General features: G+C 33.2%; 76 protein-coding genes and 4 tRNA genes. 35 read left to right on the forward strand and 45 right to left on the reverse strand.

The annotated features are described in order from the left end of the window. The first annotated feature begins 181 nt into the window (after window positions 1-181). The 7 genes from AABL81_RS09050 (at window position 182) to AABL81_RS09080 (ending at window position 7538) form a co-directional block, all read left to right on the forward strand. Complete coding sequence (locus AABL81_RS09050; protein WP_158210165.1) at window positions 182-931, forward strand: type III pantothenate kinase; 750 nt, start codon at window positions 182-184, stop codon at window positions 929-931. Further along, the gene (locus AABL81_RS09055; protein WP_341340858.1) at window positions 909-2168 is read left to right on the forward strand and encodes a hypothetical protein; all 1260 of its coding nucleotides are present in this window, start codon (window positions 909-911) and stop codon (window positions 2166-2168) included. Before AABL81_RS09050 ends, AABL81_RS09055 begins: the two co-directional genes overlap by 23 nt. A gap of 20 nt (window positions 2169-2188) precedes the next feature. Continuing rightward, on the forward strand, window positions 2189-2746 hold the full coding sequence (gene lptC / locus AABL81_RS09060; RefSeq protein ID WP_158210163.1) for an LPS export ABC transporter periplasmic protein LptC: 558 nt from the start codon (window positions 2189-2191) through the stop codon (window positions 2744-2746). A gap of 1 nt (window position 2747) precedes the next feature. Next, window positions 2748-2939, forward strand: a complete 192-nt coding sequence (locus AABL81_RS09065; protein ID WP_090408851.1) for a hypothetical protein — start codon at window positions 2748-2750, stop codon at window positions 2937-2939. A 235-nt stretch (window positions 2940-3174) separates the two neighbouring features. Beyond that, a complete protein-coding gene (locus tag AABL81_RS09070) occupies window positions 3175-5277 on the forward strand; it encodes a peptidylprolyl isomerase (RefSeq protein WP_341340859.1) in 2103 nt (700 codons plus the stop codon). A 114-nt stretch (window positions 5278-5391) separates the two neighbouring features. Continuing rightward, window positions 5392-6264, forward strand: a complete 873-nt coding sequence (gene fabD / locus AABL81_RS09075) for an ACP S-malonyltransferase (RefSeq protein WP_341340860.1) — start codon at window positions 5392-5394, stop codon at window positions 6262-6264. Window positions 6265-6353: 89 nt separating this feature from the next. Then, complete coding sequence (locus AABL81_RS09080) at window positions 6354-7538, forward strand: multidrug effflux MFS transporter (protein ID WP_341340861.1); 1185 nt, start codon at window positions 6354-6356, stop codon at window positions 7536-7538. Between the two features lie 57 nt (window positions 7539-7595). Here the strand turns inward: AABL81_RS09080 and AABL81_RS09085 are convergent, their stop codons facing one another. Beyond that, a complete protein-coding gene (locus tag AABL81_RS09085; RefSeq protein ID WP_158210159.1) occupies window positions 7596-8726 on the reverse strand; it encodes a DegT/DnrJ/EryC1/StrS family aminotransferase in 1131 nt (376 codons plus the stop codon). Window positions 8727-8896: 170 nt separating this feature from the next. On the opposite strand from AABL81_RS09085, the gene AABL81_RS09090 reads away from it, so the two are divergent. Then, window positions 8897-10132 (forward strand): 3-deoxy-D-manno-octulosonic acid transferase, encoded by a 1236-nt coding sequence (locus tag AABL81_RS09090; RefSeq protein ID WP_341340862.1) that lies wholly within the window; start codon window positions 8897-8899, stop codon window positions 10130-10132. Window positions 10133-10216: 84 nt separating this feature from the next. Here AABL81_RS09090 and AABL81_RS09095 read toward each other — a convergent pair whose 3' ends face one another. Next, window positions 10217-11056, reverse strand: a complete 840-nt coding sequence (locus AABL81_RS09095) for an aldo/keto reductase (RefSeq protein WP_158210157.1) — start codon at window positions 11054-11056, stop codon at window positions 10217-10219. A 577-nt stretch (window positions 11057-11633) separates the two neighbouring features. Here AABL81_RS09095 and AABL81_RS09100 point away from each other — a divergent pair. Together AABL81_RS09100 and AABL81_RS09105 are read left to right on the forward strand one after the other, a co-directional pair. Next, window positions 11634-13787: a S46 family peptidase gene (locus AABL81_RS09100; protein ID WP_158210156.1), complete on the forward strand. Its 2154-nt coding sequence runs from the start codon at window positions 11634-11636 to the stop codon at window positions 13785-13787. Between the two features lie 129 nt (window positions 13788-13916). Continuing rightward, window positions 13917-14144: a hypothetical protein gene (locus AABL81_RS09105; RefSeq protein ID WP_158210155.1), complete on the forward strand. Its 228-nt coding sequence runs from the start codon at window positions 13917-13919 to the stop codon at window positions 14142-14144. A gap of 75 nt (window positions 14145-14219) precedes the next feature. On the opposite strand, the gene AABL81_RS09110 is transcribed toward AABL81_RS09105, so the two are convergent. Then, the gene (locus AABL81_RS09110; RefSeq protein ID WP_341340863.1) at window positions 14220-15731 is read right to left on the reverse strand and encodes a GH3 auxin-responsive promoter family protein; all 1512 of its coding nucleotides are present in this window, start codon (window positions 15729-15731) and stop codon (window positions 14220-14222) included. A gap of 109 nt (window positions 15732-15840) precedes the next feature. On the opposite strand from AABL81_RS09110, the gene AABL81_RS09115 reads away from it, so the two are divergent. Continuing rightward, the gene (locus AABL81_RS09115; protein ID WP_341340864.1) at window positions 15841-16638 is read left to right on the forward strand and encodes a DUF2797 domain-containing protein; all 798 of its coding nucleotides are present in this window, start codon (window positions 15841-15843) and stop codon (window positions 16636-16638) included. 68 nt (window positions 16639-16706) lie between these two features. Here AABL81_RS09115 and AABL81_RS09120 read toward each other — a convergent pair whose 3' ends face one another. Then, window positions 16707-19364, reverse strand: coding sequence for an AsmA-like C-terminal region-containing protein (locus tag AABL81_RS09120; protein ID WP_341340865.1), 2658 nt, complete (start codon window positions 19362-19364; stop codon window positions 16707-16709). A gap of 90 nt (window positions 19365-19454) precedes the next feature. Next, window positions 19455-21221, reverse strand: coding sequence for a signal peptide peptidase SppA (gene sppA / locus AABL81_RS09125; RefSeq protein WP_341340866.1), 1767 nt, complete (start codon window positions 21219-21221; stop codon window positions 19455-19457). Between the two features lie 125 nt (window positions 21222-21346). Between sppA and folK the strand changes: the two genes are divergently transcribed. Next, window positions 21347-22486, forward strand: a complete 1140-nt coding sequence (folK, locus tag AABL81_RS09130; RefSeq protein WP_158210150.1) for a 2-amino-4-hydroxy-6-hydroxymethyldihydropteridine diphosphokinase — start codon at window positions 21347-21349, stop codon at window positions 22484-22486. Here the strand turns inward: folK and AABL81_RS09135 are convergent. Beyond that, entirely contained in the window at window positions 22483-23013 is a 531-nt protein-coding gene (locus AABL81_RS09135; protein ID WP_341340867.1) for an RNA methyltransferase, read from the reverse strand. The two genes, folK and AABL81_RS09135, sit on opposite strands and share 4 nt — an antisense overlap. 594 nt (window positions 23014-23607) lie before the next feature. Here AABL81_RS09135 and AABL81_RS09140 point away from each other — a divergent pair. The 10 genes from AABL81_RS09140 (at window position 23608) to AABL81_RS09185 (ending at window position 31677) form a co-directional block, all read left to right on the forward strand. Next, a complete protein-coding gene (locus AABL81_RS09140) occupies window positions 23608-24123 on the forward strand; it encodes an FUSC family protein (protein WP_158210148.1) in 516 nt (171 codons plus the stop codon). 72 nt (window positions 24124-24195) lie between these two features. Beyond that, on the forward strand, window positions 24196-26796 hold the full coding sequence (mutS, locus tag AABL81_RS09145; RefSeq protein ID WP_341340868.1) for a DNA mismatch repair protein MutS: 2601 nt from the start codon (window positions 24196-24198) through the stop codon (window positions 26794-26796). A gap of 518 nt (window positions 26797-27314) precedes the next feature. Further along, window positions 27315-27387 (forward strand) — tRNA-Gly (locus tag AABL81_RS09150). Window positions 27388-27397: 10 nt separating this feature from the next. Next, window positions 27398-27483, forward strand: a tRNA-Leu gene (locus AABL81_RS09155). A 111-nt stretch (window positions 27484-27594) separates the two neighbouring features. Continuing rightward, on the forward strand, window positions 27595-27954 hold the full coding sequence (locus tag AABL81_RS09160; protein ID WP_158210146.1) for a hypothetical protein: 360 nt from the start codon (window positions 27595-27597) through the stop codon (window positions 27952-27954). Between the two features lie 140 nt (window positions 27955-28094). Continuing rightward, window positions 28095-28180, forward strand: a tRNA-Leu gene (locus AABL81_RS09165). A 465-nt stretch (window positions 28181-28645) separates the two neighbouring features. Further along, a tRNA-Leu gene (locus AABL81_RS09170) sits at window positions 28646-28731 on the forward strand. A 105-nt stretch (window positions 28732-28836) separates the two neighbouring features. Continuing rightward, window positions 28837-30576 (forward strand): tetratricopeptide repeat-containing sensor histidine kinase, encoded by a 1740-nt coding sequence (locus tag AABL81_RS09175; protein ID WP_158210145.1) that lies wholly within the window; start codon window positions 28837-28839, stop codon window positions 30574-30576. Next, window positions 30569-31240: a response regulator gene (locus AABL81_RS09180; protein WP_341340869.1), complete on the forward strand. Its 672-nt coding sequence runs from the start codon at window positions 30569-30571 to the stop codon at window positions 31238-31240. Before AABL81_RS09175 ends, AABL81_RS09180 begins: the two co-directional genes overlap by 8 nt. 98 nt (window positions 31241-31338) lie before the next feature. Further along, on the forward strand, window positions 31339-31677 hold the full coding sequence (locus AABL81_RS09185) for a hypothetical protein (RefSeq protein WP_341340870.1): 339 nt from the start codon (window positions 31339-31341) through the stop codon (window positions 31675-31677). 36 nt (window positions 31678-31713) lie between these two features. On the opposite strand, the gene clpX is transcribed toward AABL81_RS09185, so the two are convergent. From clpX to AABL81_RS09225, 8 genes are all read right to left on the reverse strand, one after another. After that, window positions 31714-32955, reverse strand: coding sequence for an ATP-dependent Clp protease ATP-binding subunit ClpX (gene clpX / locus AABL81_RS09190; protein ID WP_090405408.1), 1242 nt, complete (start codon window positions 32953-32955; stop codon window positions 31714-31716). A 6-nt stretch (window positions 32956-32961) separates the two neighbouring features. Then, on the reverse strand, window positions 32962-33621 hold the full coding sequence (gene clpP, locus AABL81_RS09195; protein WP_090405413.1) for an ATP-dependent Clp endopeptidase proteolytic subunit ClpP: 660 nt from the start codon (window positions 33619-33621) through the stop codon (window positions 32962-32964). A gap of 96 nt (window positions 33622-33717) precedes the next feature. Next, window positions 33718-35043 (reverse strand): trigger factor, encoded by a 1326-nt coding sequence (tig, locus tag AABL81_RS09200; RefSeq protein ID WP_158210142.1) that lies wholly within the window; start codon window positions 35041-35043, stop codon window positions 33718-33720. Window positions 35044-35139: 96 nt separating this feature from the next. Further along, complete coding sequence (locus AABL81_RS09205; RefSeq protein WP_090405901.1) at window positions 35140-35496, reverse strand: phage holin family protein; 357 nt, start codon at window positions 35494-35496, stop codon at window positions 35140-35142. A 28-nt stretch (window positions 35497-35524) separates the two neighbouring features. Then, window positions 35525-37129, reverse strand: a complete 1605-nt coding sequence (locus AABL81_RS09210) for a hypothetical protein (protein WP_158210141.1) — start codon at window positions 37127-37129, stop codon at window positions 35525-35527. Window positions 37130-37147: 18 nt separating this feature from the next. Next, window positions 37148-38398 (reverse strand): OmpP1/FadL family transporter, encoded by a 1251-nt coding sequence (locus AABL81_RS09215; protein WP_158210140.1) that lies wholly within the window; start codon window positions 38396-38398, stop codon window positions 37148-37150. A 725-nt stretch (window positions 38399-39123) separates the two neighbouring features. Beyond that, a complete protein-coding gene (locus tag AABL81_RS09220; RefSeq protein ID WP_341340871.1) occupies window positions 39124-39900 on the reverse strand; it encodes an alpha/beta fold hydrolase in 777 nt (258 codons plus the stop codon). Beyond that, complete coding sequence (locus tag AABL81_RS09225; protein WP_158210138.1) at window positions 39900-40613, reverse strand: pyridoxine 5'-phosphate synthase; 714 nt, start codon at window positions 40611-40613, stop codon at window positions 39900-39902. The genes AABL81_RS09220 and AABL81_RS09225 overlap by 1 nt, the downstream gene beginning before the upstream one ends. 93 nt (window positions 40614-40706) lie before the next feature. On the opposite strand from AABL81_RS09225, the gene AABL81_RS09230 reads away from it, so the two are divergent. The 8 genes from AABL81_RS09230 (at window position 40707) to murI (ending at window position 49253) form a co-directional block, all read left to right on the forward strand. Next, window positions 40707-41375, forward strand: coding sequence for a CBS domain-containing protein (locus AABL81_RS09230; protein ID WP_158210137.1), 669 nt, complete (start codon window positions 40707-40709; stop codon window positions 41373-41375). 1 nt (window position 41376) lies between these two features. Continuing rightward, a complete protein-coding gene (locus AABL81_RS09235; protein WP_158210136.1) occupies window positions 41377-42264 on the forward strand; it encodes an NAD kinase in 888 nt (295 codons plus the stop codon). A 138-nt stretch (window positions 42265-42402) separates the two neighbouring features. Beyond that, window positions 42403-43149, forward strand: a complete 747-nt coding sequence (gene porG, locus AABL81_RS09240) for a type IX secretion system protein PorG (protein ID WP_158211341.1) — start codon at window positions 42403-42405, stop codon at window positions 43147-43149. Further along, on the forward strand, window positions 43150-43890 hold the full coding sequence (locus tag AABL81_RS09245) for an isoprenyl transferase (protein WP_158210135.1): 741 nt from the start codon (window positions 43150-43152) through the stop codon (window positions 43888-43890). Between the two features lie 11 nt (window positions 43891-43901). After that, on the forward strand, window positions 43902-46568 hold the full coding sequence (locus AABL81_RS09250) for a BamA/OMP85 family outer membrane protein (protein ID WP_158210134.1): 2667 nt from the start codon (window positions 43902-43904) through the stop codon (window positions 46566-46568). A 28-nt stretch (window positions 46569-46596) separates the two neighbouring features. Beyond that, complete coding sequence (locus tag AABL81_RS09255) at window positions 46597-47856, forward strand: OmpH family outer membrane protein (RefSeq protein WP_341340872.1); 1260 nt, start codon at window positions 46597-46599, stop codon at window positions 47854-47856. 35 nt (window positions 47857-47891) lie between these two features. Beyond that, complete coding sequence (locus tag AABL81_RS09260) at window positions 47892-48407, forward strand: OmpH family outer membrane protein (protein ID WP_158210132.1); 516 nt, start codon at window positions 47892-47894, stop codon at window positions 48405-48407. Window positions 48408-48473: 66 nt separating this feature from the next. Next, entirely contained in the window at window positions 48474-49253 is a 780-nt protein-coding gene (gene murI / locus AABL81_RS09265) for a glutamate racemase (protein ID WP_341340873.1), read from the forward strand. 104 nt (window positions 49254-49357) lie between these two features. Here the strand turns inward: murI and AABL81_RS09270 are convergent, their stop codons facing one another. The 3 genes from AABL81_RS09270 to AABL81_RS09280 are packed head-to-tail and all read right to left on the reverse strand — an operon-like array spanning window position 49358 to window position 53604. Then, on the reverse strand, window positions 49358-49870 hold the full coding sequence (locus AABL81_RS09270; RefSeq protein WP_090405455.1) for a gamma carbonic anhydrase family protein: 513 nt from the start codon (window positions 49868-49870) through the stop codon (window positions 49358-49360). Window positions 49871-49916: 46 nt separating this feature from the next. Further along, complete coding sequence (locus tag AABL81_RS09275; RefSeq protein ID WP_341340874.1) at window positions 49917-50927, reverse strand: PorP/SprF family type IX secretion system membrane protein; 1011 nt, start codon at window positions 50925-50927, stop codon at window positions 49917-49919. 7 nt (window positions 50928-50934) lie between these two features. Next, complete coding sequence (locus AABL81_RS09280; RefSeq protein WP_341340875.1) at window positions 50935-53604, reverse strand: T9SS type B sorting domain-containing protein; 2670 nt, start codon at window positions 53602-53604, stop codon at window positions 50935-50937. Window positions 53605-53717: 113 nt separating this feature from the next. Between AABL81_RS09280 and AABL81_RS09285 the strand changes: the two genes are divergently transcribed. Then, on the forward strand, window positions 53718-54617 hold the full coding sequence (locus tag AABL81_RS09285; protein WP_158210128.1) for a NifU family protein: 900 nt from the start codon (window positions 53718-53720) through the stop codon (window positions 54615-54617). A 273-nt stretch (window positions 54618-54890) separates the two neighbouring features. Here the strand turns inward: AABL81_RS09285 and AABL81_RS09290 are convergent, their stop codons facing one another. After that, window positions 54891-57170 carry an inorganic phosphate transporter gene (locus tag AABL81_RS09290; protein ID WP_158210127.1) on the reverse strand — a complete coding sequence of 760 codons (2280 nt, stop codon included), beginning with the start codon at window positions 57168-57170 and terminating at the stop codon, window positions 54891-54893. A gap of 149 nt (window positions 57171-57319) precedes the next feature. Here AABL81_RS09290 and AABL81_RS09295 point away from each other — a divergent pair, with 149 nt between their 5' ends. Further along, window positions 57320-59320, forward strand: coding sequence for a thioredoxin domain-containing protein (locus AABL81_RS09295; RefSeq protein ID WP_341340876.1), 2001 nt, complete (start codon window positions 57320-57322; stop codon window positions 59318-59320). Window positions 59321-59323: 3 nt separating this feature from the next. Continuing rightward, window positions 59324-60091, forward strand: a complete 768-nt coding sequence (locus AABL81_RS09300; protein WP_158210125.1) for a mechanosensitive ion channel family protein — start codon at window positions 59324-59326, stop codon at window positions 60089-60091. Window positions 60092-60479: 388 nt separating this feature from the next. Here the strand turns inward: AABL81_RS09300 and tsaB are convergent, their stop codons facing one another. The 27 genes from tsaB to AABL81_RS09435 form a co-directional block, all read right to left on the reverse strand. Further along, the gene (gene tsaB / locus AABL81_RS09305) at window positions 60480-61154 is read right to left on the reverse strand and encodes a tRNA (adenosine(37)-N6)-threonylcarbamoyltransferase complex dimerization subunit type 1 TsaB (protein ID WP_158210124.1); all 675 of its coding nucleotides are present in this window, start codon (window positions 61152-61154) and stop codon (window positions 60480-60482) included. Next, window positions 61151-62404, reverse strand: a complete 1254-nt coding sequence (locus tag AABL81_RS09310) for an efflux RND transporter periplasmic adaptor subunit (RefSeq protein ID WP_090405904.1) — start codon at window positions 62402-62404, stop codon at window positions 61151-61153. The genes tsaB and AABL81_RS09310 overlap by 4 nt, the downstream gene beginning before the upstream one ends. Window positions 62405-62408: 4 nt before the next feature. Continuing rightward, window positions 62409-63845, reverse strand: coding sequence for a TolC family protein (locus AABL81_RS09315; protein WP_341340877.1), 1437 nt, complete (start codon window positions 63843-63845; stop codon window positions 62409-62411). 95 nt (window positions 63846-63940) lie between these two features. Further along, complete coding sequence (locus AABL81_RS09320; RefSeq protein ID WP_158210122.1) at window positions 63941-64168, reverse strand: hypothetical protein; 228 nt, start codon at window positions 64166-64168, stop codon at window positions 63941-63943. An 18-nt stretch (window positions 64169-64186) separates the two neighbouring features. Then, window positions 64187-64732 carry a DUF420 domain-containing protein gene (locus tag AABL81_RS09325; protein ID WP_158210121.1) on the reverse strand — a complete coding sequence of 182 codons (546 nt, stop codon included), beginning with the start codon at window positions 64730-64732 and terminating at the stop codon, window positions 64187-64189. Between the two features lies 1 nt (window position 64733). Then, entirely contained in the window at window positions 64734-65357 is a 624-nt protein-coding gene (locus tag AABL81_RS09330) for an SCO family protein (protein ID WP_158210120.1), read from the reverse strand. Window position 65358: 1 nt separating this feature from the next. Beyond that, window positions 65359-66015 carry a hypothetical protein gene (locus tag AABL81_RS09335; protein WP_341340878.1) on the reverse strand — a complete coding sequence of 219 codons (657 nt, stop codon included), beginning with the start codon at window positions 66013-66015 and terminating at the stop codon, window positions 65359-65361. Window positions 66016-66092: 77 nt separating this feature from the next. Beyond that, window positions 66093-66449, reverse strand: coding sequence for a cytochrome C oxidase subunit IV family protein (locus AABL81_RS09340; RefSeq protein WP_158210119.1), 357 nt, complete (start codon window positions 66447-66449; stop codon window positions 66093-66095). Window positions 66450-66467: 18 nt separating this feature from the next. After that, the gene (locus tag AABL81_RS09345; protein ID WP_158210118.1) at window positions 66468-67448 is read right to left on the reverse strand and encodes a cytochrome c oxidase subunit 3; all 981 of its coding nucleotides are present in this window, start codon (window positions 67446-67448) and stop codon (window positions 66468-66470) included. A gap of 44 nt (window positions 67449-67492) precedes the next feature. Continuing rightward, entirely contained in the window at window positions 67493-68074 is a 582-nt protein-coding gene (locus AABL81_RS09350) for a cytochrome c oxidase subunit 3 (RefSeq protein WP_090405496.1), read from the reverse strand. Between the two features lie 8 nt (window positions 68075-68082). Next, window positions 68083-68997: a heme o synthase gene (gene cyoE, locus AABL81_RS09355; protein ID WP_158210117.1), complete on the reverse strand. Its 915-nt coding sequence runs from the start codon at window positions 68995-68997 to the stop codon at window positions 68083-68085. Window positions 68998-69089: 92 nt separating this feature from the next. Then, a complete protein-coding gene (gene deoC, locus AABL81_RS09360) occupies window positions 69090-69836 on the reverse strand; it encodes a deoxyribose-phosphate aldolase (RefSeq protein WP_158210116.1) in 747 nt (248 codons plus the stop codon). A gap of 53 nt (window positions 69837-69889) precedes the next feature. Continuing rightward, window positions 69890-70270, reverse strand: coding sequence for a VanZ family protein (locus AABL81_RS09365; RefSeq protein ID WP_158210115.1), 381 nt, complete (start codon window positions 70268-70270; stop codon window positions 69890-69892). Next, the gene (gene gcvH, locus AABL81_RS09370) at window positions 70260-70640 is read right to left on the reverse strand and encodes a glycine cleavage system protein GcvH (RefSeq protein WP_158210114.1); all 381 of its coding nucleotides are present in this window, start codon (window positions 70638-70640) and stop codon (window positions 70260-70262) included. The genes AABL81_RS09365 and gcvH overlap by 11 nt, the downstream gene beginning before the upstream one ends. 57 nt (window positions 70641-70697) lie before the next feature. After that, window positions 70698-78119, reverse strand: a complete 7422-nt coding sequence (sov, locus tag AABL81_RS09375) for a T9SS outer membrane translocon Sov/SprA (protein ID WP_341340879.1) — start codon at window positions 78117-78119, stop codon at window positions 70698-70700. A gap of 3 nt (window positions 78120-78122) precedes the next feature. After that, window positions 78123-78704, reverse strand: a complete 582-nt coding sequence (gene ruvA, locus AABL81_RS09380; protein ID WP_341340880.1) for a Holliday junction branch migration protein RuvA — start codon at window positions 78702-78704, stop codon at window positions 78123-78125. Window positions 78705-78795: 91 nt separating this feature from the next. Beyond that, the gene (locus AABL81_RS09385; protein ID WP_341340881.1) at window positions 78796-81075 is read right to left on the reverse strand and encodes an NADP-dependent malic enzyme; all 2280 of its coding nucleotides are present in this window, start codon (window positions 81073-81075) and stop codon (window positions 78796-78798) included. Window positions 81076-81138: 63 nt separating this feature from the next. Then, window positions 81139-82065 (reverse strand): tRNA epoxyqueuosine(34) reductase QueG, encoded by a 927-nt coding sequence (gene queG / locus AABL81_RS09390; protein ID WP_341340882.1) that lies wholly within the window; start codon window positions 82063-82065, stop codon window positions 81139-81141. Window positions 82066-82074: 9 nt separating this feature from the next. Next, window positions 82075-83103, reverse strand: coding sequence for a Holliday junction branch migration DNA helicase RuvB (gene ruvB, locus AABL81_RS09395; protein WP_341340883.1), 1029 nt, complete (start codon window positions 83101-83103; stop codon window positions 82075-82077). A 94-nt stretch (window positions 83104-83197) separates the two neighbouring features. Further along, window positions 83198-84997 carry a cytochrome c oxidase subunit I gene (locus AABL81_RS09400; protein WP_341340884.1) on the reverse strand — a complete coding sequence of 600 codons (1800 nt, stop codon included), beginning with the start codon at window positions 84995-84997 and terminating at the stop codon, window positions 83198-83200. Window positions 84998-85024: 27 nt separating this feature from the next. Next, a complete protein-coding gene (locus tag AABL81_RS09405; protein ID WP_341340885.1) occupies window positions 85025-86188 on the reverse strand; it encodes a cytochrome c oxidase subunit II in 1164 nt (387 codons plus the stop codon). A gap of 17 nt (window positions 86189-86205) precedes the next feature. Next, window positions 86206-87519: a quinol:cytochrome C oxidoreductase gene (locus tag AABL81_RS09410; protein WP_341340886.1), complete on the reverse strand. Its 1314-nt coding sequence runs from the start codon at window positions 87517-87519 to the stop codon at window positions 86206-86208. 31 nt (window positions 87520-87550) lie between these two features. After that, window positions 87551-88099 (reverse strand): c-type cytochrome, encoded by a 549-nt coding sequence (locus tag AABL81_RS09415; protein WP_341340887.1) that lies wholly within the window; start codon window positions 88097-88099, stop codon window positions 87551-87553. 7 nt (window positions 88100-88106) lie between these two features. Continuing rightward, the gene (locus tag AABL81_RS09420) at window positions 88107-88628 is read right to left on the reverse strand and encodes a DUF3341 domain-containing protein (RefSeq protein WP_090405540.1); all 522 of its coding nucleotides are present in this window, start codon (window positions 88626-88628) and stop codon (window positions 88107-88109) included. A 5-nt stretch (window positions 88629-88633) separates the two neighbouring features. After that, window positions 88634-90043 (reverse strand): NrfD/PsrC family molybdoenzyme membrane anchor subunit, encoded by a 1410-nt coding sequence (nrfD, locus tag AABL81_RS09425; protein ID WP_090405542.1) that lies wholly within the window; start codon window positions 90041-90043, stop codon window positions 88634-88636. Between the two features lie 39 nt (window positions 90044-90082). After that, complete coding sequence (locus tag AABL81_RS09430) at window positions 90083-93133, reverse strand: TAT-variant-translocated molybdopterin oxidoreductase (protein ID WP_341340888.1); 3051 nt, start codon at window positions 93131-93133, stop codon at window positions 90083-90085. Between the two features lie 37 nt (window positions 93134-93170). After that, the gene (locus AABL81_RS09435; RefSeq protein ID WP_341340889.1) at window positions 93171-94454 is read right to left on the reverse strand and encodes a cytochrome c3 family protein; all 1284 of its coding nucleotides are present in this window, start codon (window positions 94452-94454) and stop codon (window positions 93171-93173) included. Window positions 94455-94671: 217 nt separating this feature from the next. On the opposite strand from AABL81_RS09435, the gene AABL81_RS09440 reads away from it, so the two are divergent. Both AABL81_RS09440 and AABL81_RS09445 read left to right on the forward strand, forming a co-directional pair. Then, the gene (locus AABL81_RS09440; RefSeq protein WP_158210104.1) at window positions 94672-95052 is read left to right on the forward strand and encodes an SPOR domain-containing protein; all 381 of its coding nucleotides are present in this window, start codon (window positions 94672-94674) and stop codon (window positions 95050-95052) included. Between the two features lie 141 nt (window positions 95053-95193). Beyond that, the gene (locus AABL81_RS09445) at window positions 95194-95739 is read left to right on the forward strand and encodes a transposase (RefSeq protein ID WP_341340890.1); all 546 of its coding nucleotides are present in this window, start codon (window positions 95194-95196) and stop codon (window positions 95737-95739) included. Window positions 95740-96043 lie beyond the last annotated feature (304 nt).

The following is a 96043-nucleotide window of genomic DNA, read 5'->3' on the forward strand; positions in this document are numbered from 1 at the left end:
ACCAGGGACACAAGGATTTTCAGTCCTTTGCTCTACCAACTGAGCTAAGGCACCAATTGGCTTTTAGTATTGAACAATGTTGTTCTGTTAAGCGGTTGCAAATATAGAACAGTTTTTCTTTCTTCCAAAACTTTTTTAGAAAAAAATCATTCATTACCTTTGCTAAACTTAAAAAAAACGCATGATTTTAGCCATTGACATAGGCAATACTCGAACGAAAATAGCTAAGTTTGAAAACAATAGGTTTTCTGAGACTCTATTTTTTGACGATGAAAAAAAAGTTGATTTTTTTTTAAAAAAAATTTCAACAGAACACGAAAAACTACAAATCATCCTATCTTCGGTCGGGAAATTAAATGAAGAAACTTTCAATTGGTTAAAACAAAATACCAATCTTATCGTTATATCTCATAAAAGTAGCTTCCCATTTAAAAATTTATACGCCACTCCAAACACATTGGGGATAGACAGAATGGTTCTCGCTGCAGGGGCTGTAATGCAATTTTCTAAACAGAATCGTTTAGTGATAGACGCAGGGACTTGTATTACCTATGATTTTATAAATGATAATGACGAATATTTAGGTGGTGCAATTTCTCCAGGTCTAATGTTGCGATATAAATCGTTAAATGATTACACAGAAAAGCTACCTTTGCTAAAACCTGAAGATATAGATTATTTGATAGGAGATCAAACAACAAATGCTATACACTCAGGTATTATAAATGGTGTTACAACAGAAATAGATGGTGTAATAACTGAATACCAAAAAAAATATCCTCAATTAACGGTTATTTTGACCGGAGGAGACACACTTTTTTTGGCAAAAAGATTAAAAAATGTAATATTTGCTAATTCAAACTTTCTTTTAGAGAGTATGAACTCTTTATATCAATACATAATTGAAAATGATAAAAAAAATCTTCCTTAGCCTAAGCCTTATTTGTGGTTCAATTGCAATGGCCCAACAAGGCAACGCTTCACCTTATTCTTTTTACGGAATAGGTAATGTTAATAACAGTGGTACGAATGAATATAAAGCTATGGGTGGAACAAGTGTTTACGCAGATAGTATTCACATCAACTTAAATAACCCAGCGTCTTTTGGTAAGCTTAAACTTACTACATTCTCACTTGGAGCAACAGCTAAGTTTTATGACTTTGCATCTGATGATTCTAATAATAAAGCAAAAAGACAAACATTAGACTATATCTCCGTAGGTTTCCCTATTGCTAAAAAAGTTGGTGTTGTATTCGGATTAACTCCTTTTTCAAATGTTGGTTATAAAATTAATGGTCAACAAAACAATGAAGAAGGTCAATTAATTAAAAACACTTACGAAGGTAACGGAGGAGTGAATAAAGTATTTTTAGGAGCTGGTTACGAGATTATGCCTAATTTACACGTGGGTGTAGATGTTGGATATCATTTTGGTAACATCACTAATGAAGCATACAAAAACATTGCTAATACAGGCGATGGTTCTCCTTTACAAACCGTATCAAGAGAATTACAGGAATTAGATTACAGAGGAGTGTCTTTTAAAACATCTGCACAATATGCTGGTAAATTTAGACAGTATGATTGGCAAGCAAATGTAACTTATAGCCCACAAACTAAGTGGTCAAATGACAACCTAACTAAGTTACAACTTGTAAGAGTAAACCAAGTAATCGAATCTCAAACTATTATAGACGGTAACAGAAAAATTACTAATCCACAAGCTTTAGATTTAGGACTTGGTTTTGGAAAAGAATTCAAATGGTTTGTAGGAGCACAGTATACATTCACAGAAAACAGAAAATTAGCTGACTCTTGGAATACATCTTCTATCTCTTCATTTGAGAATTCAAATAAATTCTCTGTTGGAGGTTTCTATATCCCTAAATACAATTCTTTTACAAGCTATTTTGATAGAATTGTATACAGAGCTGGTATTAGATATGAAAACACTGGTTTAGTTTTAAATGACAAAGCAATCAATGATATGGCTGTAAATGCTGGTTTTGGTTTTCCTATTGGACGAAGCTTTACTAACTTAAACATTGGTTTTGAATACGGATCAAGAGGTACAAAAAGTCAAGGTTTAACAAGAGAAAACTACTTTAGTATGTATGTTGGTTTCTCAATGAATGACCTTTGGTTCAAAAGAAGACGTTTTGAATAACATCTATTCATTATCATAAAATGAAATACATAAATAAATCGATAAGCATTCTTTTATTTATCTTATTATCTTTCTCTTTATTCTCTTGTGAGAGTAAGTTTAAAGAAATACAACAAATAAACAAAGTCACCTTCTTTCCAGCTGGTGAAGCAGAAAATATGCGCCTACAATATATCGATTCAGGAAGAGTAAAAGCCATATTACTAAGTCCAACAATGTTAGATTATAGCAATGTTAAATATCCTTTTACCGAATTTCCAAAAGGAATTCATCTTACCTTTTTTGATGCGGATAATAACAAAAATACCGTTGTTGCAGATTATGCTATTAGTTATACAAAAACAGAACTAATAGATTTACAAGGAAATGTTGTTATAACAACACATGATGGTAAAAAACTTGAATCAGACCAATTGTATTTTGACCAAAAGAATGAATGGTTCTTTACAGAAGGAAAGTATAAAGCTTCTACTGATAAAGAAAACTTTACAAGAGGAGTTGGAATTGACTTCGACAGTAAATTAAAAACAGTAAAAGCAACTAATAGTTATGTTGAAAGCATAAACAAACAGAATTAATATGAAAGCATTAAGAATCATACCATTCTTCTACTTAGTTATTGCAGCACTATTCATATATGATGCAATTGACAAAATAAGCAAAGGAGAAAACAACTTCTGGTTAAACTTTATAATAGCTGGAGTGGCAATCTTCATGTTTTTCTTCAGAAGAAAGTTTGCGAAACGAATGGATAATTACAATAATAAGTAACAATATCTCAAAGGTGTAATCATAAATGATTACACCTTTTTTTTATATTTATACCATTACTAAATTATAAGTTATAAGGTCCTATTTAGTCGGAATTAAAAATTATTAGACAATTAATTTAAAAATACAAGAAAAAAGATGTGAATTGTCGTAAAATAATAGCATCACTCCTTTTATTATTAAATAGATAATTGTATTTTCGCTCACTGAAAAAAATTACACATAATAAAAAAGCATGGCAGTTTTATCAAAAATTAGACAAAAATCCGCTCTGTTAATTGCAGTAATAGGTATTGCTTTATTAGCATTCGTTATTGGCGACGTAGTAAGAAGCACGGGAGGTGGACTATCAAGAAATGTTGGTAGTATCAACGGAGAAGAAATCAACACACAAGAATTCTTACACAAAGTAGCTCAAGCTGAGAAAAACGGACAAATGAGTAACACTCAAGCGAGTGTGGCTGTTTGGAACAGTGAAGTAAACAATATTTTACTTACTACTGAGTTCGAGAAATTAGGATTACGCATTGGTAAAGACCAATTGGTAAATGTTGTAAAAAACAACCCAAACTTTGCTAACAATCCTGAATTCCTAAATCAATTAGGACAGTTTGACGTTAACAAATTCAACCAATTTGTTTTAATGATGAAACAAGCTGGACAAGAGCAATGGAATGCGTGGTTAGCTTACGAAAAAGAACTTGAAAAAGTTGGTCTTGAGCAAATGTATTTCTCTTTAATTCAAGGGGGAATCTACACTACTCAAACTGAAGCTAAAGCAAGTTACTTAGCTGATAATAGCAAAGTTTCTTTTGACTATGTTACTGTACCTTACTCTACAGTTAACAACGAAGAAGCTGCTGTTTCTGATGCTGCTATCATTGATTATATGAAAAAACACGAGAACAGATTCAAATCTGAAACAACTCGTGAATTACAATATGCTTTCTTAGCAAGTAAACCTTCTGACTCTGATAAAGATGCAGTTAAGGAAACTATTGAATCTCTATTACAACCAAGAGTTCAATATAATGCTGAAACTAAGAAAAACGATACTGTTCCTGGATTCAAAACAATTAAAGATGTTGAGTCTTTCGTAAATACAAACTCAGATATTAAATTTGATAGTTTATACTACGCTAAGAAAGATCTTCCTTTAGAATACCAAGAAGAGTTATTTAACTTACAACCTGGTCAAGTTTTTGGTCCATACGTAATGGGAGACTACTACTGTGTTTCTAGATTATTAGACAAAAAACCAGGTCAAAGAGTTGACGCTGCTCATATCCTAATCACTTATGCAGGATCTGCAGCTCCTGGTTCTACAAGAACTAAAGAAGAAGCTAAAGCGAAAGCTGAAGAAATCTTGAAAAAAGTTCAAGAAGCTCCTGCTACATTTGCAGCTGTTGCAACTGTTGAAACAGAAGATCCAGGATCTAAAAACAACGGTGGAAAATATGAAGATATTCCAAACGGACAAATGGTAAAACCATTTAACGACTTTATCTTTAACAACCCTGCTGGAAAAATTGGTTTAGTTGAAACTGACTTTGGTTACCACGTAATCCAAGTTATCAATAAAAAAGAAGGTGCTAAATTAGCTACTGTTGCTTTAAAAATTGAAGTATCTGACGCAACTGCTGATGAGTTATTCACTAAAGCTACTACATTAGAACAAGACGCAGCTTCTGCAAGTGACTTTATCGTTGCTGCTAAAGGTTTAGGTTTTGATACTCAAAATGACGTAACTGTTCGTCCTTTCGAAGAGTTCTTACCTGGTGTAGGAAACCAAAGAAGTATTGTTGCTTGGGCTTTTAACAAAGAAACTAAAGACGGTACTATCAAAAGATTTGACAATGCTGATGGACACATCATCGTTAAGTTAACATCTAAAAACGATACAGGTTTAATGCCAATCGAAGAAGTAAAACCATTCATTGAACCAATCTTAATGAACGAGAAAAAAGCTCAAATCATTAAACAAAAAATGACTGGTAAAACTATTGAAGAAGTATCTACAAGTTCTAAAGCATCTATCGCTTCTGTATCTGAAGTTAGCTTAAATGCTCCACTTATCACTAATATCGGAAACGAACCATTAGTAGTAGGTACAGCTTTCGCAACTGCAGTTAACCAAAACTCTAACCTAATTGATGGTGTAAAAGGAGTTTATATGGTAAAAACTAAAAACGTTGCTAATGCTCCTGAATTACCAAACTACAACAGCTACAAAGCTAAAGTTGAAAATGGTGTTCGCAACATGGCTCAAATGAGAGTTATGAAAGCATTAAAAGACAATGCCAAAATTAAAGATAACCGTATCGGTGTTATCCAATAAACTATAAAATTTACAAAAGAAGCCATCTGTACTCCAGATGGCTTTTTTTATGTCTGTTCGTTTTACAAATAAAAATACCTTATTTTTGTCTACTCGAAATTTAAAATTATACTTATGAAAGCATATGTTTTTCCAGGTCAAGGAGCTCAATTCACAGGAATGGGTAAAGACTTATATGAAAGTTCTGAACTTGCTAAAGAAATGTTTGAAAAAGCAAACGATATCCTTGGTTTTAGAATCACAGATATTATGTTTGAAGGAACAGCTGAACAATTAAAAGAAACAAAAGTTACTCAACCTGCTGTATTCTTACATTCAGTTGTATTAGCTAAAACATTAGCAGATTTCAAACCAAAAATGGTAGCTGGTCATTCATTAGGAGAATTCTCTGCTTTAGTTGCGAATGGTACATTAGCTTTTGAAGACGCGTTAAAATTAGTTTCTCAAAGAGCTATGGCAATGCAAAAAGCTTGTGAAATCACTCCTTCAACTATGGCTGCTGTATTAGGATTAGAAGATGCTATCGTAGAAAAAGTTTGTTCTGAAGTTGACGGTGTTGTAGTTGCTGCAAATTACAACTGCCCTGGTCAATTAGTTATTTCAGGAGAATTCTCAGCTGTTGAAAAAGCGTGTGAATTACTAAAAGAAGCTGGTGCTAAAAGAGCATTATTACTTCCTGTTGGAGGAGCATTCCACTCTCCAATGATGGAACCTGCAAGAGAAGAATTAGCTGCTGCTATTGAAGCAACTACTTTCCACACTCCTACTTGCCCAGTTTACCAAAACGTTACTGCAAGTGCTGTTAACAATCCAGAAGAAATTAAAAAGAACTTAATCCTTCAATTAACTGCTCCTGTAAGATGGACTCAATCAGTACAACAAATGGTTGCTGATGGTGCTACTTTATTTACAGAAGTTGGCCCAGGAAAAGTATTAGTTGGTTTAATTAAAAAAATCAATAAAGAAGCAGAAACTCATTCTGCATAAGTTGTTTTGACAATAACAAGACTATTATAACAATATAAAAATCCTTGGTTGAAACACACCAGGGATTTTTTTTTAACCTCCTTTTAAACGTGCAAAAACTCTCAATTCAAGAATGGATTCTGATATTTACATTAGTTAGTCTAACGGCATTAGGCCCTTTAGCTATTGATATGTATTTACCAGCTTTCCCAAAAATAGCCAAAGACTTAAGTACCGAAATAAACCGTGTACAAATCTCTCTCTCTACTTTCTTGGGTGGATTAGCAATTGGACAATTATTTTGGGGACCTATATCTGATAAATATGGAAGTAAAAAACCAATACTAATTTCCCTATCTATCTTTATCGTGTCTTCTATTGCCTGTATTTATGTACAAGACATCAAGGTTATGTGGGTTTATAGATTCTTACAAGCATTTGGAAGTAGTGGTGGTTTAGTCATTGCAAGGGCTATAGTCAATAAACGCTTCGATAAAGACCAAACCCTTAAGATTTTCAGTATCCTTGCGCTAATCGGCGGAATTGCTCCAATTATGGCACCTATCTTAGGTAATGCCATTCTAAAATTCTATGATTGGCAACATGTCTTTACTGCTATGGCGTGTTTTGCAACATTAAGCATATTAATGACTACATTTTTCCTTAGAGAAGATGTAAACACACAAAGTACAACATTAAAACTCAACCTAATCTTAAACAACTATAAACGCTTATTCAAACATAAAATATTTGTTACCTATACTATCATAGGAAGTATTGCTTTTAGTTGTTTAATGCTATACATATCCAATTCGCCCGTATTAATTATGGAAGTTGGCGGATTATCAAGTACGCAATTCAGCTTAATATTTATGCTAAACTCTTGTGGATTAATGATAGGCTCATTCCTTACGTCATCTGTTCTACGTAAACACTTACAGCCAAGTAATATCATTAAATTAGGAGCAAGTATACAGGCTATATCAGCGGGAATACTCTGGTTAATGATTGAATTAAACCTATCAATCTATTTGCAGTTAATTCCACTATTCTTTTTTGTACTGCCCCTTGGAATGCTATTCCCAACAAGTACAACATTAGCATTAGCGCCATTTAAAGAAGAATCAGGAACAGCCTCTGCCCTATTTGGTGCATCACAATTAGCGTTTACTTTTATAACCTCTTTGCTGCTAAACAGCCTCAACGATGGTTCAATGAATATTGTTGCAATCTCGTTAATGGCTTGTGCTATCGCATCCTTGATAATTAATCAAACGACATACCCTAAAAAATAAACATAAAAAAAGCAGACTATATAAGTCTGCTTTTTTTATATCTAAACGGAAATAAAACTATCCTAAGAAAGCTAAAATTTCGTCTGTAATAAACTTGATTTGCTCAGCCTCTAATTCAGAGTGCATTGGAAGAGATAATACTTCTTGTACTAATTGATTAGTTACAGGGAAATCTTCTTCTTTATAACGCGGATCTAAATAAGCTTTTTGTTTGTGCAATGGAATTGGGTAATAGATTGCACAAGGAATATCTTTAGACTGTAAGTGAGCCATTAATCCATTTCTATCAGCATTCACAATACGCAATGTGTATTGGTGGAATACGTGACTATCCTCTTCTCCTTCAATTTTAGGAGTAACGATATTTGGATGATTAGCTAAAGCAGTAGAATATGCTTTTGCAGCAGCACGACGTGCATTGTTATAAGTATCTAAATTAGGTAATTTAGCATTTAAAACAGCAGCTTGAATACTATCTAAACGAGAGTTAACTCCAATTACATCGTGGTGGTAACGTTCGTACATACCGTGGTTAACAATTCCTCTAATAACGTGAGCTAATTCGTCATCATTAGTAAAAATAGCACCACCATCTCCATAACAACCTAAGTTTTTAGATGGGAAGAAAGAAGTAGCAGCAACGTGTCCAATTGCACCCGTTTTAGCTTTTTTACCATCAGCGAAAGCATAGTTAGCACCAATACCTTGCGCATTATCTTCGATTACGAACAAATTATGCTCTTTTGCAATCTCCATAATCGCTTCCATATTTGCTGCTTGTCCAAATAAGTGAACAGGTACAATCGCTTTAGTTTTAGGAGTAATTGCTTTTTTAAGTGCGTCAATAGAGATATTAAAAGTCTCTGGACATACATCAACTAAAACAGGAGTTAATTGTAACAAACCAATAACCTCAACAGTTGCAGCAAACGTAAAGTCTGCAGTGATTACCTCATCACCTGGTTTTAAACCAAGTCCCATCATTGCAATTTGTAACGCATCAGTTCCATTAGCACAAGGAATAACGTGTTTTGACCCTGTGTACTCTTCTAAACTTGCTTGAAAAGAATGAACTTGAGGTCCATTAATATAAGCTGAAGATTCTAAAATCTCTTGAATCGATTGATTCACTTGTTCTTTAATCCCTTCATATTGACTTTTCAAGTCAACCATTTGAATTTTTTTCATCCTAATTGTCTTTAGTATCTTAAAGCCATCTTTACTGATAATCAAAAAATTAACTGCAAAAACAACTATATATTTCGATATTCATTATCCTTACAAAAATAATAAATTCTTAACGTCAAAGCTCAATCTTTCTCAAAAGAAACGTAATTTCGCTTTATAAAGATTTTCACATGTTTTTTCTATACAATATACTGACTTACGTTTCAATATTCTTTCTTCAGATTATAGCCCTTTTTAATAAAAAAATCAACTTTTTTGTACAGGGTAGAAAAGAGTCTTTCACAATTTTAGAAGAAAAAATCAAACCCTCTGATAAAGTGTTTTGGGTTCACGTTGCTTCATTAGGAGAGTACGAACAAGGATTACCATTAATGGAACAACTAAAAAGTAAATTTCCAACCCATAAAATAGTACTTACTTTCTTCTCCCCTTCTGGATATGAAGTTAAAAAGAACAATTCAATTGCCGATGCCACATTGTATCTACCAATGGACACATTAGCTAATGCAAAACAATTTTTAAAGCAAGTTCACCCTGAAAAAGCCTTTTTCGTTAAATACGAATATTGGCCAAACTACCTAAATCAACTACGCAAAAAAAATATCCCTACTTATTTAGTATCCGGAATTCTACGTTCAGACCAAGTATTCTTTAAATGGTATGGTGGGTTTTATCGCAAAGCATTGCAAGCTTTCACTTATTTCTTCGTGCAAAACGACATATCAAAACAACTTTTAAACCAACTGAACTTTACACAGGTTGAAGTTGTAGGAGATACCCGTTTTGATCGCGTGTCTCAAATATTAGAAAACAACAATAAACTTGACTTCTTAGATGAGTTTACCAATAACAAACAAACCAAGACTATTGTAATTGGTAGTTCGTGGCCTGAAGACGAAAAATTCATTACTACGTATATCAATAATAACACAGACTCGTCATTGCGTTTTGTCTTTGCTCCTCACAACATTAAAACAGAACAAATAGCTCAATTGCAAAACAGCCTAAAGAAACCAACTATATTGCACAGCCAGCACCAAGGTAAAAACCTAAGTGAATACAATGTATATATAATTGACGCTTACAGTTTATTGACAAAAGCTTACAGTTATGCTGATATTGCATATATCGGAGGAGGCTTTGGAGCAGGAATACACAATATATTAGAAGCAGCTACTTTTGGCGTTCCAGTTGTCATTGGTCCAAAATACAAGAAGTTTCAAGAAGCAAAAGACCTTGTAGCATTAGGAAGTTGCTTAGTAGTAAACAACCAAGAGGAATTAAACGATACTTTTGACAAATTACTGACAGATACTACTACAAAAGAAAAGTTAGGTGCTATCAGTAGCCACTTTATTTTAAAGAATAAAGAAGCCACTAAAAAAATAATGAAGCATATTTCATAAAAAACAAAAAGGTAAATGAACACAATGTTTATTTACCTTTTTTGATATATGAATTAATAATTACTCATTGAAAGTATATGATACTTAAAAGTCAACTTTATCAGGATGTAATCCCGAGCCACCAATATAAGGCAAATTATCTATCGCCGCAATATCTTCTTGACTAATTTCAAAATCATAAATATCAAGATTTGCTTTAATACGCTCAGGTGTTACAGATTTAGGTAATGGTAAATGTCCTTTTTGTACAATCCAACGAATACATAATTGAGGCACTGATACTTTGTATTTAGCAGCTAATGCAACTAATACTTCATTGTCTAACACATTTCCACGACCAAGTGGACTCCAAGCTTCAATTAAGATATCATTTTTTACACAAAAATCAACCACTTCATTTTGTGTCATCCCTGGATGAAACTCAATTTGGTTAACCATTGGTTTTACTTTTGCTGTTTCTAACAAGGCTGATAAATGCGATACATAGAAATTACTAACTCCAATAGCACGCACTTTTCCGTCTGCATACAACTTTTCTAATGCTCTCCATGTTTCAGCATTTAATTCTTTCCAATTTTCAAATTGGTTTTCACTCGCAGGCCAGTGAATTAAAAACATATCTATATAATCTAAACCTAAGTTTTTTAAAGAAACATCAAAAGCCTCTAATGCTTTTTCAAAACCACGCTCAGAATTCCAAACCTTAGTTGTTACAAAAATCTCTTTACGGTCAACACCTGACGCCTTGATACCTTTACCAACACTAACCTCATTTTTGTAGAAAAAAGCCGTATCTATATGTCTATACCCCAACTCTAAAGCTGTTTTTACAGAATTTACAGCTTCTTCTCCTTCAGCTGCTTGCCAAGTTCCAAAACCTACTTTTGGAATTAACACGCCATTTCCTAATTTATAAGTATTCATTTTATCTACCTTTTATAAGTTTATACCTCAACAAGTTAAATATTATTATTGGAAATAAATGAATTTTAAAAAAGCTTAACACACCACTATTTAATGCATTAACATATCTATACACCAAATATTGACATCTCTATTTTTACTAATCTTTTAGTAACCAATAAACTCAAGAAGTACGACGCTTTTACTACCATTAAAAACATCTTTTCATTAATTAACGTATGCTATATAATAACAGGAGTTCTATATAAGTTAAATAGTACTGTCATTACACACTTCTTTTATACTTGTTTCAGACAAATACCACACAAGTACCAGACACCTTCGGGAAAAAGGCTTATTTTCCGAACTTCTGTGGGACTTGAGTGGTAGATGTGTCGAACGTGGTACGTTTAAAACTACATTATAATGTGTTCTTTACTAATTCTTACAACACTATCAACATATCACCGTAAATACACTATACCTCTCTCATCTCCTTTTAAAATCTCCGTTCCACGTACTGATAACAAAACCACTTTACCTTTTAGACTTTAAATTGTATCTTGCTACCCAATTCAATTCTAACTAACACACACATATGAATCGAAAAATTAAAAATCTATTTAAGGCACTTGTTGTTCTGGTAGCACTTCCTATCTACGCGCAACAAGGAGGGATGTGGATTCCTTCATTATTAGAAGGGATGAACGAAACTGAGATGAAAAGCCTTGGTATGCAAATGTCAGTAAAAGACATTTATGATGTGAACAACTCAAGTATGAAAGATGCTGTTCCTCATTTCAATGGTGGATGTTCATCTGAAGTTATTTCTCCACAAGGTTTATTACTTACAAACCACCACTGTGGATATGGTCAAATTCAATCACACTCATCTGTTGAAAACGACTACTTAGCAAATGGATTCTGGGCAAAATCACAAGCGCAAGAATTACCTAACGAAAATTTAGAGGTTACTTTTATCGTACGTATTGAAGACGTAACGAAAGAAGTAATGGCCGGAATCAAAGACAAGGACTCTGAAATCGTAAAAAGAGAAAAAATAAACAAAAATATTAGTGCAACTGTTGCTTCTTTTCCAAAAGAGAAATGGCAAGAAAATAAGATTAAATCTTTCTATGAAGGAAACCAATACATCTTATTTGTTACAGAAACATTTACTGACGTTCGTTTAGTAGGTGCACCACCTTCATCAGTAGGTAAATTCGGATCTGATACTGACAACTGGGTTTGGCCACGTCATACAGGAGACTTTGCTTTATTCCGTATCTATGCAGATAAAGACAATAAGCCTGCTAATTACTCAAAAGACAACGTTCCTTACCGTCCAAAACACTTCTTCCCTATTTCATTAGACGGAATTGAAGAAGGAGATTTTACTATGGTATTTGGTTACCCTGGTAGAACACAAGAGTATTTACCATCATTTGCTGTAGAGCAAATTGTAAACGACTTAAATCCAGTAAGAATTGGAATCCGCGATAAAGCGTTAAAAATTACTGACGAGTTTATGCGTGCAGACCAAGGTATCAAAATTCAATATGCTTCTAAATTTGCAAGTACTGCAAACTATTGGAAAAAATGGATTGGAGAAAGCCAAGGGTTGAAAAAAACAAATGCTGTTGCAGCTAAAAAAGCTTTTGAAAAAGACTTTATTGAGAGAGCAAAGAAAAATAAAAACACAAAAGCGTACGCTAATATCTTACCTGAATTCGAAAAGTTATATGCTGCTATTGCACCTTATGCTATCAGTAGAGATTACTTTACAGAAATCGGAATGCGTAATGCTGAATTATTAGCTTCTGCTTGGAGAGTTTATGCTTTAGAAAAAACATTTAACAACGAGCAATCATTTGAATCAAGAAAAGCAAACTTAATCAACGGACAAGAGCGTTTCTACAAAAACTACAGCAAAGTAGTAGATGAGAAAGTATTTGAATCTATTGTTTCATTATATGCTACTGATGCTCCTAAAGCATTTTTACCAAAATCATTAGTAAATGCTGATGTAAAAGCAATTACTAAAGATATCTATAACAATAGTAAATTAACTTCATACGAAGGATTACAAGAGTTATTAAAAGGAGATGCTAAACAAGTACAAGCAAACCTTAACAATGATAAAGGATACGTATTTGCAAAAGGATTAATCGAAAACTACCTAACTAACATATTACCTAAATATGAAGAATTAGATCGTGAGATTGCTGCTTTACAACGTACATATATGAAAGCTCAATTAGAGTTATACCCAGATGCAAGAATTTTCCCAGATGCTAACAGTACATTACGTGTTACTTATGGTAAAGTAGACGGATATTTTCCTAAAGATGCTACATACTATGAGCCAGTAACACATTTTGATGGAATTATGGAGAAATATGTACCTGGTGATTATGAATTTGATGTACCATCTAAATTAATCGAATTGTACAATAATAAGGATTACGGAGTATATGCTGACAACGGTAAATTACCAGTAAACTTTATTGCAACAAACCATACAACAGGAGGTAATTCAGGAAGTCCAGCATTAGATGCACATGGTAACTTAATTGGATTAAACTTCGATAGAGTTTGGGAAGGAACAATGAGTGATATTTACTACGATCCTTCAATTTGTCGTAACATTATGGTTGACGCAAGATACATTTTATTCATCGTAGACAAGTTTGCAGATGCAAAACACCTAATTGAAGAAATGAAATTGGTTCACCCTAAGAAAAACAAATAAACAAAGTGTTGATTTTCAATAAATTACTAAGCTAAAAAAATTATATTTTTTTTTTACAAAAAATATAATCAAATCAAAAAAGTTATATATTTGTCTCGAATTAATAATTAACTTTTATAATTTAGTAAAATGAAAAAAATCGCATTAAGCATCGCTTTAGTAGCAATGATGGGAGTATCTTTCGTATCTTGTAAAGAAACTGCAACAGAACCAGCTCAAGAAGAAACTACAGTTGAAACTGTAACTGAAGAAGTAGCTCCTGCTACTGAAGAAGTTGTTACAGAAGAAGTTACTGAAGAGGCTACTACTGAAGCTCCAGCTACAGAAGAAGTAAAAACTGAAGAAGCTGCTAAATAATTAGCAAAACTATTCATAAAATAAGAAAACCTCGCTTAGCGAGGTTTTTTTATTTCTATCAGTTACTAAAAAATGCTACTGCATCTTTAGCAACTCTTCTACTAATTTTCTTTCGTTAGATAGTCTTGGCACTTTGTGCTGTCCTCCTAACTTATCTCCTTTTTTCAACCAATCGTAAAATAAGTTCTTTCTTGCCTTGTTAAATACAAGTGGATTTAAGGTCATATTATTAGCTCTCTTAGCTTCATAATCTGAATTTAATGCTTGTAAATTCTTATCTAAGACTTGGGCAAACTCTCTTATATCTTTAGGCTCTTTAGTAAACTCAACGATCCATTCGTGAGCTCCTTTTTCTTTTCCTTGCATAAAAACAGGTGCTACCGTATATTCAGCTACCTCAGCATCTAAATCAATACACGTTTTGGCTAATGCTCTATCTGTATTCTCTATCATTAACTCCTCTCCAAATACATTGATAAAGTGCTTAGTACGCCCAGTAATTTTAATACGATAAGGAAGTAAACTTGTAAAGCGAACAGTATCTCCAATTAAGTATCTAATCAATCCAGCATTTGTTGTGATAACAATAGCGTAATTCTTTCCTAATTCAACCTGAGACAAAGGAATAATCTTTTCATTGCTTGTACCAAACGTATCCATTGGTATAAACTCGTAGAAAATTCCGTAATCAAGCATTAACAAAAGTTCATTACAATCGTTCTGATCTTGGATAGCAAAGAATCCTTCAGAGGCATTGTATATTTCGTAATATCTGAAATTGCTATTAGGCAACAGCTTTTTATATTGGTCTTTGTAGGGTTCAAAACTTACACCTCCGTGAAAATACACCTCAGCATTAGGCCATAATTCCAGCAAGTCTTCTCTACCTGTTTCTTGAATAACGCGGTTAAACAATACTAACATCCAAGAAGGTACTCCTGCAAAACTTGTTACGTTTTCATTTCTCACCTCTTTTATAATAGCATCCATCTTACTTTCCCACTCAGACATCAAAGACGTCTTATTACTTGGCGTGCTACTAAACTCAGCCCAGAAAGGCATATTATCAATTAAAATAGCTGATAAGTCGCCAAAGAAAGTATTATTATCTTCATATAACTGTTTACTTCCCCCTAAGCGAAGACTCTTTCCTGTAAACAATTGTGAGTTTTCATTATTGTTTAAATATAAGCACAGTAAATCCTTAGCTGCTTTGTAATGACAGTTTTCTAATGCCTCATTAGACACAGGAATAAATTTGCTCTTCGCATTAGTAGTTCCACTTGATTTAGCAAACCATCTTATTTGTTCAGGCCAGAAGATATTACTTTCTCCTTTCCTTGCTCTTTCAATATAGGGCTCAAACTCCTCATACCTAAAAAGGGGTACACGCTCAGCGAACGTCTCATAGTTGTTTATACTTTCATAACCAAACTGCTGTCCTAAAACTGTTTTTTCATTTGTTCTCATCAAGTTTAAAAACAAATCATTTTGAACTTCATTCGGATATTTTCTAAATAAATCTATTTGATGAATTCTCTTTTTTAGAATCCAAGACGCAATAGAATTAATAATTGTAAATGCCATATATTTTCAATTAGTCTAATCTCTAACCTTTTCCGTGCGAAAAGTGTTTATTTGCAGTAGAAAATGTTTTCGTACTTTTACCACCTATCCAAAAATAACAATTTTATTTATGCTATACGAAGGAGTTTTAAACAAAATGCAGACGGAATTTAACAAGCCGATTGAATACTATTTAGTATTTAAAAACAACTTCATTAATATTAATCAAATCCTTAATAGAAATATTAAGATTGACTTTGTTGGTTATGAATGTTTAAACTGTGAACAAGAGAAAAAAATCTTTAGACAAGGATTCTGTTACGATTGCTTTTACAAAAGTGCTTCTGTTGGAGACTGGATTATGCGTCCTGAGCTTAGTCAAGCTCACTTAGGTATTGAAGATCGTGACTTGGAATATGAGATGAAAGTACAATTACAACCTCATATTGTTTACTTAGCAGTAGCAAGTGATGTAAAAGTTGGGGTAACTCGTAAAACACAAGTTCCTACAAGATGGATTGACCAAGGAGCATCTAAGGCAATCGAAATTGTAGAAGTGCCCAATAGATACTTAGCAGGAATTACAGAGGTAGCCTTAAAAGATTCGTTTACAGATAAGACAAACTGGCGAAAAATGTTGCAAAACGAAGTGCTGGAGACAAACTTAGAAGAAATTAGAAACAGTTTAAAAGACAAACTTCCTACAGAAGTACAACCTTATTTTGACCAAACTAACGCTTCTATTTTTGATTTAGATTATCCTGTCTTACAATTCCCTACTAAAATTAAAAGTTTAAATTTAGATAAGACGCCTTCTTTTGAAGGAAAACTAAAAGGAGTAAAAGGACAATACTTATTATTTGAAGACGGAACAGTTTTCAACATTAGAACCTATGAAGGTTATGTTGTTAAGATAGACGTTGAATAAAACAACTATATAAAAAAAGCGCCATAAATATTTTATGGCGCTTTTTTTATGCATTACAGTAAAAAGTATTACTCCGTTTTTGCTGGCTCTTCCGTCTTTTTCTTTTTATTGAATAATCCTTTCAAACCTTCTCCAATTTTATTAACTACCTCTTCTGTTTCTTTCTTTTTAGTATCAACAGCAGGAGTTTCTCCCTCTGCAGTAGCTTCACCTTCTTTAGGTTCTTTTTTACCTCCTAAAAGGTCCATAAGAGCTCCTTTTCCTTTATCTACTAATTTATTCTTTTGTTCCTCTACAATCTGGTTAGTTAAATTGGTAACTACTTCCCCCATATTAGTACCCACTTTAGGGTTTGAGAAGTTTCCTGTTAATCCAACTTTCACAGGAATAGCGTCAAACTTAGCACTATCTTTTGGTCCTAACTTTGTCAAAGTATTAGCAATGTCATTACCCAGCATCTTAGCAGGTACTTTGAAATCTAATGTATAATTCATCGATTGATCAAAACCGTGTTCTCCAGATACCTGAACAGACATATCTTTCAGTTTTAAGTCAAATGGTTTGAACTGAACCTTACCATTGTTAAAAACAATATGCATTTTCTTATTGTTCAAATCAAGTTGTTTTAAATCTACAAAATGAACTGCAGAATCTAATGTCGTCAATAACTTAGAACTTTTTGGATTGACAATAGCTTCTATCAAATCACCTTGTAAATCCCCCGTTAATGAAGTAACGATAGGTGATAAATCTGTAGCAGATAACTTACCATTCATCTTCACTCCTGCATTCATCTTACCTGTTATAATTCCTGCAATAGGAGCTATTTTTTTCAAGAACTCTAAACCTGTAAACGACTGTGTAATATCCAACATCTTTAAGCCTAAGTTCATATCAAACGTAGGAATAGCTTCTTTAGTAGATACATCTCCTGCAAAGGTAATTGCTCCACCAAAAATATCTGTTGACATATTCTGTAAACGAGCAGTTTCGTCTTTAATCGTCAGTGTACCCTTTACATTCTTCAATGTTAGGTTATCATAAACTACTGTGTTAGCATTAGCGTTAATTGTACAATCTAAGAAAGACGGAATCTTTAACGGTTCGCTTGAAGTAGTTGCTGTTTTAGTTTCTTTCTTTTCTGTTGACGCAGCTGTATCTTCTTTCAACAAATCTGCTAAAACAAAATTGTTTGAATTCAAGTTGAAGTTTCCTTTCAACGTTTGTTTTTTAAACAAGAAACCATATAAATTATCTAAACGACCATTGGCTGCTAAATCAGTAGTCCCTGTCTTTAAACTCAATTTATTTAACGTAACATTACTCGTATTAAACGTCAATGCAGCCTCTTGAATTTGCAATGGTTTTGCCATTGCTTCTGTTTCGAAGTTAAACCCTGTTAGTGATAAAGTACCAGCATTTCTTATATTTTGATATTGTTCTTTTTCAACAGAGTTCATATCAAAATTTGTAGCAACATTCGCTTTTAATACCCCAGTTAATGGACTATCTAATTTTACTGGATAAGCTTGAGATACATTAGCCAAGTTAATAACCCCATCTAATTTAGCATCTACAATTGCGTTCTCCGTAAGATTTTTAATATGCGCTTTTGCATTAAAAGCATCCTTGTCAATTCGGAATGACAATTTATTTATATCAACATAGGTATCTTTAATAATTCCTGTTTCATTCATCACATTAACATCCAATAAAATGTTTTGAACTGATTTAGGCAAATCAGGGTATTTGAATGATGAATTATTAGAAGACATGTGAATCGCTAAGGTTGGAATTGTTTTCTCTGTCAACTTACCTTTTACCTTACCATCTACTTTAAAATCACCTGTTGTACTTACACCTTTTAAATTTCCAGCATAAGCTTCAGGAATTAAACCTAAGAAGTTTTTAAAGTCTGAATCTGGTGTAGCAAATGTTAAGTCATATTCTTGACCTTCTTCTAACATTTGAAGATACCCATCAAATTTAAGAGGCAGTTGGTTAATTAAAGCTTCGTTTTCCTTAAACGTAAACTTCATATTATCCATATCCATACCGATCATAGCTTTCAACGATAAGTTTACATCGTTTAAAAACTTAGTATCATCCATTGTAAAGGCTACTTTCCCTTTCGATTCTGTATCTAAATCAAGTACATTTGCCGTTAAATTCCCTGTTCCTCTGTGGTACAATTCACTTACAGAAAACACCATTTTAGAACCTAAATCTGTATAATGTACGTTTACATTCTCAACTTCATAGTAGTTTAAAGCCAATGAGAACGGAGTACTTTCAGAATCATCACTATCTTCATCCTCCTTTTTAATAGCGATATCATAGTTAGCAATACCTTGTTCGTTTACAATTACGTTTACATCAGCATTAGCAACTTTAATAGATTCAATATTCATTGGTTCATCAGCCCCTTTGAATAGTTCCATTACAGACATATTTAAAACAATATCCTTTGCAAAAACTAACGTATCTCCTGCAAAAGGCTCTTGATTCACAACCACTAAATCTTGAATAGAAACAGTAGCTTTTGGAAAATTACGCAACAGACTAAGATCAACCTTTTCAAAGTTAACCGTTGCATTCAAATTATCGTTGATTGTCTTTTTTACTAAATCCTGAACTTTTCCTTTAAACAAGAAAGGTGCAGAAACCAATAAGATAATCAACACAAGTAGGACACCACCTACCCATTTTAAAACCTTTTTGTTCATATCAATTACTTTTTATACAAAATAACAAAAAAAGAGTCAGCACACATAATTTATGGCTGACTCTCCTATATTATTCAATCTTTTTAGGATTTATTTAATATTTAATTCAAAAGGCATAATTGTTTGAGCTCCTTTTAATGAATTAAAATAATTCAAACGCTCAATCATTTCAAAGTTTTCTTCCCCTATTTTTTCTTTGATTAAATCATCTTGTGTTTTCAAGATTGAAGCCCCTAAATAACTTCTGATTAAATCTTCGAACTTCATTTCATACTCTGGATAGTTTACAATTTTGTAGCTATCTATTTCTACTTTATTAGATGCAAACTTGATAGCTGCATCTAATCCTCCTAATTCATCTACTAATCCATTTGCCAAAGCATCTTTTCCTGTCCAAACACGTCCTTGCGCTAAAGCATCTACTTGGTCAAAAGTCAATCCTCTTCCTGCTGCTACTCTGTTTACAAATGTTGTATAAATATCTTCTATACTTTCTGTAACTACCATTTTAAACGAATCATCAACATCTCTAAAAGGACTATAATTAGCTGAGTTTTTATGTGTTTTCACTTGCTCTGCATTTACACCATATTTAGATGCCAATGTTTTAAAGTTTGGCAACATACCAAAAACTCCAATCGAACCAGTTATTGTGCTTGGATCAGCAAAAATACGATCCGCATTACACGAGATATAATACCCTCCAGAAGCGGCAACATCCCCCATAGAAACAATGACCGGTTTTACTTTCTTAGTTAATTCGATTTCTCTCCAAATTAACTCAGAAGTTAAAGCACTTCCACCAGGACTATTTACACGTAATACAATTGCTTTAATCTTATCGTTCTTACGCGCTTTTTGCAAAGCTCTGTTAATAGATCCTTCACCAATATAGCTAAGGTTCCCTTCACCACTTAAAATCTGTCCTTGTGCATAAATAACAGCAATTTGATCTGAAGCACTTACTGAAGATAATTTATTGATAACATCTTTAGCATACTCTAATACATCAATCTTATTGTAATCTTTCTCTCCTTTTACCCCTACTGCTTTTTTAATAGCAGCGTGGTATTCGTCTTCATAAGCAATTTTATCAACCAATCCTGCTTTTAACGCTTTCTCAGGAGTACGTGCCTCTAAGTTTTCAGCAACTTGATTTAATTGTTCAGTAGACAACTTTCTACTCTTAGCAATATCACCAACAATAGTTTCCCAAATAGAGTTTAAAAACACTGTTATTTGCTCTCTATTAGCCTCACTCATTTTATCTTCTAAATAAGGTTCTACTGCACTTTTATATTTACCATGTCTGATAACCTCCATATGAACTCCTGTTTTCTCTTGAAGTCCCTTTAAATATAATATCTCAGTTGAAAGCCCTCTAAAATCGACAGCCCCCACTGGGTTTACATAAACTGTGTCTGCTACAGAATTTAAGTAATATTCCCCTTGTTCATATACATTAGCATAAGCAACAACAAACTTTCCACTTGTTTTAAAATCTGCTAACTTCTCGCGAATCTCTCTTTTTTGTTCAACCCCTAATACAGAAGAATTATTTAAGATAGAAATACCTTTAATTCTATCATCCCCTTTAGCATATTCAATTGCGTTTAAAACATCAGACACTCCATCTTTTCCAGTTTCTTTATGTCCGAAGTCCTTAAAGTTGAATTTACCTGCGTAATCATATTTTACTTTAGAAAGATCTAAGTTGATTACTGTATTATCTTTTACAACAACACTATCAGATTTACCACCAAAAGCAACTCCTAAAAATAAGATTCCAAAAAACAGAATCATCATAAACAAAAATAGCCCGACAATAGTGGCTAAAACATTTCTTAAAAATCTCATATAAAAACAATTTTCTCTATTAGTATCTAAAACTAAAAATAGTTACAGTTTATAACACTAAATTTGCAGTTATTAACTTCTACAAAAGTAGCGTTTATTCAAATTTCTTTTATTTACTTTGCCTTATGTTTACGCAAAATCAAATAGTATTATCCATTGGCACGAATCAAGGAGATAGAATTTCAAATATTGAAAAAGCTATCGAATTGATTCACAAGCACATTGGAACAGTCATTAAAGTTTCTCCAATTTACGAATTTCCTGCATGGGGATTTGAAAGTGATCCATTTTACAATTGTGCGATTTACATACATAGTACCTTAAATGCAGAAACTGTTATCCAAAAAGTATTAGAAACGGAACAAATACTTGGTAGAATACGTCCACAAAATCAGGAAGGTTATAGCGCAAGAATTATTGATATTGACATTATTTCTTTCAATCAAGAAGTTTATAATACAGAGAAACTAACGGTGCCTCACCCATTGATGCAAGATAGACAATTTGTATTACAACCTGCTGCTGATCTAAATTTAGATTGGGAACACCCTACTTTAAAACTCGGTTTTAAAGCATTACTTGCTAATTGTAAAGACAAAACTTCTGGACAGGTAGTTAAGCGCTTAGCTTCTCCTATTCAAAAATATGGTTTTACAAATGTAAACTTTGTAGCTATTGAAGGTAATATTGGTGCAGGAAAAACTACTTTAACTAACCGTATTTCTACAGACTTTAATGCTAAGCGTATTTTAGAAGGTTTTGCAGACAATCCGTTCTTACCAAAGTTTTATAAGGATGCATCTCGTTATGCATTCCCTTTAGAGATGTCATTCTTAGCAGATCGCTATTCACAGTTATCTGATGATTTGTCACAATTTGATTTGTTTAAAGAGTTTATCATTGCTGATTACTATATATTCAAGTCACTTATTTTTGCTCAAATCACTTTAGAGGAAGACGAGTTTAACTTGTATCAACAAGTATTTGATATTATGTATAAAGACACGCCGAAGCCTGACTTATACGTTTACTTATATCAAAACACAGAAAGATTATTAGAAAACATCCACAAAAGAGGACGTTCATATGAAAGTGAAATACCTGGTACGTACTTAGACAAAGTAAACCAAGGTTATTTTAGTTATATCAAAACCTTGCCAACAGACAAGGTTCTGATTATAGATATATCTGATATGGACTTCGTAGCCAATCAGGAAGATTATATTGCAATCTTAGAAATGATTCAACAAAAGCTTAGAGCTTAACGATTCATTTGTTGAAATAAATCCCAAATTACGATCCCTGCACTCACAGAAATATTAAGTGAGTGTTTGGTTCCTAATTGAGGTATTTCAATTACTCCTTTACTCAAATCAACAACTTCTTGATTTACACCTTTAACTTCATTTCCGAAAACAAGCGCATATTTTTGTCCTATTTCAACTTCGAAGTTATTAAGCATAACACTTTTTTCTACTTGCTCAACAGATTGTACAGAAACTCCCTCTTCATTCAATTGTTTCACTAAAGTAACAACGTCTTTTACATATTCCCATTCTACCGTTTCAGTAGCTCCTAAAGCTGTTTTATGAATCTCTTTGTTTGGAGGTGTTGCAGTAATTCCACACAAGTAAACTTTTTCAATTAAAAAAGCGTCACAAGTTCTAAAAACAGAACCAATATTGTGTAAACTTCTTACATCATCAAGTACTATAATAATTGGCGTTTTTTCAGAAGCTTTAAACTCCTCTACATTTTTTCTATCCAATTCACTATTGGCTAATTTACGCATAATGATAATTTTTATGCAAAAATAAGTATTCTATCAATTAGAATGCTCCTCTTAAGAAAATAGACTAAAAATACCTCAATCACAGAAGTCGCAATAATTGCATTTTAAAACAAAAATATTCACATTTTATCACTTTAAACTTATAAATATTATTAAATAAAGATAATTTTATATTAAAAAATTGATTATATTAGCAATAACACAAACCACCACTAACTATGTTCCGCTTTTATATAAATAGGTTAGCTTTATTAACTATAATAAATAATCTGATTTTTATAGTTTACTTTAAAGAGTTTCTAAATACAACTCCTTATAGTAGCACTTGGGTTATAATGACTGTAGAAATAATTTGGTTATTATCACTAACTTTCTTAATTATATTTCCTATCATCCTTTGTTCTCTATTACAAAATCAAAGGATATTTACACACAAACTACCTTTACTGGCGATTAGTTTATCATTTTTATCTGTACTTTATTTTTCCTTAACAAAAATGTAACAAGACAACCATCATTATCTTAATAAATAACATTTTATTGCTATTTAGATAATTCATTAGTAATTTTGCAGGTTCTAAAATTAATTTATACATGTTTAAAAGCCTGATACAAAAGATTATTACTTCCCCTCTTATTATTTACACTACCCGCTGTTTTATAGGTTTTTACATCGGTTACCTGTTATTTCTAAAAGTTCAAAGCTATGAAGTAATCTGGTTACTGATTTCAATTATGCTTGTTATTTCCCCCGAAGGCAAGCACTCTAAAAAACTTTCTGTTGAGCGATTTAAATCAAACTTAGTTGGATCTGTAGTTGGACTTATTTGCTTAGAAATACATCCTGAGACGAATCTTTATCTTTGTATGTTAGGTGTTTTCCTAACAATTATGACTTGCTACTTGTTTAATATACTTAACATGGCACGTGTTGCATTAGTCGCTTTAATTATTATTCTTGTACAACCGCATACAGGTGATGTAGAAGCAACTCCTCTTCTGAGATGTCTTTCAGTAACAGTTGGCTGCCTTATTGGACTGTCTATTACTGTAGTAACATCTACTATAATAAGAAGTCTAAAAAGACACTATGGAATACCTCTTTCATAGAACTTACGCCTTATACTATTTAGTTCTTATAAATAGTTACTTATATTTGTAAATTGATAAAAACAATGAACTATGGCTGCTAAAGCAAAGGCGACAAAGGAAACTCCTTTAATGAAACAATACAATGATATCAAAGCAAAATACCCAGATGCTTGTCTATTATTTCGTGTTGGAGACTTTTATGAAACATTTGGTGAAGATGCTGTTAGAGCTGCAAATATATTGGGAATTACCCTTACTAAAAGAGGTGCTGGGTCTCCAAGTGAAACAGAATTAGCTGGTTTCCCTCATCATTCTATCAATGTTTATTTACCTAAACTTGTTAAAGCAGGACTAAGAGTTGCTATTTGTGACCAACTTGAAGATCCAAAAACAACCAAAACAATCGTAAAACGAGGGGTGACAGAACTTGTTACACCTGGAGTTGCATTAAATGATGAAGTACTTCATTCTAAATCTAACAACTTCCTTTGTGCTATACATTTTGCTAAAAAGTCAATAGGAATAGCCTTTTTGGATGTTTCTACTGGTGAATTTTTAACCACTGAAGGAGATCAAGATTATATTGACAAGCTTTTACAAAACTTCTCACCAAGTGAAGTTTTAGTACAAAAAAACAGTAAAACTCACTTTATTCAGACTTACGGAAACCAATATAATTTGTTTTTCCTTGACGATTGGGTTTTCAAAAAAGACTTTGCTTTTGAATCTTTAACAACTCATTTTAAAACAAATTCTTTAAAAGGTTTTGGTGTAGAAGACTTAGAAGAAGGAACTATTGCTTGTGGGGCTATTCTTTATTATTTATCTGAAACACAGCATACCAAAATACAACATATCTCTAATATCCAACGTATTGCAGAAGATGCTTATGTATGGATGGATCGTTTTACTATAAGAAACTTAGAATTATACAATAGTTCTAACCCTAATGCTATTACTCTTTTAGATGTTATAGATAAAACATTATCTCCAATGGGAGCTCGTCTATTAAAAAGATGGTTAGCTCTTCCATTAAAAGACGCAAATAAGATTGTAGATAGACACAATGTTGTAGAAAAATTAAAAGAAGATTCTGAGCTTTTATTCTTATTCCAAACACAGATAAAGAAAATATCAGACTTAGAAAGACTAATTTCTAAAATAGCAACTGGAAAAATATCTCCACGTGAACTTATTTATTTAAAAGAATCTCTTGATGCTATTATTCCAATTAAAGAAGGTGCATCAAAAAGCAATAATAATTCGCTAAAAACAATAGGAAACAAATTACATAGTTGTGAACTATTAAGAGAGAAAATTGCAACTACTATTCACGAAAATGCACCTGTAGCAATAGCAAAAGGTAATGCCATAGCTTTTGGTGTAAATACTGAATTAGATGACTTACGTAAAATCTCAACCTCTGGAAAGGAATTCTTAGAGGCAATGGAGAGACGCGAAAGTGAAAAAACGGGGATTCCTTCTTTAAAAATAGCTTTCAACAATGTTTTTGGTTATTACATTGAAGTTAGAAACACACATAAAGATAAAGTTCCTACTGACTGGATTAGAAAACAAACTTTAGTGAATGCGGAACGCTATATCACTGAAGAATTGAAAGAATACGAAAGTAAGATACTTGGAGCTGAAGAGAAAATCTATAAATTAGAAACAGAACTATACGAACAGTTTACTTCTTGGTGTGCACAATACATCAAACCAGTGCAACTTAATGCTACATTAATTGCGCAGCTTGATTGTTTGGGGTCTTTTGCTCAATTAGCTATAGACAACAATTATGTGCGACCTGAAATAAACGATAGTTTTGAACTTGACATAAAAGAAGGTCGTCATCCTGTAATTGAAAAACAGTTGGCTTATGATACTCCTTTTATTGCCAATGACGTTTATTTAAACAATACAAATCAACAAATTATAATGATTACCGGACCTAATATGTCGGGTAAGTCTGCTATTTTGAGACAAACAGCTTTAATTGTACTATTAGCTCAAATGGGAAGTTTTGTTCCCGCTACTAAGGTCACAATGGGTACGGTTGATAAAATATTTACAAGAGTTGGTGCTTCTGATAATATTTCGATGGGAGAATCAACTTTTATGGTTGAAATGAATGAAACTGCGTCTATCTTAAACAACCTAACTAATAGAAGTTTGGTATTGTTAGATGAAATTGGTCGTGGTACAAGTACGTATGACGGAATATCAATTGCCTGGGCCATTGCTGAATATATTCACCAAAACCCTTCTAAAGCAAAAACACTATTCGCTACGCATTACCACGAACTAAATGATATGCAAGAGCATTTTGAAGGAATCAAGAATTACAACGTTTCTGTAAAAGAATTAAAAGACAATGTACTGTTCTTAAGAAAACTTGTTCCAGGAGGTAGTGCACACAGTTTTGGTATTCACGTGGCTAAAATGGCAGGTATGCCTACTACGGTACTAAAAAGAGCTGAAAAGATGCTTAAACAGTTGGAGAAAGGACACGTAAAAGAAGATCATAAAGTAAAACCAGTAGTTGACGACATACAATTGAGCTTCTTCAATTTAGATGATCCGTTATTAGAGGAACTAAAACAAGAAATATTAGACATTGACGTCAATTCAATTACGCCTATTGAGGCAATGATGAAAATCAATGAATTGAAAAAAATGCTTAACAAATAAAGTCAATTAGGGTGTCCAACAAGGACACCCTATTTTGTTTTTGTGTATTTTCACTCATTCCCTACCTAAATATTCAAACCTCAGGTCGTTCATCTTCCTTTTTCAGACAATAGCTTTTGTCTTTAAAGTATCTTTAATCTTTTATTGTCTGTATACAGTAACTGATGGTACGTGATAAAATGTAGACTTAACTAAAGACTCTTTTATACAACCACGATTAAAGCCATTAAGCGCTACTCTCTTCTACTAAACTTCCTAACTAAAACAAGAACACAACTTCTCTGCAAGAAATAACCTCTATCTTATTTTATTAAGAATCTACTTTATACAGCAATAATCAGTTTACATCAATCATCCTCAAAAAACATTTACTTTTTTTTTTCAAAAAAACCACATTGTAAATCAATCGTTTAAAAAATATCTTTTACTTTTTTCAAAAAAGGATTTGCAGATATTAAAAAACCTACTATATTTGCACTCGCAATACAGAAGTAAAGCGAAGTTCTTAAAAACATAATGCGAAAATAGCTCAGTTGGTAGAGCGCAACCTTGCCAAGGTTGAGGTCGCGGGTTCGAACCCCGTTTTTCGCTCAAATATCACGCTCGGGTGGTGGAAGTGGTAGACACGCTGGACTTAAAATCCAGTGAGCAGTAATGTTCGTGCGGGTTCAAGTCCCGCTCCGAGTACAAAAAGTTCTAAACAATTGTTTAGAACTTTTTTTTTGCACTAAAGCAATATATTTCCCTATTTTTCCCCCTTATTAATTTTTGTTTCAAACCCTTTGTTTTTAATTTGATATGAGCGCGTTTGTTATTAGCCTTAAAGAAAATGGTAAGTTCAAATATACTTTTGAACACAGAAGAGGTAAAACTCTTATGACAAGTATGGAGTATCCAAGTAAGGAAGCTATTCGTAGTACAATTAATTTTTTAAAAAATAATACTGAGTTAATTTCTTTTTTAAAGTTTAGAACTCCAAGTGGTAAATTGTTTTTCAAATTAGCAATTGAAGATAACATCTATGCTACAAGTCGAAAGTTCACAACAGAATTAAGATTTGAAAAAGCAATGGAAGAAATCAATACTAACTTTGATTTAGCAGAAATATTAGATTTCACAATAGATATCTTTGGAGATTTATTTGATAATGATAAATAATCACCCCCTGTAATCAACTTACTTCCAATACTTAAGAAATTTATTCAAAAAAAGTCTCTTTTTTACTTGTTATATAGTATTTATTTACGCTATATTTGCACTCGCAATACAGAAGCAATCAGTATTGTAAACCAAATGAAGCTCGGGTGGTGGAAGTGGTAGACACGCTGGACTTAAAATCCAGTGAGCAGTAATGTTCGTGCGGGTTCAAGTCCCGCTCCGAGTACAAAAAGTTCTAAACAATTGTTTAGAACTTTTTTTTTGCACTTTACTTTCCATCCAACTTTTAAAACAACATTTAATAAGACTGAAATATCGAAAGGGAAAATAATCTCTAAAATCGTATTACTATAAAATCCAGTATCCTCTTTATCAAAAATTTTACAGTAATCGTATACTTATTAAACTAAAAAAACAACTTGAACATTGATATTCATCATATCACTTTTTTACTACTTCCCTACTATTACAATAATATTTGACCTATTATCTAAATTCAAAGAGGCACTATAGATAATTAAAATATAAAAAAACATTTTTTTAAAAAACATAAAATACTCAACACCAGACACAAGAACTAAAACTCTATAAAAAATTCAAACTTTATTACATCTACCTATTGTAGAATACATATTTTACACTATATTTGCACTCGCAATACGGAAGTAATTAGTGTTGCAAACCAAATGAAGCTCGGGTGGTGGAAGTGGTAGACACGCTGGACTTAAAATCCAGTGAGCAGTAATGTTCGTGCGGGTTCAAGTCCCGCTCCGAGTACAAAAGTTCTAAACAATTGTTTAGAACTTTTTTTTTGCACTATTATTAAGTTTCTTAGAACCAAGATAAGTTTTACAATTAGTAAAACTAACGTAAATTCGAAAAATGAAAAAGTACCTATCTAATCTTCATTTTATAACATTATTACTGATAAGCATTAGTTTCGTTGTACTCACTTCTTGTACCAAAGAAAACAGCAATCCTCCCCATATTGAAGAAGATATAATTGCCAAAGACTTACAGATTAAAGCAGATTCGTTATACAACCTAAATCAACTAAAAAGCGCTTTTCACAATTACCTTGATTCTAATCTAAGATTCAAAAAACAAAAGGACTCTCCTAACATCACTTACAACAATTTAAAAATAGCCTCAATATACCTAATAATTGGTGATCCTAATAGTGCACAAGAAATTGTAACCAACGAATTAAGATATATTAGTGAAGGTCCTAATACATATCGCTTTTACGTTTATTCAATATTATCTATTTGCTACTCTGATTTAGAAGACTATGAAGCTTCCATCGCTTATAACAACCTCTCTCTTGATTTAGCTTCGTCTGATTACGAAATAAAGATGATTGAAAACAACAATGCACTAAACTACATTAAATTACAGCAATATGAGAAAGCAATTCTTTCTCTACAAGCTATCTTAGATAGTAAAGCTTTTGAAGGTCGTTCTGGAGAAAAAGCACGTGTGTTAAACAATTTAGGAAGAGCGAAGTTCTTATTAAATAACAATGAAGGACTTGATGAACTAAAACAAGCTCTGGAATTAAGACTACCTACAAGTCTTCCAGATGACTTATTTTGGAGTTACGTCAACTTAAGTGAATACTACCAAGCTCACGATAAAACTATAGGTAAACAATATGCTCAAAAAGCATTTGACATTGCACGCGATTTTGAAAACAAAAACCAGAAATTAATCGCTCTTGAGTACCTTATCAAAAACGAAGACTATAATCCAAATAACAAGTACACAAATATTGATTATATAAATCTATCAAAACAAATAACAACTGAAAACCAACAAGCAAAAAATCAATATGCAAAGGTTAGATATGATTTTGATAAACATTCTCGTGAAAATGCTAAACTAAGATACAACTTACAACAAACTGAAATAACAGTTACAAAGCAATACAATGTCATCCTACTTATCTTCCTTTTCATCATAATTAGCGCTTCTATATTTGGCCTAATTTATAAACAATTAAAAAGAAGACACAAAAAAGAAAAGTTAGAACAGGTATACATCACTGAAACTACAATTGCTAAAAAAGTACACGACGAACTTGCCAATGATGTATTTAACGTACTTACACTTTCTCAAAACTTTAAACTTGATACTGAAAAAACAAAAAATCACTTAATCAACGATCTGGAACTAATCTATAAGAAAGCTCGTAATATCTCCTTACAGCATAGTTCTATTAGTACTGGCACAAAGTTTAAAGAGCATCTAACAAACCTCTTTAATGAATACAATACGGCCGCTTGTAGAATTATAATTACAGGTTTAGATAAGTTTGATTTTGACCAATTAGACAAAACTCAAAAAATAACCTTGTATAGAGTTATTCAAGAACTACTTGTCAATATGAAGAAACACAGCATGGCAACTTTAGTTGTTTTTAAATTTGAAGATCTAAAAAACAAAATAACCCTCTTTTACTCTGACAACGGAATTGGCATCATTCAAAAAGAAATCATTTCTAAAAATGGTTTATCGAATATGGAAAACCGCATCAAAAATATAAACGGAACAATTACATTTGATAATGAGAATAAATTAGGTGTAAAATATTTCATACAATTACCCAAAAGTTATGATTAAAAAAATTCTTGTAGTCGAAGACTACGACAGTATAAATGTTGGAATTGTAACTGCTTTATCAGAACAGACAAATGCAGAAATCTACAGTACTAAATACTGTGATGACGCTTGGTTAAAAATACAGAGTGCGGAACACAACAATTCTCCTTTCGACTTAATCATCTCTGACTTATCATTTGAACAAGATCATAGAGAAACTAAGCTACAAGGAGGAATTGACTTAATTAGACAAGTAAAACAATACTTCCCTCAAATAAAAATAATCGTTTACTCAATTGAAAATAGATACATTGAAATAAACGACTTATTAGAACATTTACAAGTAAATGCTTTTATCAGTAAGGGTAGAAATAGCATCAAAGAATTAGTAGAAGCTATTAATTATATTCAGAATGATGCAGATGCACCTTATTTATCTGCAGAAATACTTGAAGTCAAAAACAACCCTACCTCTCTTATTTTACAAGATGAAGATTTAGCAATTCTAAAATTACTTTCAGAAGGATATTCGCAAAGTGAAATAGGTAATAAACTAAAAGAAGATGAGCTATGCATTTCCAGCACAAGTAGTATAGAGAAACGCATTAGCAAATTAAGAATTTCTTTAAACGCAAAAAATGCAACTCACTTAGTTAGCATTGCAAAAGATATGGGGATTATTTGAAACAAAATGACATAAAATATCAACTAATAAGGTTTTCCGTAAAGGACACTTAATGACAATAATTATCTTTGTAACCGGAAAAGTTACAAGGTTTTAATATGTTAAGAATAATTACCTCTCTAATTGTGTTATTAGGGATTAGTATTAGTTGTGGTAGGCATCATAACGATACAGAATACGAAAAAATAGAAAATCTTGATATATCTGAAGCCGATTTAAATACCTGTTTAGAGACTTATAACGAATACGTAAACAAATACCCTGTTTTATTCCAAAAAGCTCTCTATGGTGATAAAAAAGCCTTAAAAGAATACTCTGATTTAATGCTATCTATTGCTAAAATAGAAAACAAGATTAATGAGTTGTCAAATGCTCACCAATTGCCTAATAAGCAATTCAAAAAATACAAGGAGCTAAAAAGTAAATTAACTCCATAAAAAAAAGCAGAAGATATATCTTCTGCTTTTTTTGTATTAAGATGCAGCCTCAAGGCGTTGCAATAAATTCTTGTTCAAGGCGTGTTCTGTATATTCTTTATCAACATTCAGTTCTTTCACCTCATCTTTACTTGGCAACTCATACATTGCATCCGTTAAGATCGCTTCACAAAGAGATCTCAATCCACGAGCTCCTAATTTATATTCTAAAGCTTTATCTACAATATAATCTAAAGCATCTTCTGTAATAGTAAATTTAATACCATCCATCTCGAATAACTTCTCATACTGTTTAATCAAAGCATTTTTAGGTTCTGTCAAAATTGCTCTAAGCGTTTTACGATCCAATGGATCCATATGAGTTAACACAGGTAAACGTCCAATAATCTCAGGAATTAAACCATAGTCCTTAATATCTTTTGGAATAATGTACTGCATTAAATTAGTACGATCTACTTGATCCACTTCTTTAGCAGAACTATACCCTACGGCTTGGAAATTTAAACGTTTTGAAATAATTCTCTCAATACCGTCAAATGCACCACCAGCCACGAATAAGATATTCTTTGTATTTACCTCAATGAATTTTTGGTCTGGGTGCTTTCTTCCTCCTTTAGGCGGAACATTAACAACACTTCCTTCCAATAATTTCAATAAAGCTTGTTGTACCCCTTCACCAGACACATCACGTGTAATAGAAGGATTGTCGCTTTTACGTGCAATTTTATCAATCTCATCAATAAAAATAATACCACGTTCAGCTTTCTCAACATCGTAATCTGCAGCTTGTAAAAGTTTTGTCAAAATACCTTCAACGTCTTCTCCTACATACCCTGCTTCAGTAAGAACAGTTGCATCAACAATTGCCAATGGTACATTCAACATACGAGCAATAGTTTTTGCCACCAATGTTTTACCTGTACCTGTTTGACCAACCATTAAGATGTTACTTTTCTCAATTTCGATGTCTTGATCTTCGTTATTTAATTCCTGCAATAAACGTTTGTAGTGATTATATACAGCAACAGCCATAACTTTTTTAGTTTGGTCTTGACCAATCACATATTCGTCTAAGAAAGCTCTAATTTCCATAGGCTTTTTCAACAATAGATCACTTGAAATAGCCTCAAGCTCTTTCGCATCATTCTCTTCTAAAATGATATCATAAGCTTGCTCTACACAACGATCACAAATATGAGCATCAATACCAGCAATAAGAATATTCGTTTCTGCTTTTGGACGACCACAAAACGAACATCTCTTTTCATCCTTTGCCATAAATAATTATTCTCTTATTAATACCTCATCAATCATTCCGTACTCTTTAGCTTCTTGTGCTATCATCCAATAGTCACGGTCGCTATCATGGTGTACTTTTTCCATTGATTGACCAGAATGCTTAGAAATAATTTGGTATAATTCGTCTTTCAACTTCATAATCTCTCTTGCTGTAATTTCGATATCTGAAGCTTGACCTTGTGCACCTCCAAGTGGTTGGTGAATCATAACTCTTGAGTGTGGTAATGCAGATCTTTTCCCTTCCGCACCAGCACATAACAATACAGCTCCCATAGAAGCAGCCATACCAGTACAAATAGTAGCTACATCAGGTTTAATAAACTGCATTGTATCATAAATACCTAAACCAGCGTAAACACCTCCTCCAGGAGAGTTTACATAAATACTAATATCTTTTTCGTTATCAACACTTGCTAAGAATAACAACTGTGCTTGAATAATATTAGCAACATAATCATCAATCCCTGTTCCTAAAAAGATAATTCTATCCATCATCAAACGAGAAAAAACATCCATAGAAGCTACGTTCATTTGTCTCTCTTCGATGATATATGGAGTCATACTACTTACAATTTTATCGTAGTACATACTATTTATACCGTGATGCTTAGTAGCATACTTTTGAAACTCTTTACCTATATCCATATGATAATTCAATTTTTTTTGATTTCTAAATATAAAAAAAATAAGCGTCTTTCCTTAACAGAAAGACGCTCAAATATACTTATTTTTTTCCGGATATTATTCTCCGTACATTTCCTTAACGAAATCTTTGTAAGAAACTTCTTTAACCTCAGCTTTAACTTTTTCGTTGAATAAAGCTAACATTTTGTCGTTCATCAATTGCTCAGAAATACGTTTAACCTCTTCTTGGTTAGACATAACTCTTGCAACGATATCTTCAACCATTTTATCATCTGGTTCAGCTTGTCCGAATTGAGCCATTTGATCTTTGATTAACTTAACAGTAAATGCTTTTACTTCATCAAAGTTTAATTGTAACTCATTTTGAGACATTACTTTTCCTTCAACTAATTGGAAACGTAAACCTTGCTCAGACTTAGCGTACTCAGCAGCAGCTTCTTCAGCAGTCATTCTTGTTTCACCTGCAGTTTCTAACCATCTTGTTAAAAATTCAGCTGGTAAATCAAATTTAGTGTTAGCTAACAAAGATTCGAAAACATCGTTTACAAATTTTTGATCAGCTTGACCTGCGAATTGTTTCTCAGCGTCTTCTTTGATTTTTTCTTTTAATTGCTCAACAGATGTTACAACACCTTCTCCGAACAATTTGTCGAATAATTCTTGGTTTAATTCAGCTTTCTCAGTTTCGTTGATTTCTTGAATAGTAAATACTACGTCAATTTCTAAACCGTGAACAGCATCGTGGTCAACACCTAAGTGCTCCATAAGTTTGTGATCATCTTCAAATAATCCTTTAGTACTTACAGTAACTTGCTCACCAACTTTTTTATTTAAAAATTTCTTTTGGTTTGTTTTAGTTCTGAATGCTTCAACAGCAACTTTAGTTTCTTTGTTGATTCCAGCTTCTTCATTAGTGAATGTACCAACTAATTCTGAAGTTTCTTCTACAGCTTCTTTAGAAACTAATTTCCCGTATTGTTTTTGGATAAACTCAACTTGCTCGTCTAACATTGCGTCATCAGCAACAACTTTGAATTTAGTAACATCTTTTGCACCTTCTAAGTCAACAGTGAACTCAGGAGCCAATCCTAATTCAAAATCAAATTTTAATACATCAGCATCCCAGTCAAAATCTTCATTGTCCACTGGTAATGGATTTCCTAAAATATCTAATTTTTCATCTACAAGATAGTTTCCTAATTTCTCTTGCAAAATTTTGTTTACTTCTTCGAACAATACTGCTTTACCGTATTGTTTAAGAATTAAACTCATTGGTACTGCACCTTTTCTAAATCCTGGAACGCTTGCGTTCTTTTTGTAGTTAGATAAAACATTATCTACATTACCTTGATAATCTTCTTTTGCAAGCTCAATAGTTACGATTGCATTAAGAGCATCTACATTATTTCTTGTAATATTCATTTTTGATGTATTTACATATAAAATTGGGTTGCAAAAATAAATTATTTTTACAACCCAACCAAGTTTTTAAGTAATTGTATTTCAACTATTAATTTTTTATCTTCTTTGCGGCTCGCCTTTTTGAAGGAAGCCATTTACTATTGATTGACAGAAAGTCAATACTACACTAAATAAAAGTGCATACCAAAAATTATCAACAGTAAATTCTTTCACAAAATAAGCACTCAATTGAATAATCACCGCATTGATAACTAATAAAAATAATCCCATTGTTATTACTGTTGCTGGCAAAGTTAAGAAAACCAAAACTGGTCTTAAAAACATATTTAACAATCCCATTGCAACGGCTACCCATAGCGCTGTTGTCCAACCTGTAACTGCTACTCCTGGTAATAACCAGCACAAAAACATAACAATAGCAGTCGTAATTAGTAATCTAACAATTAGTCCCATAATATTTTTTTTATAAAAATAAGGAAAATTATTTATTTGTAGCAACCAAAGTAGGTCCTGGATATACTGCAGGGTTAACTAATGGAATTGTTGCGTGATAATGTTTGTTGATTACTCTTAAAATTTCAGCCGAAATAAATGCATATCCTCTTGCGTTCAGGTGTACACCATCTAAAGAGAACATTACTGTATTTAAATTCCCCATTCCTTTAAAATAATCAGCTGTATAAATCTGACCATCTTCTACACGAAGACCAGCTACTGCTTTGTTTAAAACATCATTCATATCTGCTACAGCAAGTCCTTTTGTAGCCGCTACTGCTCTAATGATATTATTAAACTGTACTGTTGCTTCTTTTACTTTCTTCTGTTCCACAGGATTCAATACAAATGCATCACTTAAAGGAAAAGTTACTCCAACTTTAAGCATATCATCCATAACAGGACTTCCTGTTGATTGTGGTAATGAAGCTCCAATTTGAGGTTTACTTGTCAATAATAATAAATCTTTATCTGTAGCGTGTCTTGCCTTTCCAAAAGCTTGTGCCACCAATTTAATTTGTGGATCACTTATTGGAAAAGGAAATTGTCCTGCGGCAACTACAGCTTTAATACCTCCTTCTAATAAAGCAGACATATCTGTCAGTGTTCTATCTTCAACTAACAGTGGATTAGCGTGCTCTTTAGAAAACAATTGCAAACGATCTCCTTGTCCTCCTTTAGCTAATATTTGTTTCAACATACCAACTAACATATTCAATTGGTCTATTTTTTCAACACCTATTAATTCTGGTGTCAATGGGCTATATGGCACAGTCGTAAAAAACGGAATAGCTGTTACATCTGGTATTGTTGCTACAACTCCTTTTGCACCACCTGAAACTAATGTATTTGTAATTGTTTCGTAAACGTTTTTAAACACTCCAGCGTGTGTAATATCATTTGGTCCATATTGAGAAGGATCTAATCCTCCCATTTCATTTTGATCAACTCCTTCTCCTCCTGAAGTTGCATAAGACAATACGTCATTTGCTCCAATCCAGTTTGTAAAGAAAGTAGGTTTTAACGACATCGCATCTCCTAAAACAGTAGCATCATCGCTTGTCGCTGTTCTTACGAAATACGGGTTCGCCTTTCCAACTGCTAATCCTGCAATACTACCGTATCCTTTAGCTAATAAATGATATGTTTTAGCTCCAGGAACTCCCGCATTATGGTATGCTTTTTTCTGTTGTGCTGTAGCTTCAATAGTGCTGGTACCCTTAATATTCTCAGGTCCTCCTGTAGACATATTAATCACCATTCTTGTTTTAAAGTTTGGATTCTCAACACCTCCAAATAAAAAACCTCCTACATTATTAACATCATCTGCAAAAGAAGGTTGAGTAAACTCTCCTCCTCCAACTGTTTTAAACTGATTTGCTAAAATATTAGGAAATGAATTCTCTTGTCCTGAACGGAAAACAGTTCCATCCATATATCCAGCTGTCAATGAGTTACCTATTGCAACATAAGAGCTAAAATCTGCATCACCAGCAGAATAAGTCCCACCATCAATTTTATCTTCAAAAGAAGGCTCACAAGAAGCTAATAAAGCCACTGCTGGTAATAATAATAAATATCTTTTTTTCATGTTCGTTCTTCTTTAAAATTAAAAACTATAGCTTAGACCAATACCTCCACTTGTAACAGCACTCTTATATGTTCCTCCAAAAGAAACATTTTGTCCGTCTTCCATATAGTAATCGTATGAACTATTTGTATCACTGAAATGAATATAAGAGAACACTAAATCTACACCAATTCCATTTTTGAATTTATACGTTAGACCACCTGTGTATGCTCTTGAGTCATTACGTGGTGTTTCAGGTGCAAAATACCCTTGTTGAACTGGACTTTGGTCAAAGTACCAACCAGCTCTCAAAGACAATTGTTCGTTTGCAGTATACTGAACACCAAATCTATAAGTATTAGAATCTTTATAATTACGTGCATTCACTGATTTTCCAACAGCAGGATTATCAACAAAATCAATCACTAAAGAGTCGTATAATTTCCAGAAAGTTCTGTTATAGTCAAAAGCAAAAAGCCATTTATTCCATTCATAAGAAGCTCCTACAGTTAACTCAGCAGGTAAAGGCATTTGTGCTTTGATTTTTCCATCTTTAAACAACGACTGTCCAAAAGCAGGAACATCGTGGAAGTTTGCTTTTCCATCATTTGCCTTCATAATAACTTTAGAACGGTAGTTAAGACCAAATCTCAAGTGATCATCAACATTAACCATATATCCTGCAGTCCATCCCCAAGCAGTTACACCTTTTGCCTCAACAGTAACATCCGTTCTGTTTCCTTGCTCATCAGTCATACTACGAGATACGTTTCTATTAAAAGTTACCCCACCATTTACAAAAATAGGTCCCCCTCCAAAACTGAAGTGTTTACTAACTTTTACAGCAATCGTTGGTTGAAAATAAATAGCCTTTAAATCAATATTATTTACCAAGTGAGAACCTTGCCAATCTTGATCCCAATCAACTGCACTTCCATAAGGTGAATACACAGCTAAACCAACAGTTAACCAATCTGTAGCCTTATAAGACCCATACGCATAAAAAGGTGTACCCGTATTTCTTGTCTTATTTTCCCAACCATAAGTTTTGTTTTGAAATTTTGTATCAGCTACTAAAACGCTTGCTCCTGCAGAAAAGTTAAATTTATCTTCCAAATAAACAGATGCCGCGGGGTTAAAAAACATTGTTTCTGCTCCACCTACTACTGCAACCCCGGTATGTCCCATCGCAAGTTGCTTATTGCCTTGCATTGCTACTCTATACCCTCCAGCAAATGCAGAATAAGACACTAAAGTAACAAGAGACAATGATAATAATTTTCTTATCATAATTGACTGTTATTTAAAATTCGTTTATTCCAAATATATATAGTAAATAGAGTTTTACAAATTTTTAAGTCTTATTTTAACAATTAAATTTCCTTCTTTTAATTTTTAATTAGTAAAACCACACAAATACAAAGAATACTAAAATAAGATTAACTAAATTTGAACAAAAAATATATTTTAACCAATAAATAAAATACTCCCCACAGCTACTTTATATTAAAAAATATTCATTTTATATATACTTTCCTCTCTGTTAAAGTTTTACAACCTACAAAAAACACTAAACAACGGGGATTCTACTTAAATAAGTCATTATTCCTCGAATTACACAAAACTGTCAAAAAAGAGCATCTTCGATTATTAAAATTACTTGTTCTATTTTTCTCGATGACAATAAAACACGTTATCTCCCATACTTGTCCGTACCATATTCGAAAGAAGTACCACACATATACCACATTCATTCGGTAAAAAGGTCGATTTTCGAATGAATGTGGTACTTATCTCGAACTTGTCTCGAACAAGGTATAACCAAACCCCTTACAGCCCCCGTATTTACAAGCACTCCAAGAATATCTAAAAAGTATTTGCAATGGTATTTAATAAGGCCTGTAAAAAACACAACCGCCCTATCTACATTTTAAAATAGATACCAATAAAAAAAGGTAAGCAGATTACTCTACTTACCTTTTATATCTCATTTAATAATCTCTAAAAAAGATTACTTATCTCTCTAAAAAATCTTTTACTATTTCGTAAAACATTTGTGGATTTTCTGCGTGTAACCAATGTCCTACATTTGGAATGGTTTGCACTTCAGAATTTGGAAAATGCTTTAAGATCATTTCTTCATCTGCTTCTTGAATATAATTAGAATTCCCTCCTCTTATAAACAATGTTGGATTCGAAAAATAAGCATCTTCTTCTAACGCCTCACCTACTACCTCTTCATTAGCTCTAAACGCATCTAAATTAAAACGAAATGCCAATTGCCCTGGTTCTTTCCAATACAAGCTCTTTGCTAAAAACAAGCGTGTACCATCTTCTTTAATTTCATTGCGCAATAAATCATCTACATCTCCACGAGATGGCTTCAACGTAAAATCTACCTTACTTAAAGCATCAATAATAATTTGGTGATGTGGAGGATATTGTCTTGGTGCAATATCAGCAACAATCAGTTTAGTAATACGATCAGGGTATCTATCCGCTAATTTCATTACTACTTTCCCTCCCATCGAGTGCCCTAAAGCAATTGCATTAGCTAAATTATGATGATCCATATAACGTATTACATCTTCCACCATTAAATCATAAGACCAATCCATTGAATGAAAACTGCGCCCGTGATTTCTCAAGTCTAACAAATGAACTTCATATCCTTGGTCAGCCATTTGTTTTCCAAATGTCTTCCAGTTGTCAGACATTCCAAAATAACCGTGAATTACAAGAAATGGAATCCCACCTTCTCCTTCAATTTTTGAATAAAGAATCTCTGCCATTACGATAATTTTCTGATATACATATTTACTACATTCTCAATTCCTAAGTAGATAGACTCTGCAATTAAAGCATGTCCAATAGACACTTCTAAAAGGTTTGGAATATTATTTTTAAAGAAAGCGATATTATCAAGACTCAAATCGTGTCCAGCATTAATACCTAATCCTAACTCAGTTGCTAATTCTGCAGCTTTCACATAAGGTTCGATTGCCTTTTCATTTCCTTTACCATACTGGTAAGCAAACTCCTCTGTGTAAAGCTCAATACGATCTGCACCTACTATTTTAGCACCTTCGATCATATCTAAAACTGGATCTACAAAGATTGATGTACGAATACCTTTTAATCGGCACTCATCAATTACTTCTTTTAAAAATTCTTTATGTTTAATTGTATCCCATCCAGCATTTGAAGTTAATGCATCAACTGCATCAGGAACAAGAGTAACTTGAGTTGGCTTACACTCGTAAACTAACTTCAAGAAATCATCCATTGGGTTACCTTCAATATTATATTCCGTATAAACAACGTCCACTAAATCTCTTGCATCTTGGTAACGAATATGTCTCTCATCCGGTCTTGGATGAACAGTCACACCTTGAGCACCAAATTTCTGAACGTCTTTTGCTACTTGTAATAAATTTGGAACGTCTCCTCCTCTTGAATTACGTAGAGTAGCAATTTTGTTGATATTAACAGATAGCTTAGTCATATTTTTAAATTTTAAACACAAAAATACAAACTATAATTAACGTCTATTGTTTTATTTTTGATTATTTTGCACTACTAAATTAGAGAGTGTATTATGTTGGCGTCAGAAAATTTACTTACCACAGATTTACCTATCTGCAAATTGAACACTTTAATCGAGGAAATACTTCCTCAATTAGAAGATTGTTCGTTTTCCCATTTTCCTATTGTTGACCAAAACAACAATTGGCTTGGTAATATTTTATTAGAAGATTTACAGAATGCTTCTCCTGATCAATCTGTAGAAGACATTATGTACGACATAGAAAAATTTTGCTTAGTAAATCACAATGACCTCAACCCTTTTGATTTCTTTGATTTGTTTCATAAAAATGATACAAATGTTATTCCTCTAATTGACGAAAATGGTTTTTTACTTGGCGTTTTTTCAAAGGAAACGCTTTTAAATGAATGGAGTAAAACCTTGTTTTTTGAAGAAAAAGGCACATCTTTTGTTGTAGCAAAACACCTACAACATTATAGCTTTACTGAAATCACTCAAATTGTTGAAAGCAATAATGCTAAGATTTTAGGAATTCTATTACTTGAAGCGAGTAATGATATGTTCCATATTCTAATAAAAACAAATGGCGTTAACACCCAAGTAATATTGGATGATTTACGCCGTTACAACTATGAAATACAGACAAATCTTTTAGATGATTCTCATTATAATGATTTAAAAGAAAGATCTGATTACTTAAATAAATATCTAAACATATAATATGAAGTTTGCGATTTATGGACAGACGTGTAAACCTATTGTACAAAATATTGTACGCAGGTTACTAAACCTATTTCAAAATTATGATAATACTGAAATTATCTTTGAAGAAGGATTTTACCGTCTATTGAAGGAACAAAATATTCTTGACAAAGAATATGAAACGTTTGGAAATTCAAATAACCTAACAAGTGATGTGAATTTTTTTATAGGGATTGGTGGAGATGGAACATTACTGAGAGCAGCTAATTTCATTAAAAACACAAATATTCCTGTTGTGGGAATTAACGCAGGGCGTCTTGGCTTCTTAGCCAATGTACAGCACGATAATTTAGAAGAACAAATTCCTTTGTTGTATAAAAATGAATTTAAAAAGTCTAAACGTTCTCTTTTAAGCTTACAATGTACACCTGAAGAAAATAATAAATTTGATTTACAATTTGCTTTAAACGAAGTTACTGTATCAAGAAAAAACACAACTTCGATGATTACAGTTGAAACTTATTTAGACGATGAGTTTTTAGCTACTTATTGGGCAGACGGACTTATAATTTCAACTCCTTCTGGATCTACAGGATATTCACTTAGCTGTGGTGGTCCAATTATCGAACCAGAAACAGGGTGTTTTGTACTTACTCCTTTAGCGCCACATAATCTAAATGTTAGGCCTTTAGTAATTAGAGATAATTTGACAATTAAATTACGCGTGAGTTCAAGGGAAAAACAATTCTTAGTTTCTTTAGACACTACAACAGAAGCAGTAGATAATGATACGGAAATTACAATATCAAAAGCACCGTTTACTATTGACCTTGTAGAATTCCCTAATCAAAGTTTTATTAAAACATTGAGAAACAAACTTCTTTGGGGAGAAGACAAAAGAAATTAATTATAATGCTTCGAACTATACTTTTTATTTAGTTTTAGCGTTTTAAAAATCAGAAAGCACCATATATGTGAATATCCTACGTAAAAAGTTACTCTTTTGAAATACGATATTACTATATTTGCAAATTATTTTAACAGAATGAACAAAATCCTAATATCTCTTTTAGTGTTATTTACGGCTACTATTGCTCAAGCACAAATCCACGAAGTTGGACTTGGAGTTGGTGGCTCTAATTATGTTGGAGATGTTGGGTCAACTAAATACATAGACCCTACAAATGTAGGTTTCAATGCTTTTTATCGTTGGAATAGAAGTCCCCGTCACTCTTACAAAGTAAGCATTTCGCAAAATAAAATATCAGGCAATGATGCCAAATCAGATATGCAAAGCCGAAAAGCAAGAGGATATAGTTTTACAAATACAATTCAACAAGTTGCGGTAGGTGTTGAATTCAATTTCTTTGAATTTGACTTACACGAAGAAAACTTTGGGTTAACTCCTTATTTATATATTGGAGTTGCTGGTATTCGCTATAATGACTTACACTATAGGACTTTTGAACCGATTGAGTCATATGATCCAACAGGAATTGATGATCTTGATAAATTGAATAAAAAATCTACTGATTTGGTTAGAGGTTCTAAAACAAATTCTGTTGCGATTCCTTTTGCTGGGGGTATTAAGCTTAGACTTACTTCACAATTGAATTTAAACGCAGAAGTAGCGGCGAACTATACATTTACAGATAACTTAGATGGTAGTCACCCTAAACAAGAAAATAGAAAATCCTACAGTTTTGGAAAAAATGGAAACGACTGGTTTTTCTACTCGAGCTTAACACTAAGCTACACTTTTGGTAAAAACCCTTGTTATTGTGCAGACTAAATGAATTTGAAAGAACAAATAGACGTAAACAACATCCCCCAACACATTGCTATAATTATGGATGGTAATGGTAGATGGGCTAAGAAAAAAGGATTCCTAAGAACTATAGGCCACGAAAATGGTGTAAAATCAGTACGTACTACAATTAGTGAATGTGCTGCTATGGGGATTAAAAACTTAACACTCTATGCTTTTTCTACTGAAAATTGGAATAGACCAAGATTTGAAGTACAGAAGTTAATGGAAATATTAGTTAAGTCTTTAAAGAAAGAATTACCTACTTTCACCAAGAATAACATCAAATTAAATGCTATCGGTGATCTAACACTTCTTCCTAAAAAAGTTCAAGAAACTTTACAAGAGGTAATCGATAGTACGAAAGACAATACCCATATGACTTTAACCTTAGCATTGAGCTATGGTTCAAGAGCCGAATTAATTAATGCTGTAAAAGAAATTTCTTTTAAAGTTAAAAATAACTTAATTTCGGAAGCTGATATTGACGAATCAGTTATTAATAATCATCTTTACACTAATGACCTACCTGATGTAGATCTATTAGTTAGAACAAGTGGAGAGCAGCGTATTAGCAATTTTTTGCTTTGGCAAATAGCTTATGCTGAACTTTATTTTACTGAAGTTCTTTGGCCAGATTTTACTGAAGAAGAACTTTACAAAGCCATTCTTACCTATCAAAATAGGGAAAGAAGATTTGGAAAAACGAGTGAACAAATTAAATAAAAACGAATCTAATGTTTCAAAAAGGTACATCTCTTTTTGCACTGTTTATCGCAGGTTTAATATATACTAGTGCTCAAGCACAGGATAGTATAAACATCCCTTCTTTTGAAGCTCCTAAGCACTATGTGTTAGGAGATATTGTAGTATCTGGAAAATTTAGCTTAAATCCTCAGACGATAGTTACTTTCACTGGTCTTAACAAAGGGCAGAAAATTGCAGTGCCAGGAGAAGAAATTTCTAATGCTTTAAAAAAGCTATGGAACGTTGGTTCTTTTACTGACATTAATATTTATGAGACATCTGTAAAGAACGATACTATAAACATTGAGTTAACGCTTAATGAATTACCTCGTTTAAACAGTGTTAAAATTAAAGGTTTCAAAAAATCTAAGTCAGAAGCGCTTATTAAAGAAGCTAAATTGACTAAAGGTAAAATTGTAAATGATAACTTCTTATCTACAACAAAATACTTCTTGTTAAACAAGTATAAGAAAGATGGTTTCTACAATACAAAAGTTACTTTAAATACTGTTGCTTCTGATTCTACTAATAGAAAAGTAGACTTATTAGTTGGTATTGATAGAGGTAAAAAAGTACGTATTTCGAAAATTACTTTTGATGGTAACCAACAGTTGACAGATAAGAAACTGAAAAAAGCAATGAAGGAAACAAAAGAACGTAGTCCTTTTAACCCATTGCGTATATTTAAAGCTTCTAAGTTTATCAAAAATAAATATGAAGAAGATTTAACTAAGATTGTTGATAAGTATAAAGAAAGTGGATACCGTGATGCTCGTATCATTGCTGATACGACAGACTATGATCCTAAAACAAATCGCGTAGCTATTAATATCGATGTTACTGAAGGAAATAAATACTACTTCGGTGATATTCGTTTTATTGGTAACACAGTTTATACAAATAGTCAGTTAAGAAATATCTTAGGTATTCAAAAAGGAGAAACGTATAACGGTATTCTTTTAGACAAGCGTATTCAAGACAATACAAGACCTGATGGTTTTGATATTACTAACCAATATCAAAACAATGGTTATTTATTCTCTCGTATTACGCCAGTTGAAGTAAAAACAGCTAACGATACAATTGACTTCGAAATTAGAATTGCTGAAGGACCAATTGCTAAATTTAATAATGTAACTGTATCAGGAAACGAGCATACACACGACCACGTAGTATATAGAGACTTAAGAACCAGACCTGGGGAAACTTGGAATAAGGCATTAGTTATGGAAACAATGCGTAAGCTTGGTTCTTTAAACATCTTTGATCCACAAGCAATTAACCCAGATATCCAAAATGCTGATCCATCTTCAGGTACTGTTGATGTTGAATGGCAAGTAGCTGAAAAAGGTTCAAGTCAAGTTGAGCTTCAAGGTGGTTACGGTGGAGGTGGTTTCATCGGTACGTTAGGTCTTTCGTTTAATAACTTCTCTTTGAGAAATATATTTAACAAAAAATCATACCAACCTTTCCCAATGGGAGACGGACAAACAATGGCTTTACGTTTACAAGGAAGTACGTATTTCCAAACGTATAGTTTAAGTTTCTCTGAGCCTTGGTTTGGTGGACGTAAACCAATCAACTTCTTTGGTACTGTTGCTTATAGTAAACAAAACCTATATGACTATGTAAATAGACGTACAGACAGAAGTAGAGGTTTTAATATTACAACGTTACAGTTTGGTATTGCTAAACAATTAAATGTACCTGATGATTATTTCGTATTATCTCATACATTGAGTTTTCAATATTATGATATGAACAATTACAACACAGGACTATTTACTTTTGGTGATGGTGCTTCTCGTAACTTGTCTTATCAAATTGAGTTAAGAAGAGATAACCGTGGTATGGACCCTATCTTCCCTACTTTTGGATCTTTCTTCAGTATTAGTGGTAAATTCACTGCACCGTATTCTTTATTCAACAATATTGACTACAAAAACTTAGGAAACCAAGAAGAGTACAAAAGACGTGCTTTAGCGAATTCTATTGATCCTGTAACAGGAACAACTATTCCTCAAGGAACGTACTTAAATGAACAAAACAGACCTGTTAACAATTGGGAAGACGCTGCTGCTGATGTAGCTAAAGTTGACCAAAAAAGATTTAACTGGTTAGAATATTATAAATTGAAATTTAAAGGAGACTGGTATACAACAGTTTTTGATAAGTTAGTTCTTAGAACAACTGCTGATTTTGGTTTTATGGGAGCATATAACAATGATCGTGGTGTTGTTCCGTTTGAAAGATTCTATTTAGGTGGAGATGGTATGGCAAACTTCTCTTTGGATGGACGTGAGGTTATCCAATTAAGAGGTTACCAAAACCAAACATTAACTCCATATAATGATAGAGGAGAACAAGTTGGAGGTACTATTTATAACAAATTCTCGTTAGAATTACGTTACCCAATTACATTAAAACCAAGTGCATCAGTATATGTATTATCATTTGCTGAAGCAGGAAATGCTTATGAATCATTCAAACAATACAGTCCTTTTGAACTTAAAAGATCTGCAGGGTTAGGTGTGAGAGTATTTATGCCTATGTTTGGTTTACTTGGTATTGACTTCGGATATGGATTTGATACAGTTCCTGGAACTACTCAAAAAAGTGGATGGCAAACGCACTTTATCCTTGGTCAATCGTTTTAATGTACTTGTTGCATAAAATTTGATTAAAATGAGAACGCTATTAGCCTTTATTTTTTGTATATTTAATATTACCTTTCTCCTTGCACAAGGAGGAAGTGCTCGTGTGGCTTATATTGATATGGAATACATATTAAGTCAGACACCTGAATATATAGAGGCAACAAGTCAATTAGACGAAAGAGCTGGTACTTGGAAAGCAGATATAGACAAGAAAAAAGCAGAAATTAAAAAGTTAAAAGATAATTTAGCTGCGGAAAGAATTCTACTAACTCGGGAATTAATTGAGGAAAAAGAGGAAGAAATCACCATTTTAGAAGATGAACTTTTTCAATACCAACAAAAAAGATTCGGTACCAGTGGAGATTTAATTACACAGAAAGTTATGCTCGCTAAACCTATTCAAGACCAAGTGTTTTCAGTGGTTGAAGATATAGCTGAGGCAAGAAAATTTGACTACGTTCTTGATAAAAATAGTGAAGCTACAATGGTCTTAGCTACAAAAAGGCACGATATTAGTGACCTTGTTCTAAGAAGAATGGCTACTTCTCGTAGAAAACAGGGTATGAGCAAAAAGCAAGTACAAGCTGTTGAAGAAGAAGAAGAAATTGAAGATGCAATGTCATTAAGACAAAGTCGTCGTGAAGAACAAAAACGTAGAAAAGAAGAAGCTGAACGCATAATGCGCATTGAAGAAAAGAAACGTCAAGAAGAACTTTCTACTAATGCTGCATATCAAAAACAACAAGAAGCTTTACGTTTAAGAGAAGAACAAATTAAAGCTCAGCAAGAAAAACAAGATAGACTTGCCAGAGAAAGACAAGAAAAAATAGACGCTCAGAAACAATTACAGCAAGAGAAAATTAAAGAAGCTGAGCAAAAAAGAGAACAGCAAGAAGAAAATAAACAGCAAGCAATCAAGGATCGTATAAAAGCCATTGAAGAACAAAAAGAAGAGGCAGACAGACGAAAAGCTGAAAGAGAGCGTTTATTAGCTGAAGAAAGAGAACGTAGAAGATTACAAGCTCTTGAACAAGACTCTAAAAAATCAACAATTGATGTTGAAAAATTAAAAGAAGAGCGTAGATTAGCTCAAGAGAAAAGAGAAGCTGAGCAAAAACGTAAAAAAGAAGAAGCTCTGAAACGCAGACAAGAATTAATTGACGAAAATCAACGCAAACAAGAAGAAAGACGTCAACGAATTCTGAAAGATCAAGAAGAACGTAAAGAACGAATTGAAAAACAAAAAGCGGAAGCTTTAAAACAAGCTGAAGAGGCTAAAAATAAGTAAATAACAAGAAATTTATAAAATCAAAAATCGAGACAATGAGAAAAATGAAATCTTTATTAATCGCAGCTGTTATGTTCTTAGGTGTAAGTTCAACTGCTGTTATGGCTCAAACGAAAGTAGCACACGTTGATGTAAGAGCATTAATGACTGAGTTACCAGCAATGAAAAATGCAGAAGCTGAATTAAAGAAAATTGGTGAGGGATATCAGAAGAATTTTGAAACTATGATGAGCGAATACCAAACTAAAATTCAAAAATACCAAGGAGAAGCTGCTACTGTAGGTGATGCTAAAAATGAAGAAAGAGCTAAAGAAATTGATGAATTACAACAAAGAATTCAACAATTCCAAACTACTGCTCAACAAGACCTTCAAAAGAAAGAGTTAGAATTAACTCAACCTATCTATGAAAAAGCTTTAGCTGCTATTCAAAAAGTTGGTCGTGCAAAAGGATTCCAATACATTATGGATTCTTCAATCGGACAAGGGGTTCTTTTAGCTGATGGTACAGATTTAATCACTGACGTTAAAAAAGAATTAGGAGTAAAATAATTCCTAAAAAAAAGAATAAAATATTTAAACCACTCTTTATCAAGAGTGGTTTTTTTATATTTGTATATGAATAAAAACAATCCTATAGGTTTATTTGACTCCGGCATTGGCGGAACCACTATTTGGCAAGAAGTAAGTCTTTTAATGCCAAATGAAGATACTATCTTTATTGGCGATCAACGTAATGCGCCTTATGGGATAAGACCAAAACAAGAAATCGTAGATCTTTCTTTTAAAAACATCGATTATTTATTATCACTTGATTGTAAAATTATCGTTGTTGCTTGTAATACAGCTACTACTAATGCTGTTAAAGAAATGAGAGAAAAATACCAAGTTCCTATTATTGGAATCGAACCTGCTATCAAGCCAGCTACAATTCTAACAAAGACATCTAAGATTGGTATTTTAGCTACCAAAGGAACCATTACAAGCGACTTTTATAGTGCAAAAGTAAAACAGTACCCTCATATTGAAATAATCGAGCAAATCGGCTATAATTTAGTCAACCTCATCGAGTCAGGAAAAATACATTCTGACGAAATGAAAGAACTATTAGCCTCTTATGTCAACCCAATGGTAGAGAAAGGAATTGACACCCTTGTTTTAGGATGTACACATTACCCCTATTTAAAGCCAATTATAGAAACTATAATACCAGAAGGAATACAAATTATTGACTCAGGTAAAGCTGTTGCTAAACAGACTAAAAAGGTACTAAGTGAGCTTGACTTACTTACTAATCGTACTACAAAAGGAACAAACTACTTTTTTACGAATCACGACTTGAATATCTTAAAAGAGTTTGCTCCATCTGATGGTATTATTGAACACAGAGAGTTTTAGTTTATACCCCCCATATCCCCAATTAGATATAAAGTTAATTGATTTTTTTTAATAGTTGACTTTGCATATGATCTCAATAAAAAAGGTCTATATAGTTTACTTCTTTATTCCTTGTACCAGCTTGAATACATAACATAATTATTAGCTATGCGTTCTACTTCTCCTCCAAAATCTGAAGCGTTGATATCTTTTACTTTCTTAGCAGGAACTCCTGCATAAATAGCACCTGATTCAACAACTGTGTTTTGTGTTACTACAGCACCCGCAGCAATAATTGTATTGCTATGTACCACACAATTATCCATCACTATTGCTCCCATACCAATTAATACATTGTCGTGAATAACACAGCCGTGTACTAATGCATTATGTCCTATCGAAACATTATTACCGATTATTGTAGGGTGCTTTTCGTATGTACAATGAACCACTGCTCCATCTTGTACATTTACTTTATCTCCTAAAACAATTGAATTTACATCTCCTCTAATGACAGCATTGAACCAAACACTGCAATTCTTGCCAAACTTTACATCTCCAACAATAGTAGCATTCTCTGCTACATAACAATCTTCCGGTATCTGAGGACTTTTACCTCTTACTTCTTTTATAATCATAATATAGTGCAATAAAAAATCCCGATAAATATCGGGATTTTTTTAATTAGTCTTTTACTCCTGGACAATTACATTCTAAACTCGTACGCTTTGGAAATAAATTAAACCCTACTGTAAACTGGTGGAAACCAGAATTACTAAAAGTTACATCTCCTGTTAGCTGTGAATAAGAATAAGAGAACATTACATTCTTATAATTTCCTCCTACTAATGGAGTAATATATTGTAATCTTTCTGTTTTTGTTTTACCATTTTCAATATGATCTGCACCATCAAGACTTGTTCTGTATGATACTCCAGCCCATATTCTACCAAAATCAAACTGTCTATAAACTTTCATATTTATATCCATTGTTTTCTCTTGTGTCTCTTCAGTATATTGGAACATAGCAGATGGTTCATATATCCAACCCGTACCATATTTAGTGTTTCCAAAGCTATACCCTGCTCCTACCAAATACTTACGTAAATTGTTACTTTCTGCATCAGAATACATCTTCTGTGTACTTGATACTGCATTTTTAACTGTCAACATAGAAAAGAAATTTCTATAGTGATAAGCAGCTCCAAAGTCTACTGAGAAATAAGAGTCCTTAGCTTCTATTCCTCCCCCTATAGTTGGATCAAAACTACCTCCAAACTCAGACTCATCTAAAGTTGTACGAGCAAAACCAGCACTCATACCAAAAGACAATTGATTCAAATCATAACGAGATTCACTAAACGAAATATGGTAAGCATAAGTTGCTTTAAAACCTGTTTGTTTATGATAACCGTTTTTATCGTTAAAGGCAATAATACCAACACCTGAATTATCACTTAAACGACTACTCGCAGCTAAAGTCATCAACTTAGGAGCATCGTCTACATCATTCCATTGTTGTCTCATTGTCATCCTAACTTGAGTACTATTTTTTATACCCGCCATTGCAGGGTGTAAAAGATAATAGTTATCAGCCAAATATTCTGAGTACACAGATAAGCCTTCTTGTGCAAAACCAAATTGCGACAATAACAATGCTACAGCTAAATAACGTTTTCTAAATATCTTCTTCATAACTTAATTATCTTTTTAAAGAGAAGTGTCCTTTGTAACTTACTTTACGTCCATCCAATTCTTTATTGGCTACAAAATCAGTAGTAAACTCTACTGTAAACCAATAGTCTGTTGAAGGTAATTGTTTTCCATTAAATGTACCATCCCATCCTTCTCCTTGTGGACTCATTTGTTTTATCAATTTACCATAACGGTCATAAATGTATATTCTCGCTTCTGGGTGTCCTTGTAATCCAGGAATATTCCAAGTGTCATTATATCCATCTCCATTTGGAGTAAAGAACTTCGGATAACCAAAAACAGAGAACGTAGTAAATGCAGAACATCCTGATGCTATATCACGTACCCAAGCAGTATGCTCTCCAATCGGAACATTGTAAAAATGACTTGACGGTTGGAATGCTCCTGTGTCAATTCTAAACTCGTACCCGCTTGTAGTACCACTTGCTAACCCTATAACAACAGCTGCTTGACCTTGTTCATTAACATCTAAAGAATTAATCATACCTGTAGAGTCTGTATTTTCAACAACTACAGACATAAAGTCTTCTACAGTCCAAACATTGTTTACATTACAAGAAACAATCGTTACTCCTTCTGCTGGCTTCTCATTTTCATTTGTTTCATCTTCTTTAGATAGACCAAAAGGTTCTTTTTTAAAGTCTACTAAAGCTCTATATGTACCTGCTTCGGTTACATTATATTCAAAAGGAGCTGTCTCAATAGTTTTAATACTCCTAAACCAATAAGAATTACTTGTAGCATCAAACTCTCTCTTCTGCCAAGTAACTTTAATATCACGATTTAAATGATCTTTATTAGTCACCCCTAAAGTAAGATCAGAAACTTCTCCATTATCCGAATTCTTACATAATTGTAATCTATTCTCTATTGGATAATATTCTACTTCTGGACTTGTACCTAATGTTGCATAAAAAGAACTTGCATTATTAGCTCCACAGCTGAAACCGTCTTTCATCACTACCTTAGCCCAAAGTAAATCAGAGCTTTCTCCCATCTTTATAGGGTACTTAGTTACTGTATCCTCTGGAATTCTATTTTCATCAGCTAAAGCATCCTCCTCACTTCTATAATAAGCTACGGTTACATTAGCACCTTCTGGATATAATGGCGGTTGTGGTTTTATTACAAAATTACCTAAAGAATAGTAGTCGTAAGCTCTAAGATTAACAAAGTAATCCTGTCCCTTATTATCTTTATCACTTTGACAAAATCTAAAATTCTGCTTATCAAATTTGTATGTTTTAATATCATCATACCCTAAAGAAGCATAGAAATACGCAGTATTGAAGTTTCCATCTTCTAAATTTGTCAAACGAGTCCAAATCTTACGAGCTTCATTCAAATTCACTGTAATCTCTACTCCAACAATCTTATTTGTATTAGCAATAGCATCTTCCTCTGAAAGAAAATACCCAATAGAATACTTCCCTTTAGGATCGAAGTTAGGCTTAGCCATTTCTTCATCTGTAGCAATCGTTCTACCATCGGCAATTACCTTAGTTTGTCCATCTATCGTTAAGCTATAAGAAGTAATATTACTATCGCAATAAGAAATATTATTAAGTACAGGAATAGTAGGTTTATCTATTACTTTAAACTTAACCTTCTGTTTAGTTGAAATTATTGGATCAGCAGATTTTGCTAATTTATATGAAATACGAGCAGTTACATCAGTACCATGGGCTCCTTCGACTGGTTTAGTGATATCCAATGCGTCTTTATTACTATCTGCATCAGCCTTTGTTCTGTGAAAAGTAATTGTATAATAATCCGGATTCTCACCCGCTGCTAATAAAGCTGGTATAGTTTCCTTTAAATCATAATTACCATATCTATTATCTTTATCACTTCTTGTCTCTACAGATTCTATAGTTGGATTAACACCACTAACTTTCAATGTCTCTACATACAATGTAAACTGACGTATAGCAGTTTCTCCGTCTAAAACAATCTTAGCTTCAATTACTTGATTCTTATCTGTAACAAATTTATTTACCTCATCATCAGTCAATGCAACCTTACTACCAAGTTTAAACAACTCAGTACTTGAGTTACCATAATAGAATTGATTTTTATCTTCTCTTAAAACAAAAGTAGCCTTACCATTTTCATCAGCAGATTTATATTGGTCAGCACGACCTGTAACTCTATCATTTAGTACAGTCCCTTCTTCACCTTTTACCTTAATTGAAAATGGAGAAACAACTATTTTTGTAGCATCAACTACAGATTGTACTCTTAAATATTTAGTTATTGGTGCTGATGCGGGATCAAATTTATCTACATAAAAAATCTCACTCTGCTTATTTATAGCACGATTAGCATCATCTAATGTATTGTGAAAGCTGTAAATATAACCTTCTGGAACAATAGCATTACCATTAGCATCTATTACTGCCCCTGTTGTTCTATCTTTAATTGCTTCTCCTAAGAACACTCTGAAATTTCCAGAGGCACTGTTTTTCGGAAGAGCTTGTTCAATATCGTGAGGCTTCCCAATTTTAACCTCAGGTTTTTGTTCATCTTGATCGTTATAAACCTCAGCTAATTCTGTCTTACCCAGATAATCAAAAGGGTTTGTACCTCTTACCACAGCTCCTACTGATAAGAAACTAAAAAGTACAAATAATAAAAGCCACTTTCTTTTGCCCATTTTACCGCTATATTAAATTGTTATTGCTTACTAATGTTAATTAAATGTTTAAAAATCTTATCTTCGTGACACTTAGAATTTTTCTTTGTTAATTTTGAAAAAACAAAAATAATATGTCAAAAATACAAATTCAAGATACGTCAAATCCAGCTATTATAAAATTTGTTTTACCAGATTTTATAACTAAAGGTGATAACTATGAGTTCAAAAACATTGACGAGACTGCAAACTCTCCTCTTGCGAAAGAACTTTTCTACCTTCCTTTTGTTAAAACGGTTTATATCTCAAATAATTTTATCGCCATCGAAAAATTTTCAATTGTTGAATGGGATGAAGTAAAAGAGACCGTTGCTGATCAGATTGAACTTTTCATCGCTAAAGGTAAGAAAATCCTAATAGATTCTAAAAAAGAAATAAAAAAGCAACCAATTACAATTTATGCTGAATCAACACCAAATCCAGCAGTATTAAAATTCGTTGCTAATAAATTATTAACAAAAAAAGGAGTAGAATTCAAAAATATTGATGAAGCAAGTTCATCTGCTCTTGCTAAAGAATTATTCAAACTATCTTTTGTTAAAGAAATCTTTATTGATGAGAACTATGTTTCTATTTCTAAATATGATGCTTACGACTGGAATGAGTTCGTAAACTCTACAAGATCTTTTATCAAAGAATTTTTAGAAAACGGAAACTTAGCAGTTGATGAGTCATTAATTACAGATACAAAAGCAATTGAAGAGCACGAAGAACAACACTTTGATTCTTTAGACGAGAAGTCTCAACGTATCATCAATATCTTAGAAGAGTATGTGAAACCTGCAGTACAAGCTGATGGTGGAAATATTGCTTTTCAAAACTATGACGAAGCTACAAATACAGTTCAAGTAATGTTACAAGGTGCTTGTAGTGGGTGTCCTTCTTCTACTTTCACATTGAAAAATGGAATTGAAAATATGCTTAGACAAATGTTACACGACAACGAAATCATTGTTGAAGCATACAACGGATAATAATCCTAAACTTTTTATATTAAATAGGCTGTCTAAATATAGACAGCCTATTTTTTTTACCTCTTGTAAACTGTAAAATATAGCAACCTTCTAAAAGGCATTCATTCCTACAAATTAAAACTCACGCACTCCTTTTCATTTAAAACAATACACCTCAACTTTAATCCCTGCTTTCAAGAATAGAGAATACACTTACATTAAGTATCAATCTCTTATTGAATAAAAAAAGAGGCTACCGTATCCGATAGCCTCCCTACTTTAACTAAATATAGATTAGTTCATTCTTATGAATGACTTCCTCTTAACATCAATCTCAAAATCTTTAAACAATTCTAATAAACCAATAGTAGATTTAATTAAATCATCTGTTTCAAATAATATTGAGAAATATAATTTACTATTCTTAGGACTCGTCTCCGTAGTTCTAATACGAATAATCTGTTTTTGAATCAATTTATCAACAGCAGATATTAACTCCTCTTTATCTTTCAAGATATCGTCGATTTCACTAAACTTCTCCTCAGAGAATAAAACAACAATCTTGTCAAATAGATCTTGTAACTTTTTATCAATCAGTTTTAAGTCTCTAATCTGATTGAATTTTAATTTCTTATGGTTATTATCAACGTGAGTAAAACTATGTTGTGCAATAAAACTAATTGCTTTAATCATATCTTGAAGATATCCTAAAGTCAACACGTAGAATTTACTTGCTCCAACTGATGTTTCATCTAAGTTCTTAATAAAGAAGTATACATTACCTCTTAAATCATCTACTTCTTTCTCCAACTTCTTCAATTGCTTCTTGCTCTTCTTAAGTTGGTTAAGATCTTGAAGTGCTACACCATCAACTACTGTTGTATATAACTCATTCGCACGAGTCAATACATTAGCAATTTGTGAAGAACTCTCTGATGCTACTCCTTGAATAGTTACAATATCAACCTTATCAAGTTTAGCTTCTTTTGCCTCTTTCTCTTTTGTCTTCTTAATATGGTTTTTATTACTTCTGTATAATAAAATACCTACTAAGATTAACATACCAACTACAGCATAAACTTCTCCTATTTTCAAAATATAGGCAGCAATAAAAGCAGCTACGAAAGCAACAATAGCAGTTACAAACCATCCACCAATTACATTAAACACACCTGCTACTCGATATACTGCAGAATCTCTATCCCAAGCTCTATCTGCAAATGATGTACCCATTGCAACCATAAATGTTACATAAGTAGTAGATAATGGCAACTTCATAGATGTACCAATTGAAATCAAAATACTCGCAACCATTAAGTTTACAGAAGCACGTACCATATCAAAAGCTGGCTCATCTTTAGATGACGATTTCTTGTCTTTTTTAGGAAGCTCAAAACGACTATCCATTTTCAATTGAAGTGACTTTGGTAAAAAATAGTTAATTCCCATTCCGATTAAAACTGTAGTTCTAACGATGAATTTAGATAAACTATTTGGCGCAAACTTCTCTTCTGTTGATCCTGTATCTTGACGAGCTAAACTCATCTCTGTTTCAATTACATTCTTAGCTTTTTTAGATGTCCACAAGGTATAAACCATGATTAATCCAGCTATTACTAAGAAGTAAAAAGGAGCAACTACATTTTCCTCTGCTAATTTCCCCATCATATAAGTGTCAGCTGACTGACCTGATAAGGCGAAGAATTGGTAAGATTGGAAAGCTGCAATAGGCACCCCGATAAAGTTTACTAAGTCATTTCCTGCAAACGCTAATGCTAAAGCAAAAGTTCCAATTACAATAATAACTCGTAATATATTTACTTTTAAGAAGCTCATTAATGCTTGTGAAAACAATGTCCAGAAAACAAAACTCACTAAAATGATTGTTAACTGATTGTTTGCAATCCACATATTAGTCTCTTTTGTCAAGAAACTTGCTCCTTTTAAACCTTTTATTAAAATAAAGAAAGTAATTGCAGTAATAGCAATCCCTCCGAATAAAGCACCAAAATATTTTAATTTCTTCTCAACTTGAAAAGTAAAAATCAAACGAGAAAAATACTGAACAACTGTACCAATTGAGAACGATAATAATACCGATAATAAAATACCTACTACAATTTCTGTGGCTTTAGCAGTGTTGATATACGCTGGTAATGTTGCCCAACTATCATCATTGGCTACAATTTTCATAATACTTAAACACACTGCAGCTCCTAATAATTCGAAAACAATAGAAACTGTTGTTGAAGTAGGTAAACCTAATGAGTTAAAAACGTCTAACAATAAAACGTCAGTAATCATTACGGCGAGGAAAATAATCATCACATCGTTAAAGGTGAACATACTCGGCACAAAGATACCACTCCGAGCAATTTCCATCATTCCACTTGAAAATAACGCCCCGACTAAAATACCTAACGAGGCCACAATCATAATTGTACGGAAAGTAACAGCTTTTGAACCAATTGCAGAATTTAAAAAGTTTACTGCATCATTACTAACCCCAACAGTTAAATCTATAATTGCTAAAAGCCCTAAAGCAATAAGCATTACTATAAAAATCTGTTCCATTTAAAATTTATTTAATTAAAGTATGAAACAAATTTGACTATAATTATCCACTCCGATGTTAACTTAATGTTACCATTTCTCTTTTTTTTGTTGCTAAATTTACATTCTCAAAAATCGTAACTTTCAATGTTACTTATAAATACAAAAAAATGAACGAACTACATACTGAAAACAGTCCATACCTCTTACAACACGCTAATAACCCAATTTATTGGAAAGCCTGGAATCAAAAAACATTAGAGTCTGCTTTACAACAAGATAAATTGATTGTTGTTAGTATTGGTTATTCTACTTGTCACTGGTGTCACGTTATGGAACACGAAAGTTTTGAAAATGCAGAAGTTGCTACCTTAATGAATGAGCATTATATCTCAATTAAAATAGACAGAGAAGAGCATCCAGATATTGACAACTTTTATATGAAAGCAGTACAACTTATGACTAAACAAGGTGGTTGGCCTCTTAATGTTGTTTGTTTACCTGATGGTCGTCCTGTTTGGGGAGGAACTTATTTTAAAAAAGAAGCTTGGACAGATTCTTTAGAACAACTAAAAAATCTTTACCGCGATAGAAAAGATACTGTGATTGACTTTGCAGAAAAACTAAGTGAAGGTATTTCTATTTTAAGCTTAGCGCCACAATACAAAGAAGAAAGTAGATTTAATCTGGATATTGTTCTTGACAAATGGAAAAACAGCTTTGATCCTGAATATGGTGGGTATAATAGAGCTCCTAAGTTTATGATGCCTACTAACTTGCTTTATCTTCAAAAATTAGGCTTTTTAAAAAGTGATAACGATTTATTAGAACACATAGACCTTACACTAACAAAGATGGCTTATGGTGGCCTTTTCGATACAGTTGAAGGTGGTTTTTCAAGATATTCTGTTGATTTCAAATGGCACGTTCCTCATTTTGAAAAAATGCTATATGATAATGCGCAATTATTAAGTGTTTATGCAGATGCTTACAAGAGAACTTCTAACCCACTATACTCTGAAATAATTGATAAAACAATCAAGTTTATTTTTACAAATTGGGACAATAAGCAAGGTGGTTTTTATTCTGCATTGGATGCTGATAGTTTAAATGCAAACAGCAAACTTGTTGAAGGAGCATTTTACACTTGGACAAAAAAGGAATTACAGGAGCTTTTACAAGATGATTTTGACCTTTTTAGCATCGTCTTTAATATCAATGAATTTGGTTATTGGGAAGAAGGACAATACGTTTTAATTCAAAATAAATCATTAGAAGAAATTGCGCTTTCACAAAATATAGCGTTATCTGACTTGTACTCTAAAAAGTGTGCGTGGGAAGCTCTTCTTTTAGAAAAAAGAAATTTACGCGCAAAACCACGATTAGATGATAAAACAATTACTTCTTGGAACGCTATGTTGATTACTGGATTACTTGATGCATACACTGCAACGCATAATCAAGAGTACCTAAATCGTGCAATCAAATTAGAAGATTTTATTCACTCAAAATTATGGAGTGAAGACGGTGGCCTATTTAGAACTTTCAAAAATGACAAAGCTACAATTGAAGCCTATTTAGATGATTACGGTTTCTACATTCAAGCTCTAATTAATCTTTTTGAACACACAGCTGAAGAAAAATATATCAAACACGCCAAAAACATAGTAGACCTATCACTTGACAAGTTTTTAGATCACAAAAGCTCGTTCTTTTTGTATAGTGCAAAAACAAATAAAAACATTACTCCTGCAGTAGAAATTGAAGACAATGTAATTCCTTCTTCAAATGCTATTATGGCAATGAATTTATTAAAATTAGGTGTACTATTTGAAAACGCTCATTATACTCAAATTGCAACAGATATGACCAAAGTAGTTTTGTCTCAGATTGACTATCCTTCTGCTTACTCACATTGGTTGTTACTTGACCTATACTTGCAACACCCAATTGAATTGTCATTTGTTGGAGAAAATGCCAAAAAACAAGCCTTAAAAATCAGAGATAAAATGATTTCACGTGCTTTTATATTTTCTTCAACTACGGATTCAACTATTCCTTACTTAGCAAAATACGGAAATAGCGATTCAACTTTACATTATATTTGTATGAACTCTTCTTGTTTAAAGCCAGAAGAAAACGTTACAGCATTAGAAAAGTACACATTATAACTTATGGAAAAATTAGATAATTTACTTACGAGATACATAGAGAACTTTATTGCGTTCATTCCAGAGGTAGTAACCTCTCTAATCATTTTAGGATTAGGAATGTGGGCAATCAAGTTTCTTCAAAAATTAGCGCAAAAGATTTTTGTCAAAAATAAAATAGACCCTACTTTTTCGAGCTTTATTTTGGATGTATTGATTTGGGGATTGCGCATCTTACTTTTTGTTATTATTGCATCAAAACTTGGAATTCAAACAAGCTCTTTTGTTGCTATAATTGGTGCAATGAGTTTAGCTATTGGTCTTTCATTACAAGGATCTCTTAGTAATTTTGCTGGAGGTGTTTTAATCATTTTATTTAAACCTTTTCGCATTGGAGATGTGATTGAAGCACAAGGAGAGACGGGTAAAGTTTTAGCAATTCATATTTTCTCAACACAAATTGTCAATTATCAAAATAACATTATCTACATCCCAAATGGTGTATTATCTAATGGAAAAATAAAAAACATAACTCAAAACAACTTAAGAAGAGCTGAAATTTTTGTACAAACGAATCTTGTTAAGAGTACGAGTGATTTTATAGAACAACTAAAAGCTGAATTAGATAATCACGATATGATTATCTCTCAACCCAAACCACGTATTCTTATCAAAGAACTTTTAGATACTAAGATTACGTACAATGTGCAGGTCTGGGTAGAAAATGACAATTACAATACGGTGTGTTCTTTTGTTTTACTTAAAGCTAAAGAAATCACTGATTCCCTATAATACATACTAACGGCTGTCTTTGTTATGAAAGACAGCCGTTCTTTTTCACCTCACCTCTTACAAACAAAAAGTGATTGATTAGATTCTATTAATTACCCTAAAAACAGATTTATTTATAATAATCAACAAGGTTTTAAACATACATTAGTTGGAGATAACTCGGAGATAAGTCGTAGATACCTCACATAGAGGCCTTTTTTGCGAACAATCTACGATTTATCTGCGACTAATCTACGACTAACCACTACACAAAGCCTTATAAACACAAGGTTTCAAGAGTTTTAAAATTGAAATATTTTATAAGAATCTACGCACCTCATTTTAGACCAAACAAAAAAGGCTCAAGTATTTAAACTTGAGCCTTTCGTTATAGACCTATTAGGTTATGTTATTTTTTCTTTGTTATTAAAACAAAATCTTTCAAATAAAAAGGTTCAAAATATGCCACATCTACAAAGTCATTAGCTAAAAACTTACTATGAGCCATTGAACACATTTCTTTTGCAGAAGGATAAATATTCTCAGGGTAATAAATAAAGTTATCTCCATTTAAAACTTCTTTACACTTCAATGCACCATCACCAATTAAGTGTAAAGTATTTGTTTGACTATAATCTGCAAACGAATTTTCATCAACAACAACTGCTTCAATCGGAGCAATTTTATTATATGTTGAATCAAATACAGCTGAGAAAACTTCCATTCTCCTTGCATCTAACATCGGAATAATTAATCCCCCTTCAACATTAATCTGACGAGCCAAAACTTCTAATGTATCCAAGGCAATCATTGGAATTGATAAACCATAACAAAGTCCTTTTGCAGAAGATACACCAATACGTAATCCTGTATATGAACCTGGCCCTTGACTTATTGCAATAGCGCTTAAATCTTTTAAACTTTTACCGTTATCTTTTAATACTTCTTCAACAAATACGTGTAGTTTTTCTGCATGAGAAAAATTCTCTTCAGCTATTTCTCTACATTCAATCAATTGACCATCTACAGACAAAGAAACCGAGCAATTCTTAGTTGCTGTTTCGATACTTAAAATCGTTATCATTCTTTTTTACTTTCTACTTTAACTTTATCTCCATTTTGGAGCGTTCTACTAACAGTTGAATAAGGTCCTGTTATAATTTCATCATTCGCACTAACGCCATCTATAATTTGAATGTTAGCATCATCTTGAATACCTGTCTTTACAAACTTAAGTTTTGCTATACCGTTGTCATTAACAAAAACAGCCTCTCGCATCAAGTCTTTAACTAACGCCTTTTTCCCTTCTTCTTTAGACAAAAGAGTATCTGTTGGACTACGCATTACTACTGCACTAATTGGTACAGCAAGAATATCTTTCTTCACATTTGTAATGATATCTACAGCAGCAGTCATTCCTGGTCTAAAAGGCGAATAGTTCTCAATACTATTATCTAACAAATCTTCATACGACTCTCTCAGTATTTTAATCTTTACCTTGAAAGTAGTTACTTGATCTGATGATAAAGTTGCATTTGAAGCAGAATTTGAAATACTTGTTACTACTCCCCTAAACTCCTTTTTTAAATAGGCATCAACATTAATTCGTGTTTCATCTCCAAGCTTTACTTTTACAATATCATTTTCATTGATGTCAACTTCAACTTCCATACTATTCAAATTGGCAACGCGCAATATTTCTGTCCCAGCCATTTGCTGTGTTCCTAAAACACGTTCTCCCAACTCTACATCTATTCGTGAAATTGTACCATAAGCAGGAGAATAAATTGTTGTTCTTAGTAAATTACTTTTAGATTCTGCTAAGGCTGCTTTAGCACTCTCTACATTGTAAAAAGCAGAGTTTTGTGTTGCTTTAGCAACTTCATACGCACGAACTACCTTATCCCACTCTGAGCGAGAAATTACTCCTTTTTCAAATAATCGAGCATTTCTATCATAATTTGACTTCGCTTCTTTCAGTTGAGCTACTGCTTGCTCTAATCCAGCTTTACTTGTAGCCAACATGGCAACCATACGGTCTACTGCAGAAGTATATAAATCAGGATTAATCTCTACAAGTAAATCACCTCTTTTTACAACTTGACCTTCTTTCACTGGCAAATTTATGATTTCTCCGGATACTTCAGAAGAAATCTTTATCTCTATTTCAGGTTGAATCTTTCCTGTACCTGATACGGTTTCAACGATATTAGATTTTTCAAGTGTTACCACCTCTATCGTAGTTAATTCTTCTTTCTTTCCGAAAACAAAAACAGATAACAGAATAGCTATAATAACTAAAAGTATAAAAACAACAATGTATTTCTTTTTCATAATCTTAATTTTTAAATAATGGTATTCCAAAGTAATACTCTAATATCTTCGTCTTAAAAATATAATCATACTTGGATTTTAATAAATTCGATTGAGCTGTAACTAATAAGTTTTGATTTTGATTGAGTTCAAAAACGTTGATTAATCCCACAGCATATCTCTCTTTTGCATACTCTAAAGATTGTGTTCTTGCTTTTAAACTTACAACACTTGCTTCATAGGTTTTCAATGCACTTTGGGTATCTGTATAAGCCTTAAATACTAATTGCTCTAAATTCAATATCACAACCTCTCTTTCATTCTCAATCTGTTTCAATCTCAACTTGCTCAACTTTACATTATTTCTAACTGAGAACCCTTGAAAAACAGGAACAGCAAGGCTTAGTCCAAAACTTGATGTTTTATTTTTGTCGAACTGACTAAAAAAGGAATCTGGTCCGCCAAACACCCCCATTGTATTTTGTTGTAAAACACGTTGGTTTGTTCCTTCTACATACCCAATTGTACTGCTTGTTCCAGTACTTTCTACACCTACCAATCTATCTTGATAATTGATATTTGTTCCCAAATTGTAAAAAGCACTTAATCGAGGTAAATAAGCACCTCTGCTAATTTTTACATTTCGCTCAGCAATATCTACTTCAGCTTCTGCATTCTTTACAATTGTTAAAACCTCAAATGCTCTTGACTTTATTTCCTCAGGTGTATAGATCAACACAGCACTTTCTCCAACTTCATAATCTGAATCAATAACATCGAAAGCTTCGTAATCATTTATTTGCAATAACTGAGCTAAATTTAACCGAGCCATTACTAATTCGTTCTGAGAAACAATTAATCTTTGTGTAGCTACAGCTACAGTTGCATTAGCCTCTAACAAATCGCCCGCCGGAACTACACCTGCATCTACAAGCTCTTCTGTTCTTTTAGATTGACTTTCATCATACTCAAGTTGTACTTTATTTGTACGAACTAATTCCTTGTTAAAAATAATCTGCAAGTATGAATTAATCACATTCAAAGCGATATCCTCCTTCATTTTTTGAAGTTTATATTGTGAGGCTAAATGTGCTAAACGCGATTTGACTAACAAATTTTGATTCTGAAGTCCATTGTATATATCCACATTGACACCAACTCCGAAACTGCTACTTTGAATTGTTTGACTTTCAATAGAATTTGTAACTTGATTGGGTTGATCAGCTATAGTCCACGAATGATTTCCCGTCATATTGATGCCTGGCAAGAAATTACCAAAAGCGATAGCCTTATTAATTACAGCACTTTCTTCATCAAGTTTAGATTGTTTAATCCTAATATTATTATCTATAGCGTGCTCTATACATTTTTGTAAAGACCAATAATTATCTTGTGCTAAAATATATTGAGGCAATAAATAAATAAAAAAACTAATTGCAATTACTCTATATCGGTTAATCATAAATCTAATTATTTTTCAGAATTGACAAAAAAACAAACATTATGTTACTGTTGTATAAAGTAATAAAAAAAACCGCTATAAGTAGCGGTTTTTTATTACTGTTTTATAACTTTTTTGCTTTTATAGACTTTATAACTGAAAAATAAAGCTAATCCTACCAAAAGATAAGGAAACAACATCAAGTAGACGATTCCATCATTTACTGCTTCAGCCTTTACTCCTCCCTCTTCTGTTTCAAGAGACGCTCTACACATTGCACACTGTGCTTGTATATTTTGTAAAGACAAAAAGCAAATAAAAAGAATCCAACCAATTTTTTTCATTGCTTATCGCTTTAGATATTAATGTATATAATACGGAGAAATCATTAAATACACAATTACTCCAGTAACTGCAACGTATAACCACATTGGGTATGTAATACGCGCTAATTTTTTATGTCTTTGATATGAACCTGAAATACCTCGTACAAAAGTAAATAGTACAAAAGGAATGATAATAATAGACAGCATTATGTGCGTTATCAAAATAAAGAAATAAACATAACGAATTATCCCTTCTCCTCCATAACTTGTTTCAATTGAAGTCATGTGATAAGCTACATACATTGCTAAGAAAGCTAAAGAACAACCCATACAGATTTTAATCAATAGCTCGTGTAACTTCATATTACCTTTTTTAATAGCACGAACTGCTAATACAAGTAATACAGCTGTTATACCATTAATTGTTGCATAAATTGGAGGTAAAAAGGTTAATGGCTTAACATCGTACCCTAACTTCTGAAGATTTACTCCAAATAATATTGCTACTACTACTGGGATTGCCACAGACAATACCCAAATCCATTTACTAAACTTTTGTTCTACGTTTGTATTATTTTCCATTTTATTCTTCTAACAATAACTTAATATCTTGTTTTAACCATTCTACTCCTTCATCAGTAGTTCCGTCGTAATAAATGATTGGGTTACCGTGTTCATCTATTCTACAACGTATTTGCCCATTTTTATCTACGAGAGCAAATAAACCTGAATGTTCAAATCCTCCTGGAGCATCCGGATTAACTCCTGTGTACAGATTAAACTTTTTAGCTAAATCATAAATATAAGTAGCATCTCCAGTCATCATATGCCAATAAGGATTTTTAACTCCTAATTCATCTGCGTGAACTTTCAAAGCTTCTACTGTATCACGAGTTGGGTCAATAGTAATTGATGCTATACCAAACTTCATATTCCCGTAAAAAGTATCTTGAAGTTTAAGCATGTTCATATTCATAATAGGACAGATAGTAGGACAATTAGCAAAGAAAAACTCAACTAAGTAAACTTTCCCTTCATAACTATCGTTATTAATTGTCTTATTATTTTGATCTACTAATTCAAACTTAGGTGCTGTACCTACAACGTGTAAATCAGATTTTTCAAACTTTTTAATAATTTTAGGCACTGCCCATATACCAAATATCAATACAATAAATGATATCCAGATGTACGACTTATCTTTCATATTATTCACCTTTGTTTATGCGTTTATATTGTTTCAATGCTAATCTGTATTCTGCTAATACTACTTTCACATCATCCATCATATCATTATTTAACTCCGCAGCTGAAATAGTAGAATAACCTTCTTTATATTCGAAATCCCCTAATTTATTAGGTCCTTTTCTACCTCTAAGGTTTTTATCTTTATCTATTATATAAACATTCAAGCTTGCCAAGTCATCATCAAGTTTACCAACTAATCCAAGTGAATTATAAAACTCTTGAATTTCTTCTGGTTTTAAAAACAAATAATTCCAATTTGACATATCTGAAATTGGGCTTAATTCATTAACTACCTTTTCAGCTTCAGCTTCACTTCCTAATGGCAATACCATCACTAATTGAAAGTCTTCAAAGTCTAAATATCTTTTATAAATTTTTTGATTAAGATTAAAGGCGTCTCCTCGATCTCTAAAAAGATGTCCTCCAGGAAAACCAAGTACTGTTATCTTTCCTTCTAATTTTGGTTGCTTATTCAATGAGGTTTTTCCTATTGGCAACTCATTTACACCTTCAGTTATAACGGGAAGACGTACAAACTGATTAACACCTGTTGCAAAAAATAAATAAGCGCAAATAGGCATAATAAATAACAAAACTAAGATAAGGTATTTTTTCATTTTTAAATGCTATTATGTAACTCACAAAAATAAAAAAAGGCGGTCAATAAACCGCCTTTTTCATATATAATATGATATTAAAATATCCACTTGTACTGTGAATTATGGAATACGTCAAAAATATAGTTTCCTTCTGTCAAAACTAAAGTAATTAAGTAAACACATAAGAAAGATAATATCCCCGCTACTGACCATCTAAAAGCCGCTTTTTCTTGCTCTAAGTGCATGAATGCCCACATAATGTAGTAAGCTTTAACAACAGTTAAAATAATGAAGATATAGTTTAATAAACTTAATCCAAAGATATGAACGTGGTGTAATGATTCAGGTTTAAAAATACCTAACACTACTTCTACTAAAGTAATCACAGACATAATTGCGAAAACGATCCAGATTCTCTTTGTATTTGAATGATGTGCTGCTTCTGCTGCCATTTTTTTCGAATTTTAAAGTTAAACCAAATAAAAGAATGTAAATACAAATACCCACACTAAGTCAACAAAGTGCCAGTATAATCCACCTTTTTCAACCATTTCATAGCTACCTCTCTTTTGGTAAGTACCCATTAAAACGTTAAAGAAGATTACCACATTAATTAAAATACCTGTGAAAACGTGGAATCCGTGGAATCCTGTAATAAAGAAGAAGAAATCAGCAAACGTTTTGTGTCCGTACTCATTACGAATTAAACTTGCTCCTTCAACTACTAAAACTGCGTCATTCAAACGAGTAACAGACTCTTCTCTTGTAAGAATCTCTTTGTGTTTTTCATCAGTAGTTTTTTGTGTTCTAATTCTCACATTTGGATTTGCCTCAAATCCTGCTTTAACTTCTTCGATTGAATAAGTTGTTGCTTCTGGACCTTTCACGAACCATGTTGCGTTCGCTCTTGTCAATGTAGCTTCATTTCTGTTTGCATCAACTAATGCAAAGTCAGATAGAGCAATCTGTTTTCCATCTTCTCCTACGAATTGTAAAATAGATCCTCCTCTTGTTTCAACAGCTCCGTAAGAACCATTAATAAAGTTTTTCCATTCCCACGCTTGTGATCCTAAGAATACTAATCCTCCTACAATAGTCAAGAACATGTAAGTAGCCACTTTATTCTTTTTCATTTGATGTCCAGCATCTACGGCTAAAACCATAGTAACTGAAGAGAAAATCAAAATAAAAGTCATCAATGCCACATAATACATCGGTGCATCTACACCATGTAAAAATGGAAAGTGATTAAATACTTCGTCAGCAATAGGCCAAGTATCTTGAAATTTGTAACGAGTAAACCCGTATCCTACCAGGAATCCACAAAATGTTAATGAATCTGATAATATGAAATACCACATCATCATTTTACCATAGCTTACCTTTAGAGGCTCATTTCCTCCGCCCCATGTAGTTTCTTTAGTAGCTGCTGTAGTAACTGTCGCTCCCATAAAAAGTTGTTAGTTATAAAGTTCTCAAATTTAGTTATATTTTTCTATTTATAGAATGTAAAAAATAAAAACAAATAAATCCACAACAAATCCAAGAAATGCCAAAACCATGCACATAACTCAATTCCAATGTTTTGCTGAGAATTATACTTTTGTTTAAAATGATTATAAATTACATACAATAATGCTAATAGTCCACCTGATAGATGGGCTATGTGTACAATTACAATTACGTATAAAAACGAAGTTGTGATCGTACTTTCACTTCCAGTAAAGAAATATCCTGCGGAAATAACTTCACCAAAACCTTTGAACTGCAAAAAAACGAATAACAATCCTAATATCAAAGTAGAAATTAGATAAGTAGTAGTTTTATTTCTATCGTCTCTCTTTATTGCCTTATATCCAAGGTGAAAAGTGATACTACTTAAAAAAATTGCTATTGTACTATATAAAAAGGCTGATGGCAACACAAAATCTGTTAACCAATCTGGACGAGACTTACTAACAACGTACGCACTTGTCAATCCTGCGAATACCATTGCTATACTTCCAATTCCAAAAAGCATCATTACTTTTAATGCTTTCCCCTTCTTTTCATACTGCTCTTGTGCTGTAATATCCATGTTTTTAATTATCTTAAAAATTTATCTAAAACATATATTATTTGAATCAACGAAATATATGTAACACTTACTAACATTAGTGAACGCGCAGCTTTATCTGTACGCTTTTTGTACAATTTTACTCCTGCTGACAACATCCATAAACCTGCAATAAAAACTAATACTGCTGATACTGGAGTAAGGTACAAACGTCCTGTCATACCAAATGCTGGGAAAACAGACGCAATCATTAACCATATTGTATACAAGATAATCTGTACAGATGTCTTTGTGTCTTTTTTTCCTGTTGGCAACATTGAGAAACCTCCTTTTTTATAATCGTCATATAAAAACCATCCGATTGCCCAAAAGTGAGGGAATTGCCAAAAGAATTGAATCATAAACAGTGTTCCTGCTTCTATTCCAAAGTTATTCGTAGCGGCAACCCAACCTAACATAAAAGGTATTGCACCAGGAAAAGCTCCAACAAACACAGAAAGTGGTGTTACAGTCTTTAACGGTGTATAAATACTTGTATATAAAAAGATTGAAATAGCGCCAAACATAGCTGTTTTAGGATTGATTGCATATAGAATACCAATACCTAAAATTGTTAACACTGTAGCTAACACAAATGCTGATGAAGGTTTTACTCGTCCTGAAGCTATCGGACGATTCATTGTACGCTTCATTTTTGCATCAAGTTCCTTCTCAATTATTTGATTGTAAACATTGGAAGCACCAACCATACAATAACCACCTACCGCAAGTGCAATAAGTGTTATAAAATTAATGCTGCTTAAATCAGGAACTGCAATTAGATAACCCGCTATTGTAGAAAAGACAACACTAAAGGCTAACCCCATTTTTGTCATTTCTTTAAATTCCTTCAATAACGAATTAGAAATATTTTTTTCAGAAGATAAATTCAAAGCTGTTTTCATTTACTTTTAATGATTTGCAAATATAATCCAATTTTTAAAACAAATCCTAATAACAAAGAGAACAGCTTTGATTATAATATTTTTTTAAGGTTTTAGTAACTATCTACAGTTCCTGACCCCTCAACAATAGTTTTTGCCGATGATGTACCAAGTCTTTTAACACCTAACTTAATCATTTCAATTGCAGCTTCTCTATCGCGAATTCCTCCAGATGCTTTTACTGGTAGTGGTCCTGCATTTTCAAGCATTAAAACAATCGCTGGAACTGTTGCTCCATTTGGTTTTCCTCCTTCTGTTTTATAAAAACCTGTAGATGATTTTACGAATACTTTGTCATAGTCTTTCTCTGAAAACTTAGACATTACAACGTTTTTAATTAATGCTGTAAGTTGTACAATCTCCACATCTGTCAAAGCAGCTGTTTCAATAATCCATTTTACTAATTTACCAGCGTTAAGTCCTAATGCAGTACATTCAGCTACTTCATTCTTAACTTTATCAACTTCTCCTTTTTTGAAAGCTGTATAGTCAACTACATAGTCTAATTCATCTACACCGTCTTTCACTGCTTGATTTGCTTCAGCTAATTTAGCTTCAAGTCCACGATTACCTTCTGGAAAATCGATTACAGTACCTATTGCTACTTTTGAATTAGCCTCATCAACCATTTTACGACCTAACTTAACGTGGTCTGGTCTAATCATTGCTAATTTAAATTTCTCATCAATAGCTTCTTGAATCAACTCAGCCACTACTTTACTATTATCTACTTCACTTAAACCAGCTTGTGTCGCAGTTTTTAAATAAGTAGAATCCATAAACTCTCTTAAATCTTGCATAATCTATTTATATTTAAAAAAAAATGACCCCTAATTGGGGTCATTTTGAAATTCTATTTCTTCTTAGTGATAAGAGTTAAACAAAGTAACAACCCAAATAAACTTCCTAAACAATTTGCAAATACATCCCCCCATTCAGCACTCCTTGTTGGAGAAAAGAAATACTGTAATATTTCTACAACTCCCCCTGTCGCACTTGCTATAGTAAAGATATAAATTGTCAACTTAATTTTCGAGTAATTTGGCTTACTTTTCACAATATAATTAAACCATACTATGGAAAATACAAAGTAAAAGGTAAAATGTGCTATTTTATCCTTATTAGGTATTTCCATACTTGGCACTTTGGATACGGTATTACCATCTAACAAACAGCCCATAAATATTAAAACTGTCCAGATAATTCCTACCCAAAAAAATATCTTACGCTCCAATCAATTCTTTATATTGTGCATCAGATAATAATGAGTCTACTTCACTCATATCTGAAATTTTCACCTTAATCATCCATCCTGCTCCATATGCGTCAGTATTTACTAACTCTGGCTCAGTTTCTAATCCTTCATTGAACTCGATAATCTCTCCTGTCAATGGTAAAAACAAATCTGAAACTGTTTTTACTGCTTCTACAGTTCCGAATACTTCATCTCTGTCTAAAGTTTGGTCTAATGTCTCAACTTCAACATAAACGATGTCTCCTAACTCTTTTTGAGCGAAATCAGTAATTCCTATTGTAGCTACATCTCCTTCGATTGCTACCCACTCGTGATCTTTTGTGTACTTTAAATTAGCTGGTAAATTCATTTTATTTAGTTTTTAGCAAATGTATAATATTATTACATAATTAGGAACCAATCCTCATTAATTTCCGAAATTATATCTCATTGTAAATCCTGCTCTAATATTTGTTATAGGATACATAGTTGAGATTACTGCTTTTGAGAATGAGTGATCGTAGAAAAAGATTGCTGTTAAATTTTTACTCAACATATAATCTGCCGCTACTCTTAATGACCACATATTTTGTCCTCCTCCCATTTGACTATTATTATAGTCTAAATAGCGAACAATTGTTTCTCGCTTAGTCAATGTTAAGTCTGCCTTGATATTAATATCACTCGATATTCTTCCTCCAGCTCCATTATTTGCATACATAGAATTAAATCCTACATCTTTTACACGATAACCTAACCCAAGTACAAAATCATTCCCTCTTGTTTCTGTCAGTAAATTGTTGTCAAAACTTAAAGACAACATACGATCTTTTCTCATTTCTAACAAAACTTTTACGGCTGATTTTGTTTCTAAATCAAAACGAACAAGTGGATTAAACTGCTCATATAACGTTGCACTATTTACTACATTTTTAGATGGATAATTACCATACTGATTTAACGCATTCGGATCTTTGTAATACTCGTGATTGAAGCTATACGATCCTAATGTATAAGAAGCGCGATAACCGTGGTGAACGGAGAAACGTCTAAAATTATCTTTAAACCACTTCATCTTCATAAAACCAGTATATTTAATATTCCAGTTAGGCAAAGGCATATCTCTAAACAAACTTGTTGAAACCTTATCTGCATTCCCTCCTGTATAAGCTGCTAAAAATGCAGGTAAAAGAACTGCTTGACTACCTTTTCCATATCCTATAGGAAAACCATCTTGATCTACGGCTGTTGCATTTGGATCTCTTTCTGCCGCTAATCGATTTGCAACGGTCAATCTATTCTCTAACATACGATCAAATGTAGGTGACTGCATTAAGTCACTTTTAGAGAATGATGTTCCTATCATAATTGTTGAAATACTAAAATTTCCATAACTATATGGTGCTTGCCCGTGATAAACTCCATCTTCTACAATAAACTGCTCAGAGTAATTATCAGACTTCATACGCTCTGCAAATAAATCAATTGTTAAATCTGGCAACAAACTTACTGATGCAGTAAGGTTTAATGTTTTATTACTAATTGTAGTATACGGTTGATTCATTTCAGGAAATTCAGTCAAATATCCATTCTTTGCAGCCTCATATCTAATATCTGCCTGACTACCAAAAACATATCCTAAGCTTGGTTTTGACGTTCCAAAGAACCCTACACTTGGCATAAAACCAGGTAACATTGTTCCACTATTTTCAGAGTAATTTATCTGAATGTTTTTTACAGAAGTAACTATTCCAATTAATGCATCTGTTATTGCTGTTCCTACTCCTGGTTCATCATTTACATTCTTTTTAGTATTATCCTTGGCTTGTACTACTTTTTGTCCTGGAACAATCGCTGCTTTTTTAGCTTTTGAAGGAGTGGCTTTTTTACGTTGACCACTCTTTACTAAGCCTAAATAACGATATAATGTTTCCATTCCTAAAGTCGTATTTAACCTTTGTGTTCTTGAGTTTTGAATTGTATTCCCTATACTGTAAAACACATCGCTGTCATCAAGTTGAATATTTGAATAAGCGTCTGAAGCACGTTGCCAATTAAAGTTTCCTGTATATGCATAGTTTGATCTAATAAAAGACAAAAACGGAATCTTATTTAGTGGTAACTCATAGTTTAATGTAAACTGTTGAGAAAACTGATTAGGTTCTCCAATATTAAAATAATCATCCCAGATTCTATTATCATTGTCAATTTGACCAGTCGTTACATCATAATAATTTCTTACAATATTATTACTACCTCCTATATAAGTTAAACGTAAAGATTTTGTCAAATCAAAATTGAAACCAAAATTATAGTTGAAGAAATAATTACGTCTGTACAATGGATCTAAACCTATCCCTTCTACATCAAGTAATCTAAACTCTTGTCTATTATACTGACGCATTACATTACTTGTAAATGAAATATTACTTGGCATAAAATTGAAATTAAAATCTCTAATTAATTGCCAATAATTACCACTTAAAAAACTTACTTTTTTAAACGGTTCAATACTTTTTGTTTCAAATGAATAAGTATAATCTAACGATGTACGTGCTTGTTGTTCTAACATTGATTCTATCTCAAAATCGTGATGCTTCACTTCATTGTATGAATGAGATAATGTTAGGTTTTCAATATCGTAAATATGTCTCTTTTTCTCTGGATTCTTTTCTTTACTTATACCAATAAAATTAATACTTTTTCTCTTCGTATAATCAATTGCTCTTTTCTCTGCCTCTTCTGCTTCTGCAGACGATTTCGCTCCTGATTTAATATAACTTAATTTCAAATCAGGATTATTAGGATCATATTCAGGGGTAATAAACTCTTCACTGATAGCATAATTAAATGGCAAGTTTACTCCCCACGTTTTAGGTAGCAATTGTCCTAAATTAACATTAGTTACAACGCTATATGACTTTCTATCTTCTCGACTTCTTTGTTGTGGTCCTTGTTCTAATCCTCCAAAACCAATTGTAGATTTCATACCTGTCATCGATACAGTTGCAAAGTCAGCTAAATTAGCATCAATAGTAGCTGTTGCAGCCCATCCTCCTTTGTTATCCATATCGGACATACGCAACTCGTCAAACCAAAACTCTCCTGAAAACTCTTTACCTGTTACAACACCAACTGCGCCATTCATCACATTTCTAACACCAAGCATCATCACTCTAACTTTTCCAAAGTTTGGATTACCTTTAATTCCTAACTTAAGTTTATTAGGTTTGTCTATGACTGATCCGTTTAACTCCGACTCATCTACATAAAAAGTCTTTGACGCGTCATAACCAGGTTTACCTGATTCTGCCATCTTCAACAACTTTAATTTCGCTAATAAGTCGATTTCAACTTCTAATTCATTTTCTTTTGGCCAAATTGCCTCAGGATCTGCCTCTCCACCATTAGTAACTTTTAATGGTATTTCAATCTCATAGAAGTTATCCACCAAATCACTACCAATACGGATGAATGCAGCCATATCATAATCTCCTAATTTAGCTGATTCTTTTAAAGACTCTGCGTGTATGAACATACGCAGTTTTTTATATTGACGCATATCAACATTAAAGTTTTTATATACCCCTCTTGCGTCTCTATGCGTTAAGTTTTCAACTTTTAATAGTAACGATTGTTCATTCTGATTTATTAATGTGTTATTCATATACACCTGCTCTCTGCGAACACCTGGAGGGGACACATAAGGAATAGGTTTTTTATCGTAGTTATCTGTCAAATTAACTGATGCAACATCAATTTTTGTGTTTTTACCCCCGCTTACATTAGTTTCTTCAATTAAACTTCTATCAAACTTTTTCCAATCTGAACGAACTAAGTTTAATGTTCCAAAACGCAATGTTACATCTTTTTCAAAATCAGTTAAATACATACGCATAAAACGTATTGAACGCATATCGCTTATTGCTCCAATTTCTTTTTTATCTTTTGAATCTACTGGTATTTTAAACTGTAGCCATCTTACTTCTGTTTCTTGTCCATCAGGCAAAGGAACAATCGTAGTCCTAACATCTGTAACATACCCTTCTCCTGGTTGTAAGTTTGGTTTTACATCAACAGTATATTCATAATACGCATCAATTGTATTCATCGTATTATCTCCGTCAACATCTTCTGCATCTGGTTGATTATTTCCTCCTCTTCCACCTGAAGATGGGCTATTTCCTTCTAATCCATTATAATCTCTATAACGCTGTAAGATTCCTCCTGAAGCATCTAAATAGTGGATAAAATTATCGGCAGCTGGATCTGCAAAACTTGCAAACTCAGCAAATTTTATTCTCTCTTCTTCATCACTAAGACCATCTAATCCTACATCTTGAAGTTTTCTATTTTCAGCACTTGTATCAAAAGCATAGATTAATGAAGGTGCAGCTGGAACTTTTCCCCAAATAGTTTCTATAGTATGTACTAAGTTAGCTCCTGTATCAGGCAATCCATTTTCATATTGTTTATAACCATCTCTTAAAATATCTTCAGAGATAAATCCTAAGTTTAAACGCAGTTGCCCTGTATTTGTAGTTGCTACAGCTCCAGACCTACCAACATAAGGATCCATTACCCAAAACTCAACAAATTCAATATTTGCTTGTTCAAAGTTTGTTGTACTTAAGCCACGCATAACACCACCCCAGTTGTTTTTAGGGGTTGGAGATTTTGCATTTTTCGTATATCCACTATAAAAATTGTAAGGTCCTCTTTCTTCTGGATAATACGTCAAGTCTAAGGTATTAATAACTCTACTTTCTCCGTAGGCAATATCTTTATTTGGAAATAACTCTTCACTATAAATTCTTCTTGTACGAATAGAAGACAAATCATATTCAGTCACACCATCTGGTTTTGAGCCCACAAAAAATACTGGATCAATCATATACCAAGACAGCTTTGAACGTCTGTAACCGTCTTCTAAAGAATAAGCTGTAGGTGCAACCTTATCTGCATTGGTGAAATCTGTAAATCTATGGAAACCAATAGGTGTACTTGATAACTTCCAAGCACTTGGTGCTTTTATATCAATCGTTGACTGTGTAGCTTCAAAATCATCTATGTAAGATGTAGCTTCACCATTCATCTGATCAAGCTTTGAAGTTCCAGGCTGTAAATAAGCAAACTCTCCTCTAAAAGATACGCGTGATTCTACATCTGTATCAATATTCGGCAACTTGTTTACTAACCTTGTTAAAAAGGGCACTTCTGTCGAATATTGTGCATTAAAGCCCCATATAGTATTGTTTACTGCTTCTTCACCATAATTTGACTTATGTGTAAAAGGCCTTTCAGATAAACGTAAAAACGTACCTCCTACAATAAAGTCTTTATTAAATTTATGCTCAACATTTAACCCAAAGAAACGCTTGGTTTGCTGTCCAAACATCGTATTGTTTTCTACAGAAACATCAATAGGCGTATTTGACGCTAATAATCCTTGGTCTAAGATCATAACACGCCCTCTACTGTAATCAACTGTATAATCTACGCCTTCTACAAGTACGCGTCCAGCTGCTTGCACAACTACAGATCCCGGTGCAACATTCATCGCTCCAATTGGGATTCCCTCTCCCATTTGGCTTGAATACTTTCCTTTTAATTGGAATTTATTCTTTTCACTTTGACGTCTTTCCGCATCTGTCTTACTTGTACGGTACATCTCTCTAAAAACATACTTTTGCTGGTTTTTATTGTAAGTCTCAGAATTATCGTAATCAGTATTGGCAACATTATCTTCAAGCTGCTTAAATAAATGCTCTCCAAATGGTTCTACTGTTGTAAATATCAATCGCCCATTAGTTGGGTCAATCGTTATCCCCTCAAATACATTACCACTATACTGATTGTTATTATTCCCATACCCGTTATTGCCATAATTATTATTATTTCCATAGTTGTTATTATTTCCATAACCTCCATTTCCATAATTACTATTATTGGTACTACCCCCTGGGTTATTTGGATCAAAAACTTCTTGCATTCCTTTATTGGGTACAAAGTCAAAGAAACCATCTCCTCCTGCTTGAGGGTCGTTTGTATTATTTAATCGATCTAAATGAAAAACTTTTAAAAGAGGAGTACGCTCAACTCCTTCTGGTAACGGTTGGTCTGTTACTGAACTAATGTAGTTTAATGGACTCGGGTCTGTATATAAAATATTAAAACGAAACTTATCTTGAGACAAATACATCGCATTTGGAATCTGATAAATATTTTTCATCATCAATTTCCAAACAGGTTGTCCTACTAATGTCAAATTACTTTTAAGCATTTTTAGAATTAATGCTTGTGATCTTGGAACATCATCATTTCCAGGATAATAATTTGAATCTCCTGGCTTTAAATTACCTTCCGTTGCTGTAGTCATACCAGAATCTGTACCAAATTCTCCAACTTGATATACTTGATCTCCTATAGAATATTGGTAAGCAACTGCTAATACTTCATCATTTGACAAACGTTGTTGTAAAGAAATATATCCTAACTGAGGGTGAAAATTAAACTCGCTTGGATTTAACTTTCTCGCACTCTCTAAACGTACAAAGTCCTTTCCTTCTTGAACTGAAATAGTAAATGCAGAACTTCCTGAAGTACTTGTACGAATTGCAGGTGTCAAATAATTACTTCCTATTTTACCTGGATCAAACTGGTTATTTGCGTTATTCGGAAAGGCGTTATTTTGTAAATTAACAAAGAAACCATTTTCAGGATCAGCTATACCAACAACATCCTTGTCTTCCTTCCCTACTTTATTGCGACCTTCCCCTAAATCTTGTAAGGCTACAATATTTCGAGAATTATTATTATTTTGATTTACACTATTATAGCGATTTGTAATCCAAACTTCTACACGTGTAATTCTTACCCTACTTCTAACGTAAGGGTAATTTTTTAATGCTTCGTCGTAATTATTTCGGAAGTATTGTGATAAGAAAAAGTGCTTATCCTCATCGTAATCTAATGCATATAACTCGAAATCTTCAAGTGTTCCTCCTCCTTCTGCACGCATAGAAGTCGTCTCTGATTTTTGCTCTGAGAATACTCCAGTAATTGTTGTTCTACCAAACTGAAGCTGTGTCTTAACTCCAAATAAACTTTGTGCACCACGTATCAATGACCCACTAATTGGCATACTAACATTACCTACTTCTACTGATCTAACAATATCATCTTCATCTGGCTCAAATGCCAACTTCATCATATTTTGAAAATCGAATGTAGCTTGTGTATCGTAATTAATATTAACCGCTAAACGAGTACCTACCATTCCTTGTAACCCCATACTAATCCTTTGATCAAAATCAAAAGTCATATTCTTGCGATTACGTGGTGATAATATTGGATTATCTTGTTTACTAAAACGAACTCCCATATCAAACTCTACTGAACCAGAAGGTTTAACATCAATAGTGTTTGATCCAAAAATCCCTGCAAACAGCTTAGAGTTTACATAATAACGTGGCAACATATCGCGTAAAGCTGGATCATCATCATCTAAACGACCGTGCATCGCATTAAAACGTTGCTGAAAATACTTACGCATTTCAGCACGCATAATCATTTCTTCGAATTCTTTACGTGTTAATATCAATGGATAATTCACATTAAACCCATCAAATGTTTTCGTAAAATAATACATATCCGTATAAGGATCATAGGTATATCCTTCCTTGATCATCTGAGGATCAGGAATTACTATTTTACCAACATCGTATTTTGTTTGTAGTGAATCTACAACCTGTTCAGGTAATTCTTGTCCATAGCTACTCTGCAAACCACAAAGTAGTAAGAATACCCAAAATAGGTATAGTTTAATATTAGGAATTATCCCTTTCAAGATTTATAAGTTTTTTAAAGCTTGCTTAATGATAGACTCTACTGAAGCATCTGGTGTTTGCTTAATAATCTTATCCACCACTTTCTCTGCTGACTTACGTATAAAGCCAAGTACTTCTAAAGCAGATAACGCTTCATCCTTATTAGTATTGTTAATAACTGGTGAAACTTCATCAATATTATATAATTTTAGAACTTTTTCTTGAAGATCTAAAATTACACGTTGTGCAGTTTTTGCTCCAATTCCTTTTACGGATTGGATTGTCTTAACATCTGCTGATGCAATAGCTTGTAATAATTCCTTTGGGGAAACTGAAGATAGCATATTTCGAGCTGTGTTACCCCCAATACCTGAAACAGATATTAAAAGTTTAAATAACTCTCTTTCAATTTTATCACTAAAACCAAAAAGAGTGTGCCCATCTTCTTTAATTTGTAGGTAAGTATATAATTTTAAGTTTTCAGAGGAACCAATTTGCGAAAAAGTATGCAGGGAAATATGGATAAGATATCCAACTCCCCCGCAATCAATCACCACTTCAGTGGGTGTCTTTTCAACTAATCTTCCTTGAATATGTGCAATCATCTCGTCTAATTTTACTTCAAAAATAGCAAATAATTATTAACTATTTAGTAACATTCAGCACGAGTGTTAAACTAATCGTAAAGACAGTTTCTTATTTCTTTTTTCTATTACCACGAACTTGGGCATCTACTACTGCTACAGCAGTCATATTTACCATTTCATCAACACTTGCTCCTAATTGGAATACGTGAGCTGCTTTGTCTAACCCTAAGATAATTGGTCCTATTGATGTTGATTTATTTAGCTCTTTCAACATTTTATAAGTAATGTTTGCTGAATCTAAATTAGGGAACACAAGTGTGTTAACTGTTTTACCAACTAATTTTGAGAATGGGAACTTCGCTTTCAACATTTCTTTGTTCAATGCAAAATCCATTTGAATCTCTCCATCAACTACCATATCAGGATGCTGTTCGTGTAAGATGCGTACTGCTTCTTTCATTTTTGCTGGTGATGCATTTGCAGCTGATCCAAAGTTAGCGTGTGATAACATAGCGATTACAGGTTCCATACCAAACATACGAACTGTTTTCTCAGTCATAACAGCAATTTTTGCTAAATCTTCTGCTGAAGGATCTGGATTAATAGCTGTATCTGCTAAGAACATAGGTCCTCTTTTAGTCATCATCAAGTTTGTAGTAGCTACTTTAGTAACTCCTGCTGCTTTTGGTATTAACTCTAAAATTGGTTTTACAACAGTAGGGTAATTTCGAGAGAAACCTGTTAACAAAGCGTCTGCTTCTCCTTGATTAACTAACATTGCTGCAAAATAATTACGTTCTACCATCAATTTAGTAGCATCATACAATGTAATTCCTTTGCGTTGTCTTGTTGACCAATATGCTTTAGCAAATGCTTCACGTCTTTCTTTTTGTTCTTCTGATTTTGGATCTATAATTTCTAAATCAGCAGTAAACTCAATACTTCTCTTTAAATCAAGAATCGTTTCCTTATCTCCTAAAAGAATCGGAATTGCAATTCCTTCTTCGTAAGCAATTTGTGCTGCCTTTAAAACATCTAAATGGTCTGCTTCAGCATAAACTACGCGTTTAGGCTCTACTTTTGCACGGTTAATAAGCATTCTTACAAGCTTATTATCGCTACCCATACGTACTTCTAACTCTGATTTATACTTGTCCCAATCTGTAATAACAGCATCTGCTACACCTGTTTCAATAGCTGCTTTTGCTACCGCTGGTGGAACAACAGAAATTAAACGTGGATCAAATGGTTTTGGAATAATATACTCTCGACCGAAAGTAAACTTTGTTTCTCCGTATGCTATATTAACTTGTTCTGGAACTGGCTCTTTTGCTAATTTAGCTAATGCTACTACAGCTGCCATTTTCATTTCTTCGTTAATTTTCGTTGCTCTAACATCTAAAGCACCACGGAAAATATATGGGAACCCTAAAACGTTATTAACTTGGTTAGGATAGTCAGATCTACCTGTTGCCATAATAACATCTTTACGTGTTGCCACTGCAAGATTATAATCAATTTCAGGTTTCGGATTAGCCATTGCAAATACAATTGGATTCTCACTCATTCCTAAAAGCATCTCTGGTTTTAAAACATCTGCCGTAGATAATCCGATAAATACATCAGCACCTTTCAACGCGTCTGTTAGTGATATATCTCCATCAATTGCAAACTCGCGTTGCAAATCAGAAATACGCTCATCATTTTTCTTTAAAACACCTTTACTGTTAAACATTTTGATATTCTCTTGCTTAACACCAAATGCTACATAAAGCTTAGCACAAGCGATTGCTGCAGATCCTGCACCTGACACAACCATTTTAACTTCTTCAAGTTTTTTACCTGCTAACTCTGCCGCATTAATTAATGCTGCAGCTGAAATAATAGCCGTACCGTGTTGGTCATCGTGCATCACAGGAATATTCAATTCCTCTTTTAAACGTCTTTCAATCTCAAAAGATTCTGGCGCTTTTATATCTTCTAAATTGATCCCTCCAAAAGTAGGAGCAATATTTTTAACTGTCTCTATAAATTTTTCAACATCAGTAGTGTCAACTTCAATATCGAAAACATCTATATCTGCAAAAATTTTAAATAATAAACCTTTACCTTCCATTACTGGTTTTGAAGCCTCAGGTCCGATATCACCAAGTCCTAATACTGCAGTACCATTTGAGATAACTGCTACTAAATTTCCTTTAGCTGTATACTTGTAAACATTGTTTACATCCTTTGCAATTTCTAAACATGGCTCAGCAACTCCAGGTGAATATGCTAATGCTAAATCTCTCTGAGAAGAGTACTTTTTTGTCGGAACTACCTGAATCTTACCAGGTACAGGTTCCGCGTGGTACTTTAATGCTTCTTTGCGTAAACTATCTTTGTTCATAAATTTTCATTTAACATGATAAACAAAGGTAGCATTTTTGCCTAATAATCAAAATTAAGTAATTCAGTCGGCTAAAAATTGTATATTTCGCAATAAACCATCGTATTTAGTCCTCTTTATTGCAGATTTCTTAAAAATTTCATTGAATGTCTCTTTTGTCAATTCACGCCATTCCCTTTTTTCTAAGTGCATTAACTCATTATTGGGAATAAAACGAGGCTCACTATGAGGCTTTGCAAATCGATTCCAAGGACAAATGTCCTGACAAACATCACAACCGAACATCCAATCATCCAATTTGTTAGCAAATTCAGATGGAATATCATCTCTCAATTCTATGGTTAAATACGAAATACATTTACTACCATTAACGATATATGGACTCTCAATCGCTTTGGTTGGACAAGCGTCTATGCATTTGGTACACGTTCCACAATGATCCGTTGTTGGTCCATCAGTTTCTAAATCTAAATCTATGATTAACTCAGCTATAAAAAAGAAAGATCCATTCTTACGATTGATCAAATTGTTGTTTTTCCCAACCCAACCTAAACCGCTTTTTGCCGCCCAAGCCTTGTCTAAAACAGGTGCTGAATCAACAAAAACACGTCCATCTACATCACCTATTTCACTTTGGATAAAATAGAGTAACTCCTTTAACTTGTCTTTAATGACATAATGATAGTCTTCTCCATAAGCATACTTGGAAATCTTATACGAATCTTCTATCTGTGTTTCTTCTGGATAATAATTCAAAGTAAGCGAAACAACACTTTTAGCACCTTCAACAAGTAAACGAGGATCTAAACGCTTGTCAAAATGATTCTCCATATAACTCATTTGACCGTGCATTTGATTATTTAACCAACGTTCTAAACGAGGAGCTTCTACTTCCAAAAATTCAGCTTTGGAAATTCCACAAGACATAAAACCTAACCGCAGAGCTTCAGCTTTAATCAATGAAGCGTGTTTGCTCTTATTTTCAATCATACCGTATTTCTATTCGTCAAAAAGTCCACCTTGACGAGAAACTCTCTTTCTTCCTAAATGTTCATAAGCCTTATCAGTAACCTCTCTACCTCTTGGTGTACGCACAATAAAACCTTCTTGAATCAAATAAGGTTCATAAACTTCTTCAATAGTTTCTCCATTTTCTGACACAGCAGTTGCTAAAGTTGACAAACCAACTGGTCCTCCTTTAAATTTATCAATAATGGTTAAAAGGATTTTGTTGTCCATCTCATCCAATCCAAATGAATCTACATTTAAAGCATTCAAGGCATATTGCGAGATTGCAACATCAATTGTTCCATTACCTTTAATTTGTGCAAAGTCACGTACACGTCTCAACAAGGCGTTGGCAATACGAGGCGTACCTCTACTTCTACCTGCTATTTCAATTGCTGCCTCTAAATCAATAGGAACTCCTAAAATAGAAGCACTTCTTTCTATAATAGTGGCAAGTAATTCTTTGTTGTAGTATTGTAATCTACTTTGAATACCGAAACGAGCACGCATTGGTGCTGTCAGTAACCCTGAGCGAGTTGTAGCTCCTACTAATGTAAATGGATTCAAATGAATTTGAACTGACCTTGCATTAGGTCCTGATTCAATCATTATATCAATCTTAAAATCTTCCATTGCAGAATATAAATACTCCTCTACAATTGGACTTAAGCGGTGAATCTCATCAATAAACAACACATCTCTCTCTTCAAGATTAGTAAGTAACCCTGCCAAATCACCAGGTTTATCCAATACAGGACCTGATGTAATTTTAATCCCTACATCTAATTCATTCGCTAAAATATTAGCCAATGTTGTTTTTCCTAAACCGGGAGGTCCGTGAAACAAAGTATGATCTAAGGCTTCGCCACGTTGATTAGCTGCTTCAACAAAAATCTTTAAATTTTCCAAAACAGAAGCTTGACCAGCAAAATCATCAAATGACAGTGGTCTTAACTTTTTTTCTATATCATTCTCTTCCGGAGAAAAGTGTTTATTAGTAGGGTTCAAATTCTCATTCATATCGCAAAGATAAATTAAATTATCAATCTCTTAAAAACAAAAAAGGCCATCCGATTAGGATGACCTTTTTTATATATAATAGACAAGCTATTTCTTAGTGATGTAATTGCTCTTCACCTTCAACGAAAGGCATATTTTGAGGAGCAAAGTCTTCAGGTAAACCTGGTTTACTGTAGTCATAAGGCCATCTGTAAACAACTGGTAATTCACCTGGCCAGTTACCGTGAATATGTTCTACTGGTGTAGTCCATTCTAAAGAGTTACTTCTCCAAGGGTTCTGAGTAGCTTTCTTACCATAGAAAATACTATAGAAGAAGTTCCATAAGAACACTAATTGGAAAGCAGCACCTACTAAAGCGAACACAGTAATTAACACGTTCACATCGTAGAACTCATCAAACAATGGGAAAGCAGTGTTTGAGTAGTAACGACGAGGTAATCCAGCTAATCCGATGAAGTGCATTGGGAAGAAAACTCCGTAAGCACAAACTGCAGTTACCCAGAAGTGGATGTAACCTAAGTTTTTGTTCATCATTCTTCCAAATAATTTAGGGAACCAGTGGTAGATACCAGCAAACATTCCGTAAAGAGCAGAAATACCCATTACTAAGTGGAAGTGAGCAATAACGAAATATGTATCGTGAACGTTGATATCTAATGTTGAATCTCCTAAAATAATCCCTGTTAAACCTCCTGTAATGAAAGTTGAAACGAAACCTATACAGAAAAGCATAGATGGGTTCATTTGGATATTACCACTCCAAATTGTAGTGATATAGTTAAACGCTTTTACAGCTGATGGAATTGCAATTAACAATGTTGTGAAAGTAAACACAGATCCTAAGAATGGATTCATTCCCGATACGAACATGTGGTGACCCCAAACGATTGTTGATAAGAAAGCAATACCTAAAATTGAAGCAATCATCGCACGGTAACCAAAAATTGGTTTACGAGCGTTACATGCAATAACTTCAGAAGTAATACCCATTGCTGGTAAGATTACGATGTAAACCTCAGGGTGACCTAAGAACCAGAATAAGTGTTCATACAATACTGGAGAACCTCCTTGGTAATGTAATACTTCTCCTGCTAAATAAATATCAGATAAGAAGAATGATGTTCCAAAGCTTCTATCGAATAATAATAATAAAGCAGCTGATAATAATACAGGGAAAGAAACGATACCGATGATAGCTGTAGTAAATAAAGCCCATACTGTCAAAGGTAATCTTGTCATAGACATTCCTTTTGTTCTTAAGTTAATTACAGTAGCAACATAGTTTAAAGATCCCATTAAAGAAGATGCAATAAAGATTGCCATTGAGATTAACCATAAAGTCATCCCCATACCTGATCCAGGAATCGCTTGTGGTAAAGCACTTAATGGAGGATAAACTGTCCATCCAGAAGATGCTGGTCCTCCTTCTACGAATAATGATAAAATCATAATTACTGCAGAAATAAAGAATAACCAGTAAGAAAGCATATTCAAGAATCCTGAAGCCATATCGCGTGCTCCAATTTGCAATGGAATAAGTAAGTTCGAGAACGTACCACTTAAACCTGCTGTTAATACGAAGAATACCATAATCGTACCGTGCATTGTTACTAATGCTAAGTACGCGTCATTCTTCATTACTCCATCAGGAGCCATTTTATCACCTAATAACCATTTGAATACTGTAAAAGATTCTTCTGGCCAAGCGATTTGCATTCTAAATAAAAGAGACATCACAATCCCTATGATTCCCATAACAATACCTGTAATAAGGTATTGTTTGGCAATCATTTTATGGTCTAAACTAAATACATATTTAGTAAAGAAGTTTCCTTTATCATGATGATCATGAAGATCGTGATCATTAATAATTTCGTGTCCTTCTGCTGACATAGTTAAATTGATTTTAATACGTGAGTTTTATTTTACTACTTGAGCGATAGCTTCAGAATCAACTTCTACTTCAGCTTCCTCTACTGCAGGTGCAGCAGGAACTTCTTTAGATTTTTTCTCTTCAGCAACTTGATTTCCTAATGTAGGAAGTTCTTTTAACCAAGATTCAAATTCTTCAGGAGTTTCAACAACTACCTTCATTTGCATATTATAGTGAGATGCTCCACAAATTTTGTTACATAATAATAAGTAATCAAATGAATATGGATCTAAAGCCTCTTCACCTTTAGCGATTAAATCTTGACTTCTATCAGCTCTAATATTGTTAATATTATTTACTTTCTTAACAATTTCCTCACGAGTTCTCATCTCTTCTGTTGTCACAGTTGGAGTAAATGCGAACTGAGTTACCATCCCAGGAACACAGTTCATCTGTGCTCTAAAGTGAGGGAAGTAAGCAGAGTGAAGAACGTCTTGTGAACGGAATTTCAATACAACTTTCTTTCCTAATGGTAAGTGTAATTCTTTTGCCATTTTATCGTCATTAGCATTTGGATCTGACATATCAACTCCAACTACATTGATTCCCTCGATAAAACGAACGTTTGCTTTTCCTAACGTATTATCTTGTCCTGAGTAACGAACATCCCATCCAAATTGTTTAGCATAAACTTCAACAATTAAAACGTCTTCTTCCTCATCAACAAACATAATGTCATTCCAAGCAAATAATCCGTAAAGGATTAAACCTGATAATGTGATAACTGGGATAATAGTCCAAATAGCCTCTAATTTGTCATTATCTGAAAAATACTTAGCTTTTCTACCTTTTACTCCACGACCTTGGAATGCAAAGTAGTGTAATAAAAATTGTGTAAAAATTTGAACGATGAAGATTAATCCCATTGAAATCCACATCAAGTTGTCAACTTGTGTACCGTGCTCTGAAGCAGGGTTACTCATCAAAGGAAAGCTACCATACTCTACTAAACAAAAAATAGTAAAAATGTAGATAAATCCTAAGAAAGCGAAAGTTAAATAACCGTTGATGTTATTGTCTTTCTCATTTGCGATTTCCGCATTTGTGTCATTAGGACCAGAACCAACTTGAGTTAAATCAAAGATCTTAGTCAATTGCCAAATAGCAATACCCAATAACACAACTACAGCTAATATTAATAAACTTGTCATTTGTTTATTTTTAGATATTAATAGTGAAAATGTTTACTCTCTTCAATCAAAGGATTGTTCTTAGCTAACAATGGTGCTTTTGTAAGAGCTGTAAATCCAACATAGATAAATAATCCAATGAAGAACATTAATGCAGCAATTTCAGGAACACCGATAAACCAAGATCCTCCTACTGTACCTGGAGAAATCATCATAAAGAAGTCAACATAGTGACCAATGATGATACACGTACCAGCCATAACTACAATCCAAGTTAAACGTTTGAAATCTGTATTGATTAATAACACTAATGGCAATACAAAGTTCAATAACAACATTCCGAAGAATGGTAAGTTATACTCTTGAATTCTGAAGATGAAGTAAGTTACTTCCTCTGGAATATTAGAGTACCATTGTAACATAAATTGAGAGAACCAAAGATAAGTCCAGAAAATACTTAATCCAAACATAAATTTAGCTAAATCGTGAATGTGAGAAGTATTAACAAATTCTAAATATCCTTTGTTTTTTAAGTATAAAGTTACAAATGCGATAGTTGTAATAGCAGTTACAAAGAAACTTGCGAATACATACCATCCAAATAATGTACTATACCAGTGTGTGTCAATTGACATAATCCAATCCCAAGATGCCATAGACTCAGTTACGATGAAGAAAGCTAAGAATCCAGCAGATGCTTTAAACATCTTTTTGTGGAATACTAAGTCTCCTGTTGCGTCTAAAGCTAATGATTGTTTACGAGCATAGATTCTATAAATATTCCATCCTGCTAAGTAAACAACAGCTCTTATGATAAAGAAAGGAACGTTTAAATATCCTGTCTTACCTTGGATAACTGTATCGTGTGCTACAATGTTAGGATCTGCCCAAATAAATAAATGGTTAAAATTAAATACAGATAATAACAAAATAACGAAGAAGATTATAGAACCAGGTAATACATAAGCTGATAAACCTTCCATTACTCTGAATAGAACAGGAGACCATCCTGCACTTGCAGCGTAATTAATAGCGTGGAACGCTAAAATACCTACAGACACTAACATAACAAAAATACATGCTACGTACAAAGCTGTCCAAGGTTTGTTTTGCATTTGAGTCAAAACGTGCTCTAAATGCTGTTGATGAGCTTCATGATCTGCATCTGAAACCGAAGAATCGTGTCCAGAAACGTGACTCGCACCACCATCGTGATGCGCTTGCTCAGTTAAGATCTGCTCTACTTCAGCAGTAGTCTTTGGTGCACTGAAGAATCCATATGCAATCCCTACAAGTCCTAAGACCATAAGAACGATTGCAAAAGTCTTCAAGTTTTTTGAAAATGTGTACATATCTAAACTTTCAAATAAGTTTTACAATTTATTATTCTGATTTCAATTTTAAAACGTAATCTGTAACTAACCAACGCTCGTGTTGATTTAATTGATTAGCATGAGATCCCATTGAATTCAAACCATAAGTAATTACATGGTAAATACCTCCTTCTGTTAGCTCTCTATCTTTATAGTTAGGAACTCCCAAGAATTTCTCTCTTTTTACCAAATTACCTTTTCCATCTCCTTTTGCACCGTGACAAACAGAGCAGTAAATTGTATACAATTCTTTACCTTTCTCTGAGTCTTTCTCCTCAACAGATAATGGTGATTTCAAGTTAGCTTTTGCGCTATCTAAACCTTCTGGAGTATTTGCATACTCCTCAGGTTGAAATCCACGAGGTACAGATCCTTCTGCAGGAATCTGTCCTTCTTTACCGTTTTTAAATACTGTAGTTGGAACTTCAGAATATGTTTCGTATGCAACTGATTCGTACATATTAGGCATAAACTGATAGTTAGGACGCTCTTTATTAAAACAAGAAGTAGTCAAAACTGATACTCCTACTAAAGCTACAATTTTATATATCGTTTTCATTCTACAATTACTTTTCAATTACTTTTACTTCAACTGCTCCAGTTTTTTTGAAGAACTCAATAGCAGACTCTTCGTCGCCATTTAAAGCTACCTCCATTAAAAAGTGATCATCTGTAGTTCTAACATCTGGATTCTCAGCTTTTTTGAAAGGCCATAATTTACTTCTCATGAAGAAAGTAAGAACCATTAAGTGAGCTGCAAATAAAACTGTCATCTCGAACATAATTGGAACGAAAGCTGGCATATTTTGGATGAAGCTAAAACTTGGTTTACCTCCAATATCTTGAGGCCAGTCAACAATCATAATAAAATACATCATGAAAGTACCAAAAGACAAACCTACCAAACCATACAAGAATGCACAAATTGCAAGTCTTGTTGGCTTTAATCCCATAGCCTTATCAAGACCGTGTACTGGGAATGGAGTGTATATTTCCTCAATATGATGATGAGCAGATCTTGTTTCTTTTACTGCATCTAACAATACATCATCATCATTGTATAATACGTGAATTACTTTGTTACTCATAATGATTAATGATTTAAAGATTGATGATTCTCTTTAGAGTCTCTTGCTTTCTTGTAATATTCACCAGAAGATTTTAAGATAGTTTTCACCTCCGCCTGTGCAATTACAGGGAAACTTCTTGAATACAATAAGAACAATACAAAGAAGAAACCAATAGTTCCAATATAAATACCAGCATCTACGAAAGTAGGTTGGAACATTGTCCATGAAGATGGTAAGTAATCTCTATGTAATGATGTAACGATAATTACGAAACGCTCAAACCACATACCGATATTTACAATAATCGAGATAATGAATGAGAACATAATGTTCGTTCTAATTTTCTTGAACCACATAACCTGTGGAGAAATTACGTTACAAGTCATCATTAACCAATATGACCACCAGTAAGGTCCTGTAGCACGGTTTAAGAATGCGTATTGTTCATACTCTACTCCTGAATACCAAGCTACCCATAACTCTGTAATATAAGCAACACCTACGATAGATCCTGTAATCATTACAATAATGTTCATCAACTCGATGTGTTGAACTGTAATGTAAGCTTCTAAGTTAGAAACTTTTCTCATAATGATTAACAATGTGTTTACCATTGCGAATCCAGAGAAAATAGCTCCAGCTACGAAGTAAGGAGGTAAGATTGTAGTGTGCCATCCAGGGATAACTGAAGTAGCAAAGTCAAAAGATACAATCGTGTGTACAGAAAGTACCAATGGAGTAGCTAAACCAGCTAATACTAAAGATACCTCTTCGAAACGTTGCCAGTCTTTTGCTCTACCTGACCAACCAAATGATAAAATTGAATATACTCTTTTTGTGAATGGCGTAATTGCTCTATCACGTAACATAGCGAAGTCAGGAAGTAAACCAGTCCACCAGAAAACTAATGATACTGATAAATACGTAGAAATCGCGAAAACGTCCCATAATAATGGTGAGTTAAAGTTTACCCATAATGAACCAAATTGGTTTGGAATAGGTAATACCCAGTAAGCTAACCATGGACGTCCCATGTGAATGATAGGGAATAAACCAGCCTGAACTACAGAGAAAATTGTCATTGCCTCTGCAGAACGGTTAATAGCCATTCTCCATTTTTGTCTGAATAATAATAATACGGCTGAGATAAGTGTACCAGCGTGACCGATACCTACCCACCAAACGAAGTTGGTAATATCCCATGCCCAACCTACAGTTTTATTTAATCCCCAAGTACCAATACCTGTACCAACAGTGTAAGCCATTGAACCTACACCCCATAAAAAAGCTACTAAAGCTATAGAGAACACTGTCCACCATAATTTATTAGCTCTTCCTTCTACAGGTCTAGCCACATCTACAGTTATATCGTGATATGATTTTTCACCAATAACTAAAGGTTTTCTAATGGGTGCTTCGTAATGTGACGACATAATCCTTTATATGTTTCTTTAATTAATAATTCTTTTAACTTAGATATTTCTAACTTTTACGTGGTAGAAAACATTTGGTTTAGTACCAATGTGCTCTAACAAGTGGTAAGATCTATCAGACTCAGCTAATTTAGTAATTTCTGATTCTTTATCGTTCACGTCTCCAAATACCATAGCTCCGCTTGAACAAGCTGCTGAACACGCAGTTTCAAATTCGTTTGCACGAACTGCTCTACCTTCATTCTTAGCTTTTAATACAGTTGCTTGTGTCATTTGAATACACATTGAACATTTCTCCATTACCCCTCTTGAACGAACTACTACGTCTGGGTTTAAAACCATACGTCCTAAATCGTCATTCATGTGGTAATCAAACTCACTATTTTGAGCGTATAAGAACCAGTTGAAACGTCTTACTTTGTAAGGACAGTTATTAGCACAGTATCTCGTACCAACACAACGGTTATATGCCATATGGTTTTGACCTTGACGACCGTGTGATGTAGCAGCTACTGGACATACAGTCTCACAAGGAGCGTGGTTACAGTGCTGACACATAATTGGTTGGAAAGCTACTTGTGGATTATCAGCTGGGTGCTCCAAGCTTTGGAATGCCTCACGGTATTCTCCAAATCCTTGTGTATTTTCTTTCAACTCAACATCTCCAGCAAATGTATCTTCAGATGAATAGTATCTGTCAATACGCAACCAGTGCATATCTCTACTTCTTCTAACTTCAGATTTACCAACTACAGGTACGTTGTTTTCTGCATGACAAGAAATTACACAAGCACCACAACCAGTACAAGCATTCAAGTCAATCGATAAATTAAAGTGGTGTCCTACTGATCTATCAAATGATTCCCAAATGTCAATGCTTGATGCATTTACTTCTTGGTGGTCATAAGATACTTGAGGAAGGATATTCCACTCTTCTGCATTCTTAGTATTGAAGATCTCTAAAGTTGTATCTTTAACGATATCTCCTCTACTCATTAATGTATTTTGTAACTGAACACAAGCAAACTCGTGATCTCCACTTGCCTTAGCAATTGTTACATTTTGTACATTATTAAAGTTAGCATATAATTGGTATGCATTTACACCAACTTGCATTTCTTCTTTTAATGCTGCTTTTTTACCATATCCAAAAGCTAAACCTACAGTTTTAGGCGCTTGTCCTGGTTGGATTAAAGCAGGAACGTTTTCAAGCTTAACACCGTTAACTTCTAAAGTAACATAGCTACCATTTAAACCTCCGTTTGCAACGTGGTAATTTTTGATACCTAATTCTTCAGCGTCAACTCTTGCAATAGTTACGTAGTTATCCCAAGATACACGTGTAATTGGATCTGGGAACTCTTGTAACCAAGGGTTATTAGCTTGTTGTCCATCTCCCATTCCTGTTTTAGTGTATAACACTAATTCGAAATCTCCAGCTTTCTTAGCTTTAGCTAAATTAGCAGCAGCAGATGAAAACTCGATGTTAGATGAAATTTTACCATTAGTACCAACAACAGCAAAACCATCGTGAACTAATTGGTTCCATGTTTTATCAGAAACTACAGATTTACCAACAGCTTTTACATAATCGTAGTAAGCTTCGTTGTTTCCACTCCACAATAATAAAGCGTCTTGGAACTGTCTTGTTTCAAATAAAGGACGGATTGTAGGTTGCATAACTGAATAATGACCTTTTTTGATCATTACATCTCCCCAAGACTCTAAGTAATGAGGTGCAGCAGCAGCGATAGTAGTAACTAAAGCAGTTTCGTCTTCTTTTAAAGAGAAAGCAACTGAAGTTTTTACTTTACCTAATCCAGCTACGAATGCAGCGCTATCAGCCATTGTGTAAACAGGGTTTACTCCTGACATAATTAATGTGTGAACATTACCAGCATTCATATCTTTAACAAGTTGAGCAACTTTAGCAGCGTCACCTTGTCTAACGTATTTTGTTTGCTCTGGTAAGAAAGCTTCTGATTGTAATTTCTCGTTGATTGCTAACGCTACTAATTGAGCATCAACATCATCAAGACCAGTTACAACAACTCCTCTTGTACCAGCAGCTTTAAGTTGCTTAGCAGCTTTAGCGATTTCAGCATCATAAGCAGTAGCACTACCTGAAACTGAACCACCAACGATTTCATTGTATAACTTAACTAAAGCAGCTTTTTGCTCAGTTACAGTTAATGGAATTCTAACGTCAGCATTAGCTCCAGCTAAAGACATATTTGCCTCCATTTGGATATGCTTAGACATTTTTCCGTTTTTAGGAATACGATTATTAGCGTAAGCTGCATCGTAACCTCCACCTTGCCAATCTCCTAAGAAATCTGCACCAACAGAAACAATTACATCAGCATTAGCGAAATCGTAATCAGCTAATCCACGAGTTCCATAAGCTTTTTCATAAGCATCTGCAGCAGCAGAAGAAGAAACAGCATCATAAACAACGTGTTTAGCAGTTGGGTTAGCAGCGATAAACTCTGCAATTAATTTATCAGTTGATGGACTTGCCATTGTATTTGTTAACAACACAACGTTTCCTCCACTTGATTTAGCATCTTGTAAACTTGCTTTTACTTTTAAATCAACCTCGTCCCAAGAAGCATTCTTCCCTTCGATTTTTGGTTGCTTCAAACGTAAGCTATCATACATTGATAAAACTGATGCATTTACACGAGCGTTAGCTCCTGAGTATGCATTAGCAAGTTTGTTATTTTCAACTTTAATAGGACGTCCTTCTCTTGTTTTGATCAAAACGTTCACAAAGTCAAATCCGTCTGCTACAGTCGTTGCATAATAATCTGCAACACCAGGAATGATTTCTTCTGGCTGAACTACATACGGAATAGATTTTACAACAGGTCCTTCACAAGCTGCTAATGTTGCTGCAGCCGTAGAGAAACCTACATATTTCAAAAAGTCTCGACGAGTTGTAGATGAAGAAGACAATGTTTCTTTGTCTCCAAGAAATTCGTTAGTAGGAATTTCGTCAACAAATTCATTGTTTCTTAGCGTCTCAACAATAGAACTATTTTCATTCAGCTCCTCAACACTTTTCCAGTATTTTTTGTTTGATGCCATTGTATATATATATTAGCTTCTTATTCTTAAATAATTATTAATAGTGACATTTACCACACTCTAATCCACCCATTTGAGCTACTGTCAATTTCTCAACTCCGTATTTCTCAGATAATTCTTTGTGAATTTTAGCGTAATACTCGTTGTCAGCTAACTTAACGTCAGTTTTTCTGTGACAGTCGATACACCATCCCATAGTTAATGGAGAGTGTTGTCTCATAATTTCCATTTCTTCAACTGGACCGTGACAAGTTTGACATTCTAAACCTGCAACATTCACGTGTTGAGAGTGGTTATAGTATACAAAGTCAGGTAAATTGTGAATTCTAACCCATTTAACTGGTTTTTCTTTTCCAGTATATTTCTGAGCTGAAGCATCCCAACCTACTGCGTCATACAATTTTTGAATTTCACCTGAGTAAAATTCTGGTGTATACTTACCGTAATCTACACCTTCATCTCCTGTAAATTCATTAATGTTTTTATGACAGTTCATACAAACATTCAAAGATGGAATTCCTGATGTTTTACTTGATCTCGCTGAAGAGTGACAGTATTTACAATCAATACCATTATCACCAGCGTGAATTTTGTGTGAGAAATGGATAGGCTGTACTGGCTCATACCCTTTATCAACACCAATCTGCATCATAAATCCATAAGCGAACCATGAACCTATTAATACAAAAACAATAGTAGAAACAATTACTAAGAATTGATTCTTAACGAATGCTTTACACAATGGAACTGTTTGGCGTACTTCTTCAGTCAATCCATTAGCTTCAACAACCTTGTTTAATACCTTCTTAACGAAGAACAACATTGTTACTAATAGCATCAACACAACAACTAAAGCACCTAAAACAACAACGTTAGAAACATTATCACTGTTCCCTCCTCCTTGTTGTCCTGCAGCAGCACCAGCTACAGCAGCTTTAGGCTCTGCTTTTTGCTCTGACGTATAAGCTAAAATGTCATCAACATCCCCATCAGATAAACCTGGGAAGTCGTTCATGACAATCTTATTCCAGTCATTAAAAAGCTTTACAGCCGTTGCATCTCCTGACTTAATAAGAGACGAACTACTTTTAATCCACTTGTGAAGCCATTCAACGTCACCATCGTGACGCTCAACTACTCCTCTAAGAGCTGGACCAGTAGCATTTCCATCTAACTTGTGACAAGCTGCACAGTTAGAATTAAACAATTCCTTACCTTTTGCTGCATCTTGAGCAAACGAAATTGTAGTAAACGATAGCATTAACGCTAAACAAAAGAATAAAATCTTTGAAAACGAATTATGGTTACCCACTTTTTTCATAGTTATAAAATGATTTTCAACTAAACTTGGTCTTATTTAACAGCCAATTAGACCGCTATCTTATACACCTTATTTACAAACTCCGACAAAAATACAATTTATGACTTACTCTTAAAACCTTTACAGTCGTTAATACATAATTTATACACGTTCTAAATAGATAAAAACAAGGGCATTTTCAAGAATATTTGTAATTTTGTCCAAATCACTATTCATTATGAGAATTTTAAGAATATTTATCGCCTTAACTCTTATACTAATTACTAATAACACAATTAGTGCTCAAAGTAAAAATACAGTAATAAATGAGCCTGCGGCTATAAAAGAATTAGTTAACAAGAAAAAACAGGTTAATACTTCTACGATTGTCAATGACAAATACAAAATCCAGATTTTTTACGGAAAAAATTCTGATGCAAATGCCGCTATTTCAAGATTCAAAAGAAGCTTCCCTTCAACTAATGCAACAATAATTTACACTAACCCTTCATACAAAGTTTTAGTCGGAAATTATAAAACAAGATTGGACGCGGAGAGAAACTTGAAAATAATTCAAAAAGAATTTGACAACGCTTTACTTATCTACCCTGGTAAATAAGTAATAACTACATTTTTCATAAAAAAGGCGACAAACGTATGTTTGTCGCCTTTTTCATTTTCCATCACTCCCATCTTATTCCCAAATCTTAAAATAATTGACCCGTCCTGAAATAACTGTACAGTTTTAAAACAGTTAAAAATGGAAAATAGTAATCAAACAAGACAAAAAAAGACAGATCGTTATCACTTGAAATTTATTGAAAAAGTAATTCAAGAAATAGAAAATGGAGCTACCCAAAGTTCAGTTACTCTCAAGTATGATTTAAGGCAACCAACGGTGAGTCGTTGGATCAAGAAATATGGAAGTATAGAGTTTCATCAAACACGCAGGAATAAAATTTATTCAGAAAGCTTAAAACGTCAAGTAGTTCATAGTATTACAGAACACAAAATGACTATAAAAGAAGCTTGTATAGCGTATGGAATCGAAAGTAAAAGTACAATAACAAATTGGTTATTAGTTAATTACAATAAAAACAAAGATCTTTGTAAAGAAATTAACATTCCAATTCTTATGGAAGAAAAAATAACTAATTTAGAATCTTTAGAAGTAAAAGCTTTAAAAAAGGCTTTAGCTGAAGCACAATTTAAGATAGTAGCATTAAATACTTTGATTGATGTAGCAGAAAAAAAATTGGATATTGATATTAGAAAAAAGTCTGGTTCCAAGCAGTTGAAGAAGTAAAACTCTTATATCCTACCAAGGGAATAGACAAAATATGTAAACTGTTTGGGAAAACACGAAGTGCTTATTATCAGTCAATTAATAAATATGAGCGGCAATCAATAAAAGATGATATCATCTTACAAGAAGTATTGAAAATCAGAACCAGCCTTCCTAAGGTAGGTACTCGAAAACTTCAGTATATGCTCCAAGAACGCTTAGCTACACATAAGATAAGCATAGGCAGAGATTATTTATTTGATTTATTAGATAGTCAAAAAATGTTGATTAGGCAGCGCAAACGAAAAGCATACACAACAGATTC

This window comes from Myroides sp. C1519, assembly GCF_038039755.1.
In the GTDB taxonomy this organism is placed as follows: Bacteria; Bacteroidota; Bacteroidia; order Flavobacteriales; family Flavobacteriaceae; genus Flavobacterium; species Flavobacterium phaeum_A.

Coding starts and splice junctions, on each gene's coding strand:
- AABL81_RS09405 (WP_341340885.1), bottom strand. CDS start 86,188: ATGACAAGTTTATTAATATTAGCTGTAGTTGTGTTATTGGGTATTGCT.
- AABL81_RS09245 (WP_158210135.1), top strand. CDS start 43,150: ATGAATTTGAAAGAACAAATAGACGTAAACAACATCCCCCAACACATT.
- tig (WP_158210142.1), bottom strand. CDS start 35,043: ATGAATATTACAAGAAATAATGTAGATGCTCTTAATGCAATCGTAACT.
- AABL81_RS09350 (WP_090405496.1), bottom strand. CDS start 68,074: ATGGATATTACAGCACAAGAGCAGTATGAAAAGAAGGGGAAAGCATTA.
- AABL81_RS09250 (WP_158210134.1), top strand. CDS start 43,902: ATGTTTCAAAAAGGTACATCTCTTTTTGCACTGTTTATCGCAGGTTTA.
- AABL81_RS09280 (WP_341340875.1), bottom strand. CDS start 53,604: ATGGGCAAAAGAAAGTGGCTTTTATTATTTGTACTTTTTAGTTTCTTA.
- lptC (WP_158210163.1), top strand. CDS start 2,189: ATGAAATACATAAATAAATCGATAAGCATTCTTTTATTTATCTTATTA.
- AABL81_RS09440 (WP_158210104.1), top strand. CDS start 94,672: ATGAGAATTTTAAGAATATTTATCGCCTTAACTCTTATACTAATTACT.
- AABL81_RS09420 (WP_090405540.1), bottom strand. CDS start 88,628: ATGAGTAACAAAGTAATTCACGTATTATACAATGATGATGATGTATTG.
- AABL81_RS09055 (WP_341340858.1), top strand. CDS start 909: ATGATAAAAAAAATCTTCCTTAGCCTAAGCCTTATTTGTGGTTCAATT.
- AABL81_RS09215 (WP_158210140.1), bottom strand. CDS start 38,398: ATGATAAGAAAATTATTATCATTGTCTCTTGTTACTTTAGTGTCTTAT.
- AABL81_RS09110 (WP_341340863.1), bottom strand. CDS start 15,731: ATGGCATTTACAATTATTAATTCTATTGCGTCTTGGATTCTAAAAAAG.
- AABL81_RS09070 (WP_341340859.1), top strand. CDS start 3,175: ATGGCAGTTTTATCAAAAATTAGACAAAAATCCGCTCTGTTAATTGCA.
- sppA (WP_341340866.1), bottom strand. CDS start 21,221: ATGAGATTTTTAAGAAATGTTTTAGCCACTATTGTCGGGCTATTTTTG.
- deoC (WP_158210116.1), bottom strand. CDS start 69,836: ATGCAAGATTTAAGAGAGTTTATGGATTCTACTTATTTAAAAACTGCG.
- AABL81_RS09120 (WP_341340865.1), bottom strand. CDS start 19,364: ATGAACAAAAAGGTTTTAAAATGGGTAGGTGGTGTCCTACTTGTGTTG.
- AABL81_RS09235 (WP_158210136.1), top strand. CDS start 41,377: ATGAAGTTTGCGATTTATGGACAGACGTGTAAACCTATTGTACAAAAT.
- clpP (WP_090405413.1), bottom strand. CDS start 33,621: ATGGATATAGGTAAAGAGTTTCAAAAGTATGCTACTAAGCATCACGGT.
- AABL81_RS09105 (WP_158210155.1), top strand. CDS start 13,917: ATGAAAAAAATCGCATTAAGCATCGCTTTAGTAGCAATGATGGGAGTA.
- AABL81_RS09330 (WP_158210120.1), bottom strand. CDS start 65,357: ATGAAAGATAAGTCGTACATCTGGATATCATTTATTGTATTGATATTT.
- AABL81_RS09290 (WP_158210127.1), bottom strand. CDS start 57,170: ATGGAACAGATTTTTATAGTAATGCTTATTGCTTTAGGGCTTTTAGCA.
- ruvA (WP_341340880.1), bottom strand. CDS start 78,704: ATGATTGCACATATTCAAGGAAGATTAGTTGAAAAGACACCCACTGAA.
- AABL81_RS09260 (WP_158210132.1), top strand. CDS start 47,892: ATGAGAAAAATGAAATCTTTATTAATCGCAGCTGTTATGTTCTTAGGT.
- ruvB (WP_341340883.1), bottom strand. CDS start 83,103: ATGAATGAGAATTTGAACCCTACTAATAAACACTTTTCTCCGGAAGAG.
- AABL81_RS09315 (WP_341340877.1), bottom strand. CDS start 63,845: ATGATTAACCGATATAGAGTAATTGCAATTAGTTTTTTTATTTATTTA.
- AABL81_RS09230 (WP_158210137.1), top strand. CDS start 40,707: ATGTTGGCGTCAGAAAATTTACTTACCACAGATTTACCTATCTGCAAA.
- AABL81_RS09430 (WP_341340888.1), bottom strand. CDS start 93,133: ATGGCATCAAACAAAAAATACTGGAAAAGTGTTGAGGAGCTGAATGAA.
- AABL81_RS09175 (WP_158210145.1), top strand. CDS start 28,837: ATGAAAAAGTACCTATCTAATCTTCATTTTATAACATTATTACTGATA.
- AABL81_RS09385 (WP_341340881.1), bottom strand. CDS start 81,075: ATGAACAAAGATAGTTTACGCAAAGAAGCATTAAAGTACCACGCGGAA.
- AABL81_RS09140 (WP_158210148.1), top strand. CDS start 23,608: ATGTTTAAAAGCCTGATACAAAAGATTATTACTTCCCCTCTTATTATT.
- AABL81_RS09270 (WP_090405455.1), bottom strand. CDS start 49,870: ATGATTATAAAAGAAGTAAGAGGTAAAAGTCCTCAGATACCGGAAGAT.
- nrfD (WP_090405542.1), bottom strand. CDS start 90,043: ATGTCGTCACATTACGAAGCACCCATTAGAAAACCTTTAGTTATTGGT.
- AABL81_RS09255 (WP_341340872.1), top strand. CDS start 46,597: ATGAGAACGCTATTAGCCTTTATTTTTTGTATATTTAATATTACCTTT.
- porG (WP_158211341.1), top strand. CDS start 42,403: ATGAACAAAATCCTAATATCTCTTTTAGTGTTATTTACGGCTACTATT.
- AABL81_RS09445 (WP_341340890.1), top strand. CDS start 95,194: ATGGAAAATAGTAATCAAACAAGACAAAAAAAGACAGATCGTTATCAC.
- AABL81_RS09275 (WP_341340874.1), bottom strand. CDS start 50,927: ATGAAGAAGATATTTAGAAAACGTTATTTAGCTGTAGCATTGTTATTG.
- AABL81_RS09205 (WP_090405901.1), bottom strand. CDS start 35,496: ATGGGACTAATTGTTAGATTACTAATTACGACTGCTATTGTTATGTTT.
- AABL81_RS09400 (WP_341340884.1), bottom strand. CDS start 84,997: ATGTCAGCAGAAGGACACGAAATTATTAATGATCACGATCTTCATGAT.
- AABL81_RS09310 (WP_090405904.1), bottom strand. CDS start 62,404: ATGAAAAAGAAATACATTGTTGTTTTTATACTTTTAGTTATTATAGCT.
- murI (WP_341340873.1), top strand. CDS start 48,474: ATGAATAAAAACAATCCTATAGGTTTATTTGACTCCGGCATTGGCGGA.
- AABL81_RS09340 (WP_158210119.1), bottom strand. CDS start 66,449: ATGGCAGCAGAAGCAGCACATCATTCAAATACAAAGAGAATCTGGATC.
- clpX (WP_090405408.1), bottom strand. CDS start 32,955: ATGGCAAAGGATGAAAAGAGATGTTCGTTTTGTGGTCGTCCAAAAGCA.
- AABL81_RS09095 (WP_158210157.1), bottom strand. CDS start 11,056: ATGAATACTTATAAATTAGGAAATGGCGTGTTAATTCCAAAAGTAGGT.
- cyoE (WP_158210117.1), bottom strand. CDS start 68,997: ATGAAAACAGCTTTGAATTTATCTTCTGAAAAAAATATTTCTAATTCG.
- tsaB (WP_158210124.1), bottom strand. CDS start 61,154: ATGATAACGATTTTAAGTATCGAAACAGCAACTAAGAATTGCTCGGTT.
- AABL81_RS09295 (WP_341340876.1), top strand. CDS start 57,320: ATGAACGAACTACATACTGAAAACAGTCCATACCTCTTACAACACGCT.
- fabD (WP_341340860.1), top strand. CDS start 5,392: ATGAAAGCATATGTTTTTCCAGGTCAAGGAGCTCAATTCACAGGAATG.
- AABL81_RS09185 (WP_341340870.1), top strand. CDS start 31,339: ATGTTAAGAATAATTACCTCTCTAATTGTGTTATTAGGGATTAGTATT.
- AABL81_RS09160 (WP_158210146.1), top strand. CDS start 27,595: ATGAGCGCGTTTGTTATTAGCCTTAAAGAAAATGGTAAGTTCAAATAT.
- AABL81_RS09135 (WP_341340867.1), bottom strand. CDS start 23,013: ATGCGTAAATTAGCCAATAGTGAATTGGATAGAAAAAATGTAGAGGAG.
- AABL81_RS09100 (WP_158210156.1), top strand. CDS start 11,634: ATGAATCGAAAAATTAAAAATCTATTTAAGGCACTTGTTGTTCTGGTA.
- AABL81_RS09435 (WP_341340889.1), bottom strand. CDS start 94,454: ATGAAAAAAGTGGGTAACCATAATTCGTTTTCAAAGATTTTATTCTTT.
- AABL81_RS09410 (WP_341340886.1), bottom strand. CDS start 87,519: ATGTACACATTTTCAAAAAACTTGAAGACTTTTGCAATCGTTCTTATG.
- AABL81_RS09225 (WP_158210138.1), bottom strand. CDS start 40,613: ATGACTAAGCTATCTGTTAATATCAACAAAATTGCTACTCTACGTAAT.
- AABL81_RS09085 (WP_158210159.1), bottom strand. CDS start 8,726: ATGAAAAAAATTCAAATGGTTGACTTGAAAAGTCAATATGAAGGGATT.
- AABL81_RS09220 (WP_341340871.1), bottom strand. CDS start 39,900: ATGGCAGAGATTCTTTATTCAAAAATTGAAGGAGAAGGTGGGATTCCA.
- AABL81_RS09115 (WP_341340864.1), top strand. CDS start 15,841: ATGCTATACGAAGGAGTTTTAAACAAAATGCAGACGGAATTTAACAAG.
- AABL81_RS09320 (WP_158210122.1), bottom strand. CDS start 64,168: ATGAAAAAAATTGGTTGGATTCTTTTTATTTGCTTTTTGTCTTTACAA.
- AABL81_RS09210 (WP_158210141.1), bottom strand. CDS start 37,129: ATGAAAAAAAGATATTTATTATTATTACCAGCAGTGGCTTTATTAGCT.
- folK (WP_158210150.1), top strand. CDS start 21,347: ATGTTTACGCAAAATCAAATAGTATTATCCATTGGCACGAATCAAGGA.
- AABL81_RS09300 (WP_158210125.1), top strand. CDS start 59,324: ATGGAAAAATTAGATAATTTACTTACGAGATACATAGAGAACTTTATT.
- AABL81_RS09090 (WP_341340862.1), top strand. CDS start 8,897: ATGTTTTTTCTATACAATATACTGACTTACGTTTCAATATTCTTTCTT.
- AABL81_RS09180 (WP_341340869.1), top strand. CDS start 30,569: ATGATTAAAAAAATTCTTGTAGTCGAAGACTACGACAGTATAAATGTT.
- AABL81_RS09285 (WP_158210128.1), top strand. CDS start 53,718: ATGTCAAAAATACAAATTCAAGATACGTCAAATCCAGCTATTATAAAA.
- gcvH (WP_158210114.1), bottom strand. CDS start 70,640: ATGAATTTACCAGCTAATTTAAAGTACACAAAAGATCACGAGTGGGTA.
- mutS (WP_341340868.1), top strand. CDS start 24,196: ATGGCTGCTAAAGCAAAGGCGACAAAGGAAACTCCTTTAATGAAACAA.
- AABL81_RS09325 (WP_158210121.1), bottom strand. CDS start 64,732: ATGGAAAATAATACAAACGTAGAACAAAAGTTTAGTAAATGGATTTGG.
- AABL81_RS09050 (WP_158210165.1), top strand. CDS start 182: ATGATTTTAGCCATTGACATAGGCAATACTCGAACGAAAATAGCTAAG.
- AABL81_RS09065 (WP_090408851.1), top strand. CDS start 2,748: ATGAAAGCATTAAGAATCATACCATTCTTCTACTTAGTTATTGCAGCA.
- AABL81_RS09335 (WP_341340878.1), bottom strand. CDS start 66,015: ATGAAAAAATACCTTATCTTAGTTTTGTTATTTATTATGCCTATTTGC.
- queG (WP_341340882.1), bottom strand. CDS start 82,065: ATGATTGAAAATAAGAGCAAACACGCTTCATTGATTAAAGCTGAAGCT.
- AABL81_RS09415 (WP_341340887.1), bottom strand. CDS start 88,099: ATGAAAACGATATATAAAATTGTAGCTTTAGTAGGAGTATCAGTTTTG.
- AABL81_RS09345 (WP_158210118.1), bottom strand. CDS start 67,448: ATGGGAGCGACAGTTACTACAGCAGCTACTAAAGAAACTACATGGGGC.